74 protein-coding genes and 2 pseudogenes (2 of these 76 cut by a window edge) are annotated in these 115,343 nt (G+C 70.2%); 40 read left to right on the top strand and 36 right to left on the bottom strand.

Annotated elements, in window-relative coordinates; all coding sequences use genetic code 11:
* The 3 genes from HV826_RS00850 to HV826_RS00840 form a co-directional block, all read right to left on the bottom strand.
* On the bottom strand, positions 1 to 475 hold the start of the coding sequence (locus HV826_RS00850; protein ID WP_176415099.1) for a hypothetical protein. It extends 3,218 nt beyond the left edge of the window; only the first 475 of its 3,693 coding nucleotides appear in the window; its start codon is at positions 473 to 475; the stop codon falls past the left edge of the window.
* 135 nt (positions 476 to 610) lie between these two features.
* The gene (locus HV826_RS00845) at positions 611 to 2,125 is read right to left on the bottom strand and encodes an amino acid adenylation domain-containing protein (protein ID WP_176415098.1); all 1,515 of its coding nucleotides are present in this window, start codon (positions 2,123 to 2,125) and stop codon (positions 611 to 613) included.
* Positions 2,122 to 3,261: an acyl-CoA dehydrogenase family protein gene (locus HV826_RS00840; protein WP_176415097.1), complete on the bottom strand. Its 1,140-nt coding sequence runs from the start codon at positions 3,259 to 3,261 to the stop codon at positions 2,122 to 2,124. Before HV826_RS00840 ends, HV826_RS00845 begins: the two co-directional genes overlap by 4 nt.
* Positions 3,262 to 3,827: 566 nt before the next feature.
* On the opposite strand from HV826_RS00840, the gene HV826_RS00835 reads away from it, so the two are divergent.
* From HV826_RS00835 to HV826_RS00780, 12 genes and pseudogenes are all read left to right on the top strand, one after another.
* Positions 3,828 to 5,213 carry an alkaline phosphatase family protein gene (locus HV826_RS00835; RefSeq protein ID WP_176415096.1) on the top strand — a complete coding sequence of 462 codons (1,386 nt, stop codon included), beginning with the start codon at positions 3,828 to 3,830 and terminating at the stop codon, positions 5,211 to 5,213.
* Positions 5,214 to 5,265: 52 nt separating this feature from the next.
* Entirely contained in the window at positions 5,266 to 7,809 is a 2,544-nt protein-coding gene (locus tag HV826_RS00830; protein WP_176415095.1) for an NAD(P)/FAD-dependent oxidoreductase, read from the top strand.
* 78 nt (positions 7,810 to 7,887) lie between these two features.
* Positions 7,888 to 10,098, top strand: coding sequence for a beta-ketoacyl synthase N-terminal-like domain-containing protein (locus tag HV826_RS00825; RefSeq protein ID WP_176415094.1), 2,211 nt, complete (start codon positions 7,888 to 7,890; stop codon positions 10,096 to 10,098).
* A complete protein-coding gene (locus HV826_RS00820) occupies positions 10,098 to 14,318 on the top strand; it encodes an SDR family NAD(P)-dependent oxidoreductase (RefSeq protein ID WP_176415093.1) in 4,221 nt (1,406 codons plus the stop codon). Before HV826_RS00825 ends, HV826_RS00820 begins: the two co-directional genes overlap by 1 nt.
* A pseudogene (locus HV826_RS00815) lies at positions 14,315 to 23,234 on the top strand (amino acid adenylation domain-containing protein). Before HV826_RS00820 ends, HV826_RS00815 begins: the two are co-directional and overlap by 4 nt.
* A 10-nt stretch (positions 23,235 to 23,244) precedes the next feature.
* Positions 23,245 to 28,806, top strand: coding sequence for a type I polyketide synthase (locus tag HV826_RS00810; protein ID WP_176415092.1), 5,562 nt, complete (start codon positions 23,245 to 23,247; stop codon positions 28,804 to 28,806).
* 7 nt (positions 28,807 to 28,813) lie between these two features.
* Complete coding sequence (locus tag HV826_RS00805; protein ID WP_176415091.1) at positions 28,814 to 34,315, top strand: type I polyketide synthase; 5,502 nt, start codon at positions 28,814 to 28,816, stop codon at positions 34,313 to 34,315.
* The gene (locus HV826_RS00800; RefSeq protein ID WP_176415090.1) at positions 34,312 to 38,619 is read left to right on the top strand and encodes a non-ribosomal peptide synthetase; all 4,308 of its coding nucleotides are present in this window, start codon (positions 34,312 to 34,314) and stop codon (positions 38,617 to 38,619) included. The genes HV826_RS00805 and HV826_RS00800 overlap by 4 nt, the downstream gene beginning before the upstream one ends.
* Entirely contained in the window at positions 38,619 to 39,698 is a 1,080-nt protein-coding gene (locus HV826_RS00795) for a patatin-like phospholipase family protein (RefSeq protein ID WP_176415089.1), read from the top strand. Before HV826_RS00800 ends, HV826_RS00795 begins: the two co-directional genes overlap by 1 nt.
* A gap of 18 nt (positions 39,699 to 39,716) precedes the next feature.
* The gene (locus HV826_RS00790) at positions 39,717 to 40,880 is read left to right on the top strand and encodes an ArsA family ATPase (protein ID WP_176415088.1); all 1,164 of its coding nucleotides are present in this window, start codon (positions 39,717 to 39,719) and stop codon (positions 40,878 to 40,880) included.
* A complete protein-coding gene (locus tag HV826_RS00785) occupies positions 40,880 to 41,344 on the top strand; it encodes a hypothetical protein (RefSeq protein WP_255216984.1) in 465 nt (154 codons plus the stop codon). The genes HV826_RS00790 and HV826_RS00785 overlap by 1 nt, the downstream gene beginning before the upstream one ends.
* A gap of 75 nt (positions 41,345 to 41,419) precedes the next feature.
* The gene (locus HV826_RS00780) at positions 41,420 to 46,948 is read left to right on the top strand and encodes a type I polyketide synthase (protein WP_255216983.1); all 5,529 of its coding nucleotides are present in this window, start codon (positions 41,420 to 41,422) and stop codon (positions 46,946 to 46,948) included.
* Positions 46,949 to 46,952: 4 nt separating this feature from the next.
* Here the strand turns inward: HV826_RS00780 and HV826_RS00775 are convergent, their stop codons facing one another.
* The 4 genes and pseudogenes from HV826_RS00775 to HV826_RS37950 all read right to left on the bottom strand — a co-directional run.
* A complete protein-coding gene (locus HV826_RS00775; RefSeq protein WP_176415085.1) occupies positions 46,953 to 47,213 on the bottom strand; it encodes an acyl carrier protein in 261 nt (86 codons plus the stop codon).
* Positions 47,210 to 47,998 (bottom strand): thioesterase II family protein, encoded by a 789-nt coding sequence (locus HV826_RS00770; RefSeq protein WP_176415084.1) that lies wholly within the window; start codon positions 47,996 to 47,998, stop codon positions 47,210 to 47,212. Before HV826_RS00770 ends, HV826_RS00775 begins: the two co-directional genes overlap by 4 nt.
* Positions 47,999 to 48,028: 30 nt before the next feature.
* Positions 48,029 to 49,429 carry a hypothetical protein gene (locus HV826_RS00765; protein WP_255216982.1) on the bottom strand — a complete coding sequence of 467 codons (1,401 nt, stop codon included), beginning with the start codon at positions 49,427 to 49,429 and terminating at the stop codon, positions 48,029 to 48,031.
* A 114-nt stretch (positions 49,430 to 49,543) separates the two neighbouring features.
* A pseudogene (locus tag HV826_RS37950) lies at positions 49,544 to 49,687 on the bottom strand (cupin); the annotation flags it as partial.
* Between the two features lie 217 nt (positions 49,688 to 49,904).
* On the opposite strand from HV826_RS37950, the gene HV826_RS00760 reads away from it, so the two are divergent.
* The 5 genes from HV826_RS00760 to HV826_RS00740 all read left to right on the top strand — a co-directional run bounded on the left by HV826_RS00760 (position 49,905) and on the right by HV826_RS00740 (position 52,078).
* A complete protein-coding gene (locus HV826_RS00760; RefSeq protein ID WP_176415083.1) occupies positions 49,905 to 50,123 on the top strand; it encodes a hypothetical protein in 219 nt (72 codons plus the stop codon).
* Positions 50,124 to 50,154: 31 nt separating this feature from the next.
* Positions 50,155 to 50,475, top strand: a complete 321-nt coding sequence (locus HV826_RS00755; RefSeq protein ID WP_176415082.1) for a hypothetical protein — start codon at positions 50,155 to 50,157, stop codon at positions 50,473 to 50,475.
* A gap of 163 nt (positions 50,476 to 50,638) precedes the next feature.
* The gene (locus tag HV826_RS00750) at positions 50,639 to 51,145 is read left to right on the top strand and encodes a DUF3291 domain-containing protein (protein ID WP_176415081.1); all 507 of its coding nucleotides are present in this window, start codon (positions 50,639 to 50,641) and stop codon (positions 51,143 to 51,145) included.
* Positions 51,146 to 51,178: 33 nt separating this feature from the next.
* On the top strand, positions 51,179 to 51,601 hold the full coding sequence (locus tag HV826_RS00745; protein WP_176415080.1) for a DUF4440 domain-containing protein: 423 nt from the start codon (positions 51,179 to 51,181) through the stop codon (positions 51,599 to 51,601).
* 33 nt (positions 51,602 to 51,634) lie between these two features.
* Complete coding sequence (locus HV826_RS00740; protein ID WP_176415079.1) at positions 51,635 to 52,078, top strand: hypothetical protein; 444 nt, start codon at positions 51,635 to 51,637, stop codon at positions 52,076 to 52,078.
* Between the two features lie 15 nt (positions 52,079 to 52,093).
* Here the strand turns inward: HV826_RS00740 and HV826_RS00735 are convergent, their stop codons facing one another.
* The 5 genes from HV826_RS00735 to HV826_RS00715 form a co-directional block, all read right to left on the bottom strand.
* Entirely contained in the window at positions 52,094 to 53,632 is a 1,539-nt protein-coding gene (locus tag HV826_RS00735; protein WP_176415078.1) for an aminotransferase class V-fold PLP-dependent enzyme, read from the bottom strand.
* Positions 53,625 to 54,515, bottom strand: a complete 891-nt coding sequence (locus HV826_RS00730; RefSeq protein WP_176415077.1) for an MBL fold metallo-hydrolase — start codon at positions 54,513 to 54,515, stop codon at positions 53,625 to 53,627. Before HV826_RS00730 ends, HV826_RS00735 begins: the two co-directional genes overlap by 8 nt.
* 4 nt (positions 54,516 to 54,519) lie before the next feature.
* Entirely contained in the window at positions 54,520 to 55,596 is a 1,077-nt protein-coding gene (locus HV826_RS00725; RefSeq protein WP_176415076.1) for a fatty acid desaturase, read from the bottom strand.
* 32 nt (positions 55,597 to 55,628) lie between these two features.
* Complete coding sequence (locus HV826_RS00720) at positions 55,629 to 55,847, bottom strand: 4-oxalocrotonate tautomerase family protein (protein WP_140792773.1); 219 nt, start codon at positions 55,845 to 55,847, stop codon at positions 55,629 to 55,631.
* A gap of 99 nt (positions 55,848 to 55,946) precedes the next feature.
* Complete coding sequence (locus HV826_RS00715; RefSeq protein WP_176415075.1) at positions 55,947 to 56,984, bottom strand: iron-containing redox enzyme family protein; 1,038 nt, start codon at positions 56,982 to 56,984, stop codon at positions 55,947 to 55,949.
* Between the two features lie 347 nt (positions 56,985 to 57,331).
* Here HV826_RS00715 and HV826_RS00710 point away from each other — a divergent pair, with 347 nt between their 5' ends.
* Genes HV826_RS00710 through HV826_RS00700 form a run of 3 tightly spaced genes read left to right on the top strand, consistent with a single transcriptional unit; the run spans position 57,332 to position 63,823 of the window.
* Positions 57,332 to 58,711, top strand: coding sequence for a hypothetical protein (locus HV826_RS00710; RefSeq protein WP_255216981.1), 1,380 nt, complete (start codon positions 57,332 to 57,334; stop codon positions 58,709 to 58,711).
* Positions 58,708 to 60,903: a hypothetical protein gene (locus HV826_RS00705; protein ID WP_255216980.1), complete on the top strand. Its 2,196-nt coding sequence runs from the start codon at positions 58,708 to 58,710 to the stop codon at positions 60,901 to 60,903. The genes HV826_RS00710 and HV826_RS00705 overlap by 4 nt, the downstream gene beginning before the upstream one ends.
* A complete protein-coding gene (locus HV826_RS00700) occupies positions 60,890 to 63,823 on the top strand; it encodes a helicase-related protein (protein ID WP_255216979.1) in 2,934 nt (977 codons plus the stop codon). Before HV826_RS00705 ends, HV826_RS00700 begins: the two co-directional genes overlap by 14 nt.
* A 60-nt stretch (positions 63,824 to 63,883) precedes the next feature.
* Here HV826_RS00700 and HV826_RS00695 read toward each other — a convergent pair whose 3' ends face one another.
* On the bottom strand, positions 63,884 to 64,792 hold the full coding sequence (locus HV826_RS00695) for a serine protease (protein ID WP_255207634.1): 909 nt from the start codon (positions 64,790 to 64,792) through the stop codon (positions 63,884 to 63,886).
* Positions 64,793 to 64,984: 192 nt separating this feature from the next.
* Here HV826_RS00695 and HV826_RS00690 point away from each other — a divergent pair, with 192 nt between their 5' ends.
* The 7 genes from HV826_RS00690 (at position 64,985) to HV826_RS36830 (ending at position 71,214) form a co-directional block, all read left to right on the top strand.
* Positions 64,985 to 65,899 carry a glycoside hydrolase family protein gene (locus HV826_RS00690; protein ID WP_176415072.1) on the top strand — a complete coding sequence of 305 codons (915 nt, stop codon included), beginning with the start codon at positions 64,985 to 64,987 and terminating at the stop codon, positions 65,897 to 65,899.
* Positions 65,900 to 65,952: 53 nt separating this feature from the next.
* A complete protein-coding gene (locus HV826_RS00685; protein WP_176415071.1) occupies positions 65,953 to 66,510 on the top strand; it encodes a hypothetical protein in 558 nt (185 codons plus the stop codon).
* Between the two features lie 172 nt (positions 66,511 to 66,682).
* Positions 66,683 to 67,900, top strand: a complete 1,218-nt coding sequence (locus tag HV826_RS00680) for a hypothetical protein (RefSeq protein ID WP_176415070.1) — start codon at positions 66,683 to 66,685, stop codon at positions 67,898 to 67,900.
* Positions 67,897 to 68,169, top strand: a complete 273-nt coding sequence (locus tag HV826_RS00675; protein WP_176415069.1) for a hypothetical protein — start codon at positions 67,897 to 67,899, stop codon at positions 68,167 to 68,169. The genes HV826_RS00680 and HV826_RS00675 overlap by 4 nt, the downstream gene beginning before the upstream one ends.
* On the top strand, positions 68,166 to 68,744 hold the full coding sequence (locus tag HV826_RS00670) for an HMA2 domain-containing protein (RefSeq protein ID WP_176415068.1): 579 nt from the start codon (positions 68,166 to 68,168) through the stop codon (positions 68,742 to 68,744). Before HV826_RS00675 ends, HV826_RS00670 begins: the two co-directional genes overlap by 4 nt.
* A gap of 38 nt (positions 68,745 to 68,782) precedes the next feature.
* Positions 68,783 to 70,345 (top strand): HAD-IC family P-type ATPase, encoded by a 1,563-nt coding sequence (locus HV826_RS36835; RefSeq protein ID WP_255216978.1) that lies wholly within the window; start codon positions 68,783 to 68,785, stop codon positions 70,343 to 70,345.
* Entirely contained in the window at positions 70,291 to 71,214 is a 924-nt protein-coding gene (locus tag HV826_RS36830) for a heavy metal translocating P-type ATPase (protein ID WP_368670806.1), read from the top strand. Before HV826_RS36835 ends, HV826_RS36830 begins: the two co-directional genes overlap by 55 nt.
* Before the next feature lie 3 nt (positions 71,215 to 71,217).
* On the opposite strand, the gene HV826_RS00660 is transcribed toward HV826_RS36830, so the two are convergent.
* From HV826_RS00660 to HV826_RS00620, 9 genes are all read right to left on the bottom strand, one after another.
* Positions 71,218 to 71,733 carry an SgcJ/EcaC family oxidoreductase gene (locus HV826_RS00660; protein ID WP_176415067.1) on the bottom strand — a complete coding sequence of 172 codons (516 nt, stop codon included), beginning with the start codon at positions 71,731 to 71,733 and terminating at the stop codon, positions 71,218 to 71,220.
* 73 nt (positions 71,734 to 71,806) lie between these two features.
* On the bottom strand, positions 71,807 to 71,950 hold the full coding sequence (locus HV826_RS00655; RefSeq protein ID WP_176415066.1) for a hypothetical protein: 144 nt from the start codon (positions 71,948 to 71,950) through the stop codon (positions 71,807 to 71,809).
* A 143-nt stretch (positions 71,951 to 72,093) separates the two neighbouring features.
* On the bottom strand, positions 72,094 to 72,498 hold the full coding sequence (locus HV826_RS00650) for a hypothetical protein (protein ID WP_176415065.1): 405 nt from the start codon (positions 72,496 to 72,498) through the stop codon (positions 72,094 to 72,096).
* Positions 72,499 to 72,680: 182 nt separating this feature from the next.
* Positions 72,681 to 73,169 (bottom strand): Hsp20/alpha crystallin family protein, encoded by a 489-nt coding sequence (locus HV826_RS00645; RefSeq protein WP_176415064.1) that lies wholly within the window; start codon positions 73,167 to 73,169, stop codon positions 72,681 to 72,683.
* A gap of 144 nt (positions 73,170 to 73,313) precedes the next feature.
* Positions 73,314 to 74,570 (bottom strand): hydroxymethylglutaryl-CoA synthase family protein, encoded by a 1,257-nt coding sequence (locus tag HV826_RS00640; protein ID WP_176415063.1) that lies wholly within the window; start codon positions 74,568 to 74,570, stop codon positions 73,314 to 73,316.
* A gap of 49 nt (positions 74,571 to 74,619) precedes the next feature.
* Positions 74,620 to 75,657 carry an alcohol dehydrogenase catalytic domain-containing protein gene (locus HV826_RS00635; RefSeq protein WP_176415062.1) on the bottom strand — a complete coding sequence of 346 codons (1,038 nt, stop codon included), beginning with the start codon at positions 75,655 to 75,657 and terminating at the stop codon, positions 74,620 to 74,622.
* Between the two features lie 41 nt (positions 75,658 to 75,698).
* Positions 75,699 to 76,439 carry a CoA-transferase subunit beta gene (locus HV826_RS00630; RefSeq protein WP_176415061.1) on the bottom strand — a complete coding sequence of 247 codons (741 nt, stop codon included), beginning with the start codon at positions 76,437 to 76,439 and terminating at the stop codon, positions 75,699 to 75,701.
* Positions 76,436 to 77,233, bottom strand: a complete 798-nt coding sequence (locus HV826_RS00625) for a CoA transferase subunit A (RefSeq protein WP_176415060.1) — start codon at positions 77,231 to 77,233, stop codon at positions 76,436 to 76,438. Before HV826_RS00625 ends, HV826_RS00630 begins: the two co-directional genes overlap by 4 nt.
* Positions 77,230 to 77,916: a TetR family transcriptional regulator gene (locus tag HV826_RS00620; RefSeq protein ID WP_176415059.1), complete on the bottom strand. Its 687-nt coding sequence runs from the start codon at positions 77,914 to 77,916 to the stop codon at positions 77,230 to 77,232. The genes HV826_RS00625 and HV826_RS00620 overlap by 4 nt, the downstream gene beginning before the upstream one ends.
* 153 nt (positions 77,917 to 78,069) lie before the next feature.
* Between HV826_RS00620 and HV826_RS00615 the strand changes: the two genes are divergently transcribed.
* The 4 genes from HV826_RS00615 (at position 78,070) to HV826_RS00600 (ending at position 82,552) form a co-directional block, all read left to right on the top strand.
* Positions 78,070 to 80,178, top strand: coding sequence for a nitrogen regulation protein NR(II) (locus tag HV826_RS00615; protein ID WP_176415058.1), 2,109 nt, complete (start codon positions 78,070 to 78,072; stop codon positions 80,176 to 80,178).
* On the top strand, positions 80,168 to 81,526 hold the full coding sequence (locus tag HV826_RS00610; protein WP_176415057.1) for a sigma-54 dependent transcriptional regulator: 1,359 nt from the start codon (positions 80,168 to 80,170) through the stop codon (positions 81,524 to 81,526). Before HV826_RS00615 ends, HV826_RS00610 begins: the two co-directional genes overlap by 11 nt.
* 122 nt (positions 81,527 to 81,648) lie before the next feature.
* On the top strand, positions 81,649 to 82,062 hold the full coding sequence (locus HV826_RS00605) for a DNA-binding response regulator (protein ID WP_176415056.1): 414 nt from the start codon (positions 81,649 to 81,651) through the stop codon (positions 82,060 to 82,062).
* On the top strand, positions 82,055 to 82,552 hold the full coding sequence (locus HV826_RS00600; protein WP_176415055.1) for a DUF6232 family protein: 498 nt from the start codon (positions 82,055 to 82,057) through the stop codon (positions 82,550 to 82,552). Before HV826_RS00605 ends, HV826_RS00600 begins: the two co-directional genes overlap by 8 nt.
* A 54-nt stretch (positions 82,553 to 82,606) precedes the next feature.
* Here the strand turns inward: HV826_RS00600 and HV826_RS00595 are convergent, their stop codons facing one another.
* Genes HV826_RS00595 through HV826_RS00580 form a run of 4 tightly spaced genes read right to left on the bottom strand, consistent with a single transcriptional unit; the run spans position 82,607 to position 86,196 of the window.
* The gene (locus HV826_RS00595; RefSeq protein ID WP_255216977.1) at positions 82,607 to 83,605 is read right to left on the bottom strand and encodes a sulfotransferase family protein; all 999 of its coding nucleotides are present in this window, start codon (positions 83,603 to 83,605) and stop codon (positions 82,607 to 82,609) included.
* Complete coding sequence (locus HV826_RS00590) at positions 83,596 to 83,802, bottom strand: hypothetical protein (protein WP_176415054.1); 207 nt, start codon at positions 83,800 to 83,802, stop codon at positions 83,596 to 83,598. The genes HV826_RS00595 and HV826_RS00590 overlap by 10 nt, the downstream gene beginning before the upstream one ends.
* Complete coding sequence (locus tag HV826_RS00585; RefSeq protein WP_176415053.1) at positions 83,792 to 84,373, bottom strand: aspartyl/asparaginyl beta-hydroxylase domain-containing protein; 582 nt, start codon at positions 84,371 to 84,373, stop codon at positions 83,792 to 83,794. The genes HV826_RS00590 and HV826_RS00585 overlap by 11 nt, the downstream gene beginning before the upstream one ends.
* Before the next feature lie 38 nt (positions 84,374 to 84,411).
* Positions 84,412 to 86,196: a GAF domain-containing protein gene (locus HV826_RS00580; protein ID WP_176415052.1), complete on the bottom strand. Its 1,785-nt coding sequence runs from the start codon at positions 86,194 to 86,196 to the stop codon at positions 84,412 to 84,414.
* Positions 86,197 to 86,395: 199 nt separating this feature from the next.
* On the opposite strand from HV826_RS00580, the gene HV826_RS00575 reads away from it, so the two are divergent.
* The 4 genes from HV826_RS00575 to HV826_RS00560 are packed head-to-tail and all read left to right on the top strand — an operon-like array spanning position 86,396 to position 89,857.
* Positions 86,396 to 87,619, top strand: coding sequence for a hypothetical protein (locus tag HV826_RS00575; protein WP_176415051.1), 1,224 nt, complete (start codon positions 86,396 to 86,398; stop codon positions 87,617 to 87,619).
* Positions 87,616 to 88,395: an AHH domain-containing protein gene (locus tag HV826_RS00570; RefSeq protein ID WP_176415050.1), complete on the top strand. Its 780-nt coding sequence runs from the start codon at positions 87,616 to 87,618 to the stop codon at positions 88,393 to 88,395. The genes HV826_RS00575 and HV826_RS00570 overlap by 4 nt, the downstream gene beginning before the upstream one ends.
* A 26-nt stretch (positions 88,396 to 88,421) precedes the next feature.
* Positions 88,422 to 89,009 (top strand): imm11 family protein, encoded by a 588-nt coding sequence (locus HV826_RS00565; protein ID WP_368670818.1) that lies wholly within the window; start codon positions 88,422 to 88,424, stop codon positions 89,007 to 89,009.
* Positions 89,010 to 89,053: 44 nt separating this feature from the next.
* Entirely contained in the window at positions 89,054 to 89,857 is an 804-nt protein-coding gene (locus HV826_RS00560) for an immunity 49 family protein (protein ID WP_255207631.1), read from the top strand.
* A 151-nt stretch (positions 89,858 to 90,008) separates the two neighbouring features.
* Here HV826_RS00560 and HV826_RS00555 read toward each other — a convergent pair whose 3' ends face one another.
* From HV826_RS00555 to HV826_RS00525, 7 genes are all read right to left on the bottom strand, one after another.
* Positions 90,009 to 91,484: a CHASE2 domain-containing protein gene (locus HV826_RS00555; protein ID WP_255216976.1), complete on the bottom strand. Its 1,476-nt coding sequence runs from the start codon at positions 91,482 to 91,484 to the stop codon at positions 90,009 to 90,011.
* Positions 91,485 to 91,555: 71 nt separating this feature from the next.
* Positions 91,556 to 92,722, bottom strand: a complete 1,167-nt coding sequence (locus HV826_RS00550) for a FecR domain-containing protein (RefSeq protein ID WP_255216975.1) — start codon at positions 92,720 to 92,722, stop codon at positions 91,556 to 91,558.
* A complete protein-coding gene (locus tag HV826_RS00545; RefSeq protein WP_176415047.1) occupies positions 92,722 to 94,584 on the bottom strand; it encodes an OmpA family protein in 1,863 nt (620 codons plus the stop codon). Before HV826_RS00545 ends, HV826_RS00550 begins: the two co-directional genes overlap by 1 nt.
* 72 nt (positions 94,585 to 94,656) lie before the next feature.
* Positions 94,657 to 102,090 (bottom strand): Ig-like domain-containing protein, encoded by a 7,434-nt coding sequence (locus HV826_RS37815; RefSeq protein WP_176415046.1) that lies wholly within the window; start codon positions 102,088 to 102,090, stop codon positions 94,657 to 94,659.
* A gap of 387 nt (positions 102,091 to 102,477) precedes the next feature.
* A complete protein-coding gene (locus tag HV826_RS00535) occupies positions 102,478 to 102,858 on the bottom strand; it encodes a response regulator (protein WP_368670805.1) in 381 nt (126 codons plus the stop codon).
* 110 nt (positions 102,859 to 102,968) lie between these two features.
* Positions 102,969 to 104,336, bottom strand: a complete 1,368-nt coding sequence (locus HV826_RS00530) for a sigma-54 dependent transcriptional regulator (RefSeq protein ID WP_176415044.1) — start codon at positions 104,334 to 104,336, stop codon at positions 102,969 to 102,971.
* Positions 104,333 to 106,456, bottom strand: a complete 2,124-nt coding sequence (locus HV826_RS00525) for a PAS domain-containing protein (protein WP_176415043.1) — start codon at positions 106,454 to 106,456, stop codon at positions 104,333 to 104,335. Before HV826_RS00525 ends, HV826_RS00530 begins: the two co-directional genes overlap by 4 nt.
* A gap of 187 nt (positions 106,457 to 106,643) precedes the next feature.
* Between HV826_RS00525 and HV826_RS00520 the strand changes: the two genes are divergently transcribed.
* Complete coding sequence (locus tag HV826_RS00520; protein WP_176415042.1) at positions 106,644 to 107,834, top strand: fatty acid desaturase; 1,191 nt, start codon at positions 106,644 to 106,646, stop codon at positions 107,832 to 107,834.
* A gap of 22 nt (positions 107,835 to 107,856) precedes the next feature.
* Here the strand turns inward: HV826_RS00520 and HV826_RS00515 are convergent, their stop codons facing one another.
* Both HV826_RS00515 and HV826_RS00510 read right to left on the bottom strand, forming a co-directional pair.
* Positions 107,857 to 108,537, bottom strand: coding sequence for a phosphoribosyltransferase (locus tag HV826_RS00515; RefSeq protein ID WP_176415041.1), 681 nt, complete (start codon positions 108,535 to 108,537; stop codon positions 107,857 to 107,859).
* A gap of 178 nt (positions 108,538 to 108,715) precedes the next feature.
* Positions 108,716 to 108,937: a hypothetical protein gene (locus HV826_RS00510; protein WP_176415040.1), complete on the bottom strand. Its 222-nt coding sequence runs from the start codon at positions 108,935 to 108,937 to the stop codon at positions 108,716 to 108,718.
* A gap of 236 nt (positions 108,938 to 109,173) precedes the next feature.
* Here HV826_RS00510 and HV826_RS37810 point away from each other — a divergent pair, with 236 nt between their 5' ends.
* Positions 109,174 to 110,361 (top strand): SRPBCC family protein, encoded by a 1,188-nt coding sequence (locus HV826_RS37810; RefSeq protein ID WP_217916977.1) that lies wholly within the window; start codon positions 109,174 to 109,176, stop codon positions 110,359 to 110,361.
* A gap of 32 nt (positions 110,362 to 110,393) precedes the next feature.
* Here the strand turns inward: HV826_RS37810 and HV826_RS00500 are convergent, their stop codons facing one another.
* The gene (locus HV826_RS00500) at positions 110,394 to 112,310 is read right to left on the bottom strand and encodes a DUF5829 family protein (RefSeq protein WP_176415038.1); all 1,917 of its coding nucleotides are present in this window, start codon (positions 112,308 to 112,310) and stop codon (positions 110,394 to 110,396) included.
* A gap of 120 nt (positions 112,311 to 112,430) precedes the next feature.
* Here HV826_RS00500 and HV826_RS00495 point away from each other — a divergent pair, with 120 nt between their 5' ends.
* The 3 genes in view from HV826_RS00495 to HV826_RS00485 are tightly spaced (at most 20 nt apart) and all read left to right on the top strand, a layout consistent with a single transcriptional unit that may run on beyond the window.
* Positions 112,431 to 113,135: an ABC transporter ATP-binding protein gene (locus HV826_RS00495; RefSeq protein WP_176415037.1), complete on the top strand. Its 705-nt coding sequence runs from the start codon at positions 112,431 to 112,433 to the stop codon at positions 113,133 to 113,135.
* Between the two features lie 10 nt (positions 113,136 to 113,145).
* Positions 113,146 to 114,573 (top strand): DUF3526 domain-containing protein, encoded by a 1,428-nt coding sequence (locus HV826_RS00490; protein ID WP_176415036.1) that lies wholly within the window; start codon positions 113,146 to 113,148, stop codon positions 114,571 to 114,573.
* A 20-nt stretch (positions 114,574 to 114,593) separates the two neighbouring features.
* A protein-coding gene (locus HV826_RS00485) for a DUF3526 domain-containing protein (protein ID WP_176415035.1) crosses the window boundary here: on the top strand, positions 114,594 to 115,343 show its 5' portion. The gene runs 666 nt beyond the window's last position; the window shows 750 of its 1,416 coding nt (coding positions 1–750); its start codon is at positions 114,594 to 114,596; its stop codon lies beyond the right edge, outside the window.

The following is a 115,343-nucleotide window of genomic DNA, read 5'->3' as shown; positions in this document are numbered from 1 at the left end:
GCGGCGCTTCAACGGGCGGCGGCGCTGGGGCTTCAGGCTCCGTCAGCTTCGAGAGGGAGGTGGCGCCTGAATCGTCAGCGACCAGGGCGAGCGCCACGTCCCGCACCACCACCCGCTCAATCCGGATGGGGCCCGTCACCAGCGCACCGGGCGACCAGTGCGCCTCCAAGGTGCCGACGCGCAGCAGCTCGGGCGCGGCGCCGTGGAATGGAGCGGGTGTCCGTACTACCAGGCCTTCCAGCTTCAACCCCGAGAGCAGCTCGACCTGGGCGACCTGGTAGTCCACCTGGAGCCCGGTGGCCGCCTCCACCTCGGAGACAAGGGGCTGCTTCAGCCACGGGCTGTCGAGGTTGCGCGACACCACCACGGCAGCGACCAGCGCCAGCGCCGGGAGCACGACCAGGATCGTAAAAACCACGCCCGCGATGATGCGGGCCCACCGCCGGCGAGGCCGTTCAGCTGTGGTGGAATCCATGGGGCTCGGTTGACGCGAGCGGCCATCATGGTCGGGGGCCTGAACGAAGTCGAGGAGACGTTGCGGGCAGGCGCGGGGCGGTTGCTCGGAGGGGATGAGGACGGCCGCCAGGCTCCCTGGCGGCCGGTGACCAGCTCATGGCTCCTGCGTCAGCTCCCGCAGCGCGCGCCGGTTGAGCTTGCCGTTCGGAGTCCGGGGCAGCTCGGGCAGGACGCGGACCTCGTCCACAATCATGTAGCGAGGCAGCCGCTCCGCGCAGTGCTTCTTCACCTTGAGCAGGGAAGGGGGCTTGCTGGCGCCACTGACCACGAAGGCCACCAGCCGCGCTTCCAGGCCGGAGCCGGTGGCAATCACGCCTGCCTCGCGGATGTCCGGGTGTGTGAGCAGGGCCGCTTCGATTTCGCCCGCTTCGATGCGGCGCCCGCGCACCTTCAGCATGTTGTCGCGTCTGCCCAGGTATTCGAAAGTGCCGTCCGGCAGCTCGCGGCAGCGGTCCCCCGTGGCATACGGCCCGCTCCCGTGGCGAGGCTGGCCCCAGTAGCCCAGCATCACCGTGGGGCCTTCCACCATCAGCTCGCCCACGCCGTCGCCTTCCTCCCGTGCTTCCTCCGAGTCTGGCGGCGGCCGGGCCAGCCACACGCGGTTGCCACAGCTCGCGCGGCCGATGGGCACCGGCTCGGTGCGGTGAGGTGAGACCTCCGTCACCTCATGGAAGGTGCAGACGTTGGTCTCCGTGGGGCCATAGAGGTTGAAGAACCTCGCGTGCCCCAGGTGCTCCCGGAGCGGGCGCAGGTGCCGGATGGGGAAGGGCTCGCCCGCGAAGAGCACGGCGCGGAAGGGCAGCGGGCCATGCTTCAGCAGCCCCCCTTCCTGCATCATCAGCATCAGCGCCGAAGGCACCGAGTACCAGCAGGTGAACCGCTCGCGGAGGACCAGCTCCACCAGCTTCTCCGGCGCGAAGGCCAGCGCCTCCGGGATGAGCGTGACGGACGCGCCGCCCCTGAAGGCCGCGTACAGGTCCAGCACCGAGAGGTCGAAGAAGAACGGCGCGTGGTTGCTGAAGCGGTCCTCCGGCGTGGTGCCGAGCAGCTCGTGGCACCACTCGATGAAGGCCATCGCGTTCCGCTGGCTGATGCACACGCCCTTGGGCGCTCCCGTGGAGCCCGACGTGTAGAGGATGTACGCCAGGTCGTCGTCACCCGCGCCGTGCGGCGGCAGCGGCGCCGAGGAGAAGCCGCTCAGCCGGTTCCAGCAGATCTCCGGCCCCTTGTCGTCCACCAGCAGGTAGCGCATCCGGCTCACGCCCGCGTTGTGGAGCTCGGCCGCGCGCGTGGTGGTGGTCACCATCACGTCGATGCCGCAGTCGTCGAGGATGAGCCGCGTCCGCACCGCCGGGTTCAGCGGATCCATGGGGACGTAGGCGGCGCCCAGCCGGGCAATGCCCTGCATCGCGGCGACGGCGCGCACGGACTTCTCCGTCCACAGCCCCACGCGGTCTCCCCGCCTCACGCCCAGCTCCTGGAGCGCGCGGGCGACGCGGTTGGCGTGCGCGTCCAGCTGGCCGTAGGTGAGGGTCCCGTCGGGACCCTTGATGGCGATGGACTCGGGAGCCTTCGCCGCTGCACGGATGACGATTTGGTCGAGTGTCATAGGCCGAGCTGGTTGGCGATGATGTCGCGTTGAATTTCGGAGGTGCCGGAGAAGATGGCGCTGGGAATGGCGTCACGCAGCACGCGCTCGATGCCCGTTTCGGTCACGTAGCCCATGCCGCCGTGAATCTGGATGGCGTCCAGGCCGCTCTGGATGGCGGCCTCGCTGATGGCCAGCTTCGCCAGGGACACCTCCATGACGGCGTCCTGGCCCTGGTCCATCTTCCAGCAGGCCTGGTACAGCAGCAGGCGGGACGCCTCCAGCCGCTGCTTCATGTCCGCCAGCTTGTGGGAGATGGCCTGGTTCTTCCCCAGGGCCTTCTTGAACTGCTTGCGAGTCCGGGCGAAGTCCGCCGTCTGTTCGAGCACCCGCTCCATCACGCCCACGTAGGCGGCGAAGAGGCACGCGCGCTCCCACTGCATGGACCGCTTGAACATCGCCGCGCCCTGTCCCTCCGCGCCCAGCCGCGCGGACTCCGGAACACGGCACCCCTCTAGATAGATGGGGGCGATGGGTGACGTGGACAGCCCCATCTTCTCGAACGCGCGCCCCACGGAGAGCCCCGGTGTGTCCTTCTCCACGAGGAACGCGCTCAGCCCCATGTACCCATGGGCCGGCTGGGTGGCGGCGTAGACGAGGAAGACGTCCGCGGAGGGGCCGTTGGTGACGTAGCTCTTGCCACCATCGAGCACGTAGCCGTCGCCGTCCCGCACCGCGCGCGTCTTCAGGGCGAACACGTCCGAGCCCGCCTCCGGTTCGGAGATGGCATTGGCGCCCACCCACTCCCCCGAGCACAGGCGGGGCAGGTACCGGGACTTCTGCGCGTCATCCCCGCTCTCCAGGATGGGCATCACGCAGGCGAAGAGGTGCGCACCCACGGAGAACACCAGCCCGGTGTCCACGCAGCCGCGCCCCAGCGCCTCCATCACCCGCGCCGTGGTCAGCGTGTCCAGCCCCAGTCCGCCATGGGCCGAGGGCACCGGGAGCCCCAGGAAACCGAACTCACCACAGCGCTGCCACAGCTCGCGCGGCAGCGCCTCCTTGCTGGGCTTCGCGGGCTCGGGCAACTGCGCTCGCGCGAAGGCGAGGGCACGGTCATAGAGCTCCACCTGCTCGTGAGTCCAACTGAAGTCCATGTTTTCCTGTCGTTCCAACGGGTGACAGCAACGCGGGAGCGCGCTTCGAAAGCCTCGCGCTCGTACTGCGTGGCTCTCGGATTGGGAGGGTGAGACGTATGAGGAGTCAGGTGAAGTCTCGCGTGTGTGGGAACGAGCCGTCAAGAACCTCCGGGATGGTTGTCAGCAAGTGAGTCTTTTGCGGCGATGCTGGATGGGATTGGAGCGCGAGGGGGGGGCAATTCCTATCTGGCGGGTCTGGTCCGGGGTGTACTCAGTGAGTTACAAATGGTCCGGGGGGCGGTGCTCCGCCGTCGCGGAAAATCGGGCCCCAGCGCCCATCCGCGCGCCCCTGATCCACCCCTCCAGACCCTGTATTCTGTTTCGCTTCACTACCCATTGCACTGGGTGCGGTGTCACTCATTCCCGCCGTGGGCGCTCGCGTCAGGGGGTTTCAGCCTATGGCCGCGGTAAAATTCTACAGGCGGCTGGCCTGGCCGAAGTGACTGAGCGCTCGACTCAGACCAGGGTATGGGACAACCTGGTCGGTGATTGACTGGTTTGCCCGTGGGCAGTTTGCTTCGGGCATGGAACGTTGCGTCGTTTTGGATTTGCCTGGATTGAGCGCGAGGTATGTCGGCCCCTCGACGCCAAACATGCAGGCCTTCGTGGAGCGGGGGCGCATGGTGCCGCTCCAGCCCGTCCTGCCGGCGCTGAACTGCACCATGCAGGCGACGTTCCTGACCGGAAGATACCCCAGCGAGCACGGAATCGTCGGGGATGGGTGGCTCCACCGGGAGCTGGGAGAGGTCCGCTTCTGGCCCCAGTCGGACGGGCTCGTGCAGGCGCCGCAGCTCTGGGATGCCGCGCGCGAGCTCGACCCCAGCTTCACCTGCGCCCGCGTGTGCTGGTTCATGAACATGTATTCGAAGGCGGACTACGCCATCACGCCGCAGCCGTCCTTCACCGCGGACGGGCGGGTGGTGCCAGACGTGTTCACGGAGCCGCTCCACCTGCGCGATCCGCTCGTCAAGGCGCTGGGGAACTTCCCCGCGTATGACTACTGGGGGCCCCGCTACAGCATCCGCTCCTCGGAGTGGATCGCCGACGTCGCCATGTGGCTGGAGCGGCGGCACAGCCCCACGCTCTCGCTCGTCTTCCTGCCGCACCTGGACTACACGCCGCACACGTTCGGGCCGGACGCGAAGGAGATCCACAAGAGCCTCCGGGAGATCGACGACGTCGTCGGGAAGCTGATCGGCTTCTACGAGTCGCGCGGCGTGCGCGTCATCATCCTCTCGGAGTTCGGCGCGGTCCCCGTGTCCCGGGCCGTCCACCTGAACCGCCTCTTCCGCCGCCGTGGGTGGCTGGCGATTCGGGAGGAGGGCGGCCGTGACGTCGTCTATCCCAGCGGCAGCGAGGCGTTCGCCGTCGCGGACATGCAGATCGCGCACGTCTACGTCCGAAACCCGGCGCTGCTGGATGAGGTCAAGGCCCTGGTCGAGGCGGAGCCTGGGGTGGCCCAGGTGCTGGATGCCGAGGGCAAGCGCGCCCACCACCTGGACCACCCCCGCTCAGGCGAGCTGGTGGCCCTGGCCGAACCGGATGCCTGGTTCACGTATTTCTACTGGCTGGACGATGCGCGCGCGCCGGACTACGCGCGCACCGTCGATATCTACCGCAAGCCGGGCTACGACCCGCTGGAGATGTTCGTGGACCCGAAGCTGGGTCTGCGAATGCTGGAGCTGGGGGGCAGTGTCGTGAAGGAGAAGCTGGGCATGCGAGCGCGACTGGAGGTCGTCTCGATGGATGGCTCCCTCCTCAAGGGGGCGCATGGCCTGCCCACCGGCCCGGAGAACGGGCCGGTGCTGATGACACGACAAGCAGAGCTGATCGAGGCAGAGACACTCCACGCCACGCAAGTCCACGACCTCATCCTGGCGCACCTGACCGGACAGCAGGCGGCGGCCTGAGGGCCTTCCGCGAGCAACCCGAGCGTTGACGCTGCAAGAGGCGGGACACGAGATGAATAAACTTCCAGGGAGCGCCATTGTCATTGGCGCCAGCATGGGTGGGCTCAGCGCCGCGCGCGTGCTGGCGGACCACTTCGAGCGCGTCACCGTCATTGAACGGGACGTGCTCCAGGACGGCCCGCGGCAGGGGGCGCCCCAGGCCCATCACATCCACGTCCTGCTGCGAAAGGGCGTGGACCTGCTGGAGCAGTACTTCCCTGGCCTCGTCGAGCAGATGAAGGCGGACGGCATCGAGCCCTTCGACTTCACCCAGGACCTGCGGTGGCTGCAGTTCGGTGACTGGATGCCGCGCGACCGCAGCGGCATCGTCCTGTACCCGCAGACGCGCTTCTCCCTGGAGCGCTACCTGAGGGAGCGGCTTCGCGCCTATCCCAACGTGGAGATTTTGGAGTCGACCGCCGTGCGGGCGCTGCTGGCCACGCCGGATGGGCGGCGGATTCTCGGTGTCCAGACGCAGGACCGTCACGGGGACGGCGGCGCGGTGACGAACCGGCTCGCCAACATCGTCGTCGACGCGAGCGGGCGCGGTTCGCAGCTGGGCAAGTGGTTGTCGGAGTGGGGGTTCAGCCCGCCAGAGGAGAGCCGGCTGCCCATCAACCTCTGCTACGCGTCGCGCCTCTTCGAACAGCCGGAGACGGCCAGGGACTGGCGGGGGCTGTGGATCACCCCGCTGCCGCCCGACGCGCCGCGCGGTGGCGCGATGCAGGGTGTGGAAGGCAAGCGCTGGATTGTGTCCTTGTTCGGCTACGAAGGACACCACCCGCCCCGCGACGAGGACGGGTTCCTGGAGTTCGCCCGGGGCCTCCGCGAGCCGGACATCTACGAAGCCATCAAGGACGCGCAGCCCGTCTCGGACGTCCAGGTGTACCGGGTGCCGGACGTGAAGTGGCGCCACTTCGAGCGCGTCCGGGACTTCCCCGCGGGGCTGCTCGTCCTGGGGGACGCGTGGTGCTACTTCGACCCCGTCTTCGGCCAGGGCATGTCGGTGGCGATGCTGGAGGCGAACCTCCTCAACGAGGCGCTGCACCAGCTCGACAGCCTGGAGGCTGTGAGCCAGGCCTGGACGGCGTCCTACCTGCGCAAGGGCGCGCAGTGGCTCCAGGGGCTCTGGTTCTTCGTGACGGCGGAGGCCATGCGGCATCCCCACGTCCCCGGCGAGCGGACGCGGCTCATCAAGCTGGCCCAGTGGTACGTGGAGGAGCTCTACGCGCTGAACCACGAGCATCCGGAGATCTACAAGGAGTTCCTCAAGCTGATGCACGTCCAGGCGGGGCCGGAGTTCCTCCTGCGCCCGGACATCGCCATGCGGCTCGCGCAGCGCGCCTGGCGGAAGCAGTCCGCGGAGGGCCCGGGCAACGGGGCGCTGTGGCCCGCCAGCCGGGTGGCGCTGGGGGCGCGCTACGTAGGGCGGGTGATGGCCAACCTGGTGGCGCCTGGCATGGTGGGCCCGCGGGATCGCATCTGCCACTTCGACACGGAGAGGCTGGGGAAGCTGGACAAGACGTTGGGGTGGTTCGTCCGCGATGCCCTGCGTGCCCAGGGGTTGCTGAGCGAGGCCGCCGAGGCGCGGCGGTTCCTGGAGTACTGGCTCCCGGTGCAGGGCCTGGGCGTCGCGAAGAGGGCGTTGATTGAGTTCTCCTACAACGTGGACGAGCCCGGCCTGGGCTTCATGCTCTACAGCGACAACGGGACGGTCACGCGGGCCTTCCGGGAGTACATGCGTCAGCTCGGCATCTCCAACGAGGGCGTCGAGCGGTCCGTGGCCATCTGCGAGACGTTCCGCTCATCGGACCTGGGCCTGGTGCGCGCGGAGTTCAAGCCCGGAGGCCCCACCCGGTATTCCATTGCCGCCAGCTGGCACTTCGACCCCATGCGCGGGCACACCGGCTTCGATGAGGCGATGAGCCGCCTGCCGGAGCGCTTCCGGGCAGGGCCCTTCACGGAGCGAGTGAAGGGCCACGCCTCCTCGCTGCGGACCGAGTACTACCCGCTGTTCCTGGGACTGAGCTTCCTGGAGGACGGGACGCTCGAATCCAAGATGTACCTGGTGCGCTTCGACCACAAGCAGCCCCCGTTCCAGCCCGGCTCGGAGCTGTGGCGCTTCCTCCAGGACATGGGCGTGTTCGCCCCGGAGCTGGAGCGGGTCCGCCAGCTCAACGCGCTGCTCTGGGAGAACTCCGCGGACAAGATGACCCAGGTCGCCATCGAGACCTCCGAGTCCCAAGCCCAGCCCAAGCGCGTCAACCTCATCTACAGCGGGATCCAGACCTCCGCGGTCCTGGAAGCCATCTCCCGGTTCGGGTATCCAGAGTCCTCCAAGCAATCCGTCCGGGACTTCGAGCGGATGCTGCAGACCGACCGCGCGAAGTTCGTCGCGGTGCGGGTGGGCCCCGAAGGACTGAGCCCACGCCTCAAGCTGTACAAGCACGCCCTCTTTGATTTCGGCGATCTGTCCGTGGTGGAGGACGGAGGCCTGGGGCCGCGTGATGCCACGCCGGCCGCGGTAAAAGACGTTCCGGATGTATGTCTTTATTGATTCTTGTTGGTTGAGAGTGAAGTTCAAACAGGTGATGAGTCTGAGCGGCTTTCAGGCCGCCAGCGGAGCCGTGCCCTGATGTGGTGTGAACCCATTGCTGTGATTGGACTGGGGCTGCGTCTCCCCATGTCGGACTGCCCACGTACGCTCTGGCAAATGCTATGTGATGGGATTGATGCAACGGGAGACATCCCGTCCGGGCGCTGGCCTTCGGCCTCGCTCTTCGACGCTGCACCTGATCGCCCCGGGACGATTCGCAACCGCAAGGCCGGGCTGATTGAAGGTGTGGAGCTGGCCGACCCCGCGGCGTTCCGGCTGTCGAAGCGGGAGCTGCGGCAGATGGACCCGCAGCACCGGCTCCTCTTCGAGTGTGCATGGCATGCGCTGGAGGACGCGGGCCTGCCCTTCGACGCCGTGCGAGGGAGCCGCACGGGCGTCTTCATGGGCGTCAACTTCAGCGACTTCCAGCGGATGCTGGCGCGGGACTGGGCCGCGCTGGATGGCTACTCCGTCCTGGGGACGACGGCGTCCTTCGCGGCCAACCGGCTCTCCTACGCGTTTGATTTCCGAGGGCCCAGCACCGTGTCGAGCGTGGGGTGCGCCTCCTCGACGGTGGCCCTTCACGAGGCCTGCCGCAGCTTGATGCTGGGCGAGGTGGAGATGGCCCTGGCCGGGGGCGTCGAGCTGATGCTGTCGCCGGACAGCAGCATCATGCTGTCCCAGGCCGGCGTGTTCTCCGAGCGGGGGCAGTGCCGGACCCTGGATGCCCAGGCGGACGGCTACGTGCGCGGGGAGGGCGCTGGCGTCGTCGTCCTCAAGCCCCTGTCCAAGGTCGACCCCAGTGACCGCGTGTACGCGGTGATTCGGGGCAGCGCCGTCAACCACAACGGCCGGAACGAGTGGATCATGGCGCCCAGCGCCTCGGCGCAGGCGGACGTCATCCGGCAGGCGTGTGCGCAGGGCGGGGTGGCTCCGGCGAGCATCGACTACATCGAGCTGCACGGCTCGGCGTTCCTCAAGGGTGACGCGGCCGAGGCGGAGGCCATCGGCGAGGCGCTCGGGCCGCGGCGACCGGCGCCTTGCAGGCTCGGCGCCATCAGCAACAACGTGGGTTACCTGGGCGCCGCGGCGGGCATCGCGCAGTTCATCAAGGTGTGTCTGTCACTGCACCACCGCACCTTGGCGCCGACGATTCACGTGGATGCGCCCAACCCGCTGGTGGCGTTCGACGCGCTCGGGCTGAGCATCCAGACGGAGCTGGAGCCCTGGGCCGCGCGGGAGCCTGGCGTGCCTCCGCGGGCGGGCATTGTGTCCACCTCCCTGGGTGGTGCCAACGGCTTCGTGGTCCTGGAGGCCGCTCCGGCGGCGGTGCTGGAGCGGACGCCCGCGCCGGTCCATTTCCTGGCGCTCTCGGCGCTGTCTCAGGATGCGCTCCGTCAGCGGGCGCTCCAGCTTCGGGGCTTCCTCGTCGCGACGCCGGACTCGGTGGCGACGCTGGAGGACATCTGCTTCACCGCCGCGCTCAAGCGTCAGCACCACCGTCACCGGGCCGCGGTCATCGCGGGAGACCGGGCTGGGCTCGTGGCGCTCCTGGATTCGCTGGCGGCGTCGAGCGGGACGACGCTGCTGGCGCAGGAGGGCATGCCGCTGGAGCAGGTGGAGGCCGGGCGCGTCTTCGTCGCGGACGGGGTCGTGCCGACCGAGGCGTTTTGGGTGCGTGCGGGCCGCTGCGTGAGCCTGCCGGTCTACCCCTTCCAGCGGCAGCGCCTGTGGCCCGAGTGGCTTTCGCCCGATGAAGTCTGCCGCTCACCCAAGGACGCGCGTCCGGAGGCCTCCTCGTTGCTTCAGGCCGCCGCCGTAGCCGCGGGAGATGCTTCCCGCGTGCCCGACGTGCGGGGAGAGGCCCAGATGCGGGCGTTCCTGCGTGGGCACCTCGCGGACGTGTTGGAGGTCGAGCCCGAGACGCTCGACGTGCAAGGGCGGACCTTCTTCGAGCTGGGCCTGAACTCCATTGGGGCCACGTTGCTGAAGGAGCGCATCTCGCGGGCGCTCGAGCTCCCGCTGGCGACGACGCTCTTCTTCGAGCTGCCTCGGTTGGAGCCACTGGCGAAGCGGCTGGTGTCCCTGCTGGAGGCGGGGCGTGGCCGCCTGCCGTCGGACTCGGGCGACGTGAGCACGCCCGAGCAGGAGGAGCAGGGATTGATGGAGCGCATCGCCGGGCTGTCCGAGGACGAAGCGCGCGAGCAGATCGCCCGGACGCTGGCGGAACTCAGCCTCGAGGTCGCGTGATGAACCGGAAGGACGGATTCATGGCGGAGCTTTCGCCGCTCCAGCAGGCGCTGCTGACCATCGAGAAGCTGCAGAAGAAGCTGGCCGCGGCCTCGAATGGTGATCGGGAGCCGATTGCCATCATCGGCATGGCCTGCCGCTTTCCGGGGGGCGCCACCAGCCCAGCGAGGTTCCGCGACCTGCTGTGGGGGGCAGGGGAGGCGCTGACGGAAATTCCCAGCGACCGGCGCGCGCTCCAGGGGAAGCTGTCCATGCGCCGCGCGGCCTTCGTCGACGAGGTGGACCGATTCGACGCGGACTTCTTCCACATCTCCCGGCGTGAAGCCGAGGGCATGGACCCGCAGCAGCGCTTCTTCCTGGAGGTGAGCTGGGAGGCCCTGGAGGACGCGGGCCTTCCCCCGCACCAGCTCCTGGGGACGCGGACCGGTGTCTTCGCGGGCGTCCACGCGAAGGACTATGCGTTCGTCACGGAGGGCGGGCTGGAGAAGGTGAGCGCCCACTACTCCACGGGTGTGGACGCCAGCTATGTGGCCGGCCGGCTGTCGTATCTCCTCGGGCTCGAAGGGCCGAGCATGGCGGTGGACACCGCGTGCTCGTCCTCGCTGTCCGCGGTTCACCTGGCGTGTCAGAGCCTGCGGACGGAGGAGTCGACGCTCGCCATCGCCGGAGGCGTGAAGCTCATCCTTGCGCCGCAGCTCAGCGTGTTCCTGTCCAAGGCGGGAGCCCTGTCCCCCGGCGGCCACTGCCGCACGTTCGACCGGGACGCGGACGGGATGGTGCAGGGGGAAGGCTGTGGCGTGGTCATCCTGAAGCGGCTGCGGGACGCCGTTCGGGATGGCGACCGCATCCTGGCGACCTTGCGCGGCACGGGCATGAACCACGACGGCGCGAGCGGTGGCCTCACGGTGCCGAACGTCGGAGCGCAGGAGGCGCTGTACCGGCGCGTGTTGCAGCGCGCGGGCATCGAGCCCGGGCAGGTGGACTACCTGGAGGCGCACGGGACGGGGACGCGGCTGGGAGACCCCATCGAACTGGACGGCGTGTCGCGCGTCTACGGCGCAGCGCGGCCCGCGGAGCGCCCGCTGTGGATTGGCTCCGTCAAGCCGAACATCGGGCACACGGAGGCCGCGGCCGGCATCGCGGGGCTCATCAAGGCCGTCCTGGTGCTCCAGACGGGCGAGGTGCCTCCCTCCATCAACTTCGAACATCCGACACCGGAGTTCACGTGGGAGGGCTCGGGGCTCGCGGTGCCTCGGGCGCGCACGCCCCTGGCGGCGAAGGACGGCCCGCATCGCGTCGCCGTGAGCTCGTTCGGGATGAGCGGTGTGAATGCGCATGCGCTCGTCGAGGCATACGCGGAGGCCCCCCATGCCGCCGTGGAGGCCGGGCCGTATGTGCTGCCCCTCTCCGCGCGCTCGGAGCCGGCGTTGCGCGCGCTGGCGGCGTCATGGCTCAAGTACGTGTCAGAGGCTGGAACTGGGACGCGCCTCCAGGATGCGTGCTTCACGGCGGGCGCCGGACGCTCGCACCATGCGCACCGTGCGGTGCTCGTGGCCAGGACGCCCGAGGCGCTTCGCGCGGGCCTTCACGCTGTCGCGGAGGGGCGCGATGCGCCGGGCGTCACCCACGGCTCCCGTGAGGGCGAGCACGTCTTCCTCTTCGGTGGCGCGGAGCCCGAGGCTGGCCGGCTGCTGCGTGAGCTGCTGGGCCGGGACGTCTTCCGAGTCCACGCGGAGAGAGTGGATGCGGTCCTCAGGCAGGTCGCGGGCTGGTCCGTCATCGAGCAGCCGGGCGAAGGACACCAGGTGGCCGTGCTCCTCGTGCTCCAGCTCGCGTTGGCGGAGCTCTGGCGCTCGTGCGGGCTGACGCCCGCTGTTGTTTCGGGTTCCGGCGTGGGCGCGCTCTCCGCGGGGGTGGTCGCGGGAGCACTCACCGTGGAAGACGCCGTGCGGCTCGCCTTGCAGCTTGCTCCGGCGCAGCCCGTGCGTCCTCAACCCGTGAAGTCCCCGTTCTTCTCCACCGTCGATGGCACCTGGGTCGAAGCGGGCGCCACGGTGCCGGCCGCGTACTGGGAGAGACAGCGCACCGCCGTGAGCGACCTGACGTCGTCCGCGGCGCAGCTGTGCGCGCGGAACGCGTCGGCTCTCATCCTGGTCTCTTGTGACGCCTCCGTGGGAGTGGCGTTGGAGGCCGCTGCACGAAGCCGTGGAAGCAACGCCGTCATCCTGCGCGCGAGCATGCCCGGTGATGACGCCTGGACGGGTGTCCTGGGAGTCATCGCGGGTGGGTACTCCTCCGGAAGCCCGATTCGCTTCGAGGGGCTCTACACCGGGGCGCGCAAGACGGTGGTTCCGACGTACCCGTGGCAGCGTGAGCGCTACTGGTGGGACGGAGAAGTGGCTCCCGCGCCGAGCAGCGCGCGGACGGTCCGGGATGTCTCCCCTCGGGACCTCTACTGCGAGCTCGCGTGGCATGCGCGCGCGGTGGCGCAGGGGCCCGTGGACGCGGAGGGACGCTGGCTCATCGTGAGCGCGCAGACGGCTGCCGCGGAGTCGCTGCGGCAGGCCCTGTCCTCCGCCGGAGGCACGGTGCGCGTGGCCAGCGTGGGCTCCGAGCAGGCGCCGGTGCTGCGGGAGTGGCTGTCAGGGAGTCCGGCGCCTCGAGGCATCGTCTACCTGGCGGGCTCGGAGCACCCTGAGTCACTGGAAGGGCTGCACACCACGGTCCAGCGTGAGGTCCACGCGGCGGCGTCGCTCGTGCAGACCCTGGCGCGGCAGGCGGTGCCCGCGCTGCCTCGGCTGTTCCTGGTCACCCAGGGCGCGCAAGTCGCTGGCGAAGCGGCTGGACCCACGGCGATTGCTGGCGCGCCACTGTGGGGCCTGGGGCGCGTCGTCGCCTACGAGCACCCGGAGCTTGCCTGCAAGCGCATCGACGTCGAACCCGCGGCCTTCGGCGCGCTGGTGACGGAGCTGGCGCGCAAGGCGCCTGCTGCCGCTGACGATGACGAGGTCGTGCTGCGCGGCGAGCGGCGGCTGGTGCCCTCGCTCACGCAGGCGCAAACGATTCCGGAAGGCGTGGGCGCGTTTCGTCCCCGGGGAGACCGCACGTATCTGATTACGGGTGGGCTTGGTGGCATCGGGCTGCGGCTCGCCTCCTGGTTGGTGGAGCGCGGCGCGCGGTACATTGCCCTGTGTGGACGAAAGGGCGAGACCGATGAAGCTCGGCAGGCCCTGGCGCCGCTGCGCGCCGTGGGCGCGAGGGTGGAGACCTTCCGCGTCGATGTGAGCCGCCCGGAGGCGGTGGCGGAGCTCTTGGCTGCCGTCCGCGGAGGCGGGGCGCCGCTGGGGGGCATCTTCCACAGCGCGGGCGTGCTGGCGGACAGCTCGTTGTTGCAGTGGGAGCCCCAGGACTTCGAGACGGTCATGGGCCCCAAGGTCGACGGTGCCTGGAACCTCCATGCGCTGGCCACCGACTCCACCCTCGAGCACTTCGTCCTGTTCTCCTCGACGGCGTCGCTGATCGGCTCGCCGGGGCAGGCCAGCTACGCCGCGGCCAACGCGTTCCTCGACGCGCTGGCGCACCTGCGTCGCGCACGGGGGCTGCCGGCCATCAGCCTGAACTGGGGAAGCTGGGGCGAGGTCGGCATGGCCGTCGCGGATGCGCGGCGTGGGGAGCGGCTGGCGGAGCGCGGCATGTCGCCCATGTCCGTGGAGGAGGCCCTGGCGGCCATGGCGTGCGTGCTCGCGGAGAACCGCGTCACGCGGGGCATCGCGCGCTTCGATGTGGCGCGCTGGACCGCCAGCCATCCCTCCATCGTGGCTTCGTCGTTGTTCCGGCCCGCGACTGTCTCCGATGACGTACCTGACGTCGCGGAGGCGCCTCGCAAGCTGCGCGAGGTGTTGCTCGCGCTGGAAGGCTCCGCGCGCCGTGGCGTCCTGGAGGCGCGGCTCAGGGAGATGGTCAGCGAGGTCGGGAAGATTCCGACGGCGAAGCTCTCGTCCACGGACTCGTTCGACGCGCTGGGGTTCGACTCCATCATGGCGCTCGAGCTGCGGGACATGGTGCTGGGCGAGCTCGACGTGAGCATGCCGCTCAAGAGTTTCGTCGATGAACATTCCATCGAGCAGGTGACGGCTGAGCTTCTTGAGAAGCTCGCCGTGGCCAGTGTGCTCGGCGCTGCCTCCTCGGAGCGCAATGACTCGAAGCGGGTCCTGCTATGACATTGAATGAGCTTCTTCAGGCCCTGGCTGGGCACGGCATCAAGCTGTCGGTGGAGGGGGACCGCCTGGCGGTGGACTCGCCCACGGGCGAGATTCCGGGAGCGCTGCGCGAGCAGCTCGTGGCGAACAAGGCGGCGCTGCTGACCCTGCTGTCAGAGCAGCGCGTTCCCCAGGCGGAGACCCTGCCGCAGATCACGCCCCGGCCCGAGGCGCGGCACGAGCCGTTCCCGATGACGGAGATTCAGCAGGCCTACAGCGTGGGCCGGCAGGCCGAGCTCGAGATGAACGCGGCGATGCACGCGTACAACGAGATTGACTGCCACGCGCTCGACCTGGCTCGCTTCGAGGACGCCTGGAACCTGCTCATCGCGCGCCACGAGATGCTCCGGGTGGTGGCGCTCCCGGGCTTCCAGCAGCGCATCCTCCCTGAGGTGCCGCGCTACGTCCTCCCCGTGGAGGACCTGCGCGGTCGCGAACAGGAGGAGACAGAGGCTCGCTTCCAGGCCATCCGCGCGCGGCTGTCGCAGCAGGTGCTGGCGCTCGACCAGTGGCCGTTGTTCGAGCTCCGCGTGTGCCAGCTCGACGGGGGGCGTTCGCGCCTCTTCATGAGCATCGATGGGACCTTCATCGACGGCTACAGCTTCCAGATTCTCTACCGGGAGCTCGTTCACCTCTACAAACACCTGGGTGGGGCGCCCGCGCTCCCCGCGCTGGACCTGTCCTTCCGGGACTACGCGCTGGCGGTGCAGCATGCGCGCGGTGCCCGCTACGCGCGCTCGCTCGAATACTGGCGCTCTCGCCTCCCGAGTCTCCCGCCCGCGCCGGACCTTCCGCTCGACAAGGACCCGGGTTCGCTCCGGCGTCCTCGCTTCGGGCGCGTGTTCGAGCGGCTGGGACCGGAGGTCTGGCAGCCGCTCAAGCAGCGAGCCCGCGCGCGCAAGCTGACGGAGCCGGAGCTGCTGCTGGCGGCGTACGCGGAGGTCATGGCGCGCTGGAGCCGCAGCCCACGCTTCACGCTCAACGTCCCGCACTTCAACCGGCTGCCCCTCCATCCCCAGGTCAACGAGATCGCTGGCACCTTCGCCAGCTTCACGTTGATTGAAGTGGACCACCGGCCGGAGCGGACCTTCACGGAGCGGGCCCTGGCCATCCGGGATCAGCTCTTCCTGGCGCTGGAGCACCGTGAGGTCAGCGGCGTGGAGCTGCTGCGCGAGCTGTTCCGGGCCCAGGGGCGCATCGCGGGCGCCATCATGCCCGTGGTGATGACGAGCTTCGCGTCTCACTCCAAGAGCAAGGACTCGCACTGGGTCGACTTCCTGGCGGAGGAGTTCGGCGAACTCATCGAGGCGCTGACGCAGACGCCCCAGGTGTGGATTGACCTGCAGATTGTCTACCAGCGGGGCGGCGTCTTCCTGAACTGGGACGTGGCGGAGGAGCTGTTCCCGCCCGGCATGATTGAAGACATGTTCTCCAGCTTCTGCGCGCTGCTGCGGCGCCTGGCGGAGGACGACGCGGCGTGGGACCAGCAGGGGCTGGACACCCGTCCCGTCCGGCAGGTGGAGCTGCTGGCTCGCGTCAACGACACGGCGCGCCCGCGGAGCGGGGAGTTGCTCCACACCGGCTTCTATCGCCACGCCGCCGCGCGCCCGGATGCCCTGGCGCTGGCCTCGTCGAGCGTCAGCCTGAGTTATGGCGAGTTGGCTCGGCGCTCCAGCCGGCTCGGGCATGCGCTGCGCGAACATGGCGCCGCGCCTGGCCGCATCGTCGCGATCGTGATGGAGAAGGGGTGGGAGCAGGTCGTGGCCGCGCTGGGCGTCCTCAGCTCGGGCGCGGCGTACCTGCCCATCGACGCGGGGCTGCCGCACGAGCGGCGCGTCTTCATGATGCGCAACGGCGGGGCCGAGCTGGCGGTGACGCAGCCGAAGTTCACCCAGGAGCCCTGGCCTGAAGGGGTGCGGGTGCTCGCCGTCACGCCGGACGCCTTCAGCGAGTACAGCGAGGCGCCGCTGGCGCCCGTGCAGAAGCCCGACGACCTGGCGCACATCCTCTACACCTCCGGCTCCACCGGCCAGCCCAACGGGGCCATGCTCACCCACGCGGGGATGGTCAACGGCGTGGAGTGGACGAACCGGAAGTTCGGCGTCGGGCCGGATGACCGCGTCATCGCGCTCAGCGCGCTCCACCACGACTTCTCCGTCTACGACGTCTTCGGCACCTTGAGCGCGGGCGCGGCCCTGGTCATGCCGGACGCCTCGTCGCGCAGGGACCCCTCCCACTGGGCCGAGCTGATGTCCCGTCATGGCGTCTCCATCTGGAGCACCGTGCCGGCGATGATGGAGATGCTGCTGACGTACCTTGAAGGCAGCAACGCCCGGCTGACCTGTCCGCTGCGCCTGGTGATGCTCGGCGGCGACTGGCTCCCGGTAACCATGCCCTCGCGGCTGCGGGCGAAGTTCGGTGACGTGAAGCTGATGAGCGTCGGCGGGCCGACGGAGACGTCCCTGTGGAACATCTCCCACCCGGTCGTCGAAGCCGACGAGCGGCGCCGCAGCATCCCGTATGGAAAGCCCATCTCAAACACGAAGTACTACGTGCTGGACGAGCACCTGGACGAGCGCCCCATCTGGGTGCCCGGCGAGCTGTGCTGCGCGGGCGTGGGCGTGGCGCTGGGCTACGTGGGCGCGGGGGCGGGCTCGAAGAAGTTCACCGTGCATCCGCGGACGGGCGAGCGCCTCTACCGCACCGGCGACCTCGGGCGGTACCTGCCGGATGGCACCATCGAGTTCCTCGGCCGCGTCGACTTCCAGCTCTCCATCCGTGGACAGCGCATCGAGCCGGGTGAGATCGAGGCGGCGCTGCTCCAGGAGCCGAGCGTCAGCGCGGCGGTGGTGGGGGCCGTCGGCGAGCACCATGAGAAGCGGCTGGTCGCCTACGTCGTCCCCTCGGACACGAAGCGGGGCGTGGACACCCGGCACGTCCGCGAGTTCCTGTCGCGCAAGCTGCCCGAGCACCTGGTCCCAGCGACCTACGTCGTGCTGGAGGCGCTGCCGCTGACCCGCAACGCCAAGGTGGACCGCAAGGCGCTGCCGCACCCGGACTCCGTCGCGCGGCCCACGCAGCCCGAGGCGAGCAAGGCCGCCGCGGTCCGTCCCAGTCGCGAGGCTCAGGCGCTGCAGCAGTCCATCGCGAAGGCCGTGGCGGAGGTGCTGGGGGTCCCAGAGGTCCACCCGGACCGGAACTTCTTCGAGCTGGGCGCCAACTCGGTGCACCTCATCAAGCTCCACCTCGAGCTCAAGGAGAAGCTGGGGCTCGAGGTTCCCGTCACCGAAATGTTCGGCAGGCCCACCGTCAAGGTGCTCGCGGCCCGGCTCGCGGCGGCGGGAGGCGAGGCGAAGCCCGAGGTGGCGCTCGCGCCGCGCGAAGCGCCGCCACGGACGCAGGATGCGCGGGACATCGCCATCATCGGCTTGAGCTGCCGCTTCCCCGGGGCGTCGACGCCCGAGCAGTTCTGGCAGAACCTGATGCAGGGCGTGGAGTCGGTGGGCACCTTCACCGATGACGAGCTGCTGGCCGCGGGCGTCAGCCCGGAGGCGTTCCGGAACCCCGGGTACGTCCGCGCGTCGGCGGTGATGGAGGGCTTCGACACCTTCGACGCGGAGTTCTTCTCGCTGACGCCTCGCGAGGCGCGCGCGTTGGATCCTCAGCAGCGGGTGTTCCTGGAGTGCGCCTGGGAGGCGCTGGAGCACGCGGGCTACCCGCCGTCGGAGCGCGACGGGCTCGTGGGCGTGTATGCCGGGAAGAGCGTCAGCCACTATCGCTATCCCTACCCGGACCTGACGCGGCCCATTGGCTTCTTCCAGGACTTGATGGCGCAGGACAAGGACTTCCTGGCCACGCAGGTGTCCTACAAGCTGGACCTGCGCGGGCCCAGCATCAACGTCCAGACGGCGTGCTCCACGTCCCTGGTCGCGGTGTCCGCGGCGTGTGCGGCGCTGAATGAGGGCAGCTGCGACCTGGCGCTCGCGGGCGGCGTGGCCATCAAGGTCCCCCACCGCGTGGGCTACCTGTACGAGGAAGGCAGCGTCTTCTCGCGCGACGGCCACTGCCGTCCCTTCGACGCCGGGGCCAACGGGACCATCCCGGGGAGCGGCGCCGGCATCGTGGTCCTCAAGCGCCTGAGCCAGGCGCTGGCGGATGGGGACCGGGTGCTCGCCGTCATCAAGGGCTCCGCCATCAACAACGACGGGCACCGCAAGGTCGGCTTCATGGCCCCCGGCGTGGAGGGCCAGACGGACGTGGTGCGCCGCGCGCATCAGCACGCGAAGGTGGACCCGCGGACCATCTCCTATGTCGAAGCCCATGGCACCGGGACGTCCATTGGCGACCCCATTGAAGTCTCCGCGCTGACGGAGGCGTTTGGGGGACAGGTCCAGGCGCAGTCGTGCGGCCTGGGCTCGGTGAAGGGCAACATCGGCCACCTCGACAGCGCGGCGGGCATCGCGGGGCTCATCAAGGTCGTGCTGGCGCTTCAGCACCGCACGTTGCCGCCCACGCTCCACTACCAGTCGCCCAACCCGCGGCTGGAGCTCCACAAGACGCCCTTCTACGTGGTGGACAAGGCCCGGCCGTGGACCGCGGCGCAGGGAGTCCTGCGCGCGGGACTCAGCTCCTTCGGCATCGGCGGCACCAACGCGCACCTGGTCCTCGAAGAGGCGCCACCGCAGGCGACGCCAGCGCAGGACGCGCAGCGGCTGGACCGCTCGCGGCACCTCCTGGCGCTGTCCGCGCGGAGCCCGGAGGCGCTGCGGGAGCTCGCGGGCCGCTACCGGGCGGTGCTTGAGGCGCCGGGCGCGTCGCTCGCGGACGTGTGCTTCTCCGCGAACACCGGCCGTGCCGCCTTCGACCACCGGCTCGCGGTAGTGGGGGCGGACGCCGCGCAGGTGGCCGCCATCCTGGGCGCGGCGGAGCGGAAGGAAGAGCACCCGGGGGTCGTGCAGGGCGAGGCCGACGCGAAGCAGGCGGTGAAGATCGCGTTCCTGTTCTCCGGTCAGGGCTCGCAGTACGTCGGCGCCGCGCGTGAGCTGTACCAGACGCACCCGGGCTTCCGCCGGCGCATCGACTCGTTCGACGAGCTGCTCCGCGAGTACTGGGACCGCTCCCTGCTCTCCGTCCTCTACGCGGAGCCGGGGACGCCATCGCCTATCGACGAGCTCGACTACGCCCAGCCCGTGGTCTTCGTGCTGGAGTACGCGCTGGCCGAGCTGTGGATGTCGTGGGGCATCCAGCCGGACGTGTTGCTGGGACACAGCACGGGCGAGCTGGCCGCGGCCTGCATCGCGGGCGTGTTCAGCGTCGAGGATGGCCTGAAGCTGGCCGTCCACCGCGGCCGGTTGATTCAGCAGCTTCCGGAGGGCAGCAACATCGCGGTCGCCGCCGCGGAGCCGGAGCTGCGCCAGTTCCTCGCGGAGGGCGGTTGGGCCAGCTCCATCGCCGCCGTCAACGGGCCGGACAACGTCGTCATCTCCGGCATCCCCGCGGAGATTGTGGAGATTGGCCGGGCGCTGGACGCGAAGGGCTACAAGGTCAAGCGGCTGAACATCCCACGCGCGGCGCACTCGGTGATGATGGAGGCCATCCTCCCGGAGTTCCGGGCCGTCGCCGCGACGCTGCGCTACTCGCCGCCGTCCATTCCCATGGTCTCCGGGATGACGGGCGAGCTCATCACCGACAATCTCTGCACACCGGACTACTGGTGCAGCCAGCTTCGCAACCCGGTGCAGTTCGGCCGGGGCGTGGAGGCGCTGTATCGCGACGGCATGCGCGTCTTCGTCGAGGTCGGCCCGAAGGCGACCCTGCTCGGCATGGCGGCGCGCTCGGTGCCCGAGGGCGCGGGGACCTGGCTGCCAAGCCTGCGCGCCGATGACGGGGGCTGGCGGCAGATGCTGGAGAGCCTGGCGGCGCTGTATGTGCGCGGCGCTCCGGTGGACTGGGCGGCGGTGGATGCCGGCTATCCACGGCGGAAGGTGGAAGTCCCGACGTATGCCTTCCAGCGTCAGCGCTACTGGGAGGAGGGCGCGGGCCTCCAGCGGCCCCATGGGCGCAGCGTGTCCCGCGCAGAGCACCCGCTGATTGGCGAGCGCGTGCCCCTGGCCGTCCTGGAGTCCGGTGAGCTGTTGTTCGAGGCCACGCTGGGGCCTGCCTCGCAGGCGTTCCTGGGCCAGCACCGCGTCTTCGGAACGCCCACGCTGCCCGCGACGGGCTACGTCGAGATGGCGCTGGCCGCCGGGGCCCGGTTGTTGGGCACGACCGCGCTGGAGCTGACGGACCTGGCCATCCTCAACGCGATGACCTTCCCGAAGGACGCCGAGCGGAAGGTGCAGTGCGCCGTGCGCCGCGACGGAGAAGGCAGGGCCGCTGTTCGCATCTTCAGCCGGACCGGTGAGGGCTCGGAGCGCGCGTGGAGCCTCCATGCGACGGGCACGCTCGCGGTGCTGGGGGATGGCGCACCGACCCCCGAGGCGCACGACCTCGACAGCGTGTTGAGGGACTTGCAGACCCCGCTTCCCGTCGAGGACTACTACCAGCGGGCACGGAGCGCGGGCGTCGACTTCGGGCCGGAGTTCCAGGGCATCACGGAGCTGCGCCGGGAAGGCGAGCAGGTCCTGGCGCGCATCGAGCGCCCCGCGGGCCTTGGGAGCGGCGGTGGCTACCTCGCGCATCCCGCGCTGATGGATGCCTGCCTCCAGGTGGTGGGCGGCGCCTATCCGGATATGGATGGCACCGAGCTGTACGTGCCGGTGCACATCGAGCGGCTTCAGGTCCTGGGCAGCATCGAGGACGGCGTGTGGAGCCATGCCGTGGTGCGGCCGGTGGATGAGGCGGGGAAGCGGCTGCGTGCGGACGTCCGCATCTTCGGAAGAGATGGCGCGCTGCGCGCCTGGGTGCGCGGCCTGGAGCTCCAGCGCACGAGCCAGGAGGCGCTGCGCGCCGCGCTCTCCACCTCGCTGGATGAGTGGCTCTACGAGCGGAAGTGGGAGCCCCTCGCCTTGGACGGGACTCGTCCGGAGACGTGGGTGCCCGCGAGTGGCGCGTGCCTGATTCTCTCGGAGCGCGACGGGGCGGGGCAGCAGCTCGCACAGACGCTGGCGCGCGATGGGCGCTCCTGCTTCGTCGCCATCCGTGGCACGGAGCCGCGCCGGATTGACGAGACCACCTTCGAGGTCCCTGATGCGCCCGACGCGCTCGTGGAGGCCTTGCGAGCGCTGCCGCTTCCGGCGTCCCTGTCGGACGTCATCCTGTTGTGGGGCGCCAACAGCGCGGAGGCGGAGTCGCTGGATGCGGCGGCGCTGGGGCAGGCCGCTCGCGTGACGGGGGGGGGGCGCGCTGGGGCTGCTCCAGTTCCTGCTGGACCGTGGATACTCCGGCACGGTGTGGCTGGTGTCCCATGGCGCGCAGCCCGTGAAGCCGGGCGTCCCGTTGCCTGGGCTCGCGCAGTCGTTGCTGTGGGGCATGGCGCGGCCTCTGGCCATCGAGGCGTCGGAGTTGGATTGCCGGTGTGTCGACCTCGATGCCCACGGCGAACCGAGCGCACAGGTGGAGTTGCTCGCGCGGGAGCTCCGCCACCGCGCGGAGGTGGCGGAGGACCAGGTGGCCTACCGCGATGGCCGCTACGTCGCGCGACTCCGGAGGGTCGAGTCACGGACGCTGGTCGAGGCGTCCGCGGAGCGCGTCGAGGCCTTCCGGGCGGATCGCAGCTATCTGGTGGCGGGCGGGCTCGGACGCCTGGGCCTGCTGACGGCGGAGCTGCTGGCGAGCCGGGGGGCACGCAACCTGGTGCTGACGGGCCGGAGCGCCCCGGGGCCACAAGTCACGGAGCGTCTGGAGCACCTGCGCCAGCAGGGTGTCCGTGTCGAGCACCGGCAGGTCGACATCGCGGAGGCGGAGCCGCTGGCCGCGCTGCTGGACGAGGTGGCGCGGGACATGGCCCCGCTGGGCGGCGTGTTCCACTCGGCTGGGGTGCTGGATGACGGCGTGCTGCGGCAGCAGCGGTGGGAGCGCTTCGAGACCGTGCTGCGACCGAAGCTGCGCGGTGCCTGGAACCTGCATCGCCTGACGGCGGGCCTGCCGTTGGACTTCTTCGTGCTGTTCTCCTCCGTCGCGTCGCTCGTCGGCTCGGCGGGACAGGCGAACCACTGCGCGGCGAACGCGTTCGAGGACGCGCTGGCGCACCACCGCCGTGCCCTGGGCTTGCCTGCCCTGAGCATCAACTGGGGCATCTGGGCCGGTGACGCGGGCGCCCAGGTGTCGGTGAGCGAGGAGGCCCGGACGCCTGGCCTCGGCGTCATTCCGAAGGCGCAGGGCCTGCGCGCGCTGGAGCTGCTCCTCACGTCGCGCGTCCCCCAGGTGGGCGTGGCCGCCATCGACTGGGCTGTCTTCGGAAGCGGCCGGTCCACGCCCTACGTCGCGGAGTTGCGCGAGCAGGCAGGGGGAGCGCGGCCGGTGGAGCGCGCGTCGTTCCTGGACACGCTCACGGCGGCGCCCATCGAGAAGCGCCGGCAGTTGTTGATGGACTACGTGCGCGAGCAAGTGGCGTGGATGCGAGGCGTGGGCTCCAGCGAGTCCATCGACCCGGCGCGGGGGTTCCACGAGCTGGGCATCGACTCGCTGGCGGCGCTCCAGCTCAAGAACCGGCTTCAGGACGGGCTCGGCGTGTCGCTGCCGGCGACGCTCGTCTTCAACTACCCGACGGCGGAGAAGCTCGCGACGCAGCTCATGGACGCGTTCATCCCCCTGGAGTTCACGGAGGAAGCGCGCGTCACGTCGAAGTCAGACGCCCCGGTCGAGAGCCCACTGGAAGGGCTTGCTGAAGCGAACCTCGCGCACCTGCTCTCCGAGCAGCTGTCGAAGATGAACTAGGGACGGAACGATGTCAGCGCAAGGAAGCGACACGAGCTACGGCGAGCTGATGAAGCGCGCGCTCCTGAAGTTGCAGGAGACGCAGTCGAAGCTCGATGCCCATGAGCAGGAGAAGCACGGGGCCATCGCCATTGTCGGCATCGGCTGCCGGTTCCCGGGGGGCGTCACCAGCCCTTCCGAATACTGGCGCCTGCTCTCCGAAGGCGTGGACACCGTCACCGAGATTCCGACCGACCGGTGGAACGCGGACAGCTTCTTCCACGCGGACCCGGACCATCCCGGTGGCATCTACACGCGCCACGGGAGCTTCCTGCGGGACATCGACCAGTTCGAGCCGCGCTTCTTCGGCATCTCCCCGCGTGAGGCGGCGCGGATGGACCCGCAGCACCGGCTGTTGCTGGAGGTCGCGTGGGAGGCCGTGGAGCGCGCCGGCCGGAATCCGACGAGCCTGAGCGGGACGCGGACCGGCGTGTTCGTCGGGATGATGGGGCAGGACTACACGCAGATTGCCACCCAGTCCCCGGAGCTCATCGACGCCCACACCGGCGCGGGGAATGGCGCGAGCGTCGCCGCGGGACGCCTGTCGTATTCCTTCGGACTCGAAGGGCCCAGCCTCACCGTCGACACCGCGTGCTCCTCGTCGTTGGTCGCGGTGCACCTGGCCATCCGCAGCCTGCGTCAGCGGGAGAGCGACTTCGCGCTAGCGGGCGGGGTGAACCTGGTCCTCTCCCCCGTCGCGACGCTGATTGAGTCGCGCACGCACATGCTGTCGCCGGATGGCCGGTGCAAGACGTTTGATGCCTCGGCGAACGGCATCGGGCGAGGAGAGGGCTGTGGGCTCGTCTTCCTGCGGCGCTTGTCGGACGCGCTCGCGGACGGGGACCCCATCGTCGCGGTGCTTCGCGGCTCGGCGGTGAACCAGGATGGCCGCACCAGCGGGCTCACGGTGCCCAACGGGCTCGCCCAGCAGCGCGTCATCCGGGAGGCCCTGCGGGACGGACAGGTGGAGCCCGCGAAGGTGGGCTACGTCGAGGCCCATGGGACGGGGACGTCGCTGGGTGACCCCATCGAGCTGGAGGCGCTCGCGTCCGTCTACTGCGCCAGGACGGGGCGGCAGCAGCCGCTGATGGCCGGCTCGGTGAAGACGAACATGGGGCACCTGGAAGGTGCGTCCGGCATCGCGGGGTTGATCAAATCCGCGCTGTGCCTGGCGAACGAGGAGGTCCCGCCGCACCTCCACCTGCGCACGCCCACGCCGCATGTGGACTGGAAGCAGCTGTCCATCGAAGTGCCGACCGAGCGCCGCCAGTGGCAGGGGGCGGACTCGCGCTTCGCGGCGGTGAGCTCGTTTGGCTTCTCGGGGACGAACGCGCACGTCGTCCTGGAGTCCGCGCCTCGGCCGAAGGCTCAGGCCCGGGAGGTGGAGCGCCCGCGTCACGTCCTGGCGCTCTCCGCGCGCTCGCACGCCAGCCTTCGCAGGCTGGCCGGGTCCATCGCGGAGGAGCTGTCACTGCGTCCCGCGGAGGGGATGGCGGATGTCTGCCACACGGCGAACATTGGCCGCGGCGCCATGGAAGAGCGCGCGGCCTTCACGGCCTCGACCGCCGAGGAGCTGACGGAGTCGCTGCGAGCGTTCAGCCGCGGAGCGCCCACCGCCCCCGGAGCCTGCGTGGAGGGCCGCCGCGACGGCGAGGCACCGCGCGTCGCGTTCCTCTTCACGGGCCAGGGCTCCCAGTACGCGGGCATGGGGCGGGAGCTGTTCGACACGCAGCCCGAGTTCCGCCGGGAGCTCCTGCGCTTCGAGGGCATCCTGAAGCCGCACCTGGAGCGGCCGCTCACCGAGGTGCTCTTCCAGGACACGGAAGGAGCGCTGGACGAGACGCGCTACACCCAGCCCGCGTTGGTGGCGCTGGAGCTGGCGTTGGCGCACCTGCTGCGCGCGTGGGGCCTGCGCGCCGACGCTGTCCTGGGCCACAGCGTGGGCGAGTACGCGGCGGCCATGTTCGCGGGCGTCCTGGAGCCCGAGGTCGGCTTGCCCCTGGTGGCCGAGCGCGCGCGGCTGATGCAGGCGCTGCCCGAGCGCGGCGCGATGCTGGCCGTGTTCGCCGAGCCAGCGCGCGTGCTGCCGCTCATCGCCGGGCACCCCCGGGTGACGGTGGCGGCCATCAATGGGCCGCGGAACACCGTCATCTCAGGGGACAGCACGGCCATCGGCGCCGTGGTCCAGGCGCTCGGAGAGGCGGGCATCGAGAGCCGGCGGCTGAAGGTGTCACACGCGTTCCACTCTCCGCTGATGCAGCCGATGCTGGCGGAGTTCGAGCGGGCCGCGAGCCGCGCCTCCTTCCAGAAGCCGCGCCTCCCCCTCATCTCGAACCTGGACGGACGCGAGGCAGGCGAGGCCATCACCCAGCCGGCCTACTGGTCCCGGCATGTCCTCCAGCCCGTGCGCTTCGAGGAGGGCATCCGGACGCTCCTCCAGCGCGGGGTGCGGGTGTTCCTGGAGGTGGGGCCCAAGCCTTCGCTGTCCAACCTCGCGCGAGACGTGGTGGCGGGTGAAGAGGCGCTGTGGCTGGAGACGCTTCACCCACGCCGCTCCGACTGGGTCGGCCTGCTCCGGGCGCTGTCGGAGCTGTATGTGCGCGGCGCCAGGCCGGACTGGGAGCGCTTCGATGCGGGCTATGGGCGGACCCGCCGGGCGTTGCCGACCTATCCCTTCGAGCGTCAGCGCTACTGGCTGGATGTGCCCGCGCCGTGGACGCGCACGTCGCGCCGCGCGGCGACTCACCCGCTGCTGGGAGCGCGTCTGGAGTCCGCCGCCTTGAAGGAGGGGACGACCGTCTTCTCCAATGAGCTGTCGGCGGGAACCGTGCCTTTCGTGGCGGACCATCGGGTGTACGGCAAGGCGGTGGTGCCCGCCGCGGCCTACGTGGAGATGGTGGCCTCGGCGGCGGCGCAGGTGCTCGGAACGGAGTCGTTGAGGCTGGAGGACATCTCCCTGCTTCAACCGCTGGTGCTCCCCGAGCAGCAGGCGCGGGTGGTCCAGACGTTGCTGGAGGACCAGGGCGAGGCGGGCCTTGCGTGCAAGGTGGTGAGCCGGGGGGACGAGCGCTCGGAGGAGGGTGGCGGCGGCGCGCGCGCGGCCTGGGTCACCCACGTGACGTGCCGGGTGTCGGCGCTGCGCGCCGTGGCCCCATCGGTGGAGCGGGAGGCGTGGGGCCGCGACTGCTCGACGCCTGTCTCCATCGATGAGCTCTCCGCCGTCTTCACGCACCACGGGCTCGACTATGGGCCGTCCCTGCGCGTGCTGACGTCGCTGCATCGGGGGACTGGGGCCGCGCTGTCGTTGGGCCAGGTGGAGGACCGGAGCGGGCACTACCGCGTCCACCCGGCGCTGTTCGACGGCTGCTTGCGCACGGCGGCGGCGGTGTCGCGGCTCACGGCGGAAGACGCGCTGCACCTCCCGGTGGCCTTGCAGACGCTCGACCTGTACCGGTCACTTCCGGAGCGGGTCTGGACGTACGCGACGCAGCCTCCCCGGGAGGGCCAGGAGGGCTTCTCCGCGACGGACCTGACCCTGTGTGACGACGATGGCGCGGTGGTGGCGGTCGTATCGGGGTTCTCGGTGCGCAAGGCCGAGCGCGACGTGTTGCTGCGCGGGCTCGACAACGACTTCCAGGACTGGCTGTACCGCCTCGACTGGGTGCCGCGTGACGTCACGGAGGAAGGCCGCTCCGCGAATCAACATTGGGCCGTCTTCACCAGCGAGGACGACTTCGCCTCGGAGCTGGTGCAGGTGCTTTCGCAGCGGGGCGAGCGCTGCACGCTGGTTCGCAAGGGGGCGTCGTTCAGCAGCACGCTAGAGGGCTTCCGCATCAACCCCGCCGACCCGGAGGACCACGCACGGCTGGTCCAGGCGTGGGCGGCTCAACCTCCCACGGGGCTGCTGTATCTGTGGGGGCTCGACGCGGGGACCCAGGCGGGTGACGCAGGCGCCTGGCTCGACGCGGCTCAGGCGTCGGGGTGCCTGGGCGCGCTGCGGCTGACGCAGGCCCTGGCGCATGCCCAGGGAGCGCCGCCCCGGCTGGTGCTGGTGACGCGGGGCACGCAAGGCCTGCCCACCGACACGCACGGGTCGCGCGTCGCGCAGGCGCCGCTGTGGGGCTTCGGACAGGCCGTGGCCACGGAGTTGCCCGAGCTGCGGTGCCTCCGCATCGACCTGCCCCCGGAGCCCCGGTCCGAAGACCTGGGCACGTTCGTGCGGGCGCTCGCGCTGCCCGATGAGGAGTCCGGCGCGGCCATTCGTGGCGGCGGTCTCTACATCCCCCGGCTCGAGCGGGCCCGCTCGCGGACGGTCGCGGCGAAGAAGGTGTCCATCCTCGCGGAGGCCACCTACCTCGTCGCGGGAGGCCTAAGTGGACTCGGCCTGCGTGCCGCCACCTGGCTGGCGGCGCAGGGCGCGCGGCACCTGGTCCTGATGGGGCGCAGCGCGCCGTCTCCTGAGGCCCGCGCCCAGCTCGATGCGCTCGAGGCCCAGGGCGTGAAGGTGCGGGTCGCGCGGGTGGACATCGCGTCTCACGACGCCATGGCGGGCCTCTTCGCGAGCCTGCGCGGAGCTCCGCCGGTGCGCGGCATCATCCATTCGGCGGGCGTCCTCCGCGACGGAACGCTCGCGAATCAGACGTCCGAGCAGTTCCGGGAGGTGCTGGCCCCCAAGCTTCAGGGGGCGTGGAACCTCCATGCGCTCAGCCAGGGCATGGCGCTGGACTTCTTCGTCTGCTTCTCGTCGGCCGCCTCGCTCATCGGCTCACCGGGGCAGTCGAACTACGTCGCCGCGAATGCCTTCCTCGATGCGCTGGTCCATCTGCGCCGCGCGGAGGGGCTGCCCGCGCTGACGCTCAACTGGGGCTCGTGGGCGGAGACGGGCATGGCGGCGCGGCTGGAGCGGGCGGCCTCCACGCGGCCGGGGGCGCAGGGCTTCGGCGCCATTCCCGTCCAGCAGGGCTTCAGCGTGCTGGAGCGGCTCATGGGGACCACACAGGTTCAATGGGGCGTCTTCCCCGTGGACTGGACGCGGCTGGCGGAGCAGTTGCCAGGGCTCGCGCGGCAGGCGCTCGTCCAGGGCTTGCTGGGGAGCGAGCCACAGCGGGTGCAAGCGCCGGCCTTCCGCGCGCAGCTGGACGCGGCGCCGACGAATCGCAAGCTGGAGCTGCTGCGTCAGCACGTCGCGGGGCAGGTGTCCGCGACGCTGGGCATGCCGGCGTCGGAGCGGCTGTCTGGCAACGAGCGCCTGTTCGAGCTGGGCGTCGATTCGCTGCTGGCCATCGAAATCAAGAACCGGCTCGCGAGCAGCCTCGGGCGAGGCCTGCGTTCGACGCTGATTTTCGACTTCCCCACCGTGAACGGGCTCGTCGCGCATCTGACCGAGGAGCTGGGGCTGGGGACCGAGGTTCAGAAGAAGCAGGAAGCATCGCGGGAGGCGCAGGGCGCGCTCTCCGCGGAGATTCAAGGGCTGTCGGAGCAGGAGCTGACGTCCCTCATCGACCAGGAGCTGGAGAGCGCGCTCACCAGATGAGACCCTGATGGCGAAACTATCCTCACGCATTTCTGAATTGCCTGTCGTCAAGCTCGCGTACCTCGCGAGCCAGCTGCGCTCGAAGAAGGAGCTGCTGGCGGCCGAGCCCATCGCGGTGGTGGGCATGTCCTGTCGCTTCCCCGGCGGAGGTGACCTGCCAGAGACGTTCTGGGAGCTGCTCGCCGCGGGCCGCGACGCGACCCGGGACGTGCCGGCCTCGCGCTGGGACGTCGACGCGTTCTACGACCCCACGCCCGGTGTCCCGGGGAAGATGTACACGCGCCGAGGCGCCTTCATCGACGGCGTCGACCTGTTCGACCCTGGCTTCTTCGGCATCACACCGCGTGACGCCAAGGGCATGGACCCGCAGCAGCGCATGCTGCTGGAGGAGTGCTGGCGAGCCCTGGAGCGCGCCGGCATTCCGCCCGCTGGCCTCACCGGGAGCCGCACCGGCGTCTTCCTGGGGCTGATGCACAACGACTACAACCTGCTGGGCATCGCCGAGGAGCTGGAGTTCCACTCGGCGTCGCTCAACTACCCGTCCGTCGCCGCGGGACGCATCTCCCACACGCTGGGCCTCCAGGGGCCCGCGGTCTCCGTGGACACGGCGTGCTCGTCGTCCGCCGTCGCCATCCACCTGGCCTGTCAGAGCCTCCGCAACGACGAGAGCGACCTCGCGCTCGCCGCGGGCGCGAACCTGAACCTCTCCCCCGTCACGGTGATGGTGGAGTGCCAGAACCGCATGCTGGCGGCGGACGGCCGCTGCAAGACGTTCGACGCCTCCGCGGACGGCTTCGGGCGCGGCGAGGGCTGCGGCGTCGTCGTGCTCAAGCGCCTGTCGGACGCGCTGGCCCAGGGGGATGCCATCCTCGGCGTCATCCGGGGCTCGGCGGTCACCCATGACGGCCGCAGCAGCGGGCTGATGGTGCCGAACGGGCGCTCGCAGGAGCGCGTCATCCGGGCGGCGCTGGACAGCTGTGGCGTGGAGCCGGAGCAGGTGGGCTACATCGAGGCCCACGGCACGGGGACGCTGCTCGGAGACCCCATCGAGATGGAGGCGCTGCGGTCCGTCTTCGGGCGCAAGGGCGATCGCGGTGAGCCGCTGTACGTCGGCTCGGTGAAGACGAACATCGGGCACCTGGAGGCCGCCGCCGGTATCGCGGGGCTCATCAAGGTCCTGCTCGCGCTGCAGAACGAGGCCATCCCCGCGCACCTGAACTTCGAGCGGCCCAATCCCAACATCCGCTGGGACGACCTGCCCGTCACCATCCCCACGGCCACCCAGCCCTGGCTGCGCGGTGACAGGCGCCGCATCGCCGGGGTCAGCAGCTTCGGCTTCAGCGGCACCAACGTGCACATGGTGGTGGAGGAGGCCCCCGTGCTGGCGCGCCCCCGCGTGGAGGCGGAGCGCCCGGTCCATGTCCTGACGCTGTCGGCGAAGAGTGAAGCCGCGCTCGAAGCGCTCATGGCAGCGCAGGAGCGCGCCTTGCCGGAGGACCCGGCGGTGCTGGGAGACTGGTGCTACACGGCGAACACGGGCCGCTCCCAGTTCGAGCACCGCGCCGCTGTCTCGGGCGCCACCGCCGCGGAGCTGCGCGCGAACCTGACGCGGCTGCGCGAAGAGAAGCTGCGCCCGGAACGCGAACCCCTCCGCGGAACGGAGAGCCCCCGGCCCGTCTTCCTCTTCACGGGGCAGGGCGCGCTTCGTCCTGGAGTGGGTCGGGAGCTCTTCGAGACACAGCCGGTGTTCCGCGCCGCGGTGGAGCGGTGCTCGAAGGCGCTGGAGGGCCTGCTCGATTGCAGCCTCGAAGCGCTCCTCTTCGGTGAGTCTTCCGCGACGTTCCTGGAGGACACGCGCCATGCGCAGCCCGCGCTGGTGGCCTTGGAGTATGCGCTGGCGGAGCTGTGGGGGGCCTGGGGCGTCACGCCCGCGGCGCTCATCGGGCACAGCCTGGGAGAGTATGCCGCGGCTGCCGTCGCGGGGGTGTTCAGCATCGAGGAGGCGCTGCGCCTGGTCGTGACGCGCGCGCGGCTCATTGGCGAGCAGCTGGGCGCCGGGGCGATGCTGGCGGTCTCCGCTTCACTCGATACGGTGAACCGGGCCATTGCGCCGCACGCCGACACGGTTTCCCTGGCGGCGGTCAACGGCCCCGATGACGTGGTCATCTCCGGGATACCCGACGCCATCACCGAGGTGGAGCGGGCCCTGACGAGCCAGGGCGTCCAGACGAAGCGCCTGCGGATGTCCTACGCGTTCCACTCCACGCAGATGGAGCCCGTGCTGAAGCCGTTCGCGGAGGCCTTCCGAGGGCTCACGCTTTCGGCACCGCGCATCCCGCTGGTGTCCACGCTGGAGGGCCGGCGTGTCGGCGACGAAATCACCCGGCCAGACTACTGGTGCCGTCAAATCCGAGAGCCCGTCGCCTTCGCCAAGGCGCTGGAGGCGTCGCGCGCGGAGGGGCACCGGACCTATCTGGAGCTGGGGCCCGCGCCCATTCTGGCTGGCATTGGCCGCAGGACCTTCCAGTCGGAGGCGCTGTGCTGGCTTCCCAGCCTGCGTCCGTCCACTGGAGAGACGGCGCAGCTGCTCTCCAGCGTGGCGGAGCTGTACATGCGCGGCTTCGACGTGGATTGGGCCGCGTTCGATGCGCCTTTCGAGCGGCGCCCGCGCTGCTTGCCGACGCAGCCCTTCCAGCGTGAGCGCTACTGGCTGGATTCGCGAAGCCCCGAGCATCGCCGCGGCGATGCGGCGCGTGACGACGCCGCGCGAGGCGAGGCGCACGCCCTGCCGGGGACACCGCTGTCGCTCGCGGGCGCCAGGGAGTCACGGTTCGAGGCCCGGCTGAGCAGGCACGAGCCCGCCTTCATCGAGGAGCATCGTGTGCTGGGCAACCCGGTGCTGCCGGCCGCCTGCTACGTCGAGATGGCGCTCGGCGCCGCGCACCACGCGACCTCGGGCGGGAAGCCCCTGGAGCTCACGGCCATCGAGCTGGAGCGGGCGTTGGTCTTCGCGGAGGGGCAGGCACAAAACGTCCAGACGGTCCTGACGCCCGAGGAGCAGGGCTCCCGCTTCGAAATCTACGGGCAGGGGACGGGGACGGCGGACCGGAGCTGGGCCCGGCTGGCGCAAGGTCGCATCACCGAAGGCCGCGCGCACCCGGAGAACGTGGCCCTGGAGTCGGGCCTGTTGCCGGCGTTCCCGCAACAGGGCTCCGTCAGCGCGCACTACGACATGATGGCGCGCGGCGGGCTGGAGTACGGCCCCTCGTTCCGAGGCATTGATGCGCTGCGGTTCGGAGGGGAGGGGTGCCTCGCTCACGTGCGGCTGCCCGATGCGCTCGTCCTCGGCCTGGGGGACTACTGGCTGCATCCGTTGCTGCTCGACGCGTGCTTCCAGACGGCGGCGGCGGCGTTCACGGACGGCGGCGCACAGGTGGCGGGTGACGGGCAGGGGCGCATTCCGGTCGCCATCGAGCGGCTGCGCTGGTTCAAGCGACCCGGGAGCAGCATCTGGGTGCATGCCCGAACCGGGGCGCGCACCTCGCTCGCGGATGGACTGGTGAGCGCCGACCTCCGCATCCTGGACGAAGACGGCGCCGTCGTCGCCGAGGTGGAGGGCCTGCTGCTGAAGCAGGTCGACCGCCGCGCGTTCCAGGCCGCCTTCTCGGGCGCGATGCAGGAGCTCCTCTTCGAGCTGGCGTGGCGGGAGCAGTCCATGCCCACCGCGCGTGACCAGGTGGCTTCACAAGCCGGGGCCTGGCTGTTGCTGGTGGACTCGGACCGCGTCGCGGACGAAGTCAGGGCGTTGGCGCGGCAACGTGGCTGGACCTGCGTGGTGGCCACGCCCGGTGCGTCCTACGAGCGCATCGACGCGACCCATCATCAGCTCAACCCGCATGACGCGGCCGGCTTTGACCGGCTGCTCCAGGACGTCTCCGCCACGGGCTCGGCTCCGGCGGCGGTGGCCTACCTGTGGGGGCTCGGTGATGGTTCTCCCGAAGCCCTCTCCGGCGCGGTGACGTCGAGCACCGTGGGCGCGCTTCACCTCGTGAAAGCGATGGCGCGTGCCAACTGGGCGCAGCCGCCCGCTCTGTGGATGGTGACGGAGCGCGCGGTGGCCGCCACGCCCACGGACGCGGTGGAGGGCTTTGCGCAGGCCTCGCTCTGGGGCTTTGGCCGCGCGGTGGCCATCGAGCACACGGAGCTCGCGTGCCGCATGGTGGACCTGGAGCCGGGCTCCGAGTCGCTGGAGCGGCTGTTCCACCTCATGGCGCAGCCGCCGCAGGAGAACGTCATGGCTCTGCGCGGCGGCCGGCTCCTGGGCGCGCGCCTCGTGCGCCCTGGCAAGCCACCTGAGCGCGCTGCGCCCGTGCGAATCCGCCCGGATGGCGTCTACCTCGTCACGGGAGGCCTGGGGGCGCTGGGGCTCGCGACGGCGGAGTGGCTGGTGGGGGCGGGGGCGCGGCACCTGCTGCTGGTGGGACGGAGCGAGCCCTCGGACGCGGCGAACGCTCGGCTCGCGGCGCTGACCGCGCGGGGCGTCAACGTCACCGTCGCGCGCGCCGATGTCTCACGTCAGGAGGACGTGCGGCGACTGGTGGCGGGCGCGTCCGAGCGGGGCCAACCCCTGCGAGGCATCATCCACACGGCGGGCGTGCTGGAGGACGGCGTCATCCTGCACCAGGAGGCGGAGCGCTTCTCGCGCGTGTTCGCGCCCAAGGTGCAGGGCGCGTTGAACCTGCACCGCGCCACGGCCGGGATGCCGCTGGACCTCTTCGTCATGTACTCGTCCGCGGCCTCGCTGGTGGGTGTGGCGGGACAGTCCAACTACGTGGCGGCGAACAGTGTCCTCGATGCACTGGCGCACCACCGCTGCCGCCAGGGACTGCCAGCCCTCAGCGTCAACTGGGGAAGGTGGGCGGGCGCGGGCATGGCCGCCAGGAGCGCGGACCGGCCGGAGACGTCGGATGCCACCAGCCTCTCTCCCGAATTGGCGCTGCAGGTCTTCGAACAGCTCCTGGAGCAGGGGGCCGTGCAGGTGGGCGTGGTGCCCTTCAGCGTCTCCTCGCTGGAGGCGGGGCCTTCGCCCGGCCATGGCCCCTTGTTCTCCGAGCTGATGCTCCGTGAGCAGGCCCGGTCCGCCGGGGCATCGCGGATGCATGAGCTGATGGAAGAGCTGAAGCGGGCGGACGCAGAGCGCCGGCGCGCGTTGCTGACGCGTTACGTGCAGAGCCGACTGGGGCCCTTGCTGGGCTTCGCTCCGGACCACGAGGTCCTCCAGAAGAAGATCTCCTTGAACGAGATGGGGCTCGATTCGCTGCGCGCGGTCGAGCTGAAGAACCGCATCGGCCGCGAGCTGGGGGTGGACCTGCTCATGGCGCGGTTCATCGACGGCACGACGCTCGACGGGATTGTGGATGCGCTGAGCACCCAGCTCGAGCTCAAGGAGCTGCTCGCGCGTGCGCCCGCGGCGGAAGCCACGGCCGACATCGAGGAGTTGACGGTATGAACCTGGGGGAACTGCTCGCGGAGCTGAATCGGCGGGGCCTGGAAGTCCGGGTGGAAGGCGACGCGCTGAGGCTTCGTGGCCCGAAGGGCGCCGCCAGCCCGGAGCTTCGTCAGGCACTGGCGGAGCACAAGCCCGAGCTGCTCGAACTCCTGCGTGCCCATGACGAGGGCCAGGAGGAGGCGCCCATCGTCCCGGTTCAACGCACCGGGCCCGCGCCGCTCTCCTATGGGCAGACGCGGCTGTGGTTCCTCGACCGCCTGGAGCCCGGGAGCACCGCCTACAACCTGATGTTGGCGCTGCAGGTCGACGGTCACCTCGACGTGGCCATCGTGAAGCGCTGCTTCACCGAGGTCATCCGTCGCCACGAGGTGCTGCGCACGCGTTATGCCGAGCACGCGGGCGTCCCGGTCCAGATTGTCGACCCGGAGCCCCGGTTCGACTTCCGCGTGCTCGACGAGCGCGAGGTGCTGGCCTCCGAGCCCGCGGGCGTGGAGGCCTTCCTCCAGCGTGAGGGCAAGCGGCCCTTCGACCTGGCCACGGGCCCCGTGATGCGAGTGCTCGTGATTGAGCGGGGCGTCCAGGGGCAGTACCTCCAGCTCTGCCTGCACCACATCGCGGCGGACGTGTGGGCGCAGGCCATCCTCGTCCGCGACATCGTGACGTTGTACGGCGCCTTCGCCAGCGGCCAGCCCTCACCGTTGCCGCCCCTGACGCTCCAGTACTCCGACTTCGCCGTCTGGCAGCGGGAGTACCTCCAGGGCGAGGTTCGCCAGAAGCTGGTGGACTACTGGCGCAAGAAGCTGGAGGGGGCGCCGCCGCTGCTCGAGCTGCCCACGGACCATCCGCGCCCCAAGGTGCAGTCGAACCGGGGCGGCGAGGTCCGCTTTGAAGTGGGGCCCTCGCTCACCGCCGCCCTGAAGGCGCGGAGCCACGTGGCCCGCACCACGCCCTTCGTGGGGATGCTGAGCGCGTTCTTCGTGCTCCTGCACCGCCTCACGGGGCGCGAGGACCTCGTCCTCGGCGCGAACTCCATCAACCGGACGCGCACGGAGCTGGAGCCGCTGGTGGGCTTCTTCGTGGACAACCTGGTGATGCGGGTGGACCTCGGCGGCGGCCCGGGGTTCGCCACGGTGCTGGAGCGCGTGCGTGAGACGGTGCTCGGGGCCTTCGCGCACCAGGACCTGCCCTTTGATCTGCTCGTGGAGGAGCTGAGGCCCGCGCGCAGCCTGGGCTTCAACCCGCTGTTCCAGGTGGTGTTCGCCTGGGTCCGCGCTTCCGGTGAGGCCCAGGACGAGACGGGCATCCGGATGCGGCCGCTCGAGTTCGAGGCGGAGGCGTCGCGCTTCGACCTCAACCTCTTCGTGGATGACCACGGCGACCGGCTGTCGGCGCGGATGGTGTTCAACCGCGACCTCTTCGAGCAGGGCACCGTCCAGCACTACGTGGACTGCTTCCAGGTGCTGCTCGAAGGGCTCGTGGCCGAGCCGCGGCGGCCGGTGGGCGAGCTGCCCGTGCTCCCCGCGGACGTCCGCGAGCGCGTGCTCCGGCAGTGGAACGACACGGGGACGCCGGAGGCGGAGGGCGCGTGCCTCCACGCGCTCATCGAAGCCCAGGCGCTGCGCGCGCCGGACGCGGTGGCAGTCGTCGTGGACGACTGGGAGCTGACCTACGGCGAGCTCGACCAGCTCAGCGACCGGGTCGCCGCGGCGCTCCAGGATTTGGACGTGGGGCCGGAGGTGGTGGTCGGCGTCCACCTGGACCGCTCGCCGGAGCTCATCGTGAGCCTGCTGGGGGTGATGAAGTCAGGGGGCGCGTTCCTCGCGCTCGACGCGGACGAGCCCGCGGACCGGCTCCGTCACATCGTCGCGGATGCCCGGCCCCGGGTGGTGATTTCCTCCGCGAAGCTGTCCGAGCGCCTGTGGGGCATGGGGGGCTTCGTCACGCTCCACGTGGACGAAGACTACCGGGACATGCCCGCCGCGCCGGGTCAGCAGCTCCGCCGCGACGTGCTCCCCGACCAGCTCGCCTACATCCTCTACACGTCGGGTTCGACGGGCCGGCCCAAGGGCACGGAGGTGACGCACCGGAGCATCGTCAACTACCTGCGCTGGAGCGTGGACGCCTACCGGCTCCGCGAAGGGACGGGGAGCCCGGTGATTGGCTCCGTCAGCTTCGACGGCACGCTGACGAGCCTCTTCGCGCCGCTGCTCGCGGGCCGCGCGCTGTTCCTCGTGCCGCGCGGTCACGAAATCGACCTGCTGACGTCCCGGGACTACCCCGAGCAGGGCTTCAGCTTCATCAAGATGACGCCGTCGCACCTGCGGGCCTTCAACGGCCTGGGGCGCACGCGCGAGGTGCTCGGCCGCACCCAGGCGGTGGTGCTGGGCGGGGAAGGGCTGCACGGCGTGGACCTGGCCGCGTGGCGCGAGCAGGGCCTCCCCACGCGCGTCATCAACGAGTACGGCCCCACCGAGGCCGCGGTGGCGTGCTGCTTCGAGACGCTGCTGCCGGAGGGCGCGCCGCCGCCGGAGCGGGTGCCCATTGGCCGGCCCATTCCGCACATGCGGTTGTACATCCTGGACCGGTACCTCCAGCCGGTGCCCGTCGGCGTCCCCGGCGAGCTGTACATCGGCGGCGTCGGACTGGCCCGAGGCTACCTGCGCCGGCCGGACCTGACGGCGGAGCGCTTCATCCCCAACCCCTTCGACGGGGGCACCGAGGGCTCGCGGCTCTACCGCACGGGGGACCACGCCCGGTACCTCTCCGACGGGCGCATCGAATACCTGGGCCGCCAGGACGACCAGCTCAAGATTCGAGGTCACCGCGTCGAGTCGGGAGAGGTGGAGGCCGCGCTGGGTCGTCATCCCGACGTCGTCCAGGCCGCGGTGCTCCTGCAGCGTCCGCCAGGCGGGGCGCCGCGCCTGGTGGCCTATGTGCAGCCCCAGTCGATGGAGAACGAGGACTTGCGGGCCGAGCTGCGCAAGTCCCTGCGTGAGGTGCTGCCCGAATACATGATGCCGGAGGTCATCGCCGTCCTCCCGGAGCTGCCGCTGACGCCCAGCGGGAAGATTGACCGCAAGGCGCTGCCGCCCGTGGTGTCGGAGGCCCCCGTGGCCAGCGCGCTGGCCCGCACGGAGGCGCGGACCGAGACGGAGCGGCAGCTCCAGGCGCTGTTCGGCGAGCTGCTGGGGCTGAGCACCGTGGCGCCCACCGACAGCTTCTTCGAGCTGGGAGGCCACTCGCTCCTCGCCGTCACGCTCATCTCGCGCATCTCCGCGAAGCTGGGTATCGAGGTGCCCCTCAACGAGGTGTTCGACCGGCCCACCGTGGAGGCCCTGGCGCACTGGGTGGACGAACACGCCAGCAAGGTCACCGCGCTGATTCGCCAGCTGCCCGCCTGTGTGATGGCGCTGAAGCCCCTGGGGCACAAGCCGCCGTTGTTCCTCGCCCCGCCGTCCGCTGGCAGCCCGGCCGTCTACGTCACCCTGGCTCGCCACCTGGACGCGGAGCAGCCCGTGTTCGGCTTCCAGATGCCTGGCGTCATGGACGACCAGCTGCCACCGGAGACCATCGAGGACACGGCCGCGCTGTATGTGGCGGCCCTGCGGCAGGTCCAACCGCGTGGGCCGTACCGCATCGCGGGCTGGTCCTACGGGGGGCTCGTCGTCTGTGAGATGGCGCGGCAGCTCGAAGCGTTTGGGGAACAGGTGGCGCTGCTCGGCTTGATTGACGGCGCGGCGCTGGACCGGCTGGCCGCGCACGACGGTACCCCGCATGAGCTCCCCGCGGGCTCCCAGCTCATCAAGGTGCTGGGGGAGGCCCAGATGCCGCGGGACTACGCCAGCCTGAGATTGATAGGCGAATGGATGGGCATCAGCCTCCCCGAGGCCTGGGCAGACCTGCTTCGTCGGGATACAGATGGGCAGTATTCATACCTGTGGCGTTTCTTGCGAGACAGCACGCTGACGGCCCGGAATTTCCTGGCAACACGCCGCTCCGAGCAACTCTATACGTTCTCTTCGTACGGTGGCTCCGCCACACTCTTCAGGACGGGTCCGGTGACCATTGGCGGCGACCCGCTCGTCGACAGTGTGCGCAGGTTCGCGCTTGCGGGGACGGAAGTGATACCGGTTCCAGGCAATCACATGACGCTCATCATGGATGAGCGGAACGTGGTCGTGCTTGCAAATGAAATACAGAAATGTCTGGATAGGGTTTTGACGCTCCCGCCAATCGCAGAAGTGTCTCGGGCGGAGATGCCAGCAACGGGGCTGGCTGCGCAGCTCCCCATGGAGGTCATGTGATGCCGCACCGAGTCCTTGCAATGGATGGTACGTCTATTTCCGGTGGTGAGGGGTATGTCACCGCGGGCTTGCTCAAGTCGTTGAAGGAGACGCTGACCAGCCGCGGAGGCGGGCAGAGCCTGCTGAACGACGTGGAGCTGTTCTCCGGCACGTCCGCGGGGTCCTTCAACGCCGCGTTCTTCGCCACCTACGAGAACCCCGATGACGCCTTCCCCAAGATCCTCGACTTCTGGGGTGAGGTCGTCCAGATGAACCGCAAGGCGGTGTCGCTGGGGCGGACCGCCATGGCGCTGACGGGCAACGCCGCGCTGCTCGACTCCAGCTACATGCGCGACTTCTTCTGCAGCTACTTCGGCGCCACGCTGCGCCTGGGAGACCTGAAGCGGAAGGTGGCGCTGCCGTCCTTCCAGCTCGACGGCCACCGCAAGTCGCTGCGGACCTGGAAGGCCAAGGTCTTCCACAACACCGGTCCGGACAACGACACCGACCACAACGAGCTGGTGGTGGACGTGCTGATGCGCAGCGGTTCGCCTCCGCTCTCCTATCCCGTCTACCAGGGCATCCGGGAGCAGGGCAGCGGCTACGTCGACGGCGGCATCTTCGCCAACAACCCGTCGCTGGTGGCGCTGGCGCAGATCATCAACAACATCACCCGCAAGAGCCGCGCGGAGAAGGTGGAGACGCTGGAGACGGAGCCGCCCGACCTGACGAACATCCTGCTGATGTCGGTGGGCAACGGCTGCATGTCCTCGTACCTCACGCCGCACTTCTGTCAGGGCGTGGCCAACTGGGGCTTCTCCAAGTGGCTGCTGGACTTCCACGACCCCATGGTGCTCGTGAAGATGATGCTGGAGGCCGGCTCGGACGCGGCGGACTACCAGTGCCGCATGATTCTGCGGAAGAAGTACTTCCGGCTGAATCCGGTGGTGGACCAGACGCTCTCCGCGGCGAACCTCAAGCAGGTGGAGTCCACCGTCCAGAGCCTGCTGAGCACCCAGTCCACCGTCTCGCAGCTCAACCGTGCGCAGACGTGGATCGGGAAGTCGGGCTGGGTGTCGGACGCGGCGAAGGCGGCCTAGCCCCAAAGGTGGATTGAGATGGCCAGGATCATTCTTGTCTCCGGTACAGGCGGCTCCGGGAAGACCACGGTGGCGGCGGCGACGGCGCTCGCGGCCTCCCGCCGGGGGCTCCGGACCCTCGTGCTCTCGTTCGACCTGTCCCACGGCCTCAGCGCCGCCATGGGCGTCGAGCGTCCGCTCTTCTCAGGGCCCCGGGGCGTGCCCGTGGGCGTCAACGACCACCTGTCCTTTCACGAGGTGGACGTTGGGGAAGAGCTCCGCCGGGGATGGAACGAGGGCCAGGGCGGACTGGCCGCGCTCGTGGATGGCGGGCTGGAGCGCGTGAATGCGGGGGAGGTGGCGATGACGGCCGAGGCGGCCCACGTCGTCATGCTCCTCCGGCTGGGCGAGTCCCTCCGCGAGCAGCAGCACGACCTCGTCATCGTGGATTGCCCGTCCACCCGCACGGCCCTCCAGTTGCTCAACACCGTGCCAGCGATGAGCTGGTACGCGCGCAAGCAGCAGGCGCCCGCGCAGCCGGGGCGCAGGGCACGCCTGCTGGCGGCGAGCCTCCACGGCGCGGACGCGAGCCTGGAGGTTCGCGACCGGCTGAACGCCGTGGACGCGCTGCTGCACGACCCGGAGGTGACGACCCTCCGGCTGGTGACCACCGCGGACACGGTGTCCGGGCAGGAGGCGCAGCGGGCGTACACGTACTTCAGCCTGCTCGGCCTCGCGGTGGACTGCGTCGTCATCAACCGGCTCGAACCGGAAGCCGCCGACGCCGGCTCCGACCGGGTCAAGGCGCAGCAGGCACAACTGGAGAAGCTCCAGGCCGCCTTTTCGTCGCTGCTGCTGTTGAAGGTCCCGCACCAGGCCACGGAGGTGGTGGGGGAGAAGCCGCTGGAGGTCTTCGCGGAGCAGCTCTACCAGGGCGAGGACCCCGTCCGTCTCACGGCCCCGCAGCCTGCCCTGGGCATCCGCAAGGACGCAGTGGATGCGTATTCGTTGGAGGTGCGGCTCCCCTTCGTGGCGAAGAGCGAGGTCGAGCTCTTCCGCCGCGGCGCGGAGTTCGTCATCCAGGTCGGGGCCGTCCGGCGCAACGTCGTGTTGCCTCGGATGATTGCACTCCTCCCGACGTCGGGCGCCCGCATGGAGGGTGACCGGCTCATCGTGAGTTTCCAAAAAGAAAGAGGTGTTTGATGTCCACGCAAGACGATCGTTATCCGCAGGGTTCCTTTGGCGCTTCGCCGGAGTACGGTGCTCGGTTCGCCGAGCTCACCAACGCCCTGATTCCGGGCGGGCGAGGCCTGGTGCAGCAGCTCTTCCGCGCGAAGCAGGAGGCGCTCAAGGGCGTCGCGCACATCCTCGACGCGCAGATTCATGAGCTGCAGCACATCGACGCGGCCATCGAGGACCGGGCGAAGCAGGCGCACACGGCTCCGGCGGCGGGCCAGCCGCACCGGTCCGGGGTGTCGTTTGGCGACGTGCTCCAGAAGGCGGGGGACCTGATCCTCGCGAAGCGGCCGAAGGGGGCGCCGGCTTCCGAGGCGTGCGCCCGGCCCAGTGACCGCCGTGCACCTCCGGCGAGCGTCACGAGCGAGGCTGCGACGGGCACCGCGTCCAGCCCCGCGCCGGAACCGCTGGAGAAGATTTCCATCAGCTAGTCGCAGCGAAAGGGGTGGGCAGTGTCGGATGAATCCATTCGAGTGAGGATGTCCAACGAGGAGAATGCTCTCTCGATGGAGTCGATGACGCCCTTGCAACGGGCGGCATTGGCCATCAAGACCCTCCGGGCGCGCGTGGATGGATTGGAGCGCGCGCGCTCGGAGCCCATCGCCGTCATCGGCATGGGGTGCAGGTTCCCCGGTGGCGCGAACGACCCGCGCGCCTACTGGGAGCTGCTGCGCGGCGGCGTCGACGCAGTGAGCACCGTCCCGCCGGACCGCTGGGACGTGGACGCGTACTACGCGGCGGACCCGGACGCGGGCTGGAAGATGGTGGTCCGCGAGGGAGGGTTCCTCAACCAGCCCATCGCCGGCTTCGACAGCGAGTTCTTCGGCCTGTCGCCGCGCGAGGCGAACTACGTCGACCCGCAGCAGCGCTTGATGCTGGAGGTGTCGTGGGAGGCCCTGGAGGACGCCGGCATCGCCCCGGGCTCGCTGGTGGGCAGCGACACGGGCGTCTATGTCGGCTTCCTGAGCAGTGACTACGGGCGCGTTCCCTTCAACGCGGTGCAGACGCGGGACCTGCCATACATGGGGACCGGGAACGAGCTGAGCTTCTCCGCGGGTCGTGTGTCCTACGTGCTGGGCCTCCAGGGCCCGTCCATGGTGATCGCGACCGCGTGCTCGTCGGCGCTCGTCTCCGCCCACCTGGCCTGCCAGGCGCTGCGGCAGGGGGAGTGCTCGCTGGCGCTCGCGGGCGGAGTGAATGTGATTCTCCGGCCGGACAACAACATCGTCCTGTCGAAGATGCGGGCGCTGGCGCCGGATGGGCGCTCGAAGACGTTTGATGCGTCCGCCAATGGCTACGGACGCGGCGAGGGCTGCGGCGTCCTGGTGCTCAAGCGGCTCTCGGATGCGCAGCGGGACAAGGACCGCATCCTCGCCGTCATCCGTGGCTCCGCGGTGAATCATGACGGGCTCAGCGGCGGCCTGACGGTCCCCAACGGGCCCGCGCAGGAGAAGCTGCTGCGCAAGGCGCTGGAGTCCGCGAGCCTGGCCCCAGCGGACGTGAACTACATCGAGGCCCATGGCACGGGGACGCCGCTGGGTGACCCGATTGAGCTGCGGGCGCTGGACGCGGTGCTCCGGCACGGGCGCGGCGCGGACGCACCGTTGCTCGTCGGCTCCGCGAAGACGAACCTCGGGCACCTGGAGTCCGCCGCCGGCGCCGCGGGGATGATCAAGGTCGTGCTGTCGCTGGGGCAGGACGAGATTCCCCCGCACCTGCACTTCCGCACGCCCAACCCGGCCGTGGACTGGCAGCAGTTGCAGATCGCCATCCCCACGCAGGTGACGCCGTGGCCCAAGGGCGACAAGCCCCGCGTGGCCGGGGTCAGCGGCTTCGGGCTCAGCGGCGTCAACGCGCATGTCCTCATCGAAGAAGCTCCGCAAGCGCCCGCGCGGACGCCGGAGGCGACGCCGCGGCCGATGCACGTCCTGACGCTGTCCGCGCGCAACCCCCAGGCGCTGAACGAGCTGGCGCGGCGCCATGCGCAGGCGCTCGGCGGCCCGGGGCTCGCGTCACAGTCACTGGAGGACATCTGCTTCACCGCGAACACGGGGCGGGACGCGTTCCGGCACCGGCTCGCGGTGCTGGGGAGCTCACAGGAGGCCATGCAGGCGCAGTTGACGTCCTTCCTGGCCGGGCAGGCGTCATCGTCGGTGCTGCGCGGGAAGGCGGATGGGGAGCCTCGGCTGGCCTTCCTGTTCACCGGGCAGGGCGCGCAGTGGCTGGGCATGGGAGAGGAGCTCTTCCGCACCGAGCCCACCTTCCGCGAGGCGCTCCTGCGCTGTGACGCCGTGCTGAAGCCGTTGATGGGGCAGTCGCTCATCGACCTGCTGCATCCCTCCGAGCGCGACGCGCAGGCGCGAGCCCGGCTGGACGAGACGGGCTTCACCCAGCCCGCGCTGTTCGCGCTGGAGTACGCCCTGGCGCAGGTGTGGATGCAGTGGGGCCTTCGCCCGGACTTCGTGATGGGGCACTCGGTGGGTGAGTTCGTGGCGGCCTGCGTGGCCGGCGTCTTCACCCTGGAAGAAGGACTGGAGCTCATCGCCACGCGCGCCCGGCTGATGCAGTCCCTGCCCGCGGGCGGGGCGATGGCCGCCGTGTCCGCGGAGGCCGCGGAGGTGGAGGCGCTGCTCTCCCGGTACGACGGGCAGGTGTCCATCGCGGCGCTCAACGGCCCTCGCAACGTGGTGATTTCGGGGCGCGAGGCCGCCGTCAACGACTGCGTGGCCGAGCTGACGCGGAAGGGCAAGCGCGGCACGATGCTGCGCGTCTCGCACGCGTTCCACTCCGCGTTGATGGACCCCATCCTCGACGCGTTCTCCGTGGCGGTGGCGAAGGTGAAGCTCCAGCCTCCCGTCATCCCGCTGATTTCGAACCTGAGCGGGCGCGAGGCGGGGAAGGAACTCCTGACGCCCCGGTACTGGGTGCGGCATCTTCGTGAGCCGGTGATGTTCGCCCGGGGCATGCAGACGCTGGAGCAGGCTGGCGTGAAGGCCTTCCTGGAGGTCGGCCCGAAGCCCACGCTGGTGACCATGGGCCAGTCCTGCATCACGAAGGAGGACACGCTCTGGGTGGGCAGCCTGCGGCCGGAGCGCTCGGACTGGCAGCAGATGTTGGAGGGGCTCGCGGCCCTTTACGTCGCGGGCGTGCCGGTGGACTGGCGGGGTGTGGACCAGGGCCGCGAGCGCCACAAGGTCGCGCTGCCCGTCTATCCCTTCCAGCGGCGTAATCACTGGATGGACCTCAACGGGTCCACCTGGGACATCGCGGGCGGGAGCGCCGCGCCGGAGGCGGGGGCCACTCCAGGGCATCCTCTCCTGGGCCATCCGCATGCGTCGCCTTCACAGGTGCGGCAGTTCGAGTCCTCCGTGGCGGCCGCGAAGCCCGCCTTCCTCAAGGACCATGGCGTCTACGGACAGATTCTGATGCCGGGCGCGGCCTACGTGGAGATGGGGCTCGCCGCGGGAGCTTCGCTCTTCGGTTCGGCGGGCGGGACGGTGGATGAAATCACCTTCTCGCAGGCCCTCTTCCTTCCGGAGGAAGGGGCGCGCCGCGTGCACCTGCTCTACTCGCCGGAAGGCGAGCGCGCCGGGCGCTTCGAAATCCACAGCCAGGAGGAGCGCACGGGAGAGGGTGAGCCCGCGTGGATCCTCCATGCGCACGGAAGGCTCTCCGCGACGACGGCCGCCCAAGTGGAGCGCGTGGACGTGGAGCGTCTACGTGCCTCACTGACTCGCGAGGTGCCGGTGGAGGGCTACTACGCGAAGCTGGGGCAGGCGGGGCTCGCGTATGGCCCCAGCTTCCGAGGCATCCAGGCGCTCTGGCGGGGTGACAACGCGGTGCTGGGGCGCCTGGCCCTGTCAGGCAGCGCGGCGGCAGACGCGGGGCAGTACCAGCTTCAGCCCGCGCTCCTGGATGCGTGCTTCCAGATGGTGGGCGCGGTGCTCGACGAGGAGGGGGATGCCGCCTACCTCCCCGTGGGTGTCGGCAAGGTGCAGGTGCAGCGCGGCGGGCTGGGCGAGGTGTGGGCCCATGCGACGCTGGCGCGGAGCGATGACCCGAAGGGCCCTGGCTACGTGTGCGACCTCCAGTTGCTCACGGCGGATGGGGAGCGCGTGGCCACGGTGGAGAAGCTGCTGCTCCGGCGCATCACCCGGGAGGGGCTCCTGGGCGCGAAGAGCAAGCGCTACCAGAGCTGGCTGTACGAGCTGGAGTGGCAGCCTCGCCCGCTGGAGGCTCCAGCGGCGGAGGCGGCGCACGCTGCTGGGACACAGTGCCTCATCCTCGCTGACGCGGCGGGGCTGGGCGCGCGCCTGGCCGAGCGTCTGACGAAGCAGGGCTGGCAAGTGGTGACGGTGGCTGCCGGAGCGCGAGCCACGGTCGATGGTCGCGATTCGGCGCTCGCGCTCCTGGGCCCGTTGCGCCCGGAGGCGCTGCAAGGGCCGCTGCATGTGCTCGACTTGTGGAGCCTCGACGGTGGTGGAGACGACGTCCCCGCGCAGGCCCTTGGACACGGTGCGCGTGTGCTCGCGCTCGCCCAGGCGCTCGTCGAGGCCAAGGGAAAGAGCACCTCGCTCTGGCTGGTGACCCGCGGTGCGCAGGCGACCTCCGAGAAGGAGCGCATCACTGACCTTGCGAGTTCGGTCCTCTGGGGCCTGGGCAAGTCCATCACCCGCGAGCATCCGGACCTCCATTGCCGGCGCGTGGACCTGGACGCCAGCGCGTCCGAACACGAAGTCGCCCAGCTTCAGGCCGAACTGCTCGGTGCGAGCGCCGAGGACGAGCTCGCGTTTCGCGGAGCGACGCGTCGGGTGCCTCGGCTGGTGCGCAGCCGGAAGCTCCGTGGGGCGAACGGCGACGCCGCGCTGAAGCCGGACGCGAGCTATCTCGTCACGGGCGGCCTTGGCGGGCTGGGGCTCATCGTCGCGGAGCGGCTGGCGGAGCGTGGCGCCCGTCACCTGGTCCTGATGGGCCGGCGTGAGCCGGGGCCCGAGGCGCGAACTCGACTGGCGGCGCTGGAGCAACGCGGCGTCACCATCCACTGCGTGCAGGGCGACGTGGCCGTGGCCGCCGACGTGGAGCGCGTCCTCGCCGGGCTCTCAGGGAGTGTGCCGCCCCTGCGTGGTGTCATCCACTCCGCGGGTGTCATCGATGATGGCCTCTTCGTGCAGATGACGCCGGCGCGGCTGGCCAAGGCCTTCGCGCCCAAGGTCTCCGGTGGGTGGAACCTCCACCGCGCGTTGCGAGGCACGGCGTTGGACTTCTTCGTAGTGTTCTCCTCGGCGGCGTCGCTCATCGGCTCGGCGGGACAGGCCAACTACGTGGCCGCGAATGCGTTCCTGGATGCGCTGGCCCGCTCCCGCCAGGCCGAGGGGCTGCCCGCCCTGAGCCTCAACTGGGGCGCGTGGGCCGAGGTGGGCGCGGCGGCGGAGGAGCAGATTCGCCGCCGCATGGAGCAGCTCGGCTTCGGCGTGATTCCTCCGGAAGACGGGCTCCAGGTGTTCGAGCAGTCCCTGGGGCTGAGCGGTCAGCTCGGTGTCCTGCCCGTGGACTGGGCGGTGCTCGGGCGGCGCGGACGTGCGCCGCTGTTCGAGGCCTTCATCGAGAAGGCCAGCCCCGCGGCGAGCGAGGGGATTCGCCAGCGCCTGGAGCGGCTCGAGCTCAAGGAGCGGCGCGGCGCCTTGCGTGCGCACGTGGGTGAGCTGGTCAACGGCGTGCTGGGGCGTCCCACGACGGAGCCGCTGGACCCGAACCAGGGCTTCTTCGAGTTCGGCATGGACTCGCTGATGTCCGTGGAGCTGCGCAACGTCCTGCAGCGGAGCCTGGGCACCTCGCTGCCCGCGACGGTGGCCTTCGACAACCCCACCGTCAACGGGCTGGTGGACTACCTGGCGGCCGAGGTCCTGGGCCTGAAGGAAGAAGCGGCCGCGCCCGTGGAGGAGGCCCCCGAGGACGCGGAGCTGGAGGCCCTCCTGGCGGACGTGGACAGCCTGGACGATGACGCCGTCCAGGCCATGCTGCGTCGGGGCCGCTGAGCGGCTACGGCTGCCGGGGCCTCGCGTCGTAGACGAGGTCGGCGATGGCGGAGATCGTCTGGAGGTTTTCGACCTTCAGCGACTCCGAGGGAATGGTGATGCCGTACTTCTTCTGGACGAAGCCCATCATCCGGGCGGTCTCCAGCGAGTTCAGCACGCCGAGCTCCAGCAGGGGCGTGGAGGAGTCGAGGTCCTCCGCGTCCCCGTCCAGGAGTTCCTCCGCGACATAGCGGGTCAGGTCATCGAGCAGGTCGTCTCTGTTCATGGCGCTGGGGTTGCTCCGACTGCGAGTTCGGCATGGACGGCCTGAACCACCTGGGCCGTCAGCTCGTTGAGAAAGAAGTGGCCGCCTGGAAACATCTTCATCGAGAAGGCCTTCTGGGTCTGCAGTCGCCACGCGTCGAGCGCGGCTTCCGAGACGCGAGGGTCGCGCGTGCCACCGAAGGCACACAGCCGCACCGGAAGCGGAGGCTCCTCCTGGTAGGAGTAGCCCTCTGAAATCTTCAGGTCGGCGCGCAGGATGGGGAGGATGAGGTCCAGAACCTCCGGCTGCGCCAGGACCTGCCGCGGAATGCCGTCGTAGCGGGCGGACAGCTCGCGGATGAAGTCGTCTCGCCGCAGCCCGCTCAGTGGCGGAAGTCCGCTGCGTCGGGAGGGTGCCTCCGAGCCGGAGACGAGCAGTGTGCCAGGCAGCGGCAGTCCGCGGCGGCGGAGCTCGCGCGTCAGCTCGAAGGCGATGAGCGCGCCCAGGCTGTGGCCGAAGAAGGCAAAGGGGCTGTCGAAGAGCGGCGACAGCTCCCGCACGAGCGCGTCCAGGAGCCGCGGGAGCTCTTCGATGGACGGCTCATGCAGTCGGCTCTCCCGGCCGGGCGGCTGCACGGCGCACACCTCGAGGTCCGCCTCCGGGAGCAGGTCCGACCAACGGAAGTAGGGGAGACTGCCCGCGCCCGCATAGGGGAAGCAGAACAGCCGGAGACGAGGCGAGGTCTGGGGCTTGCGGCGGACGAGCCAGGGAGACTCGGCCACCGCGATGCTGGATTCAGGATTCATTGACGATGGAGGGGGCAACGGACAGAGGACCTATTTCCGGCAGCTGGCGCGGACTCCGCGGGCCGTCGCCGCGAGGGTCTCGATTCCCAGCGCGAGCCAGTCCGCGCCGTCGCGTGAGAACCGCTCGGCCAGCTCGGCGTCCACCACGGGGCCCCGTCGTGAGCCTGGGCGAAGCTGCTGGAGGAAGTTCTCCCGGGCGGTGACGGAGTTCCGCGCGGTGCGCTCCGCGAGCTTGCGCCCGCTGGCGAACACCTCCGACAGGTTGGGGTCGCGCAGGTTGGACGGCGAGCCCTCGGTCGACTCGCGGCAGCGCCGCGCGAAGTCCGCCGCCGTGTGCTTGGAGGGCGAGGCCAGCAGCACGCGCTCCAGCACGGAGGCCTCCGGCCCGGGCGCGTCGAACTTCGCCGTGTCCCCCTCCGCCTCGCAGGCACCCATGACCTCCAGGGCCACTTCGGGCGCCAGCGCTTGTGGGCAGCCCCCGAGCTGTCGCAGCTCCCGCCGGCAGGCCTCCACGTCCACGGGCGGAAGCGGCAGGGCGGCGATGAGGGAGAACAGCGAGTGCAGCACGGGGAGCTTCGCCGTCTCCGAGCCCGGCAGCGCCTTCAGGACGCGCTGCACGGAGTCCCAGGGCCGGGGGCTCCCGGGCGGGTAGAGCTTGAGGGAGCCCTGCTGGAGGAAGCTCAGCCAGCCCTCCGCGAAGGACTGGGCGCGCTTGCGGCTCTCCGGCGAGGCGATGCGAGAGGCCTCGTCATACACCGCGAGGAAGTACTCGAGGCAGATGGCCTTGCGCAGCCGGATGATGCGCTCTCCCTCCGTGGTGGCCAGCGACGCGGGCGGCGTCGAGGACAACCCCAGCAGCTCGAGCTCCTCCGCGCTCAACCACAGGCGCCCCCGGTCGAGGTCCGCCTGGAGGTCCACCCCATCGTCGAACATCTGGAGTCCCACGGCGGAGAGCTTCGCGATGCGCCGCACCGTGGCCTCGTCCACGTCCGCGAGCTGGAGGCGCTGCGCCATGTAGGCGCCCGGCACGGCCTTCAGGTACCAGAGGGAGAACAGCTCGCGCGAGGTGAGCGGGCGGCCCTGCGCCAGCGCGTCCCGCTCCGCGGCGAAGGCGCGAAGCTGCTCCACGAGCCTCCGCTGGCCGTCCATGAGCGGGGGCGCGGCGGCCATGAACTCGCGTAGCGCCACGATGGCGTCCAGGTCCTCGGTGAGGACGGTGGCGTCGTCGAGGACCGCGTACCCGCTGGCGCGGGCGGCCTCCTCGATGCGGCGGACGCCGAACCCGTAGTACGTCCAGAGGCGGGCTTCGGACTCCGTGGCGGCAATCTGTGGCAGGTAGCCCAGCACATCCGCTTCGAGGAGCCAGCGCCGCATCGCGGCGAGCGAGAGGTCGCTCAGTGGGTTGCCCTGCAGGTCGACAGCGCTTTTCATGTCACGGCTCCTCGGGAGATTCCGGAGGGTGCCAGGATAGTGGGAGGGGCTGCGTGCTCCAGAATGCCTTACATCGGTTCCGCGAGGCACACTGCGCAGGTTGGAAAGCGGGTCACCGCGCAACGCGAACAGAAACGTGGTGAAGCGGTCCAGGTGGACGCCCACGGGGCTGTGCTCGTAGGTCCCATGGAACAGCGTGGTGATGCCGCCCGTCACGGGCATGCCCACGCGCTGCCACAGGCTCGAGAAGATGGTCCGGCGGTGGCACGAGCTCAAGCGCGCAGGCGCTGCCCCTCCGGGCCCAGATGACGCGCAGGACCTGCTGTGCGCCCTTGCGTGGCCGGCGCCAGCGTCACCAGCGAATGGATTAGCAGCCGGTCGCGACCGCGCGGTCGTCATGAGAGGGGCTATAAGAAGGATTTGGAGAGCAGCGTCTCAGCGGCCTGTTCACACGGCAAGAGACCGGAGCAACCCGATGGTAAGCGCCCCAGCCTACGACCACCGCCTGCTGCTCAGCCGTGGCCGCACCTTCCATTTCGCCGCGGCGCCTCCGCCCGACCTGCGCCTGCGGGTCGCCGAGCGAGATCCGCGCGTCGCCGTGAATGCCGTCCTGGCCAATGCGATGGAAGGCGATTTCGGTCACTTCGCTCGGCTCGTGCAAGAGTGGCGCCCTCTGGTGCGTACTGCCGCGTGATCATGACGACGACGCCTTCGAAGCGCTGGTCATGCAGCGCTACCTGGACCTCTGTGAAAAGGTCGCCGAGCCGGGGCGCGCCAGCGTCTGGGAAGGCGAGCCGCTGTCGCTCACCAGAATCGCCGAGAAGGCCCGCGCCCGCATCGAAGGCGGTGAGGACACCGAGGAGGTCGCGATCGCCCGTGCCTGGCTCGAAGCCGCCACCGGCGAGGCTCTGTCCCACTGGTATCGAGAGCACCTGTTGACCAACCTGAGCGCTGGCGCATCGCTGGATACCCTGATCGCCTCCGGTGCGTTGCAGCGCTTCGAGCCCGCCAGCCGTTACTTCTTCGGCCACAAGATTCCTGATTGAAGATGGCTGCGTCCTTGTTTGTGTCGAGGCGGCCGGGATGGCCAGACGATTCGCGAGGCGCGGTAGTCCATGGGCGGGGTGGGCGCAAGAGTTCAGAATGCTTGGTGCCAGACGGGCCAATGGCTATACTCGCGGTTCCCATCAACACGCCAAGCAAGCACCCATGACGACCCAGAAATTCCATGTTGCGCAGCTGGCGATTTCGCTGGCACGCGAACCCCTTGACCACCCCCTGATGCAAGACTTTGTCGCGCAGCTCCGGCCGGTGAATGAGCTGGCGGACCGCTCACCTGGATTTGTCTGGAGGCTGCAGACGGGCGACGGCGATGCCACGGGAGTCCGTGGGTTCGACAACCCGCTGATCCTGCTGAACATGTCGACGTGGGAGTCGGTCGAGTCGCTCTTCGACTTCGTCTACAAGAGCGAGCATGTGGTGCCCTTCCGCAGCCGCCGGAAGTGGTTCCTTCCCGTCGAGGGACCGCCGTATGTGCTCTGGTGGGTGCCCGTCGGCCATATTCCCACGGTCGCGGAGGCCAAGGAGCGGCTCGAACTGCTCGCGAGCGAGGGCCCTTCGTCCCGTGCGTTCGACTTCAGGCGCCGCTTTCCGCCCCCGGGTGAAGCGCATGCGCCGGTGGAGCCCCAAGGCAAGCGCGCGTCAGGTCAGGTCTGACGCCAGGCCACCCTCCAGCGGAGCCCATGAACCATGACTGGCATCGTCGAACTCAGTCGAACGGAAGTCATTGAATTCCACCGTGTCCTCGAAGCGTGGCTTCGGGGGACGGGCCCCGCCGCCGCGTCTGGAACGGACCGGATGGCGAACGCCTTCGCGCCGGACTGCACGCTGTATGCTCCAAGCGGCATGGCCGAAAAGAAGCCGGTGTTGCTGGAGCGACTCTCAAAGGCCCGCGGCGCGCAGCCGGACATGAAGATCACCATTGATGATTTCGCTCCGGTGTGGGCCCGGGATGAGGTCGCCCTGGTGCGGTACGTGGAGTGGCGCGAGGCGGGCGGGCAGAAGACGGGCAGGTACGCCACGGTGCTGTTCCAGGCGGCCCCGGCCGCGCCCGGTGGTGTGGTGTGGCTGCACATCCATGAAACCTGGATGGCGAACCACGGCCCCAGGTAGCGAGCGCGGCACGCCCCCTGAGAGGAATCACACGTGAGACTGAGCACGCTCGCCGACTTCGACCTGCACTACACCTGGATGGAGTACCTGGACTTCGGCAGTGGAGGCCAGTACCTCGCCATCGTCGACGGGGCCCTCACCGGCGAGCGGCTCGCGGGCCCGGTGCGCTTCTTGAACACGCCGGTGAAGCGGCCTGACAACGTGAACCTGCCCGCGCTGCGAGGCGTGCTCACCACCCCGTCGGGGGGCAAAGTCTACCTGGAGCTGAATGGCGTCTCGCTGCTCCGAGCCCGCGACCAGGCTCGCGTCTGCACCGCGTCCGTGATGTTCCGCAGCAACAGCGCGGAGCATGCCTGGCTGAACGACGCCTTCGGCCTCCTGGAGGGTGTCCTGGATGCCTCCAACCGGGCGCGCGGACGGATCCACCTGTGTGAGAACACCATCGGCCTGGATGAGCCCGGGGGGCCGGCCCGCTGACGGGCGCGCCGAGGCTCACGCCGTCCGGTGCTGGCGTCCCGGCCGGAGCTCCGCGTCGAGCTCGGTGCCCAGCCGCCGCACCAGGCTCGGGAGGCGCTCGATGTCGGCCACCGTGGTGTTGTTGTTCACGATGCAGACGCGCAGCGCGGCCTGGCCCTCCACGTCCGTATGTGAGGGATAGGCTGCCCCGCCGCGCTGCAGCCGCTTGAGCAGCGCCTTGTTCAGGGTGTTGAGGTAGTCGCGGTGCGCCTCCGCCTGGGGCTCGAGGTCCGCCGGGATGAAGCGGAACGTGGTGATGCTCAATCCGTGGGTCAGCGGCTCCAGCTCGGGCTCGGCCTCGACACAGGCGTAGAGCCGGCGCGCGAGCCGGATGTCGTCGCCAATCATCCGCGCGTAGCCCGCCCGTCCCTCGTGTTGCAGGCACAAGCGCACCTTGAGGGCGCGCAGGCTGCGGGTGGTCTGCGGCCCCAGGTCCCGGAGCTGGAGCGTCTCCGGGCCTCCCAGCAGGAGCTGCTCGTCGCTGTCCGCGTAGTAGGAGGCGCCCTGGTGGAAGGTGTCATACAGCACGCGCCGGTCTCGCGTGAGCAGACACCCGACATCCGCGGGCAGGTACATCCACTTGTGCGGGTCGACGACCAGCGAGTCCGCGAGCCGGAGGGCCTGCAGCTCCAGGGGCGCGTCGGGTGACAGCACGGCCAGCGCTCCGTACGCGCCGTCCACGTGGAACCACAGCCCCACCTCCTGGCAGAGGGCGGCGATGTCGGGCAGCGGATCCACCGCGCCCGTGCCCGTGGTCCCCGCGGTCGCGGCGACCATGAAGGGCCGCAGCCCCGCCTTCCTGTCAGCGGCGAGCCGCTGCGCCAGGCTGCTGAAGCGCATCCGACCGCTTCGGTCGGTGTCGACCTTGCGCACCGCGTTCGACCCGAGGCCGCAGAGGTTGGCGGCGGACACGATGCTCGTGTGGGACTCGGCGCTGGCATAGAGGCACAGGGGCGCGCCCGCGGGCCCCCGCACGCCTTCCGCGCGAACGTCCCAGCCAGCCTTGACGTGCAACGCCGCGCGCATGGCGACCAGGTTGGCCAGGGAGCCGCCGCCGAGGAACAGCCCGCCACAGTCCGTGGGGAAGCCGACGAGCCGCGCGAGCCAACGCACCGTCTGCGCCTCCAGCGACACGGTGATGGCGCACGTCGGGTAGCTGGTGACGGGCGGGTTGATGACGGACGCGAGCAGGTCCGCCAGGGCGCCCAGCGGGCTCGGTGAGCCCATGATGTAGGCCCAGAAGCGAGGATGCGCCGTGGAGACGGCGTGCTCACGCAGCAGCGTGAAGGCCCGCTCCAGCGCCTCGCCGGGCGCCATTCCCTGCTCCGGGAAGGCGTCCGCGTCCAGGAGCGCGCGGATGCGAGGCGCCGAGTCCTCGGCCCGGACGGGCTGGTCCGGCAGCGCGGTCAGGAAATCACCCAGCTGGTCCACCAGCCGGTGCCCCAGCTCCCGGAACTCGGCCGCGGACATTCCCGCGGCTTGGGAGCGCCCCTTGGCATTGGCGCCCTCAGTCATCGGCGCGTTCCGTCTCTTCCCGGGCCAGCTCCGCGGCGACGGCGTTGGCCCCCGCGGTGATGAACGTCTCCAGGTCGGACGTCGGCAGGTGCTGCTTCATCACCTGGACGAGCCGCGCCTTGGCCTTGTCGTCCAGCGTGCTCTTTCCCTGGGCGAGCTCACGGACCGTCTTCCGGTAGAGGCGCAGGTAGCGGCGCTGGGCCTCCAGGCTGGCCTTGGAGGCGCTGGGCGCGCCGTGCCCTGTGAATAGCAGCGCGTCCTTGGAGAGCTTCGCCTCCAGCCGGTCCAGGTTCTTCAGCCACAGGGCGGAGTGGCCGTCATTCATGAAGGAGTGGACGCCGCCGAAGACGATGTCCCCCACGAAGGCCACGGACGCGGCGCGGCCGACGACCCAGTAGCTGTCCCAGTGGGACTCGCCTTCCCCCAGCTCCCCGACGGTGAACGGGACGCCGTCGAAGTGCAGCGTCTGCCCCTCCTTGACGAGCTGGTTGGGGAAGCGCCGCGTGGCGGGCCAGTCCTCGCCGAAGACGGGCTTCCACTGCTTCTCCTTGGCGTCGTCGATGCGGCGGATGACCGCGTCCACGCCCTGGGTCGCAATCATGGGCACGTCCAGGCCCCGGGTGATTTCGGCCGCGCCGTTGTAGTGGTCCGGGTGCCCGTGGGTGACGATGAGGCCCACCAGCGGCTTGCCCGTCGCCTCGACGCGCGCCCGCACGCCCTTGGCGTCGGAGACGCGCATCATCGCGTCGATGACGACCACGGACCTGGTGGTCTCCACGATGAAGGCGTTGGTGAACAGCCCCTCGCTCCCCGAGTTGTGGACGTGGACCTTGAACTCATCCGCGGAGTGGGGGACGGGACGCTCGCGCTGCTTTGGTTTCACGGATTCACCGAGGAGAAGAAGGCTGGGAGTCCGCGAGCTCCCGCATGAGCGCGGAGAGCCCCGGGGCGGGCTCGGGGGAGACACGGGCCTGGCACAGCAGCGCGCTCAGCCGGGGCAGGTCCCTGGCCACGACGCCGGGGAAGACGTGGTGCTCCCGGTGCAGCGTGCGCGGCAGCCCGCTGATGAGGAGCGCTGGCAGCAGCCCCAGCCGGGTGGAGCGCGCGTTCACATTGAGGTCGCCCTCCTCGCGGGTCCACCGGTGCTCCGTGAGGTCCATGAGCGTGAGGATCATGGGGTACACGGTGTACATGGGCAGCAGCCACAGGAGCAGGAAGGGGCGCCAGAGGCCGAAGTACGCCACCGCGCCCAGCGCGACGGCGAAGAAGAGCAGCTTGATGCGCCGCTCGCGCTCCATCTCCGCGTCGTCCCGGAACGGGAGGAGCAGCGCCCGCAGGTGGTTGTCCCGCCACTTGACGGTGTGGTTCCCCTGGGGCGGCACGTAGTCCTGACGGCCCTTGAAGAACTCGAGGACGCTCAGGAGCCCCGCCTTCACGCACGTCCAGAGCAGGCGCCCCGGCGAATAGGGGCGCTGGGTGTCCCCCCGCAGGTGCCTGCCCAGCCAGTTGGGGTCCTCCGGGGTGAACAGGTGCCGGTGGTGCAGCATGTGCACCCGCCGCCACTGGACGAAGGACCAGGCCTCCGGGTGGTGGAACATCACCAGGTTCGAGAACACCGTGCCGACAATGGCATTGGCCTTGTGGGAGCGAAAGAGGCCGTAGTGGCTCGCGTCGTGGTTCAGGATGTAGAGCGAGTGCTGCCGCCCCGCGATGACGACGATGGCAAGCAGCGTGACGAGGGGATGTTGGAACCAGGCCTCGGCGGCGAAGGCCAGGGCAATCCCAGCATAGACTTCCAGATAAAGCAGTACGCTGCGCCAGGGCCGAGCCTTGTGCAGCGCTCGGACCTGCTGCCAGACGTCCTTGGGGAGCAGATGACTGGCCTGCGCCCCCAGCTCGGGCCAGCCCGGACGCGCCACGGGCGCGGGAGCGGGCTCCCCGGAGATGGGATTCGGTTGACTCATTCCGTCAATTCCTTGGCACGGCGCCCCCGCGCCTAGAGCTTCTCACCCCGAGCGCGGGCCTCGCGGCGCAAGGCCACGCTCGTACCATGAACGCCCCAGTTCTCCGGATCGATTTCCTGGATGACAATGAACGTGGTCGCGGGGTCCTTGCCGAGCACATCCACGAAGACCTTCGTGATGCGCTGGATGAGCTCCAGCTTCTGCTCCGCGGCAAGCCTATCTCCAGTGAGCTGGACATTGACGTATGGCAATTTTGAGCCCTCGGCGTGGCCGCCCTGCTGGGACACGGGGCGGCCAGGAATGACAGTCGGTACGCGTCGATTCGAGCGTGAGCGCCACGGCGCCCGGCATCAAGGGACGACGTGCGAGCCGCGGTACGGCCCGACGGTGGACTCCTTGAGGCCCTTGAGGTGGGGGTAGAGCCTGTCAATCACGGCCCCCGCGGTGTCCAGGCGGAGCAGGATGCCCAGCACGATGTCGGGCATGACGGCCGGGTTGCGCTCCAGGAGCGGCAGGATGATCTCCCCCATCCAGGCGTTGGCGTGCTCCACGTCGACCGTGGTGTGCTCCAGCAGGTACTCCAGCGGCTTGTCGCCCACGCCCAGCCGCCGCCAGCCTTCAATCTGCCATTCGAAGCGCCCGGGAATCATCGTCTCCGTCGCGAGCAGCGCGCCCAGGATCTCCGTCAGACGCGAGCGGTTCGTGGCCATGCTCATGTACATGTTGACGAGCGCCAGCTCCTCCCGCACCAGCAGGTCGAACTGGTGGGTGTAGACATCCTTCGGGAGGTCCAGGAACTCCATCAACCGGAAGCGCATGTTCCGGTGGACGCGCTCGTCCTGTGCGTGGCCGACCTCATCCCAGAAGTTCTTGGCCAGCTCGAGCTTGATGCCGCCATAGACGCCCGGCATCATCAACGCGATGATGTCACCGAAGAGCGATTCGAGCGGCGTCTCCTGGAGGATGAACTCCCGCATCTGCTCGAAGGTGGCCTGGTCACGCAGGAACGCGAAGATGGGGTGCGTGACGTTGGATGGATGAGATTGGACGCGCTGCGTAACCCAGTCGCGAAACTGTGACGCGGGAGGCAACGCGGCAAGGATGGGGGCGTATTTCTTCCGCGAGGCCTGGTGCCAACACTTCTCCAGGATGCTCTTCATCTGGCCAAATAGCGGATCGCCCACGTTCAGGCGCTCGACGGACCACGGGGCGGTGAGCAGCGCCATGTTGATGGCGTAGAGCACCCGGTGCGCCTCGGTCAGCGCCGCGTCGTCTCCCTCCTGGAAGGCGCCGCGCGCCAGGAGCTCCACCTGCTCTCGCAGCTGGTTCCGGGCCCCCACGGCCATGCTGTCCATGTCATGGGAATAGAGCCACGTCTTGACTTCCAAATGGAGATTCTGAAGATTGGTTTGACCCGACATTTGGCATTCCTCGAGCTGATGAGGTCCAGGGATGATGAAGCGCCCGCTGCCAGCCCCCATCCGGCAGTAATCAGCGAGGCCGCGGCCGGGTGTATCAAACTAGACATACTCAGGATAGTGACAATTTTGACTCCCAGAGAACTGGAACATTTCCAAGACACGGCTTCTCGAAGCATCTTCATGGGTCACTGCGTCATGGACCACTGCGTCATGGACCGGTGTGGTCTCCGATGGCGCGCGGCCATACTCCCCGGGTGGTAGGTCCCCTGTCTTTCCAGCACGGCGTCGAGATGCGAGCCTGCGCGTGAATGCCCATGCTCACGCCGTTGGAGAGTCCCGTTGATGCCCTCTGTTGGGTGGCGCCGCCCGCGGAGAACCCCGAGCTGACCTCCGAAGACCCGCTCGCGCTCGACTATGTCTCGCAGCAGGTGGGGCTCTGGGGGTTGCCCACGCTGACGACGCGCTCCAGCAGGGCCCAGGCCTACGCCATGGTGCTCTATGGATTGCAACTCGTGGAGCGGGCCATCGAGCACCATTCCTACCCCGCGACGGACGAGGTGCGGCGCGAGCTCTTCGAGCGCTGGGAGCGCTTCTGGGCCCTGGCCACGCTGGAGTTCAGAGAAGGCCAGCTTCCTCGGGGCGATTGGGATTCCATGCGGGGCGTGCGAGGTGCCCGCAATGCGTGGCGCTCCGGAGCGTCGAGCCTGCCACTCGACTTCCAGCTCATCTCCCGTCAGCAGGAGCTGGGAAACCTGGGTGCCTACCTGGCGCCGCTGCGGCGCTCCGGGCTCGTCATCGAGGGCTCCCTGCGGCCGGGCCCGGGCGCGCTGGCGCTCATCGATGCGTTCTGGGACGAACCCTCGGAGAACAGACACTGGGGGCGATACGAGGAGTACGCGCTGCAGGCGTTGGACAGGAAGTCGCCGCACATCGCGCGGACCCATGGGCGGCTGACGCTGGCTCAGGTGGGGCGGTTCAGCCGCCTGACCTCCCTGGTCGAGCGGGAGCGCACCGCGCAGCAGCACCGGTTGTTCGAGGCCCTCTTTGTACATGCACGGGACCCGCACTCGTTCGCGATGAGCCAGTTGGTCGAGTCGGCCGCGAAGGCCGGGCTCTCTGCTCCGCGAGACATCCTTGATGCGGCGCTGGCGGGCCGGTTGGGGCAGCTCTCAGATGAGCTCCTGGCGCTCCTGCTGACGGCGCGTCGCTTCGGTGAGGTGATGCAGGAGCTCGTCGGGGCCTTCGACCGGGTCTATGCCTGTCTGGATGGCGCCGGCTGGGTCGCCCCCCGCGAGCGCATCGGGCGCGAGGCCCTCGATGCGCGGACGCTCGAGTCGCTGAAGGGCGCATGCGCGGCGCTGCTGTCCTCACCGAGCGTCGGCGCGATCCGGCGCCTGCCCATGCATGGCGCCGCCTTTCTGAGATTGGTCGAGGCGCTGGTGGAGGGGGATTCGCTCGCGGCGCTCGACCTGCTGCTGGCCTATCACTCCGATGTCCAGCGCGAGCGGCGCCGCGGCGAAGGCTGGATTCGCAACGAGGCCGGCAAGCTCGTGCTCGTCGTCACGTCGTACACCGCGCGTCCGGAGGCGGCCCGCTTCCCGGCGTTCAAGCTGGATGTGGTCCGCACGTTGCTGACTGACCTGGGACGGCTGCCCATGAACCGGGAGCTGGATGCTCCGGAAGGTGCCTCATGATGCTCGAATCCCGGAGGCTCATCGAGCAGGTCCTCGTCTCCGAGCAGCCCTGCCTGGGAGCCGTCTTCTGCTCCTACACGTTCGACCCTTCCTACTTCGAGGACCGCATCCTGCGTGCGTTGCTGCGCTTGCAAGGGGACCCGGAGGAGGAGGCTGTCCGCTACCACGAAGAGGCCCGCGCGGCGCTCCGCGAGACACCGGTGGCCTGCTTCGTCGACGCCCATGTCCGCCGGGGTGGCCGTCGCCTGCCGTATGACCTCCAGCTCATCCGGGAGCGGACTTTCCACCCAAAGGTCATCCTGGTGCTGTACGACAAGGAGGCGCGCGTCGCCGTGGGCTCGGGCAATGCCACCAGGCCGGGCCACGAGCAGAACGCCGAGCTCTTCTTCACGCGCACGTTGCGCTACGACGTCCCCGTCGACGCGGCGTTCCTCCGGACGGTGGACGGGTTCCTCCGGAGCTGCGCGGCGCTCGCGACCCACCCGGGGACCCAGTTGACGCTGGTCCGCTCCGCGCTCGTATCGAGAATCGCCGGCACGCCGCCCCCCAGCGGCCACGCGCCGACGGAGGCGCTCTTCGTGGACACCTTCAGCGCGTCCATGCTGGACCAGTTGAGCGAGGCGCTCCCCGAGGACGCGCGAGTCACTCGCGTGGGCATCCTGTCCCCGTTCTTCGAACAGGATGACCTCGACATCGCGAATGACACGAAGGGGCTTTCGTCGGTGCTCTCCAAGCTGCTCGCGCTTCGCCCAGGGAGTCCGCCTCCGCTGGACCTTGGCGTGCCCTGGGAGGACGCACCCCTCGCCCCTCCCATTCGCGGGGCACTGCCCGTGCTCGCGGAGGGCGAAGGGCGGCTGTGGGCCTCGCGCTATCGCGAGGAGGTCGACGGCGAGCGCATCGAGCGCCTGGAGTACTTCGGGCTCAAGCGCGTCACGGCGAAACGTGTGGAGGTCCAGCTCGGCTCCGGGCGGCCCGGGCGGCACGAGCGCGAGGCGTTCGAGCATGAAATCGCCGAGGGGCGAATGTGGCCCGTGGAGCCCCCGACGGTCCATGCGCCGAGGCGAATCCTCGAGCGCATCGTCCGCGAGCACGAGGTCCACCTCTGGCTCCATCCGACGGCGACGCTGACACCCTCCGGGCGCGCGAGCCGCCGCCCCCTGCATGCCAAGCTCTTCCTTCTCACGGTGACGAGCGCAGGCAGGACGCTGACCTATGCGCTCGTCGGGTCCGCCAACGCCTCCGACGCCGCGCTCTCGTCTGGGGTGGAGCAGGGGGGCAATGTCGAGGCGGGCGTCCTGCTCTGCCTGGACGGAGAGGTGCGCCTGCCGGAGCTGCTGCCTTCGCTGGTGTGCGCGCCCTTCGAGTCGGCGCGCTTCGAGGAGCGCGAGGCGCCCGCGGCCGACATCGACTTCTCGGCGTGGCTCGAGGACGTCGTCCATGACGCGGCCGCCCGCACGTTGACCGTCACCTGGAGTCAGCAGGGGCCAGCGGGCCTGGGGGCCTGGTCCTGGTGGTACCTGGACCGGGAGCTCGCGAAGGGCGTGGGGCCGGGCGCGGCTCCGGTGGTGCTCTCCGACTTCGACCTGGCCGCGGCGGGCGCCGAGCTGGAGTACCGCGCGGCGGGGCGGAAGTGGCTGGTCCCCATCCGCGTCGCGGACCTCGCGATGCTGCCCACGAGTGCCCACCTGGCGGGACTGGGCGTCCGGGAGTTGCTGGCGCTGCTGGGCCGGCGCGTGGGCGCGGAGCGGCTGTCGACCCTGCGCGAACAGCGAGGCGTGGCGGGGGTCGACTCCGTCCTGGACACGGTGTTTGGAGAGGGCTTTGGCCCCACGGATGTCTTCAAGGCCTGGTGGGGGCTGAAGGAGGACCTGCTCGCCGCGACGACGGTCTCCGCGCTCCGTTATCGGCTGCTGGGACCGACGGGGGCCCGGACGCTCTGGGAGCGCCTGCGCGACCTGCCTCGGGACTCCGTGTCCGATGACGAGATCTGGGTCTACGGCTGCGAGCTGCTGCGCGAGCTGGAGCAGTTCGTGTTGCCAGAGAGCGCCGATTTGGAGTCGAAGCAGGCGCTGCTCGCGGAGCTGCGGACCCTGCTGCGCGCGGACCTGACGCGGTTGCGGCCGCGAGGTGCCGGGTGGCTGGACGGTGTGGTGCGGTTCTACGGGCTCGAGGGCACCCATGGAAAGACGTGAGCGGACCTGGTTGCGGGGCTTCCTTCGCCTGGATGCAAGGGCCGATTCAACGGTGCCCCTGCGTGACATCGAGCGACAGGAGGACACCGTCCTCCGCGCGCTGGAGCTGTTCGACGACCAGCCAGGCGTCGTGCTCGCGGACGAAGTGGGGATGGGGAAGACGTATGAGGCGCTCGGCGTCCTGGCGGCCCGGCTGCATCTGATGCCGGAGGCCCGGGCGCTGATTCTCACCCCGGGGCCCGACCTCAATATGAAGTGGGCCAAGGAGCTGCGCGCCTTCAGTGACGTCAGCCGCCCCATGTACCGGGGCTTCGCCGGGCAATCCAAGGCCGCGAGCACCCTGGCCGAGCTCGTCGCGACCGCCCGCGAGACGCGAATCACCATCGCGCCCGTGAACATCTTCGCGGGGAGTCGCTCCCTGGCGGACCAGGCCTGGCTGCTGTCGTTGTGGGCGGATGCACAGGGCCTCGCCGGCAATCAGGTGGCGGCCATCTTCCGTCGCTACCGGGAGGGCGCGGTGGCGCGTGTGGACATCGAGCAGCAGCCGTTCCTCGATACCTTCGAGTGGTCGGTCATCAGGCCCCATGTCCGGGCGACGCTGAGACGGCACAAACAGGGGGCGGGAGACGGCTCACTCGACGCGCTCTGGAAGCGCGAGGCCTACGATGGCTTCGCGAACCAGCGGCGGGTTGATGACGCGCTGATGGACCTGCGCTTCCGTCTGGTGGGGCAGCTCATCCCCGACTTCGACCTGCTCATCGTCGACGAGGCCCACAGGCTGAAGAACGTGGACTCCGTGCGGGCCACCGGGGTGCGCACCATCTTCGAGGGGCGCTTCGACAAGGCCTTGTTCCTCACTGCCACGCCGTTCCAACTCGCCGTCGACGAGCTGAAGCAGGTGCTCTCACTCTTCGCCCTGGCCCGGTCCGCGCCTGCCGACCTGCTGGAGCAGGCCCAGCGCTTGTTGGACGACGTGGGGGACTACAAGCAGGCCTATGGCGAACTCGAGCGTGTCTGGTCGCAAGCGGACGAGGCCGCCATCTCGGACTTCGGCGCGTTGTTCTCCAGGGACCCTCGGCTCGAGGAGGAGCCGGCGGATGCCTCGCTGCGGGCGGTGGTGCGGTGCGCGCGCCGGCTCTTGGCCCTGAAGTCGGAGCGCATCGAGCCAGGCTTCCGGCGATGGATGATTCGGAGCCTCCGGGAGGACAAGCGCGTCTACCGCAGGAGCCACCGCCCCAGGCTGCGCGCCCAGGGAGGGGAGGGCGTTCCCTTCATGCTCTACGAGCGGTTCATCGCGGAGCTCTTCCGGGAGAAGAGCCGCACCCACAAGGCGGCGGTGCAGATCAACATGGTCTCTTCCTATGGGGCCGCGCGTGAGGGGGCGCTGCTCTCCGGGGAGCGGCAGGCACTGCTCGGCGGCGACACCGAGGCCTACCGCGGCCTCTTGCGGAGCGTGTTGGGGGCGCTGAGCGGGGAGCAGGGGGGCCACCCGAAGGTGGACCACGTCGTGCAGGACGCGCTGGAGGCCGTCGCCCGCGACGAGAAGACGCTCATCTTCTGCGCCCGCATCGAGACGCTCCACGAGCTGAAGCGGAGAATCGAGGCGGAGTGGGAGAAGCTGCTGCTGGAGCGATGGAGGAAGGTGTATCCGGCCGCGAGCCACGGCGACATCTTCGAGCACGAGGTGGACGGCAAGCGGGTGGATGGGCATCACTCGCGCCTGCGAGACCGGTTCGGCCGCGCCCAGGATGCGCTCTATCTCGCGCTGCGGGAGCGGTACGTCGGAACGCTGTTGGAGGGCGTGTCGGTAGAGGGGGCCCACCTCGAGCGCGTCATCGCGCGGGCGAACGAGCTTCTGCGCCAGCAGCGCGTCTCGAAGACGCAAGCGGAGCGGATGGACTGGTCCCTGGTCAAGCGCTGTGTCGAGCAGGCCGTGGCCCTCTTCGTGCGAGACGGCGTGTTGGCGGGGGATGTCGACCCGGAGGTGCTGCGGCGCCTGACGGACGCGCGCTTCGTGGCGCTCGGCTTCGACCTGGTCGCCGACGACGTCGAGGACTCCGCCGAGGGAGACAGGACGCCGTCCTGGTCGATTGGCGCCGGGGACGCGGCGCTCGTGCTTCGCCGCGAGCATCTCTGGTCCTATCTCAAGGCCCCCTTGCTCGAGGTGCCTCCCGAGCTGCGGGTCCGCACCGTTGAGCGGCTCGCCAGCTATCTCGTCGCGCGCAACGTCCCGTTCCTCCCGGACCTGCTGGCCTTCGCCAGGGAGCAGGGCGTTGACGTGGAGGCGGTGGAGTCCCGGGCGCTGTCGCCAGTGGTGGACCGCTTCTGGACCACGCCTCGGGGACGGCCCTGGTTCGAGTTGCTGAAGCGCTTCCTGGCCTATGCGGGGAAGCTCGACGAGGAGCGGCGGCGCGAGGTGCTCGATGACGCTGTTCGCGCGGGTGCGCTTGTCCGTCACACCGTGGAGGGTGTGAGCCGGGAGCGGCTCCGTGAGGCGTTCAACACGCCCCTGTACCCGATGGTGCTCGTGGCCAACGAGGTCATGCAGGAGGGGCTGGACCTGCATCACCATTGCCGCCGGGTGGTTCACCACGACCTGGCGTGGAACCCCGCGCAGCTCGAGCAGCGCGTGGGGCGCGTCGACCGGCTGGGATCGCTCGTCCAGCGGTTGCGGGCGCGACAGCCGGACACCACCCTGGATGTTCACCTGCCGTTGATTGCCAACACCATCGACGAGCGTCTTGAGCGAACAGTCCGGCTGCGTGAGCGCTGGCTGGAGTTCCTCCTGGGCTCGGCGCCCCGCATCGAGGAATACGGTCTGGCGGACGAGCCACCGAAGCCGTTGCCAGAGGCCTTCGCGCAGGCGCTCCGCGTGGAGCTGGGGCCCGTCGCGAAGGCTCGTCCTCCAAGCGCGGGCTGATTCAAGGCGGAGCCTTTCCTGTGGACGCCGCGAGGGCCTGCCGGAGCCCTCGCGCGCCCCCTACCTGACGGCGCTGAGGTTCCTGATCTGCGTGTTGATCCAAGGGATGTAATTGGAGACCCGCGCATAGATGCCGGGCAGCCCCGGCCTCGCGCAGCCCACGCCAAAGCTCACGATTCCCTGGAGCACGTACCCTTGGGGGCCCGGTACGACGAGCGGTCCTCCGCTGTCCCCTTGGCATGCGTCCTTGCCTCCTGCCGCGTACCCAGCCCCGAGCATCGCCTGCTCGTTGATGGAGATTCCATGGGGGCGGTAGTAATTGGCCACGGACCGATGATTGAGGGTGGGGACGTTCACCTGCATCAAGAGAGGGGAGACATTCCCTTCCTCCTGTGTCAGGCCCCAGCCCGCGACAGTCGTTGCCGTGTTGTCTGGAACCCGCTCCCCGCTGGCAGGGAGGCAGACAGGTGCGCGTTTGCCTCCAGAGGCGTACTTCGGGGCCTGACTGGGGCGCATGGTGGATGACTGACCGCAGGCACCGGCAACGGCCTGGTTGAACTTGATGGGCTGTTCGAGCTTGAGAACGGCGATGTCGTTCATCGTCGTGTCTGGATTGTACCGTGGGTGGTAGACAGCCCGCTCCACCCGGACCGTGACGTGTCCCGTGCTGGGACGGCCCAGGTCATGAGCCCCTGCGACGGCGGTGGCGCCGGACAGCCCGTCGTAGACACAATGGGCAGCGGTGAGAACGATATCGCTCTCTTCCTTGGCGCCGACCCGCACGAGGGCGCCACCACAGAAGTGGCTGTTGAATTGCTGCAAGCTGACAATCCAGGGGTGGGAGTGAGGCCGAGCCTCGATTCCTCCCACAATCTCCTGGTCCCGGCGGCCGACCGCATCGACCGGGTCCCGCTCCAGCTCCGGACCACCGCACCCCAGAAGACCCACCGTGACGACCGCTCCGCTCATGAATCGCAATGCATCCTCCGCTTCAAGTGCGGAGGGCATCAGCAAGTCACGTACCGGGTGGCTGCCCAACCGAGTCAAGGCCTTAGCCGCGCGACAGCAGGCCTGGCGCGCGTCCTGACACGTCAAGTGGAGGCGCTTGACGCGTCAGTCACGCCGTCTTGAAGAGCGTGGGGCGGGATAGGATGCCGCGCCATGGGAATGAACATCATCGGCGGCTTCATCGTGATGCTCGCCGCGCTCGTCGTGGGATGCACCGGGGATGCGCCAAAGCCAGGTCCAAAGCCAGACGCCGGCGCCGAGGTGCCCGACGCCGGCGTCATCACAACGAAGAGTTCGAAGCGGGGAATCGCCTTCGACCTCTCGACGCCCGAGGACCTGGCGGCCGTCGCTCCCGGCGTGAGCTGGTGGTACAACTGGAGCCCCACGCCGCATCCGGGCGTGCCCGCGGATTTCCAGACGCGCTACGGCATGGACTTCATTCCCATGCTCTGGAACGGGAACTTCGACGCGGCGCACATCGAGTCCATCCTCCGGGCGAACCCGCGCATCCAGTACCTGCTGCTGCTCAACGAGCCCAACCTCACCGACCAGGCCAACATGTCGCCGCGGGCCGCGGCGGAGCTGTGGCCCCGGTATGAGCGTGTCGCCCAGAACACCGGCGTGAAGCTGGTAGGGCCGGCGATGAACTGGGGCACCATGCCGGGCCATGGAGACCCTGTCGTCTGGCTGGACGCCTTCTATTCCGCCTATCGCGCAGCCAACGGGAACCGCGACCCGCACATCGATTACCTCGGGTTCCACTGGTACGACTATGGCCTGGAGCACCACCTGGACCGGCTCACGAAGTACGGCAAGCCGTTCTGGGTCACCGAGTTCGCCAACTGCCACAGCCAGCCGGATGGCGCGCAGATTGACTCGGTCGCCAAGCAGCGGGTGCAGATGACGGAGATGGTGGCCGTCTGCGAGCGGCGCGAGGACGTGTTCCGCTACGCGTGGTTCACGGGGCGGTGGACGAATGACCCGTGCTTCGCGAGCCTGCTCGGCGCCGCGGGCACTTTGACCGAGCTGGGTGAGCACTACGTGTCACTGCCCACCAGCGCGCCATAGGGCCACGTTCGGGGTTGTTCCGCGCCCACCGAGGGGAGAGAGTGGGCGCCGCGATGAGTGAATCCCCTGATGTGTTCCTGCTCGGCATGTTCCAGAAGTCGGGTCTGGCCTTCGGCTCCGTGGACGAGGCCTGGCAACGCTCCGAGCACCTCTATCCCTTGCTGGGCTGGCTGACGGCGCGGTTTCCCGAGCCCACGGCCTTTCAGGTCTGCACGGAGTGGCTGCGACAGGCCGCGACGCGCGTCGAGGGAAGTGCCGCCGCCGCGGACCTCTTCGCCCAGGCCCGCGGTGAGGCACCGCGCCAGGGGCACGTCATCGCGGGGAGGCTGGGGGACCTGCGCAACGCGTCCATCCTCGAACGGAAGCCGGCCGTCGCCGCGTTCGCGGACGCCGCCAGCCACCTGTGTGAAGTCTGGGCCGCGGTGACGACGAACGAAGGGGACACGGAGACGAATCCCTGGGCTCGCGCCAAGGCCGCCGCGGGCGCCATGGTGACGGCCCTGTTGGAGCAGCGAGGTGAGGCCGCGGAGGACCCGGCGGCGAAGGCGCGGGCGCGTGTCGAGCTCACCGAGCTCCTGCGCACGGCCCGGGCCGCCATCACCGCTCGCTGAGGCCTCCGTCAACCCGGCGGCGCGGGTGTTGCCCCGCGGGACCGGTTCTCCCGGCCCCCGAATCCCCCTAGCTTGAGTGCGCCGATTCCTGGAAGCCCAGCTCGGATGCACCCCCACCAGCCGTGTCGCGCCCTCCAGGTCTGGCGCGCGCGGCTGCTTCGCACTCATGCCCATGACACGAACCACTCCATTCCACCCGGAAGACGCCGCGATGCCCGCGGCCGCGCTGCACCCGCTGCGAGACTTCGCCGAGAAGCTCGGGCGTGAGCTGCGCTTCGAGGACCTCCGTTCGGGCGCGTGGCACGCCCGCCTGCTGACCGCCTATGTGCGGCACTACGAGGCGCGGCGCGCCGGTACCTCGTCCACCGTCCGTGCCTCCGAGACGGAGGCCCTCATCCGGCGCGCCAGCAATGAAGCGGCGCTGGTGGGGGCGAGCGCCGCGGGGATCTCCACCAGCGCCGCCGTGTTCACCCTGGACACCGGCTTCGTGGGTGCGCTCGTGGCCGTTCCCGTGGCCGGAGCCGCCATGGGGCTGGACACGATGCTGCGCTCGCTCATCCAGGCCCGGATGATGTGTGACGTGGCGTCCGCGTTCGGCGTGCGCATCGATCCGGATGACCCGTGGGATCTGCTCCACCTGCACGCCATCACCTCGGGCTCGGAGGTGTGGGAGGACGCGGACCGCGGCGGTGCGGGGCTCGTGGGCCGGATGCTGACCGAGGACACGGAGGCGGCGGAGCGGAAGTTGGGCAACCGCTTGATGGGGGAGAGCGTGCTGCGAAACCTCCTTCCCTTCGCCAGCGTCGTCACCTCCTCTGTCACCAGCTGGCGGCGCACCCGGCAGCTCGGACATGCGGCGGTGGAGTACGCACGCTACCGCCGCGCCGTGGACGATGCGTTCTCCGCCGTCCGGGCCGTGGACGCGCGGTGCCTGGAGCTGCTCATCGAAGGCGCCTGGTGCCTGTTTGGAACGGATGGGGTGCTGCGAGCCGAGGAGACGGTCATGCTGGCGCACCTGCTGCGCAGCAGCCCGTCCGCGGCGCGCAAGCGGGTCCTGGAGCGCCTGGGAGAAGATGAGGCGCAGTGGGTCGAGCGTCTCCACGAGGTGCCCGAGGCCGCGCGGGATGCCTTCCTGCACGCGCTGGAGGTGCTTGTCGCGGTGGACCTGTCCATGTCGAACGCGGAGTGGCTGCTGCTGCGGCAGGCCGCCGCCGCGCTCAACCGCCCGCCGCGTCGCGAGCGGGTGCAGGCCCTGCTGAAGCAGCTCCGGGCCCATGGTGTCGTGCTTGCGCCGTGGGGCGACCTGGCCGAGTCCCGCGACGAGCGGATGCCGGTGTCCCGTGGTGCCGGGCTGGGCGCTGACGCCCACGGCGCTCCGGGGGCCCTATGAAGACGACGGTGGCCTTCCTGGCGGGCGTGGCCACCGGCTGGATGGCCCGGAGCACCGTCGACAACTCGCGCGGCGCGGTCGTCACCGTGGCGACGGCGGCGTTCGACCTGGTGGGATGGACGCGGCGGGTCATCGCCACCGAGCGCGAGTTCCTCTCCGACCTGCTGGCGGAGGCGCGCTCGCGAGCGAACCTCCATCAGGCCCATGGCCGGCGTGCGGCGGACAGTGGGGCGCGGCCCGTCGCGGATAGCCGGGAGGGGCACGCATGAGGCTCGACCCGGACTCGGGCGCCATTGAAGGGGAGTGGTTGTTGCTCGTGCACCACTCCCCCGGCCGGCTTCGTGTACGCGCGCGCTGCTTCCAAGCGGACTCGGCCCTCGCGGACCGCGTGCGCGGTGAGCTGGGGGAGACGCAAGGGGTGTTCAGCACCGTCCATTCTCCACTCACGGGCAGCTTGCTCATCGAATACAGCCCGGAAGCGGCCGACGTGGAGTCGCTGCTGGCGGCCATCGTCGACACGGCGGACCTGGACGGCATCGTCGACGCCAAGTTCATGGCGAAGTCGCGCAAGGCCCCCGCCGAGCATGTGGTGAGTGGCGCCCGGTGGCTGGACGGACTGGCCCGTGAGGTGACGGGGGCGAGCCTCTACGAGCTGATTCCCGTGGTGCTGACGGCCACGGGCCTCTACTCGCTGGTGGTGAACCCGTCGCAGAAGGGCTGGCTGCCGCGCTGGGACAACGCGCTGTACTGGGCCTACAGCGTGTTCCGTGACGGCGTCCGAGAGCAGGAACTGGAAGACGCCGCGCGCGTCAGTGGGACGGTGGCCTTCCGGCCCCACGCGTGAGGCCGCGGTGGCACTGCATTCAGCTCGGGGGGGCGTTCATGCGGGCGGAGGTGGAGTTCCTGAGTGGCATGGCGCGCGGCTTCAAGGGGCGCGCGCACGAGGCCCTGGATGGGCATCAGCGGCCCGTGTCGGTCCACGTCACGGACGTGGCTCCGGGCCGGCTCCTCATCCGGGGCGCGGCGGAGGACTCCAAGACGCTGCGCCAGGTGCTCGGCTGGTTGGAGTCCCGCCCCGAAGTCCAGGTGGCCACGTGTCAGCGCAGCACGGGCCTGGTCAAGGTGCACTACCAGGAGGCGTCGCGCCTTCCGGGCGCGTTCGCGCTGCGGGTGCGGGACTTCGTCTTCACGTTGCACCAGCATCCGCTCAAGCCGTTCCAGGTGGAGGTGCAACACGCGCTGCCCGGACGCGTGCGGCTGCGCGCCAGAGGGCTGGAGGACGACGACATCCTCAAGCTGGCGGCCTGGGCCGCGACGCTGCCGGGCGTGCACAAGGCGAGCGCGTCGCCGGCCATCCATTCGCTGGTGGTGAGCTTCGACCCGGAGGTGCTCAGCGCCAGCCAGTTGATGGCGGCCCTGCGCACGAGCGAGCCGTCCACCTGGCCCGCCGCGCCCGAGCCGCCCCGGCGGGAGTGGGCCGCCACCGTCTTCAATTCGGCGGTGCTCGCCGCGTGCGTGGTGAACGCGGCGCCCATGCCCATGTTGACCGCGGGCGTCGCGTTGACGAGCCTGCCGCTGGCCCAGCGCGCCTTCCAGGCCGTCGCGGAGCGGCGCATCACCGTGGACCTGCTCGACCTGGTGGCGGTGGGCGTGTCCCTGGCCACGGGGCAGGTGCGGACGGCGGCGCTCATCACCTCCCTGCTGGGCATTGGTGACTTGCTGATTGAGCGCAGCGCGGACCGCGCCCGGTCCGCCATCTCCCGGTTGATGCGGTTGGAGGTGCTGTACGCTTGGCGGCTGCGGGTGGACGGAGAGGTGGAGCAGGTCCGGGCGGACCGGCTCAAGGAGGGCGACCTCATCGTCGTGCACACGGGGGAGAGCGTGCCCGCCGACGGGACGGTGCTTTCTGGCACCGCATGGGTGGATGAGAAGGCGCTCACGGGCGAGTCGGAGCCCCGCGTGCGCGAGGCGGGAGACCGCGTGCTGGCCGCGTCCGTGGTGGGCGAGGGCAGCCTCCGGGTGCGCGTGGTGCGCGCGGGCGTGGAGACCACGGCGGCCAAGATTCTCCACATCCTGGAAGGGGCGGGCGCCAAGCCCATGACGCTGCAGGCGAAGGTGGACTCGGTGGCGAATGGCGTCGTGCTGCCGACCTTCGGGCTCGCCGCGGCGACGGGGCTGTGGACGCGCGAGGCGTCACGGCCCATCAGCATCCTCATCACGGATTTCGGGACGGGGGTCCGCATCGTCGTGCCCGCGAGCGCGCTGGTGGCGATGACGCTCGCGGCGCGTCAGGGCATCCTCATCAAGGGGGCCCAGTACCTGGAGCGGCTGGCCCAGGCGGACACCATCGTCTTCGACAAGACGGGCACGCTGACGTTGGGGTCCCGGAGGTGGTGGACGTCATCCCCGCGCGGGGCTGGGATGCGCGCCAGGTGTTGTCGCTGAGCGCCGCGGCCGAGCTGCGCCAGTCCCACCCCGTGGCGGAGGCGGTGCGCCGGCATGCCCAGGCGCAGGGCGTGGAGGTGCCGCGGCCCGAGGCGGGCCTGGAGGAGGTCGTCCTGGGGCGAGGCGTCTGCGCCCAGGTGAACGGGCGCCGCGTCTGTGTGGGCAGCGCGCGTTGGATGCAGCAGCAAGGTGTGGACGTGACGGACGCGGGCGCGGCGCTGGTCCGGTCCGTGCCGCGCGAGGTCTCCACCCTGTGGGTCACCGTGGATGGGGCGCTGGCCGGGTGCATCCGCTACGTGGAGACGCTGCGGCCGGAGAGCGCGGGCGTGGTCCATGCCCTGAAGGAGAACGGGCGCCGGCGCATCGTGCTGCTGTCCGGGGACGCTCCGGCCCGGGTGGCGGAGGTCGGGAGCCGGCTGGGCGTGGACGAGGCCATCGCGGAGCTGCTCCCCGAGGACAAGGCCACGCATGTGCGCGCGCTCCGGCGCCAGGGACGCATCGTGGCCATGGTGGGGGACGGCATCAATGATGCCCCGGCGCTCGCGCTCGCTGACGTCGGCATCTCCCTGCGGGGCGCGACGGACGTGGCGTTGGAGACGGCGGACGTGGTGCTGCTGCGTGGCAGCCTCGAGGACCTGTTGCTGGCGTTCGACGCGGGCCGCGACACCCTGGCCCGCGTGCACCGGGGGCTCGGGCTGGTGCTGGTGCCCAATGCCGTGGCCATGGTGCTCGCGGCGCTGGGGTGGCTGCCGCCTGTCGCCGCCGCCGTGGTCAACAACGGCTCCACGGTGGTGGCGGGCTTCGCCGCGCTGGCGCCGCTGTTCCGCCAGGCGCGCGAAGCCCGGCGCGAGGACGCCAACACCCACTGAGCCTCAGGGCAGCTGGGGCGCGGCCGCCTGGGGCCTGGGCTTCACGTCCGTGTTCTGGCCGGCCAGGATTTGCCACTGCCCGTTCGCGTGCTTCATCACGTAGCGCATCTGCGTGCGCAGCACGCCGGGCTCGGTGTCCTGGACGCCAGGGGGCAGGCCGGGGTGGCCCGTCACCGCGTGCGTGGCGTCGACAATCGCCAGGTCCTCCCGGATGAACTGGACCTTGCGCACCGTGACCTGGCTCTGGCTCCCTTTGAAGATGCTGGCGAAGATGCCCGCGTGGCGCTGCTGGATTTCATCGCGGCCCTCGAAGACGGTGCCCACGATGTTGATGAAGGAGGCGTCCGGGGCAAAGTCCTTGGACCAGGCCACCGCGTCCTGACGGTTCCAGGCCTCCGTCTGGTCACTCACGAGCTGAAGGATGTCCGCCTCCGCTGGCGCCGTGCCGGTGGTCGCGCACGCGGACGCCAGCAGGAGGAGGGTGGCCAGCGAGGGCAGGGGAAGGGCACGGCGCATCATTCGGTAGCCTTCTTTCGGGAAAAGCCGGTTGTCGTGCCCAATCCCATACCACGGCCGGCTTCTCCCGAACGCCTCAGGCGTCTGGCTTGGTGTGTTCGCCGCCCTTCTTCAGCTTCTCCCGGAGGCTCAGCCTCGAGCTCCACATCGCTGGCGTCACCACCACGATGAGGAGGGTCAGCACCACGGTTCCCAGCATCAGCTCCCAGAACATGTCCACGTCGTGACTCCTGTCGTCATTGATTTGAGAAAACAGCGCATTCGGCATGGGGCTCGACGGCGGACGTGTCCCGTTGGCGCGCGCGCTTCGCGCGGGCGGTGCAAGGACAGCCGACATCGAGCGTCAACGCGGAGGCGCTCGGCTCAAATCAGCAACGTGCGGATGCGGAGGAAGACGGGGGGGCCCTGACCTTGAGGTGCGTCCCTGCGCGCGAGGGAAGGCTGTGGCCCGCTCAGGAGCGGCGGGTTGGGCAGCCAGGCGGCGGGGACGAGGATGGCAGGAGCTTGGATGAAGGGGGCGTGAGGGGCGGAGCCCGCTTCGGTGGGCGCGGGCAAATCCCAGTGAGGCGCGTCGCAGCAGTGCGCGTGCAGCACCGGCAGTCCCGGGTCCGCCTCCTCTGAGTGCACGGCCCCGTGGGGGCACTTGCACTTGGAGGCCCGCGACTGGACCTGCTTCTCGCAGTAATGCCCGAGCCCGGCCGCGCCGCTGGCGACAGCCTGCCAGAGGAGCAACAGCGCGAGCGCGAGGATCCGCGAGAGTCCAGACACGATGCCCTGTGTATATGCCGCGGCCGTGCGGGTCGCAATGCGCGGAAGCCTCTCGGCGGCGCTCGCCACTCGGGGCGCGGGTACCAGGACGCTTCCAGGCGGCTGTTGGCCGTGCTGCGTCGATTCGCCGGGCTCACCCGACGGGGGCCCACGAGGCCCCCCGGGTTGCCCACCGACGCGGCTCAGGCCTTCGCCTTCTCACTGCGTTCGCCGCCGCCGACCTTGATGCGCTTGGGCTGCTCCTCGGACTTCTTGGGGATGCGCACGTTGAGGACGCCGCTCTTGAATTCCGCCTGAACGTCGTCCGTATTCACACCTCGGGGGAGCGTGAAGGTGCGGTTGAACGAGCCATAATCGCGCTCGTAGGCGTAGTAGCGGTCACCCTCCTCGCGGCGCTCCTCTTCCCGCTTGCCGCTGATGGTCAGCCGGTTCTCCGCGAGGGTGATTTCCAGGTCCTTCTCCTCCACGCCTGGGACATCGGCCTTGAAGATGAAGGCGTCCTGGGTCTCCTTCACCTCGAAGTCGGGCGCGAAGCCGCCCTCCCGTGCGCCCTGGGGGCCGAGCATCCGGCCGAGGTCGAAGCCCAACAGCTCCTGCATGCGCTCGAAGGGGTCCCAGCCGCGCGGGGCTCCGAGCATGCCTCCACCTCTACGGGCAGGTAGGTCCGCCATGATTCCGTCTCCTTTCCACCGCGCCCCGTTCGTCGAGGCAGGGGGTCTGAGATTCACGGTAGGGAGACGGCGGCGGAAGGGGAGGCACCGGGAAGCCTGCCGGTGCCTCGTCACGCGCCTGGGGTGGGCGCCCGGCGCCCTGCCTCAGGTCCCTTCGGCGTAGAGGCGGCGGTGGTCGCGAAGCTCCGTCAGCCGGAAGGCACCGGGCGCCGGGGCCACGGCCTCGGGCGCATCCGCCGGCAGCTTCATCAGGCGCTCGTACTCCTCGATGGAGACGCGCTCGCGCCGGGCCAGCACCTCCTCCAGGTCCGCCTTCGCCATCCGCTCAGCGGCCTTCTCGCCCACCGTGCCGGAATAGAATTCGGCCGCGCAGCCGCTGCCGTAGGACAGCAGGCCCATGCGCTGTCCCGCCAGCGCGCCGGCCTCGCGGTGCAGCAGCCCCGCCAGCGCCAGGTAGAGGGACGCGGTGTACACGTTTCCGATGCGCGAGTTGAGTCCCAGGGATGTCGCCACCTGGGCGTCATAGCTGGCGGCCGACTTCGCCTGCGCCTCCCGCGACTCCGCCGTCGAAGCCGCGGCGCCCGCCGCATCCTCCAGGTCGCAGAGGCGCAGCTGGGTGTGCGCCTTCCGGGCCATCTTGCAGAACGGCACGTGGTAGGCGATGCGCGCCAGTTGCTCGCCGGGCAGCGTGTCCGACCAGCGGACCAGTCCCGCCGCCAGGGCCTTCTCGCGCCAGCCCCGGTAGGCGCCGGACAGGGCCTCAAGGTAGCAGGTGATGGAGTAGTGCCCGTCCACCAGCGCCTCCCGCCGGCCCACGGGCCGCCAGAAGTCATACACGTCCATGGTGCACACGCCATTGAGGCCCACGTCCATGGCGAGCAGGTCGGGCTGCTCGGAGACCAGCAGCGCCACCGCGCCGCCGCCCTGGGTGGGCTCGCCCGCGGTGTTCAGCCCGTAGCGCGCGATGTCCGAGCACACCACCACGGCCACCTTGCCCGCGCCCGCGCCGGACGCAATCCACTCCACCGCCGCCATCAACCCGGCGGTGCCGCCGTAACACGCGTGCTGCGTGTCATAGGTCCGCATGGCGCGCGGCAGCTTCAGCAGGCCCTGCACGTGCGAGGCGACGGGCTTCGAGTGGTCGATGCCCGTCTCCGTGCCCACCACCAGCATGCCGATGCGAGAGGGGTCCACGTCCTGCTGACGGATGAGGCGGGCCGCCGCGGTGGCCGCCAGGGCCACGGTGTCCTCGCCGGGGTCGTTGACGGCCATCTCCCTGGCGCCCAGGCCCGCCGTGTACTTGGCCGGGTCCACGCCCCGGGCCCGGGCCAGGTCTTCGATGTCCACGTACCGGGACGGCACCGCGACCGCCAACGCTTCGATTCCCACGCGCTTTTTCATACGACTCCTCGATTCCTTGTCGTGCTCTGGATTCCAGCCGCCGCTTCGCTCACGCCTCGGGGGGCACCAGCACCAGCCGGCCCGCCACCTCGCGGTTCTCCAGCCGGAAGTGGGCCTTCGCGGCCTCGGCCAGGGGCACCGCGTCCGTCACGAACTGCCGCACGCCGCCGGTGGCCGTCAGGCGCAGGGCTTCGTCCAGCTCCGCCTGCGTGGTGGCGTAGGCCCCCAATATCTCCAGCTCCTTGACGATGACGAGCCCTGGGTTGAGCTGAACCATCCCCGACTCCAGGTTGCCCACCACCACCACACGGCCTCCGGGCGCCATGGACTTCAGCGTCTGGTCGAACGTGGCGCTGCCGACGATTTCGACGGCCACGTCCACGCCCGCGCCCTGAGTGCGCTCGCGGACGGCCGAGCCGAAGTCCAGCCCGCGCGACACGATGACCTCGTCCGCGCCCGCCTCCTTCAGCGCCCGCACCTTCAGCTCGCTGGACGTCACCGCGATGACGCGCGCGCCGTCCAGCCGCGCGAGCTGTACGGCGGACAGGCCCACGCCGCCGCTGGCGCCGGTGATGAGCACCGTCTCGCCCGCGCGCACCTTGCCGCGCGTGCGCACCGTGTGGACCGCCGTGCCCGTGGTGCAGCACACCGTGGCCGCCTCGTTCCAGGGCAGCGACGCGGGCACCCGGCCCAGGCCGCCGACGGGGGCCACCATGAACTGGGCGTAGCCCCCGGGCAGCTCCTCGCCGAAGAAGCGGTTGTCCGTCTTGCAGAGGCTGTTGCGACCGCCGCGGCACAGGGCACAGGCGCCACACGACATGCGCTGGAGCGTCGCGGCGCGGTCACCCGTCTTCCAACCCGGCGTGTCCGGGCCGACTTCAATGACTTCACCGGCGGCCTCGTGGCCGAGAATCGCGGGCACGCTGGTGCGGGGCAGGTTGCCGCGGCGGTTGATGACGTCGTGGTAGCAGACGCCACAGGCATGCACGCGCAGGAGGACCTCGCCACGCCCGGGGCGGGGCATGGGGACGCTCTCCATCTTCAGGTTGTCCGCTTCACCAAAGCTGCGCAGTACGACGGCTTTCATCTGGGTGCCTCCGTGCATCTGGATTCGTGGAAGGGTCCGGCTCAGGCGCCGACGAGCGCGTCGCGGTAGCCGTGCGGGTCGATGTCGCGAATGGCCGCCACCGTGCGGGCATCCGGCAGCGGGGTGACGGGCAGCGCTTCGGGGACCTGGAAGGCGAAGCCCGTGCGCTCCGCGATGTGCGCTTCCGAGGCCCACGGGTGTCGCGCGAGCAGCCGCGCGCCGGACGCGCCCAGCTCGAACACGCCCAGGTCGGAGATGAGCGTCACCGGCCGGCGCGGATCTCTCGTGGTGGCGACCTGCACCTGGGGCACCAGGTTGCGGCGCGACTGGCGCGGCACCAGCAGCACCGGCCGGCGCACCCACTGCCGCAGCGTCGCGGCGCCCGCCACGCCAGGGAACTTCGTCCGCGGCGTGTCCAGGCTGCCGCTGGCCGTCATGTTGGTGCGGCCCTCGGCATCCACCTCGGCCGCGCCGAAGAAGACGGTGTCCACCCGGCCGCGCCGCGCGTGGTCGAACAGGTCCGGAATGGTGATCTCCGCGGACCGGCCAGCCAGGTAGCCCAGGTCCTCGGAGGAGGGCAGCAGCGTGGGAAGCTCCGGGTCCAACGCGCCCACGCAGGCCAGGTACGTCAGGTCCGGCGCATGCGTCGCGCGCGCCACGGCGATGGCCAGGATGGCCAGCGGTGACGCCACGCCCGTGGCCACCACGCCGCCATCCTCAATCTGCCGCGCCAGCAGGGCGACCACGGTCTCCGCCGGGGTGATGTCCAGCGCCGCGCTCATGCCGCCCTCCGTGACAGCAGCGTCTCCAGGAACTCCGCCTCGCGGCCCGTCTCCGCCAGCGACAGGTAGCGGGCCAGCATCGCGTCGTCGTGCGGGTAGAGCCCGGCGCAGCCGGTGGGCAGGGCGCCGCCGGGTGCCAGGATGATGCGGTCCACCTGGAAGCCGGGCAGGGTGGCGCGAGGCAGCTTCGCCACCCGCTCCTCCACCGTGGCAATCACCCGCTTCGCCGCGCCCGCCACCAGCAGGTCCGTGGTCGGGTCTTCCATGTAGAGGTTGCCGCGCTCGTCCGCGGCGCGCGCGTGGATCAGCGCCACGTCCGGATAGAAGGCGGGCTCCACCGCCACGCGCAGGCCGGTGAAGGGGTCCTCCACCATGGGAGGCGGCTCCGCCTGCGCCAGCCCGGACACGTCCGCGTCTGGCGCGGGGATGAAGGGCAGGCCCATGGACGCGGCGCGCAGCCGCTGGACGACGCGGTAGCCGTCATGCTCGCGCCAGGCGAGCGTGCCCTGCTCCATGGCCCGCTTGAGGCAGGGCATGGGACGCACGCGGCCCTGGAGGCTCAGCGCGCCGAAGGCAAGCTCCAGCTTGCCCAGACAGCCGCCCGCCACGAGGAGCTCCGCGGGCAGCGGGTTGGGGAGGGAGATGAGGCCCAGGTCGCGCTTGCCCTGGGCGATGAGCTCCATCACCAACGCCATGGGGGCGCGGCCCAGCATGAAGCCGCCGGTGGCCAGCGACGCGCCATCCGGAATGGAGGCCACCGCCTCCTCCAGCGAGCACCAGCGCGCCGTCTTCATGCGTCCTCCGAATCCGTGCCGGTGGCCGGCACGCCCGGCACCATGCGCAGCGGCGAGGGCCCGGCCTGTCCGGCGGCGTCACCCGCGGCGGCGAAGGGCGGGAACAGCATGTCCACCATGCCGTCGGCGATCTGCTCGTCCGTGAGGCGCCCGTCCGGCTTGAACCACTTGTAGATCCACAGCACCATCCCCAGGAACGAGAAGGCGCCCACCGTCGGGTCCACGGGGCGGATGAGGCCCTGCTGCGAGGCCTGCGCGAAGGCCTCCTCCAGGAAGGCCACGTACTTCTTCTTCCGGGCGTCGATGAAGGCGCGCGTCTCGCCGGTGAGCGTGGCGTGCTCGTGGAGGATGATGATGACCTCCTTGCTCCACCCCCGCGTCACCAGCAGGATGTTGTGGCGCATGCACGCCCGGAGCCGCTCCAGTGGATTCGCGATGTCCTGCACTCGCGAGAGGACCTGCTCCTCGAACAGGTCCATCCCGTAGTTCATGATGGCGAAGAGCAGCTGCTCCTTGTTCTGGATGTGGTGGTAGAGGCCCGCCTTCGTCATCCGGCACGCGGCGGCGATCTCCTGCATCGACGTGCCCTCGTACCCCCGGTCACAGATGAGCCGCGCCGCCGTCTCCAGGATGGCGCGGTAGCGCTCGCCCTCGTCCGGCTTCCGTCCTCCGGTGTTCGTCACGTCTGCTCCCTCCTTGAGACCTACCGACCGGTAGGTAGCAGCGCACGACGCGGGGTGTCAATCGCCAAAGCAGGCCCCCAGGCCGATGGCCCTCTTGGTTCCCCTGCTATTTCAAGGGGTTGGGGAGGGGCTGGCGGTTAGACTCGGCGGGCCATGCGGTACGCGCTCGTCCCCATCCTGCTGCTCTGTGTCGCCCTCACGACGGTGGGGGTGGGGGTGTTCACCCTGTTGGAGCGCAACCGGGAGGCCCAGTGGCACCAGTTCGCGGTGGAGCGCCAGGCCCAGTTGGATGAGGCCACGCGCGGGGTGGCGGAGACGCTGGAGGACGTGGCGGAGGACCTGCGCTTCGCCGGGGAGCTGATGTCCCAGCCCGGCACGCTGGCGGAGCACCGGCGGGAGATGCGCGCCCTGTTGGAGGCGGTGGGCCAGTACAAGGTCCTCATCGCCTACGACGCCAGCGGCAAGGAGTGGCTGCGCATGTTGGACCGGCGCTTGGGCAAGCAGGTGGCGCGAGCCCCCGTGCTGGCGCAGATGGCGGAGGCGGGACGGCGGGCCCTGCTGCGGCCGCCGGGGGACGTCACGCTGTCACCTCCCATGGAGGATGGCGGCTTTGACTCGCTGCGGGTCATGGCCACGGCGCTGCCCGTGGATGAGCAAGGCCGGCCCGAAGGCGCGGTGGCGGTGCTGGTCGACACGACGTCCTTCTTCACGCCGCTGCGCATCGTGACGTCAGACCCGGACGCGCGGCTGCTGCTCCTGGGCACGTATGGCCAGCCGACCTCCGCGAGCGACCCCACCCTGGCGGACTGGTTCCGGCGGCTGGAGACAGAGGGCTCATGGGTGCCGGGCTTCATGGCGCTGGCGGCGCGGATGCGCGAGGGCGAGCGCGGCGCGTTGCCGCTTCGCGCGGAGGAGGCCGAGCGCTTGGGGCTGGGCCGCTCGGAGGCCATCGCCGTCTTCACCCCCATCCGCGTCCGCGGCGGCAGCCACTGGGCCGCGGCCACGTTGGTGTCCACCGCGACGCTGCGCTCGCATCAGCAGGCGCTCATCTGGCGGCTCATGGCCGCGGCGTTGCTGGTGGCGCTCTTCCTGGTGACGTTCGCCGTGTACGTGGTGCTGGCGCAGCGCCGCGCGGCCGCCTTGCGTGAGAGCCGTCAGCACGCGGACCAGCTGGCGCACCTGCAAGACAAGACGCAGAAGATTCTCGACCACATTCCTTCCGGCGTGCTGGCGCTCACGGTGGATGGGCGCATCAGCGCGGTGAACCAGGTGCTTCGCGAGCGCATGCCGCCGGACGCCATTGGCGCGCCGTTGGAGACGGCGTTCCCCCAGGCGCCGGCGCCGGTGGTGTCCCGGATTCGCGCCCTGGTGGCGGCCGCCGTGAGCGAGTCGCGCGCCCACGGCATCCTGGGAGAGACGCTGGTGCTCTTCGGCGAGGAGGGCCGGTTCAACCTCCACGCGGTGCCGCTGGAGGCGCGCCACCCGGAGGTCCACACGCTGCTGGTGGTGGAGGACCTGAGCAACGTGCGCGCGCTGGAGACGCAGTTGCTGCGCGCGGAGAAGCTGGCCACGGTGGGCGTGCTGGCCGCCGGCATCGCGCACGAGATTGGCACGCCGCTGGGCGTGGTGCGCGGGCGCGCGGAGTACGTGCTGGGCAAGCTGGGCAAGGAGCATCCGCAGGGTCCCGGCGTCGCCGTCATCATCGAGCAGATTGACCGGGTGAGCCGCACGCTGCGGCAGCTCCTGGACTTCTCGCGCCTCCAGCCCACGGCGGTGCGGCCGGTGCCGCTCAGCTCCCTGCTCCACGACGTTCAGGAACTGCTGCGCATGGAAGTGGAGCGGCGCGGGGTGCGCTTCGAGGTGACGGTGCCGCAGACGCTGCCTCCGCTGGCGGCGGACCCGGACCAGCTCCAGCAGGTGCTGGTGAACCTGGCGCTCAATGCCTGCCACGCGTGTGGTGAGGGCGGACAGGTGACGTTGACCGCGGCGGTGCCGGAGGCGGAGCCGTGGGGGCTGGTGGCGCTCACCCTCCGCGATGACGGCTGCGGCATTCCGCGGAAGCACCTCAACCAGGTCTTCGACCCCTTCTTCACCACCAAGAAGCGGGGACAGGGCACGGGGCTGGGCCTGACGATGGTGGCCCACGTCGTGCGCAATCATGGTGGCCGGTTGGAGCTGGAGAGCGAGGAGGGCCGGGGCACCTGCGTCACCGTGCTCTGGCCCATCGCGAAGCCCAGCGCGGAGGAGCGGTATGTCGGTTGAGGGACGCATCCTGGTCGTCGATGACCACGTGGACATGGGCCTCATGCTGCGGGAGCCCCTCACGGACGCGGGCTACGCCGTGGACCTGGCCACGGGCGGCGAAGAGGCCATCCAGATGGCGCGCGCGCGGGCCTACGACGCGGTGCTGTGTGACTTGCGCATGGAAGGGGTGGACGGCCTGGACGTGCTGGAGGCCGTGCGGGCGCTCGACGCGGACATCCCCGTGTTGATGATGACGGCCTTCGGCGGCGTGGAGAGCGCGGTGGAGGCGATGAAGCGTGGCGCGTACCATTACTTCACCAAGCCCTTTCGCCTGGATGAGGTGCTGCTCTTCCTCGAGCGGGCCCTGAAGGAGCGCCGGCTCCAGGTGGAGAACCGGGCACTGCGGCGCGCCGCCGCCGAGCGCAGCGGGCTGGGCGCGTTGGTGGGCCGCAGCGCGGCGATGCGGAACCTCTACGAGCTCATCGACCGCGTGGCCCATGCCCAGGCGGCGGTGCTGCTGCGGGGCCCGAGCGGCACGGGCAAGGAGCTGGTCGCCCGCGCGCTGCACTTCCAGGGGCCTCGCGCCTCCGGGCCCTTCGTGGCCGTCAACTGCACGGCGCTGCCGCATGACTTGCTGGAGAGCGAGCTGTTCGGTCACCTCAAGGGCGCCTTCACCGGCGCCACCCACGCCCGTCGCGGCCTCTTCGTGGAGGCGGATGGGGGCACGCTGTTCCTGGACGAGATTGGCGACATGCCGCTGGAGCTCCAGGCCCGCCTGCTGCGCGTGCTGGAGGACGGCGAGGTGCGCGCGGTGGGCGCCGACGGCAGCCGCACCGTGGACGTGCGCATCATCGCCGCCACGCACCAGGACCTGGACGCCCGCGTTCGCGAGGCCCGCTTCCGCGCGGACCTGTTCTACCGGCTCAATGTCGTGAGCCTGCTGTTGCCGCCGCTGTCGGAGCGGCGGGAGGACATCCCCTTGCTGGTGGAGCACTTCACGGCTCGCGCCCGCGCGCGCAACCCTCGCTCCCGGATGCAGTCCTTGTCTCCGGAGGCGGTGGCCGCGCTCGCGACCTTGCCCTGGCCGGGGAACGTGCGTGAGCTGGAGAACCTCATCGAGCGGCTGGCGGTGATGGTGGCGAGCGAGGTCGTGAGTCTGGAGGACTTGCGCCCACACCTGCCACCCGAGGCGCCGGAGGTGCAGCCATTGGTGATGGCGCAGCACGCGCTGTGGCCCCTGCGGCGGCTGGAGGGGGAGTACATCGCGTGGATGGTGACACGCTGCGGCGGGAACAAGACGCGCGCCGCGGAGGTGCTCGGCATCGACGTGTCCACCATCCATCGTCGCGAGCGGGAGCGCGGGTAGGGGCGCGCGGGACACCGTGGTAATCCGCCAGGGGCGTCTGGCGTGATGCAACGGTTCGCCCGCATGTCGCCTGGGCGCTCGGGGCGGGGACAGCGGGCATGGGCATTGCTTGATGTCGCAACGTGAAGTCTTCGTCCATCGCCCGTGCCCTCCTGCTCGGAGGGGATGCGTCGCTCAGCTCGCTCCTGAGGGACGTGCTGGCGGAGCTGGGCATCGCGCTGGAGTCGGGCGCGCCGGCCGGTGGGTGTCCGGACCTCGTGCTCGTCCACGTCGAGCGGGGTGAGAGTCTCCAGCGCCGGCTTCAGCGCGCCCGGGAGCTTTCGCCTCAGCGGCCCATCATCGTGCTGGTGCCCTTCGCCGATGAGCGGCTGATGGGACTCGCCCTGCGGCTGGGCGCCCGCGACTGTTTCGCGCTGGGCCGTCCGCTCGGTGAGCTGCGCCGGGTGTTGCTGGCCCACGTTCCAGGTCACCGGAGCTCCGTATTCATCTCTCCCGGCGGGGCCGTGCCGCCGTCGACCGAGTCGCCCCATGATTGAGCCTCTCGCCGTGTCCTTGGTGCCCGCCACTCCCGCGTTTCCGGACCGCCCGCTCGTCGCGCCGTCCGCTCCTTCCGAAGTGCCGCTCTTCCAGGACGCCGGTCTGCGCGTGACGACCGAGCGGGTCGTCGCCCGGGGCAGGACGCTGCTGCTCGCGGACGTCCAGCGGGTGGAGACGGTGCGGCGCACGCCTCGCATGGTTCCCGTGCTGGCCACGCTGGCGCTGTGCATGAGCGTGGGGCTGCCGGCGCTGTCCGCGCTGTCCGTGTCCAGCAGCACGGCGAAGGGTGTCTACGAGGCGGCGCTGGTCGCCGTCGTCATGGTCATCTTCGGGTGCATCGCGCGGCTCGTCCTGGCCGAGGAGTCGTACCGGCTGGTGCTGCATACCCGCGCCGGCTCGTGGCGCGTGCGCGCGAGCAAGGATCCGAAGTCCCTCATGCTGCTCGCCGGGCTCATCCATGACGCCGTTGTGGCGCGACGGAGGCACTGAGCGGGCCGCAGGCGGCGCTGGCCCGGGAGCGCCGGGCACGCGTGTCTCGCGGCGCTAAAGCCCGCCATCCCCGCGCTGGCGTTCGGCTTCCAGCGCGTCGTGGATGGGACGGCCCCACCGCTCCGCCAGGGCTCGTCCCTGCGATGAGACGCGGCGAGCCTTCTCCTCCGTGTCGTCCTCGAAGGGCAGCACGGGGTTCTTCGCGTTCCGCTCCAGGACGTCGCGCAGGCGCGGGGCGTCCTCCGTCGTCGGCTCCAGGCCGAACAGCTCGGTGAGCACGCGCGGGCCCTCTGGCTGCAACTGCCGGTAGTCCATCAGCCGCGCCTGGCCTGTCCGCGCGCGGTAGCCTCGCAGGCCCGCGTCGCAGATGGCCGCGAGGACGCGCGCGCCGTACTCGTCCAGGGGCATGCCTTCCACTTGCCCGGGCTCCAGGCCCAGGTGCGCGGGGGCCAGCAGTCCCGGCAGCATGTGCGCGCCCCGGTGGTTCTGATGCGACGCCATCACCTCCACCGGGTCCCGGTAGAGGAACAGCCACGGCACGCCAGGGAAGGCGCGCTGGAGCAGCGGAAGCTCCAGGACGTGCCACGCGTCCAGCTTGAGGAACACCGCGCGCTCCTCTGGATGGCGCTGCTGTCCCAGGGCGCCCACCACCGCGCGCAGCCATTCGATGCGCTGCGCGTCCGTGACGCCTGGCAGGAGTTGATGCGCGCGCAGCACCGTGTCCACGGGCCCGGCTTCGGACAGCACGATGTGGCGCGGCAGCGCGGCCAGCAGCTGCGCCACCAGCGTGGAGCCGCAGCGGGACATGTGGAAGACGAGCCCGCGCACTGGCAGGCCGGGCTTCTCTGCGTGTCGTGCCACCAGCGCGTCCATGGACGTCTGATGCCGGAAGAGCAGGGCGAACGGGTGTCGGAGCCGCCGCTCCAGCGTCTCGTCGAAGAACGGGTCCGTGAAGCGCTGGCCCCCCAGGTGGCACCAGTCCACGCGCGGCTGCCCGTCGTCCACATGGATGCGCGCGGGCACCCAGCCCTCCAGGTCCGGTGTCATATCCATCGCTCCCGCCAGACCCGGCGAGCGGCGCGCAGGGCCTCGTGGACGTCGTCGGCGGTGAAGTGGCAGTCGTGCGCGGCGCCCAGTTCGACCGCGCGTGCCATGAAGGCCGCGGTGTCCGGCGTCTCTCGCAGCGCGTCCTGAAGCGTGACATCCTCCAGGACGCGGAGACGGAAGCGCTCGAAGGCCTCAGCGCCCATTCACGGCTCCCGTGAAGATGTCTCTCAGCCAGTCATTCACGTCGCAGTCCAGCACCAGGTGGACGCGGTCGGTGTCGCTGGGGTTGTCCACCCGGTGGGGACGGTTGAAGTCCAGGTACCAGCACTCACCGGGCTGGAGGACGACGCGCTCGCCTCCGAGGAAGAAGGCCACGTCGGGGTGCGTGGTGATGGGGACGTGGAGCCGCACCTCGCCGTCCGCGTAGCCCAGGTTGTAGTCCGTGTGCTCGCGGATGCGCGCGCCCGCCGCGAGCTTCAGCAGCCGCGCGGCGCCAATGGGACACTGAAACGTGGCGAGCACGGCGCGCAGCGCGGGGCAGCGCGCGAGCAGCGGCGTGTCGGCGTAGCGCTCGCGCCCCGTGGGGTCCGGATAGATGCGGCCTTCCATTCCGCCAATGGAGCGCAGGGGCACGCCGCTCCACTCGCCCTCGTATTCGCGCTTGTTGAAGTGGGGAACCCACGCCTCGGCGGGCAGGGTCGCGAGCTCTCCCTGGAGCGGCGCGGCGTCGAAGTGGAAGGGCAGGCGGAGGCGGTCGGGCACGGGCGTCGACATGCGGTGCTCCTCGTCGCGGTGATGGGTTCCAGCGTGGCTCATGCCAGCCGCGGAGGCCGGTGCGCTGTCTTGGCGCGGATGAGCGCTGCCTGGGCGCGGGCCAGCGTCCCCTGCGGGTCCTCCTCACCCTCGACAGTCACGGTCGCCGATACCACAGCGGGCGCGCCCGAGGTGTCGTGCAGCTTCTGGCGCCGCGCTTCGGCCCGCGTCGCGTCCACGCCAGGGAGGGCCAGGAGGAACGTCCCGCCTTCCCAGCGCACCGCGAAGCCTCCAGGGACGCCCAGGGCTTCGGTGATGCGGGCGCCGTCTCGCAGCGCGGCGTCTCCCGCGTCGAAGCCCTGCGCCGCGTTGATGTGCCCCAGTCCCACCAGGTCCGCGAGCAGCACGCTGAAGGGCTTGCCATCCCTGCGGCAGCGGCCAATCTCGCGCAGCACCCGCTCTTCACCCACGCGCCGCGAGTCCAGCCCCGTCAGCGCGTCCACCCGGTACTGTCGCTCCCGCTCCTCACGGGCTGGCCGGTTGTGGCCGCTGTCGGCGAGCGCCAGCATCTGCGCCATGCCGCCAGGGACGGGGAAGGGCCGGGCCACCCAGCGCAGCCGGCGCGGCTGGGGACGCTCCAGGACGAGCGTCAGGCGGAGGCCTCGGGAAGACTCGGAGGCCAGGTCGAGCTGCCGCAGCGTGCTCGCCGGGTCCGCGGTGAGTCCCGCGACGTGCTGGCAGAAGGCCTCGAACGTCATAGCCGGGAAGGGCTCTGGCGGCAGGCCGAGCAGGTCCGTCATCGCGGCGTTGCACGCGTGAGGTTTGCGCCCAGGTGCCACCAGCAGCGCCGCCACGTCCAGGGCCTGCACCGCATCGCGCAGGAGCCCCAGGGCCGATGCTTCGGTGAGCGCGGGCTCCGCCTGGGCCTTCCCGGTGGCCTGGTTCACCCGGGCTCGCTGCTCCAGGTCCTCGGCGACGCGGTTCGCGAGCTCCCGCAGCGCGGCCAGGTCCTCGGCGCCCAGGACGAGCGGGCGTGTGTCGATGACGCACAGCGAGCCCAGGACCTCGCCCGTGGACGTCAGCAGCGGCGCGCCCGCGTAGCTGCCCACGACGCCGTCGCGCACCAGCGGGTTGTCACGGAAGTAGGGATGGCGCCGGGCGTCCGGCACGACGAGCGGCTCGCGCCCCTGCACGACGTGGTGACAGAACGCCCAGTCGCGCGGCGTGCCCCGGTCCTTCGCGAGAGCGGGCGGCAGGCCGACGTGGGCCTTGAACCACTGGCGCTCGCCCAGCACCAGCGTCAGCAGCGCTACGGGGACACCGAAGGCCTGAGCGACTTCCTTCACGAGCTGCTGGAGCTCCGCCTCGGGGGGGCCGTTGTCGACCAGGTGCATGGCCGCGATGCTCGCCAGCCGTTGCCGCTCCTGCTCACCGGACACCTCCGTCGCGGGGGGCTGTGGCGCGAGCTGTCCGGTGAGCACGCGCCGCAGGGTTTCCCGCATCAGCTCCGAGGAGGCCCGGCGGCTGAGCAACGCGTGGATGCCCAGCGCCTCCTTGAGCTGCCATGCGCGGACGCGCAGCTCGTCGAAGGCGGTAATCACCACGACCTGCGTATCGGCGGAGTCCTCCTGTTCCCGAAGCCACGTCAGCAGCGTGAAGCCGTCCAGCTTGGGCAGCGCCAGGTCCGTGACGAGCAGCAGGGGCGCGCCGCGCTGGCGCATGACGTCCTGGGCCTCCGCACCATCCTTGGCGACGACACCCTCCAGGCCCTCCTCCGTCACCAGGGACAAGAGGCCAGCGGCTCGCTGCGGGTCGGGCTCGGCGATGAGGGCGTAGCGGCGCATGCGGGAGCGGGGATGCTGCCACGGCTGCGGTCTGGCTCAAGGGGCCGTGTGACGCAGGGGCGCCCGGAGCGGTTGTCTGGCTGTCGGCTAGTCCTGGCGCATCGCGTCGGCGCTGGCGCGCTGGGCCGCGGGCTTCCATGCAACGAGGACCGGGCGTACGCTACCAGGGACTCAGCGTCCCTCTAACGAGGCTTCAGGCATGAGCCATCGCGTCTCGCCTCAGGCGGCTTCTGGTTCGTGGCAGGGGCAGGGGATCTCGATTACGGGACTGGGACTGGTGTCCGCCCTGGCAGGCGATGTGGTCACCAGTTGCGCCGCCGCGCGTGCAGGACTCTCCCAATGGGCGGAGCTGGATGTCCTCGTTTCGGATGAGGACGCGCTGGAGAGCGTTCCCTTGAAGGGGAAGTCCATCCCCTGGCTCACCGATGGATTCGAGGGCATTGGCAGGCTTATCCAACTCGGGCAGGCCGCGCTCGCGGATCTCCTGGAGTACTGTGGCCTTGATGCCGTAGCGCTCCCACGGACGGGGTTCCTCGTGCAACTCTCGGGAGGGGACCTCCTGGAGACACACGTCACCCGGAGTCTCGCGGCCCTGACGGATGCGAAATTGCAGGGCAGCGTCCTCGCTGAGTTCCGCGACGAGCAGGCGCGCGCTCGGGCGCTACTCTCACGCCGGGTGATTCCCGAAACACTGCAACTGAACGGGCTGTCCCTTCCCGCCCACGCCATCCAGCAATGCGTGTTCGGCGGGCCCGCGACTTTCGTCCAGATGCTCGCCCACGCCAGCGAGCTTCTGCGGACTCGGCAGCTCGACCGATGCATCGTCGGCGGCATCGACTCCTACGTGGAACTCGACGTCTTGATGTGTGCGTACGAGCTGGGGCTCGTGAGGACCCCGAGACAGCCCGTAGGGTTCTTTCCAGGCGAAGCAGCTGCCTTCGTGTTGCTGGAGCGAACGGAGGAGGCCCGAGCGCGCGGTGGGCGTATCGAGGCGGCCTTGGGGGCCATGGCCCTCCATCGGGAGTCCTTTCACCGGTTCTCAGGTGCAGCTCCCGTGGGCACCGCGCTCTTCAAGTCCATGTCGAGCTGCCTCGAGCAGAGCAAGGACGCCACCCGGCAGCCTGACCTCGCAATTGTCAATCTGAACGGCGATGAGTTCCGCGCCAGAGACTTCGGTACGACACTCGTCCGGTTGGCTGGCGTGGGTTTACCGTCCCACTTCCGGCAATGGTATCCGGTTGAGCAATTTGGAGAGGTTGGCGCGGCCACGGGGGCTGCTTCAATCTGCCTGGGCGTGAGAGGATTTGCTCGGAATTACGCCAGGAGCCCGAGCATCCTCGTGGCCCTGCTTGATGAGCAGGAAGCCCGCGGCGCCTTCGTCCTGGAGAACGCCCACGAGCCGTCTGGCGGGAGGGCCCCATGAGTGGCGATAATGAAGACCACATCGAGAAACTCAAGACTGACGAGTCCCATCAGGATGGGGAGGGCAACGGCTGTGTCACCCGTTGCATCTGGGAGAGGCAGGGAGGCAAGTTCGTCTGCAAGAAGGCAGGGCACGACCACAAAGAGAACGGCTTCAACTATCAGCTCGCCAATGAGGCGGACTGGTACAACCTGGACTTCTACAACCCAGGCGAGGCCCGGCAGCGGTTCGAGCAGATTTTCAATACCCCCATCAAGGCCGCGTACCGTGACCCCACGAAGGTCGACAAGGTCTGGTACATGGGGGCCGGCCCTTATTCCCATCTCAACTTCAAGGGCAGCGACTGGTGGCCCTGGGCCAACAACGCCCACCACATCATCCCGGTTGATGACGTGTTGACGAGTCTCCTGAAATTCGACGAACTCCAGTTGCTCCAACAGGCGAAGTACAACGTCCATAAGGGCGTGAACATCATCTACCTGCCCAAGTCAGAGAGGCGCAGCAGGCTCTATCAACTTCCCAGGCATCCCAAGTATCACAGCACCTACAGCAGGGATGTCCGGCTGGCGGTCGACAGGGTCAAACTGAAGCTCACCAAGGCGAAGGATTCCGAGGACAAGAAGAACCACAAGGCCGTCACCAAGGAGACGGCCCCGGACCTCGCCAATCACCTGCACCAGTTCTCGAAGAGGACTCGCGCGGACCTGCGGGAGTTCGGGCTCAGCAGCCCCGGTTCGCATATCAATCAGCTCTTCGAGTGGATGAACTCACGCTAGCACGCCACATCCCCACGCACGAAACCATGGCCTCATACGTCATCTTTCATGAAGCTTCCGACCCGAAGAACTGCCTCCTCGGAAAGTGCCCCGAAGCATTGGATGAGAAGCGCTGGAGGATTGCGGAAGGGCTGCGGATGGATGAACGCTACCCGCCGGATGTCACGCTGCAGATGGACGAGGAGCACCGGGGCCTCAACGTTCCCGACCTGGTCGCCAACACCCTCCACCTGTGTATCGTCTCCGGCAGACTCAAGGCGCTGCTCGAGCAAGAGTCAGGCGCCAGTATCGAGTTCCTTCCCGCGGCGATCGCCAATCACAAGGGGCGGCGCGTGTCTGGCGAGTACTTCATCGCGAACGTGCTGGATACCTACGATTGCGTTGACCGTGACAAGAGCGACTTCGACACCTTCGCGAGCAATCCCGACGAGTTCACCGGCTTGTTCCGACTCAGCCTTCGCGAGGACGAGCTCCCCGCGAACGCGAAGCTCTTCCGCATCAAGCCCATGGGCACTGTGCTCGTCATCCGCGAGGACTTGCGCGCCGCGCTTGAGGCGAAGGGCATGACGGGAGTCAACTACATCGCCATGGGTAAGCGCTGTAGCATCTACTGACCCCGCTTGCTGGGATCGTTATGTCCTCGCTCCGACCTACTCCCTTGGAAGTCATCCGGGATGACACGCTGTTCTCGCTGGGAGAGGCCCTTCGCTCCCTGCGGGTTGGAGATGCTCGCGAACAATCCGGTGAGGCCTATTCCACGGTGGCGCTCTGCCACCGCCGCCTGGCTTTCTGCGCCCTGCTCGCCCAGGCCGATGTCGGCAGGTTTGCCACCCATCTCTGTCACTCCGGTCGGGCTCGCCTCCAGTTCCTGCAGCTCGTCGCCGCCGGGCATGGAAGTGAGCCCCTCTACCGCTGCGCCAGCAAGGCCTTCTCCTTCATTGATGCGCTGACGGCGGGGCAGCTGGACCTGGCTGTGGAGATTGCCCGCCTCGAAGCAGGCAGGAGTGACCCTTCTCATGAGTACGAGGAGGACTTCCTCCTGCACCACTTCCTGCACCGTTTCACGATGCAGTTGCACGCAGGCGTGGCTTCCGAGCTGTCAGGGATTCTGGACCGGTGGGAGTCCGTGCTCCAAGGCAAGGAGGACGGCTATCTCATGGTCTGCCGGGCGCTGCATGCGCGAAGCGCCCTGGACTTCAACCAAGCGATGGAGGGCGTCATCGCGGAGCGCATCCTCACCTTCAAGAATAAGCCTCGCGACGAGGGGCCCAACGACGAGCTGCGTCGCACTGAGGGGGCCATCTTCATGAACGGATTGGCGCTCCTGAGGCTCGCTGAGTTGTGCGGGCTGGAGACGTTTCGCGAATATCCGACCCTCCCGGGGATGGCCCGCGTTCCACTGGGTGGACGACTTCCCCCCGTAGACGGCTGGCGTGCTCCGCTCACTGGCACCCTTGACTGACAGGGCGGTCAAGTCCCGAAGCTTGTGTCGTGGGTTCGAGGGAGGACAGCGCTTCGGAGGCATCAATCAGCGGCGATGGCGAGCCCGGCCTTCAGGCTCGTAGTCATGGCGTTTGTGTTGGGTTGTTTGGGATTGTCTGGAGTTGTTGCTTCTATTGGTTGGTGCCTCGTGGTGTTGAGGTGGCTTTGTCGGACGTCGATGGTTGAGCAGGCGTGTTTTGATTTGCGTCTACTATCGAGGCCTGGGGGTAGCGGATGAAGAGCCGGCGAAGTGCGCCGCGCTGCCGGCCCATCTCCTGCGCGCGCGACGCCGCGTCCACCACCAGCATCAGCGTCAGGCCCACCCACGCGGGGACCAGGGGGATAACCCAGCCCGGGTCCGACGCCAGCCACGCCACCAGCGCCGTGTGCAGGACGGCGAGCGTCACCGCCCACCGGAGGACCGCGCCGGACGTGCGCGCGCGCCGGCAGCGCCAGGCGAAGGCCGCGAGCACCGCAGCGGTCTCCAGGACGCCCAGCAGCGCCACCAGCCCCGAGGAGCGCATCAGCCGACCCGAGCGCAGGTTGTCCAGGGCGAAGGCGTGAATCTCCACGCCGGGCACGGCCACCTGGCCGGGCAGGGTGCTCTGTCCATGCAGCCCCGTGGCGGTGACCCCCACGAAGACCGTCTTGCCTCGCAGCGCCAGGTCCAGGCCCACCGAGCGCGGGTCCGTGTGCAGCAGGTCCGCCAGGCTCACCCGGGGCAGCCAGTTGGGCGCGGGCAGCCGCATCAGCGGCGCGCCATGGTCCACGGCCGCCAGTACGCGCAGGGGCTCCGCTCGCTCGGGCATCAGGTGCAGCGCGGTGGCCAGCGCCAGGGAAGGCCAGGCCTGCCCGCTGACGCCCACGGCGTAGGGATAGCGCCGGATGACGCCGTCGCCGTCCACCAGCATGTTGAGGGTGCCACTGCCCCGGGCCGCCATGCGCAGGGGCGCGATGCTGCCCGCCACCTCCTGGGCCTGGAGCCGCAGCGCCTGGGCGGGCAGGGCCAGCGGCGTGCCCAGGGCGCCGTCCTCGAGGGGCGCCATCACCGGGACGTCGTCCGTGAGCGCGGCGGCTCCCAGGACGACACCGTGCCCCTCCGAAATCGCCTCGGCCAGCCGGGCATCGCCGTCGCGCGCGCGGAGCCGCGCCTCCAGGTCCACCGCCAAGGCTTCGCCCGCGGGCTGCTCCGTCAACCCCGAGCGGCGCAGCGCCTCCAGGATGTCCTCACCCAGCTCCAGCGCGTCACGCGGCCCGGGCTGGTCGAAGACGACGTCCACCGCCACGGCCGCGGGGCGCTGGGCGGCGAGCGCCTGGAAGGCTCGAGCCCACGTGGTGCGTGACAACGGCCAACGCTCGCCCAGCGTCGCGAGGGCGCGGTCATCCACTTCCACCAACACCAGGTCCGCGCTGGGCGGCACGGCGGGCAGCAGCCGGCTCACCGCCTGGTCGTAGAGGGAGCGCTCCAGGAAGCCGGGCGCGCCACCCGTGGCCGCCGTCACCACCGCCAGCGCGATGCCCACGCATGCGCCCAGTCCCCGCGCGCCGGCGGGCGAGGGCAGACGGAGACCGTCGCGGCGGTGGGGCTCGGCGGGACTGGAGTCCATGGGCGGGGCCTGCTGGCGGACAGGGCCCGGCCATCATGCGTGCGCGGATGGGCGCACGCAACGCAGCAGTCTCAGGGCTGGACGTCGAAGGCGTAGATCTTCGAGGGGAAGCCCACGAAGCCATCTCCGTCCACGGCCATCACCCGCCAGAACCACTTGCCCTGACGGGGCCCGGGAAGCGCCAGCTCGGCGCTTTCGGTGTCATACGTCTGGACCCCCGCGGCGAAGTCCGCCGTGCGAGCCACCTCCACGCGGTACGTCGCGGCGCCCTCCAGCGTCCGCCAGGACACCTTCGGGGGCGCGGCGAACGCGCCACCCCGAGGGCCCACCAGCGTGGGCGCCGGCAGCAGCGGGCGAGGCGGCTCCGGGGGCGAGCCCAACTTCGCGCGCGAGCCATGTCCGCCCGCGACTTCGACCTCTGCCTGCTCCGCGCTGAGGGCCACCATGCCTTCCAGCGTCTCCAGCCGGCTGGTTCCGTCGTCCTGGGCCGACACGCGGAACCGGGTGCCCCGCACACCGGCCACCGCGCCGCGCGTGCGGACCTCGAAGATGGAATCCGCGCCACCCGGCGCCGCGTTCGTCTCCACGGTGCCGCGCAGCAGGTCCAACTGCACCTTGCGCTGGAGGTTCGCCATCAGCGCGATGGTGCCCATCTTGATGAGGCTGTTCTCCACCACGCGCGCCGTGCTGCCGTCCGCCAGGGCCAGTTCCGCCTGGGCGTCCGCGCCGGTGCGCAGCAGCTCACCCGGGTAGAGCGAGTCACCCACCGTCCGCGCGAGGAGCTGGGCCTCCGTCGCGCCCGCCTCCACCTCGCCGCTGGCCGCCCGCAGCCGGGCCACCGCGGGCTGGGCGGGCCGCTCCACGTAGGCGAACTGCAGCTGTGCGGGCTCACCCTCCACGGACGGCGGCGCCATGGCGGACACGCGCGTGCGGGGCACGCCCGCCGCCACCAACACGTCCGCGGCCCGCTTCGCCGCGGCCAGGCCTCGGCCGTCCAGCCGGTCCGCGTCCGGGAGCTTCGCCGCCACCGTCACGGAGCGGATGGCGGGGCGCGCCAGGACCGCCTGGGCCACGTGCGCCAGGCACGCGTCCGTCTCCGCGCCCTGGGGCGCCAGCGGCCGGCCGAACACCATCCGGCCGCTTTCGAAGCGCAGCCCGCCGCACGGCGCCTGCGGCTGCGCGGCGAACGCGGGCGCACCCGCGAGCACCACCGCCATCATCCAAGGGGCTGTCCGCATCAACGCGTGCCTCCTCCCGTCGAAGGCTCGGCGACCTTCACGATGTTGAACTCGACGCGACGGTTGTTCTCGCGCCCCTTGGCCGTCTTGTTGGTGTCCACGGGCTTCGCCTCACCATAGCCCACCGCGTCCAGCCGCTGCGCCGCGATGCCTTCCTTCACCAGGAAGGCCACCACGTTCCTCGCCCGCCGCTGGGACAGGTCCAGGTTCTTCGCGTCATTGCCCTGGGCATCCGTGTGGCCTTCCACACGGACCACCTGAATCCGCGGGTTCGCCTTGAGCGTGGAGGCCACCTGCCGCAGCAGGCTGTGGGACCTGGCCAGAATCACGTCCCGGCCCGTGCCGAAGTACACCTTGTCCAGGATGACGATGCGCGCGCCCTCCACGCGCACCTGCGCCTTGCCCTTGTCCGGGCAGCCGTCGTCATCCTTCATGCCGTTGATGGTCTCCGCCTCCAGCGGGCACTGGTCCACGGCGTCCGGGATGCCGTCCTGGTCGTTGTCGTCGTCGGGGCAGCCGTCCTCGTCCTCGAAGCCGTCCAGGTCCTCCGGCTCGTTGGGGCACAGGTCCTCCGCGTCGAAGATGCCATCCTTGTCGGTGTCCACCGGCGCGGGCGGCAGCGCCAGGGGCGCCGGGGCCGGCGTGGGCTGGCCCGCATCGGAGGGCGGCTGGTGGGCGTTCGGGTCATCCGGGCAGCCGTCCTCGTCCTGGAAGCCGTTGAGGGTCTCCGGCTCGGTGGGGCACACGTCGGCGACGTCGGGGATGCCGTCGCCGTCGTCGTCCGGGTCCAGGCACTGGTCGTCGTCCTGGAAGCCGTCGTAGTCCTCAGGCCCCAGGTCGCAGACCGGCGCCGCGGCGGCGGGGCCTGCCTTGGACTCGAACGGCGTCCAGGCCACACCCGCGAGCACTCGGAAGGACGGGGTGCCATAGCCCCGCGACAGACCCGGGCCCGCGCCCACATGCGCGTCCAGGCCCGGCGTGAAGCGGTACTTCAGCGCGGCCAGGACTTCCATGGGCCGCTCCTCGGAGCTCGTCTCCTTCAGACCCAGCGCACCCGCCAGGGTGGCCTGCGCCGTGAGGGCCCGCGTGAGGGGCACCTCGGCGCCCACCGCGTAGGCGAACTCGTTGCCCACGCGCAGGTTGCGCAGCTGCTCCTCGCGGCGGACGTTGAAGCCCACGTTGGCCAGCAGGCGGACGGCGGTGGTGGCCCACTCCGCCACGAAGCGCGGCTGGAACGTCACCGTGTCCGAGCCCAGGAACTTCGAGCCACCGCCCGTGGGCAACGTCAGGGGCGCCGTCACGGCCAGGTGGATGCCGCTGCCCGTGGAGAGCAGGCGGACCTTCGGCACCAATCGCAGGTCACCCACGCCCGTGGTCCCCACGCCGTTCGACAGGTCTGGCGCCACCGCGGCGGCGGGCTCGGAGGTCGTGTGGGAGATGGGCAGCGCCACGCCGAGCTCCACCCGGTCGAACAGGGAGATGGCGCCCATCAGGTCCAGCGTGAGCTGGCTGTCCACGATGCGGTAGAGGAACCGGTCCGCTCGTGGGTCCACGAGGTTGAGCGGGTCATCCGCGTAGTTGAGCGACGCGCCCAGGTTCCAGGACAGATGCGGCGCGATGCGCGCGCCGTGCATGCCGAGCACGTCATAGGCGCCCGGGGCCGGCTTGTACTGCTGCACGTCGATGGCCTGCGACGCCGCGGGTTGGGCGCTGGCGGTGGCCCAAGCCACCAGCAGCAACGGGGCGGCGAGCCGTGTCACGCGGCGAAGGAAGCTGCGCGGTGCGGACGGTGTGTAGTCAGGAAGGGGCATGGCGGGTCGAGGCAGAGGCGGGCCCCGTCGAGGAGCCGCGAAGGTTGTCACCGGCGGATGACCGACTCAAGAAGCGATGAGCAGGAACATCCGCCGGTGTCGTGACAGAGCGGAGGCGTTGAGTCAGGCGGCCCGGACGGAGCGGCTTCCCGTGCGGCGCGGGCGGCGCAGCAGTGGCAGGGCGAGCAGCCACAGCGCCAGTGGAGCGAAGGTGCCCGCGCCGCCGGTGCTGCAGCCGTGGCCCGCGATGGTGAAGTCGTCGTTGGCATCCAGCGGGTGGGTCCCGCCGGAGACTTCCTCGCCATCGCTGGCGCCGCCGCCATCCGTGTCGGCGTTGTTCGGGTCCGTCTCGCCGTCGTCGAGCGCGCCGTCGTGGTTGGCGTCCTCCACCCCGTCGTTCAGGCCGTCACCGTCCGTGTCCGGATTGAGCGGGTCGGTGGGGTTGGTGCCCTGCACCTCCACACCGTCGCTCAGGCCGTCGTCATCCGTGTCCGCGTCGTTGGGGTCGGTCTCCGTGGCGTCGACGCGGCCGTCGTGGTTGGTGTCCTCCTCGCCGTCCATCAGGCCGTCGCCGTCCGTGTCCGGGTTCTTCGGGTCGGTGGTGGTGGCCGGGTCCGCGTCCGGGCGGAAGTGGGGCGAGTCGCGGTCCGTATCCGCCGGAGCGCTCTCCCGCGTCACGCCCAGCTCCGTGCCGTCCAGGAGGCCGTCGTTGTCGCTGTCCGGGTCCAGCGCGTCGATGAGGCCGTCACCATCCGTGTCGGTGATGCCGTCGATTCCGTCCGGCACGCCGTCGGAGTCACTGTCCGCGTTGTGGGGATCGAGCCCCAGCGCGATTTCGGTCGCGTCGTCGATGCCGTCGAGGTCGGCGTCGAGGTCGTCCGTGGCCAGCCGCGGATCCGTCTCGTCCGGGTCCACCCGGCCGTTGTGGTTGGCGTCCTCGATGCCGTCACGCACGCTGCCACCGTCCGTGTCCGCGTTGAGCGGGTCCGTCACCGTCGTCGGATCCGCGTCCGCCACGAAGCGCGTCATGTCCGTGTCGGTGCCCTGGGGCTCGGTGAGGCCCCGCTCCAGGCCGTCCGACAGCAGGTCGCCGTCGGTGTCCCAGCGCTTCGGGTCCGTCTCACCCTCGTCGACGATGCCGTCGTGGTTGGCGTCCTCGTTGCCGTCCAGGAGGCCGTCGTCGTCCGTGTCGTCGTCGAGCGGATCCGTCCCGGCGACCTGCACCTCGATGCCGTCCGGCAGGCCGTCACCGTCCGTGTCGGGGTTGTTCGGGTCGGTGCCCAGCGCGAGCTCCTCCGTGTCCGTGAGGCCGTCGTTGTCCGCGTCGGCGGTGACCACCCAGGTGTAGGTGGCCGGCGTGGCGTCCACGTTGCCCACCGCGTCCACGGCGCGCACGTGGAGCGTGTGCGAGCCCAGCGCCAGGTCGTTGAACGTGGCTGGGTCCGTGCACGGCGCATAGGCCGCGCCGTCCAGGCTGCACTCGTAGGTGACGTTCGGCTCCGAGGCATCGAAGTCGAACGTGGCCACGGCCGGGGCCTCCGTCAGCGGCGGGCCGCTGGTGATGACCGTCTCCGGCGCCGTGGTGTCCACCGTCCAGGTGAAGGAGGCGGGCGTCGGGTCCACGTTGCCATCGGTGTCACGGGCGCGGACCTCCAACACATGCTCGCCGTCAGTCAGGCCGGTCAGCTCGCCCGGGTTGTCGCAGGCCGAGAAGGGCGCACCGTCCAGGCTGCACTCGTAAGTGACGGGAGCCTCATCCGACGCGAACCCGAAGGTGGCCGTGTCGGAGGCGCTCAGCGCCGGCGGCGTCTGGGTGAAGGTCGTCTCGGGCGGCTCGGCGTCCACGGTGAACGTGTGTGTCACCGCGTCGCTGCTGTTGCCGGCCTCGTCCGTCGCGGTGACGGAGACGGTGTGCGGACCCTCCGCCAGCGTCGTGCCGACCGGGAGGGTCCACTGGCCCGAGGCATCCGCCTCCGCCGTGCCGACGGTGTTGCCGTCGACCACGACCACCACCGTGCTGTGCGGCTCCGCGGTGCCGGTGTACGTCACCATCGCGGTGTCGAGCACTTCGCCGCTGGCGGGGGAGGTGATGGCCACTGCGGGCGCTTCGGTGTCCACCTCCCAGGTGTGCGTGGCCGGCGTCGCGTCCACGTTGCCCGCGCCGTCCACCGCGCGCACCGCCAGGGTGTGGCCGCCGTCCGCCAGCGGACCGAACTGCGCCTCCGCCGTGCACGCCGTGAAGGCCGCGCCGTCCAGGCTGCACTCGTATGTCACCGGGGACTCGTTCGAAGAGAAGACGAAGGACGCGAAGGTCTCGTTCGTCAGCGCCTCCGGGCCACTGTCGATGGCGGTGTCCGGCGCCGTGGTGTCCACCGTGAAGGTGACGCTCGCCGGGGCGCTGTCGTTGCCCGCGGAGTCGGTCGCCGTGACGACGGCCGTGTACGTGTCATCACCCAGCGACACCGGCGGCGTGAAGCTCCAGTCGCCGGAGCCGTCCACGGCGATGGGGCCGTAGGTGGTTCCGCCCAGTGTCACGTGGACGGACACCGCACCCTGCGCGGAGCCGGTGAGCGTCACGGTGCCCTCATCGAGCACCGCGCCAGCGGCCGGCGACGCGATGACCGGCGCGGCCGGCGGCGTCACGTCCACCGTCCACGTGTAGGTGGCAGGCGAGGCATCCACGTTGCCCGCGCCGTCCACCGCGCGGACCCACAGGGTGTGCTCGCCCTCGGCGAAGCCCTGGAACGTCACAGAGCTGGCGCAGGCGGTGTACGTCGCGCCATTCACGCTGCACTCGAAGGTGGAGCCCGCCTCGTTGGCGGCGAGCTCGAACGTCGCGGACGTCGCGTTCGTCGGTGAGGTGGGGCCGGACACGATGACGGTGTCAGGCGCCTCCGTGTCCACGGTCCACGTGTGCTCGGCCGGCGTCGGGTCCACGTTGCCCACGGCGTCCACCGCGCGCACGAGGAACAGGTGCTCGCCATCCGCGAGGCCGGCGTACGTCACCGGCGAGGCGCAGGGCGCGAACGACGCGCCGTCCAGGCTGCACTGGAAGCCCACGCCGCCCCCTTCGGAGCGCAGCTCGAAGGTGGCCGACGTCTCGCGCGTGAGCGCCGCCGGAGCGGCGTCGATGAACGTCTCGGGCGCCGTCAGGTCGATGACGAAGCCGTGGGACACCGGGCTGGAGGAGTTCCCCGCCGCGTCCACGCCGGTGGCGATGATGGTGACGGGGCCTTCCGGCTGCGCATCCGGAATCGTGAAGGTCCAGTCGCCGTTCGCGTCCACCGCGATGGGGCCATATGTGGCGTTGCCCACCTCCAGGTAGACATGGCTGCCCGCGTCACCCGTGCCAGTGAGGGTCGGCGTCGCGGTGCCCACCTCGGCGCCGTTGGGGGGTGAGACGATGGCCGGATCATCCGGCGGCGTCAGGTCCACCGTCCACGCGTGTACGGCCGGCGTCGGGTCGACGGTGCCCAGGGCATTCACGGCCCGCACCGCCAGCGTATGGGGGCCTTCAGCCAGGCCGCTGAACACCGCGGGGCTGACGCAGGACGCGAAGGCCGCGCCGTCCAGGCTGCACTCGAAGCCGACGCCGCCGTTCTCCGTGCGGAGCGTGAAGGTCGCGGACGTCTCGTGGGTGAAGGCCGCGGGGCCGGAGTCGATGAAGGTCTCCGGCGTGGACAGGTCGATGGAGAAGTCATGCGACGTCTCCTCGCTGGTGTTGCCCGCCGCGTCCGTCGCGGTGGCCTCCACGGTGTGCGGTCCCTCCTCGAGGGCCTCCGGGCTGGCGATGCTCCAGTTTCCGTCGCCGTCCGCCGTCACCGTGCCCACCACGTCACCGTCCACCACCACCGTCACTTGCGCGTAAGGCTCCGCGGTGCCCTCGAAGACAGGCGTCGCGGTGGCGATGGTGTCGCCGTCGCCGGGCAGGGTGATTTCCGGAGCGTCCGGAGCCACCGTGTCCACGGTGAAGGAGGTGGGGGCGCTCGGGTCGCTCACGTTGCCCGCGGCGTCCGTGGCCGTCACCGTGACGGTGTGAGCCCCCTGGTCCAACATCACGGGCGGGGTGAAGGTCCAGTCGCCATTCGCATCCACGGGGGCGGTGCCCAGCACGGTGCCATCCACCGTCACCGTCACCAGGGTGCCCGGCTGCGCCGTACCCGAGATGACAGGCTGCTGCGTGGGCACCGAGACGCCGTTGGCCGGCACGTTGATGGCAGGCGCGTCCGGCGCGGTGGTGTCCACGGTCCAGGTCCGGGTGGCGGGCGTGGGGTCCCCGTTGCCCGCGGCATCCACCGCGCGCACCGCGAAGGTGTGCGCGCCGTCCGCAAGGCCCGTCATCGTCACGGGGCTGGTGCAGGCGGCGAAGGGCCCTCCGTCAATCGAGCACTCGAAGGTGGCCGGCGTCTCGCTGGAGGTGAAGCTGAACGTCGCCTCGGTGTCCGCCGTCGCGCCCGAGGGGCCACCGGCGAGGGTGGTGTCCGGCGCGGTGCTGTCGATGGTCCACGAGTAGACGGCTGGCGTCGGGTCCGTGTTTCCAGCCGCGTCCACGGCGCGGACCTCCAGCGTGTGGTTGCCCTGCGACAGCGCCGGGAAGGTCAGCGGGTCGGTGCAGGGCGTGAACAGCACCTCCCCGTCCAGCCGGCATTCAAACGTCACGGTGCTCTCGTTGGCGCTGAAGTCGAACGTCGCGTCCGCGGAGGTGGACAGCATTGGCGGCGTGCTGGCGAAGGTCGTCTCCGGTGCCACCGTGTCCACGGTCCACGAGCGGGTGGCGGGCGTGGCATCGACGTTCCCGGCGGCGTCACGGGCGCGCACCGCGAAGGTGTGGTTGCCCTCGGCCAGGCCGGTGAAGGACGTGGGCGAGGTGCAGGCGGCGAAGGTCGCGCCGTCCATGCTGCACTCGAAGGTGGCGGGGCTCTCCGTGGCGTTGAAGGTGAACGCCGCGCTGCTCGAGGACGTCATGCCGGACGGTCCCGTGAGCAGGGTGGTGTCCGGCGCCACCGTGTCCACGGTCCACGAGCGGGTAGCGGGCGTGGCATCGACGTTCCCGGCGGCGTCACGGGCGCGCACCGCGAAGGTGTGGTTGCCCTCGGCCAGGCCGGTGAAGGACGCGGGCGAGGTGCAGGCGGCGAAGGTCGCGCCGTCCAGGCTGCACTCGAAGGTGGCGGGGCTCTCCGTGGCGTTGAAGGTGAACGCGGCGTTGGCGGAGTTCGTCGTCCCCGAAGGACCGCTGACGATGCTGGTGTCGGGAGCAGACGTGTCCACCGTCCAGGTCCGGCTGGCAGGCGTGGCGTCGATGTTGCCCGCCGCGTCCACCGCGCGCACCTGGAGGGTGTGGTTGCCCTGGGACAGGCCCGTCAACGTCCGCGGATCCGAGCAGGCGGTGAAGGCCGCGCCATCCAGCGCGCACTGGTACGTCACGCCACTCTCATTGGAGCCGAAGTCGAACGTGGCGCTGGCGGAGTTCGTCAGGCCGGACGGGCCGCTGACGATGGTGGTTTCTGGCGCCACGGTGTCCACGGTCCACGCGCGGGTCGCGGGCGTCGGGTCCACGTTGCCACCCACGTCCACCGCGCGCACCAGGAGGGTGTGGTTTCCCTGCGCCAGTGACGCATAGGTGGCCGGCGAAGCACAGGACGTGAAGGCCGCGCCGTCCAGGCTGCACTCGAAGGTGACGGGGCTCTCGTTGGACGCGAAGGTGAAGCTCGCGCTGGTGGAGGCCACCGCCCCGGTGGGCCCGGTGAGGATGTTCGTGTCCGGGGCGACGGTGTCGACGCTGAAGCTCACCTGCGTGGGCGGGCTGACGTTTCCGGCCGGGTCACTGGCCGTGACGGTGGCGGTGTGCGTGCCCTCCGGGAGCGTCGCGCTGGTGCAGGACCAGGCGCCGGTGGTCGCGTGCGCCGTGGCGCTGCAGACCTCGACGCCATCAATCACCACGCTCACGGTGCTGCCGGGCTCGGCCGTGCCGGTGAAGACGGGCGCGCTCGTCACCACGACGCTGCCGGGCGCCGGGGCCGTCACCACGGGCGCGTCCGGAACGGACACGACGATGGTCGTCGGCCCGGTGGTGCTGGGGGAAGGGGAGCTGGTCGCGGAGCTGGCGGGCGCGCCGCGCTCACCCTCCGCGGTGATGGTGGCCTGATTGGCGATGACGCCGGAGGCATCCGCGTTCACCACGGCGCGGAAGCGGATGCTCGTGCTCTGGTTCAGCGCCAGGCTGCCGCCCAGGGTGGCCGTCGCGCCCGTTCCCAGGCGCACGGTGATGACGCCCGCGGCGCTGACCTCACCCACGTCGTCTCCCGACGCATCCGTCACCGCGCCCGCGTTGGGGCCGGAGACCACCTCCAGCGAGCCCGGCATATAGGTGAGCTGGGAGGGGAGCGGGTCGGCGAGGACGGTCTCGATGCTGACGTCGTCACCGGTGTTGGTGGTGACGATGGTGTATTCAATGACGTCGCCGCCGCGCAGCGAGCCGTCCGCGCGGGGATTCACGGGCGACGCCGTCTTGTACGTGTTGGTGAAGTCCGGCCGGAGCGTGGCGATGGACGTCGCGAAGGCGCCCAGGATGTAGGAGTCACCGGAGGACGTCGCGGTCACCGTCATGGACGTGGCGCCGCCCGAGACACGGTCGGTGATGTCCACGATGTCCAGGTCCACGCCGGACATGCTCCCCTGCGCGCCCGTCAGCCGGGGCAGGTCATTGGCATGCGTGGCCGAGCTGCCCAGCTCCGAGCGCGTGCCGTTGAAGAAGTTGTTCGAGGGGTTGCTGCCATCGGAGATGGCCACGCCGTTGACGCGGAACTGGTCGCCGGTGCGCGTGGCGTCACCTTCAAAGGCCAACACGCCCAGCTTGGCGTCGAAGCCAGACGGCGGGACATTGAAGCCGGACAGCGTCACCGTCTGGGGATTGTTATTGCTGACGTAGTCCATGCCATCGAAGAGCGTCAGGTTGCGGATGGGCGAGCCCGGGTGCCGGTAGAAGACGACCAGCGCCCAGGCGCTGAACGGGTCCGTGCTGTTGAGGCTGGCGATGGGGGCCGCATCCACGTCACTGACCTCGAAGACGCCCGTGCCATGGGCGGCGACCAGGCTGGTGACGTCCGCGGAGGATTCGTAGATGTACCGGCCATTCGGGGCGTAGCTGTGCGTGACGTCCGCCGTCAGCATTTGTGAGAACACGCCCGGCCGGCTGAGCTCCGCGGTGGTGTCCGGCGTCCGGTTCGACGTGGTGGTGGACAGGTGCGCCGCCCAGTACAGGCGCGCGTACGTCACGATGGCGCCCGCGGGAATCTGCAGCGCGGCCCGCGTCCGGGCCTGGGTGGCCGACACGGACGTGTCTGCGAAGGCCGTGCCCGTCTCAATGGTCCAGTACACGTCCACGGAGTCATCCGACGTGTTCGACCCGCAGCTCCCCACGGTGCCCACCAGAGGGCTGGGAACTTCGCTGGAGCAGTCCTGGGCCAGCGTGTTGCCCACCATGAGGATGTCGCCGCGCTGATTCGCGGTGTGGCGCAGGACGGGGGCCGCCGTTGCCTGGGCCGCCGATACGGCCACCAGGAGGGCAAGCGCCCAGGACAGACGTGTTGTCTGCCTTCTGGTTTGGGGCCGTGCGGCATAGGCCGAGAAAGCGCCGTGAGGCGTGGAATCCCAGACTAGTAACTGCCGCCGGGGGGAAGGCTCGTTGGGGATCGGGGCTGGCTCAGTCACGCCGAGATGCCAGAGCAACCGGGGTGCCAACGTGAAATAGTGAAGCCTCAGCCGAATTGTCTGCGTTTGAAGCCAGCCTGGAACGCAACAGGAGGGTGGTTGTCCGGAGCCTGGATCTGGTTTCTGGAATCTGGAAACGCGTGCGGTGGGGCGCTTCGCGGACACGGCGAACGGAAGTCTGGGATTGCTGATCTGGAGCCCGGGTGGACTCGCGTGCGGCGGCAGGGGCGCGAACTACACCGCGGCGGCGGCGAGCAGGCGGGAGACGTGCTCGGCCAGCGCGGGCAGCGGCTGGGGCTTGGAGAGCACCAGGTCCACGCCCAGCGCCTGCGCGCGGTCGGTGAGCTCCTGGGTGGCGAACGCCGTCAGCAGCACCACCCGCGTCTGGGGGGTGAAGCGGCGCACGAAGTCCGCCAGCATCAGCCCTTCTTCGGAGAGCGTTCCGCTCAAGCGCAGGTCGCTGATGACCAGGTCGTAGCGGCCCGTCGTCATCAGGTCCAGCGCTTCATCCAGCGCGCCCGCCGAGTCCACGCGGTAGCCGGCCCCGGAGAAGAACTGGCCCAACACCCAGCAGAGGGAAGACTCGTCGTCGACGATCAGGATGTTCTGGGCCACGGGGCGGGCCCTCAAGCAAGCTCAGGGCCAGGGACGGGCTTGTCTCGGTTCCATGTAAATTCCGATGCTTGCTCCCGCGCTCCGGCCCGCGACTGCGTGCTGTGTCCAGGCTACGGATCCGGTTTCTGGAATCCGGACCGGTTGATGCCCAGGCGCTTGAGCCGCTCGTAGAGGGAAGAGCGGGGGATGCCGAGCCGCGCGGCGGCGCGCTCAACGTGCCCGTGCTCGCGGCGGAGGATGCGCTCGATGTGGCGGCGCTCCAGCGCCTCGAGGGTGAGGTGGTCGTCGGCGTCGGAGGCGGCCTCGTTGGCGACGGCCTCGAAGCGCAAGTCCTGCCGGGACAGGGGCCCGCCGCCGGACAGCAGCACCGCGCGCTCCAGCACGTTGCGCAGCTCGCGGATGTTGCCAGGCCAGGCGTAGCGGGTGAGGGCCGTCTGGGCGTCGGGTTGCAGCCCCACGCCGCCCCGTCCCCGCGCCGCGCCCAGCTCCGCCAGGAAGTGGTGCGCCAGCTCGATGATGTCCTCGGGCCGCTCACGCAGCGGGGGGACCTGGAGGATGAGCGTGCTGACGCGGAAGTAGAGGTCGCTGCGGAACCGCTTGTCGCGGGCGGCCACGCCCAGGTCCTGGTGCGTGGCGGCGATGAGGCGCACCTCCACGCGGCGGTCCCTCACGTCGCCCAGCCGCCGGAAGCGCTTCTCCTCCAGCACCTTGAGGAGCTTGGGTTGGACGGCCGAGTCCATGTCGCCAATCTCGTCCAGGAACAGGGTGCCCCGGTCGGCGACCTCCAGCAGGCCCTGCTTGGCGGACACCGCGCCGGTGAAGGCGCCCTTCTCGTGGCCGAACAGCTCCGAGTCGAGCAGGTCCTTGGAGAGCGCCGCGCAGTTGAGGTCCACGAAGGGCGCGTCCTTGCGCGGGCCGCCTTCATGCAGCCAGCGCGCGAGCACGCTCTTTCCGCTGCCCGTCTCCCCGGTGATGAGCACCGGGCTGTCGCTTTCGATGATGCGCTCGGCCTGCGCCTGGAGCGCGCGGATGGCCGCGCTGCCACCCACGAAGGGGTCCACCGCCCCACGGGCGATGCGTGAATGCTCCGCCAGCAGCCGCTGCCGCTCGCGGCGCTGCGCCACCAGCCGGTCCAGCACCACCTTGAGGACGGCCAGCTCCACCGGCTTGGTGAGGAACTGCTCGGCGCCTTCCTTCACGGCCTGGACGGCCAGCTCGATGGAGCCATGGCCGGTGAGCACCACCAGGGGCACCGACGCGTCGATGTCCTTGAGGCGCGGCAGCAGCTCCAGCGCGGTGCCGTCCGTGAGCCGGTAGTCCACCAGGGCCACGTCCGGACGCGTGGCGCGGAACGCCTCCTGCGCCTCGGCGAGGCTGGTGGCCTCGTCCACGTCGAACCCATGGGCGGTGAGGAAGCCCCTCATGCCCAGGCGGATGCCGGGCTCGTCGTCCACGAGGAGGATACGGGTACGCGTCATGAAGCCAGGGAGTCTACGTGCTGGGTTGATACAGGCGAAGAAACAGCTGGAAGCAGCAGGGTGACCTCCGCGCCGCCCTCCGGGTGATTGCGCAAGCGGATGACACCCTGGTGCTCCTCCAGGATGCGCTGGACGATGGACAAGCCCAGCCCCGTGCCGCCGCGCCGCTTGCTGAAGAAGGGCTCGAAGACATGGGGCAGGTCCTCCGCGCGAAAGCCCGGCCCGCCGTCCCGCACAGTGCACCGCACCCAGGCCCGGCCCGCCTCTTCCACTTCCTCCGTCGCCACCCGCACCGCGCTGCCCGACGGGGAATGCTGCACCGCGTTCTCCACCACGTTGCGAAACACGTGAAACAAACGCCGGGCGTCCATGCGAACGCGGGGCAGCTCCGCCGCCAGCTCGCGATTCACCTCCACGCCGGCCCGCTCACTGGCCAGGGCGCACGCGGAGAGCGCATCCGCCACCACCGGGAGCACGGGGCCTTCCACCCATTCGCCGCGGGTGGGGCGGCCGTACTCGAAGAGCTCCTGCGTGAGGTGGTTGAGGCGCTTCACCTCGCCGCGCAGCACGTCGACGTAGGGCTTGAGCTCCGCGCGCGCGCCGAAGGTCGCCTCCACCGCGTCCACCACCGCGGAGATGGAGAAGAGGGGGTTGCGGACCTCGTGGGCCACGCCCGCGACGATGGCGCCCATGGCGGCCATCGTCTCACTGCGCCGCAGGCTGGCCTGGAGCTCCAGCAGGCGCGTCACCTCCGTGGCCACCAGGATGATGCGCGAGTCCTCGCCGCCCGCCTCCTCCACCCACGTTGCGGACACCTCCCACGTGCGGCGCGACACCGGGTCGCCCAGCTCGCGGGTGGCGCTGGCGTGGGTGCGGCGCAGCTCCTCCACCAACGGCAGCGCGTGGGACCAGGGGGGGGCGCTGGCGGCGGTGAACAACGGCTGGCCGGACGGGTCCATGCCTCCGAAGAGCGCGATGGCGGCGGCGTTGAGACGCTGGACGGTGCCATCCGCCCCCAGCACCATCAGCGGCGAGGCCACCGCGTCGAAGGTGCGGCGCCACTCCTGGGCGGAGCGGCGGAAGCTGTCATGCAGGCGCTGGCGCAGGTCATCGGCGAGCCGCCGGTCGGTGATGTCGGTGACGACGCAGCCGACATGCAGCTCCCCCTGCGCATCCAGCGCGGACGCGGCGGCGCGGCTGCGCACCCAGCGCACGCGGCCGTCGGCGCAGATGAGCCGGTGCTCCAGCTCCGCCTCGGCGCCGGGCGCCAGGCCCTCGATGCGGGCGCGGTAGCGGGCGCGGTCCTCGGGATGGATCATCTCCGCCCACAGCGGCGGCGGTCCGCCATCCGGCGCGGGCTGGACGAACGCGGCGGCGGCATAGCCGGTGGTGCGCTCGATGACGGGCGTGCAGTAGAAGTCGCGCAGCCTCCCGCCGCGCAGCTTGCCGCCCCACAGGTAGTCCGGCAGCGAGCGCGTGAGCACGTCCAGCCGGCCCTCATGCTCCTGGAGGCTCTTCTCCGCGCGCATGCGCTCGGTGAGCTCGGACATCGCGGCGATGACACCCAGCACCTCGCCGTTCGCGCCGCGCACGCGCAGGTAGCTGCCGAACCAGAAGCGGCTCTCGCCTGGCGCGGCGGGCGTCTCCACCTGGAGCAGGGTGTCCTGGATGGAGGCCCCCGTGCTGAGCGCCAGCTGGAGGCGCGGGGCGATGCGCTTGCCCAGGTCGGGCATCACCTCGGTGACGTGCCGGCCCAGGTGGCGCTCCGCGGGCAGGCCATGCATCGCCGCCAGGGCCGTGTTGACGTGGACGTAGCGCAGCTCGCGGTCGAAGAAGGCGAAGCCCACGGGCGTCACGTCCATGACGGCCTCGCGAAGCGCGCTGGCGTCGTCCGCGCTGCGCAGGGCGGCGTCCCGTGCGCGGTGCGCGCGCTCCTGGGTTCGCAGGAGCATCAGCGCCAGGGTGCCGCTGACGAGCAGCCCCACCGCGGCGGTGAGGAGGACGCGGGCCGGGGTGCTCACCGCCCCGGAGTAGCGCCAGACCCCCTCGACGGCCGCGGAGAGCGTCGTGGCCACCAGGACGGCCAGCAGCAGCTGTCGACGGGAAGGGGACTCGTGCATGCGGTGGGCGCGGGAGCTTAACCGCAATCCTCGGCCGGACGGTGGCTCGTCTGGCATTGGCGTGCCGCCCTGGTGGCGTGGCGGGCGAGAGAACGGGTCCATGGATTTCCACAGCCGGAATTTCAGGGCCTGGGACTAGATTGGAGGTCGCCAACCTGGATGCCCTCACCGAGATGCCAAGCCCACCATGACCCTGGCAGTTCCCCTGCTCGTCGACGAAGTGCCGCGCACGTCTCTTCCCACCCCCCACCCCCACGCGCTCGTCGAGCCGGAAGCCTTCGCCCAGGACCTCCAGGCGCTCAAGCAGGAGCTGGAGTCCTCGCTCGGCGAGGAGGACCTGGCGCACGCGCGGAAGATTGAGCGCTGGGGCCGGGCCTGCTCCGTGCTGGGCTACGCGACGGCGTGGCTGATGCCCAATCCCGTGTCGGCGCTGCTCATCGCGCAAGGCAACACGGCGCGCTGGACGATGATGGCCCATCACGTCACGCACCGAGGCTACGACAAGGTGCCGGGCGTGCCGGCGCGCTACACGGGCAAGCGCTTCGCCACCGGGTGGCGCCGCTTTTGGGAGTGGCCGGACTGGATTCACCCCCAGGCGTGGCGGCACGAGCACAACGTGCTTCACCACGGGCACACGGGCGAGACGGCGGACCCGGACCTGGTGGAGATGAACACGGAGTGGCTGCGCCAATCGCGCATGCCCCTGCTGGCCAAGTACGCGCTGGTGGCGTTCTTCGCCTGCACGTGGAAGGTGACGTACTACGCGCCGAACACGTTCCTGGAGTGGCGGCGCTTCGAGCGCAAGCGCGCGGGGGGGCCGGACGAGGCGGGCACGCTGCCCCTCATCACCGCCTTCAACCCGTTCAACGCCGAGGGCCGCGCCTTCTGGTGGACGTGCCTGCTGCCCTACGCGGGCCTGCGCTTCGTGCTGCTGCCCGCGCTCTTCGCGCCGCTGGGCGCGTGGGCCGTCCTCAGCGTCTTCGCCAACAGCGTCTTCGCGGAGGTGCTCACCAACATCCAGAGCTTCGTGCTCATCGCGCCCAACCACGCCGGGGACGACCTCTACCGCTTCGAGGGCCGAGCGCGCAGCGGCGCGGAGTTCTCCGTGCGGCAGGTGGTGGGTTCGGTGAACTACGCCACCGGCAATGACGTGGTGGACTTCCTCCACGGCTGGCTGAACTACCAGATTGAGCACCACCTCTGGCCCAGCCTGCCCATGACGCGCTACCGGCAGGCGCAGCCCAGGGTGAAGGCGCTGTGTGAGAAGCACGGTGTGCCCTACGCGCAGGAGAGCGTCTTCCGCCGCGTGAAGCGGCTGGTGGACATCATGGTGGGGCGGACGTCCATGCGCGCGTGGGGGCCGGCTCCGCGCGGCTGAGGTCCGCTGGGGGGCGCCAGACTCAGGCGGAGGGCTGGGCCTCGCCGGAGGCCTGTTCCCGGGTCGCCTGGGCGAGCAGGGCACGCACCTCGTCGTCCTCCGTCTGCGCGAAGTCGCGGTACCAGAGGCCCACGGAATAGAAGGGCTCGGGCATGCGGACGCAGACGACCTCGTCCGCCACCTGGGCCAGGCTTTCGCAGGACTCGGCCGCGCCCACGGGCACGGCGACGATGATGGCCGCGGGCGCCAGGAGCCGCAGCGCCGCCACGGCCGCCCGCATCGTCGTGCCGGTGGCCAGCCCGTCGTCCACCAGGAGGACGGTTCGCCCCCGCACGTCGGGGAGCGGCCGGCCTTGCCGATAGTTCTCCTCACGCCGCTGGAGCTCCCCGGTCTCGCGGCGGGTCGCGGCCTCGAGCTGTTCGCGGCCGATGTTCAGCTCGTCCACGACTTCGCGGTTGAGCACGCGCACGCCCCCAGAGGCGATGGCGCCCATGGCCAGCTCCTCATGGCCGGGCGTGCCGAGTTTGCGGACCACGAAGATATCGAGCGGCAGCCCGAGCTTCCGCGCGACCTCGGCGCCCACGGGCACGCCGCCTCGTGGCAGGGCCAGCACCAGGGTGCCGGGTTGCCGCGCGTGGCGCCGCAGGTGGTCCGCGAGCACGCGGCCTCCCTCCTGGCGGTCCTGGAATTGGGGCTCTCGCATGCCGCCGCTCCTCGCCGCTCCCTGGAGTGGAACGGCCGCTCGTCAGGAGAAAGCTGGACACGCCAGTGGCCTCGTGGAACGGGGCGGGCGTTCGCGCTGGCACCAGGCGCTCGCCTGGGCTCTGGGCTTCACGCCGAGGGGCGCGCGGCGTGCTCGTCCGCCGCGCACCCGGTGGGGCTCACGCGATGATTGCCGGCTGTCCAGGCTGATTGGGCACCGGCGGGTCATGAATGCCGGGCGGCTTGATTTCGGGCGGCCGCGGCGGCTCGATTTCCGGCGGCTGCCGGGTGGGCGGCTCCTCCTTCGGCGGCGCCTGGGGCCCGGGAGGCTCACGCCCGGGCTGCTTGTCGGGGTCGGGGTCCTTCACGGGCGCGTCAGGTGTCGTCGGTACCTCGGGCATGCCGTCTTGCTCCTCTCGGGTTCACCAGCACGCAAGACAGTGGGCACGCTCGAGCCCGCGGGCACCGGCCCCGTTGAGCAGTCAACGTGAGGCCCTCCGGGCCCTGGATCGCCCGGTCGGTGGCCAGGCGGCCTTCACGGACGCGAGCAGGGCAGCCCCCTCCCGTCTGCTGCACCGCGCCATCACCGCCGTCACGTTCCGTGGAGCGAAGGACACGAGCCAGAAGGAGGCGAACGATGAGAGCTGCCCTATGGGGAATCGGTGGCGCGGGGCTGGGCCTGGGGCTGATGTACTGGACGGATCCACGCAGTGGCCGCTGGCGCAGGTCCCATCTGCAGGGGAAGGCCGTCCACGCGGCGCATGAGGCGGGCGGCGCGGTGGGCGTCGTCGCTCGGGACCTCTCGCAGCGCTCGCGCGGCGTCTATTTCGAATCGCTACGCAAGCTGCACCGGGCACCGGTGGAGGACCTCATCCTGGAGGAACGGGTGCGCTCGGCCCTGGGCCGGGTGTGCTCGCATCCCGGGCCGATTCGCGTGATGGCTCGGGACGGGATGGTCCGGCTGGAGGGCCCCATCCTCCGCGAGGAGCTCCGCCGCGTGCTGCTCCGCATCGGCAAGGTGCAGGGGGTGCATGGGGTGGACAACCAGCTTGTTCCGTATGCGGAGGGTTCGGCGCACCCGGCGCTTCAAGGAGGCAGCATGCGCTCGGGTGAGTCGAGGCTCTTCTTCCAGGAGCACTGGTCTCCGACCGAGCGGCTCTTCGGGGCGCTGGGCGGCCTGACGCTGACGGCCTGGGGGCTGGGACGCCGGGGCCTGTCGGGCACCCTGGCGGCCCTGGGCGGCGTGGTGCTGGGCACGCGGGCCTTCACGAACCTGGGGCTGCGGCGGCTCACGGGGCTGGGCGCGGGGCGGCGGGCCATCACCCTTCACAAGGACATCAACGTGGACGCGCCGGTGGAGGAGGTGTTCGCCTTCTGGAGGGAGATGCAGAACTTCCCCCGGTTCATGACGCACGTGGATGAAGTGATTCCGGGCATCGAGGGCCGCTCACACTGGAAGGTGCGCGGGCCCGCGGGGCTGCACTTCGAATGGGACGCCGTCGTCACGAAGTTCGTGCCCAACAAGGTGCTGGCCTGGAAGAGCGTGGAGGGCACGGCGGTGGAGAACCTGGGCGTCATCCACTTCGAGTCCACGCCGCGCGGCGGCACGCGGGTGGACATCCGGCTGTCCTACAACCCGCCGGCGGGGGCCATTGGCCATGCCTTCGCGAAGCTGCTGGGCGCGGACCCCAAGAAGCAGATGGATGACGATCTGCTGCGCTTCAAGTCGCTGCTGGAGCGGGGAAGGGCCACCGGGCACGAGACGGTGACGCGCGAGCAGGTCGCGCCGCGGCCCATGGTGACCCGGGGCACCCTCACGCACTGAGCGGAGCGGGGCTCTGCCCGCGTGGCCATGGCTCACGGGACGGCCCGTCTTCTCCCGTTCGCAAGCACCCAGCGGGCCTCCGGCGCGTCCTTGGAGAACTCCAGCTTCGCGCCGTGGCCCAGGTCGTAGACGCGCGGCCCCGTCTTCACCCGATTGAGTGAGAAGCCCACCTCCAGAAGTCCCCGCGGCTGGGCGGCCTCACGCACCTGCCAGCGCAGGCCTTCTCCTTGGAGGGCGAACACGTCTCCAGGCGAAGAGACCTGCTGGTAGCCCAGCGCGACCAGCTCGCGGATGAAGGTATGGGCGCGCCGTGGGGACAGCTCCAGGGAGATGCGCTCCACGTTGCGCAGCAAGCGCTCGGGCTTGAAGCGGGGCCCCAGCAGGGCCCGCCGGCTGACGTCATGAGCACTCCACGGCCGGTCGGGATACAGGGCCTGGAAGAACTCGGGGAGGTACTCGCTCACCCACAAGTCCAGCGACGTGTCGGGTGCGGAGGGCTCGCGGTAGAGGGCGTCGTACCAGGGGACCTCACCCCGGCCTTCGAACTTCCGCCGCGTGCGGGTCTGGTGCACCTTCTGCCCCAACGCGGTCCGCAGTGGCCCCGCCAGGCGTGACAACGTGCCTTCTTGCTCCACGCTCAGGCCCACGCCGACCTTGCCCACGGGCTCGCCAAAGGCGTTTCCGGGCCCCAGCAGCTCCAGGTACGTGTCCTGACCCCGCACATAGAGGACTTGGGCGCTGGCATCGGGCACCTTGAAGGCGGGCAGGCCGCCATCCACCTGGGCGAACCCGTCCGAAAGGAAGTCCAGTGCTCGCAGCGACGCGAAGGCCTCCGCGGGGAGGACGACGTAGAAGTGGTTGAGGACCACCGGGGGCGCACGCGGCGGGGCCACCGCGGGTTGCGCAGGCAGTGTGTTCGTCACCTGCCCCAGGGACACGAGCGGTTCACCCGGATTCACGGGCGGCGTCGTGACCACGTACAGGACCACGCCCGTGAAGGGGGCCACGGGAACCGCGAGCGTGCGTCCGAAGGCATCCTTGATTTCACCGAGCCGAGCGCCGGCCTCGACGCGTTGGCCCGGCCTCACGCCGGGCGTGAAGAGCCCATGCACCGGGCTCATCACTGACTCCGACCAGGTGACGAAGCGGGGCTTGCCCGGAGCGGCCGCGCCTCCGGCGACGACGCCGAGCTGCTTGAGGACGCGAAGCAGGCCCGCCTCCACCCGGTTGAGTTCTTCCGGGGATGCGCGTGCCTCGCCGCCCCATTCGACGCCGATTGCGGGGACGCCTCGCGCCGTGGCGGTCGCGGAGGTGTAGCGGGTGGGGCCAGCGAAGTCCGGCCAGAGCGGCTTCACCGTCGGCGCTCCAAAAGCCATCGCCATGGCGCGCGAGCGCTCTGTCACGCTCGGGTCAGGCGCATTGGCGATGAACGCGACATATGGCGAGAGCGCCTCGTTGCCATCACCACAGTGCACGTCCACCACCGCGTCGACCCGGTCGAACACCTCGTGGGTAAGCACATGCGCGATGCGCTCCGTGGGCGTGCCAGAGGCGTTGCCAGGAAAGACGCGGTTGAGGTTCTTCCAGTCGTCCGGGCCGTAATACACGGTGCGCCGCTGGAAGGACGGCACGTTGGCGATATGGACGATGACCACCGTGCCACGCATCGTCTCGGGTTGGAGCTTCGCGGCGAGGCGCTGGAGCGTGAGGATGGGCACGTACTCCGCGCCGTGGATTCCCGCCATCAGCGCGACCACGGGTCCTGGCTTCGCGCCCCGTATCACCGTGACTGGCAACGGCGGAACGTCTTCATCGCCACCAGGGACGGGCAGGTAGCCGTGGGCACGCTGGCCAGGTGCCGCCACCGCGCTTCCCCAGGTCGCCGCCGTGCCGTCCGGAGCCACCTGCGCGGCCAACACCAGGTTCAAGAGCACCATCACCGCCAGCACGTCGACCTCCCGGGTCCAGGACTTTCCACGCCCTGTCGCATGCCAGGGATGCTGCCAGGGGAATGGTGTTTATGCAATCGAGTTGCGTTTGTTGTCGGGTCTTCGTTATGGAGATGACCCATGCTTGAAGCGAAGAAGCTGTCAAAACGCTATGGCCAGCACCTGGCCCTGGAAGGACTGGACCTGTCCATCGGGGCGGGCGAGGTGTTCTGCCTGCTGGGTGCGAACGGGGCAGGGAAGACCACGACGTTGAACCTCTTCCTGGGCTTCATCACGCCGACGCAAGGCGAGGCCCGCGTCGCGGGGTTGGAGGTCCAGCAACACGAAGCCCAGGTGCGCGGGCTGCTGGCGTACGTGCCCGAGTTGGTGATGCTCTACCCTCGGCTGACAGGCCGGGAGAACCTGGCCTACTTCAACACCCTGGCGAGCCGCCCGGCGCTGTCCACCCAGGAGTCCACCGGGTGGTTGGCGCGCGCGGGGCTGCAACCGGGGGCGATGGACGTCCCCGTTGGCCGCTATTCGAAGGGCATGCGGCAGAAGGTCGGCATCGCCATCGCGCTGGCGAAGGGCGCGCGGGCCTTGCTGCTGGATGAGCCCACGTCCGGTTTGGACCCGCTGGCGTCCAACGAGCTCTCCGAGCTGCTCCTTCGCCTGAGTGGTGAAGGCATGGCGGTGCTCATGGCGACCCATGACCTGTTCCGCGCGAAGGAGTCCGGCACGCGCGTGGGCATCATGAAGTCGGGCCGGCTGGTGGAGACGCGCGCCACGCGGGATTTGGGGCACGCGGAGCTGGAGCAGCTCTACCTGGCGCACATGCGTGGCTGAGGACCGACGAATGATTCGAGCCATCGCCCGAAAAGAGTGGATGGAGCTGTCGCGCGACGGACGCTTCCGTGTCGCGGGAGCCCTGGTGTTCTTGCTGGCCCTCGTGGGCATCGCGGTCGGCGCGCTCCATGTCCGGGACTCCCGTGCCGAGCGCGAAGCCGGTGCTCGCCTGACGCGCCAGCATTGGCTGGAGCAGGGAGAGAAGAACCCGCACTCGGCCGCGCACTACGGTGTCTGGGCGTTCAAGCCCGAGTCCGTCCTGGCCGCGTTCGACCGCGGCGTGGAGCCGTACCTGGGCGTCGCCGTCTACCTGGAGGCGCACAAGCGGAACGCCACCCAGTACCGACCCGCGGCGGACTCCACGGCGGCGGCGCGCTTTGGAGAGCTGACGGGGGCAGGGGTCCTCCAGCTCCTGGTGCCGCTGCTCATCATCCTGCTGACCTACTCCGCGTTCACCGCCGAGCGGGAGCAGGGGACGCTGCGCTTGCTGCTGAGCTCTGGCGTGCGTCGTCATCAGCTCGTGTTGGGCAAGGCCCTGGGCGTAGGGCTGGCGCTCGCGGCGCTGCTGGTGCCCCTCTTCGTCGTGGCCGTGGTGTTGGTGGTGGGCCTGGGGAGCGGCGCGGGCGTCTCGTCGGGCGAGCTGCTGGGACGCCTGTCGGGGCTGGCGCTGGGGTATGCGCTGTACCTGGCGGGCTTCGTGTTCCTGGGGCTGGCGGTCAGCGCGTGGGCGCGGACCTCCCGGGGCGCGTTGGTGGTGCTGCTGGGCGTGTGGATGGTCAACGCGCTGCTGGTGCCCCGGCTCGCGGTGGAGGCGGCCCGGGCGTGGGCGCCGGTGCCCACGGCGCAGGACTTCGCGCGGCGGTTGGCGGAGGACTACGAGAAGGGCCTGAGCGGTCATGACCCGGCGGACCAGCGACAGGCGGCGCTCGAGCGTGAGACGCTGGCGCGCTACGGCGCGGCGTCCCTGGAGGCGCTCCCAGTCAACTTCCGGGGCATCGCGCTCCAAGCGGGAGAGGAGTACAGCAACCGCGTGGGCGCGCAGCGCTTCGGCGAGCTGGAGGCGCGCTACGGCGAACAGGAGCGACTGCACCGCTTCTTCGCGCCGCTGTCTCCCATGTTGGCGCTGCGGCACCTGTCGGCCTCGCTCGCGCGAACGGACCTGTCCGCGCACCTGCGCTTCACGAGGCAGGCGGAGCAGTACCGGCAGGGGCTGGTGAAGCAGATGAATGACACCATCACGCTCCGCTCGAAATACGGCGACGCGGACTACAAGGCGGACGCGTCGCTGTGGCGTGAGGTGCCGGAGCTGAGCCTGGACGAGGAGCGGCTCCCGGATGCGCTGGGCGCGCAGGTGCCGGGGCTTCTCCTGCTGGGATTCTGGCTGGCGTGGACCACCTTCTTCGCGTTGCGCGCGTGCGCACGCCTGAGCGCCGTTTGAGGCACGAGGAGACCCTGAAGATGTCCTTGCTTCGACACGAGTGGTTCCTGCTCCGGAAGGACCGGATGCTCGCCTTCTCCGCCGCGCTCCTGCTCGGCTTGATGGCGTTGGGCCTCTACAACGGCTGGCGCTTCACCCGGGACTTGCGGACCTACCAGCAGCGCCTCGTCGCACAGGAGACGGAGCGGCGTTCCCGTCTGGCGGAGGCGGCGGAGGCCTTGCGCCAGGGACGTGGGCCGGCGCTGCCGCCCTGGAAGAGCCCCGCCATGCCGGTGCCGGTAGGCAACACGCTCGTCCAGCCCGAAGCCCTGCTGCCTCCGGGGCCGCTGGGGGCCTTCACCGTGGGGCAGATGGACCTGTTGCCGTCCGCCTACCAGGTGTCGCTCCAGGGGCGCCTCACGGACTTCGCGCGTGACACGCTGGAGCACCCGGTGCACCTGGCGACTGGAACGTTGGACCTGTCGTTCGTGCTGCTCTACCTGCTGCCCTTGTTCGCGCTCGCGTTCTCCTTCGACCTGGTGTCGCGTGAGCGAGAGGACGGAACGCTTCGGCTGGTGCTCGTGCAGGCCACGGGCCTTCGCGGCTGGGCGCTGCGAAGGCTCGCGGTGCGCGCGGGTGTCCTGCTGGGCCTGTGCGTGCTGGCGGGCGTCGTCGGCTACGCGCTGACGGGCGGGGCAGGGGGCGTGGGTCGGCTGGCGGGCTGGCTGACGCTGGTGGTCGGCTACGGCGCCTTCTGGTTCGCGCTGGCGCTGGCCGTGAATGCGCGGGCC

Source organism: Myxococcus sp. AM010 (assembly GCF_013372585.1).
Classification (GTDB): Bacteria; Myxococcota; Myxococcia; order Myxococcales; family Myxococcaceae; genus Myxococcus; species Myxococcus vastator.
This window is presented reverse-complemented; position numbering and strand designations above follow the sequence as displayed.

Coding starts and splice junctions, on each gene's coding strand:
- HV826_RS00845 (WP_176415098.1), bottom strand. CDS start 2,125: ATGACACTCGACCAAATCGTCATCCGTGCAGCGGCGAAGGCTCCCGAG.
- HV826_RS00840 (WP_176415097.1), bottom strand. CDS start 3,261: ATGGACTTCAGTTGGACTCACGAGCAGGTGGAGCTCTATGACCGTGCC.
- HV826_RS00835 (WP_176415096.1), top strand. CDS start 3,828: ATGGAACGTTGCGTCGTTTTGGATTTGCCTGGATTGAGCGCGAGGTAT.
- HV826_RS00830 (WP_176415095.1), top strand. CDS start 5,266: ATGAATAAACTTCCAGGGAGCGCCATTGTCATTGGCGCCAGCATGGGT.
- HV826_RS00825 (WP_176415094.1), top strand. CDS start 7,888: ATGTGGTGTGAACCCATTGCTGTGATTGGACTGGGGCTGCGTCTCCCC.
- HV826_RS00820 (WP_176415093.1), top strand. CDS start 10,098: ATGAACCGGAAGGACGGATTCATGGCGGAGCTTTCGCCGCTCCAGCAG.
- HV826_RS00810 (WP_176415092.1), top strand. CDS start 23,245: ATGTCAGCGCAAGGAAGCGACACGAGCTACGGCGAGCTGATGAAGCGC.
- HV826_RS00805 (WP_176415091.1), top strand. CDS start 28,814: ATGGCGAAACTATCCTCACGCATTTCTGAATTGCCTGTCGTCAAGCTC.
- HV826_RS00800 (WP_176415090.1), top strand. CDS start 34,312: ATGAACCTGGGGGAACTGCTCGCGGAGCTGAATCGGCGGGGCCTGGAA.
- HV826_RS00795 (WP_176415089.1), top strand. CDS start 38,619: ATGCCGCACCGAGTCCTTGCAATGGATGGTACGTCTATTTCCGGTGGT.
- HV826_RS00790 (WP_176415088.1), top strand. CDS start 39,717: ATGGCCAGGATCATTCTTGTCTCCGGTACAGGCGGCTCCGGGAAGACC.
- HV826_RS00785 (WP_255216984.1), top strand. CDS start 40,880: ATGTCCACGCAAGACGATCGTTATCCGCAGGGTTCCTTTGGCGCTTCG.
- HV826_RS00780 (WP_255216983.1), top strand. CDS start 41,420: ATGGAGTCGATGACGCCCTTGCAACGGGCGGCATTGGCCATCAAGACC.
- HV826_RS00775 (WP_176415085.1), bottom strand. CDS start 47,213: ATGAACAGAGACGACCTGCTCGATGACCTGACCCGCTATGTCGCGGAG.
- HV826_RS00770 (WP_176415084.1), bottom strand. CDS start 47,998: ATGAATCCTGAATCCAGCATCGCGGTGGCCGAGTCTCCCTGGCTCGTC.
- HV826_RS00765 (WP_255216982.1), bottom strand. CDS start 49,429: ATGAAAAGCGCTGTCGACCTGCAGGGCAACCCACTGAGCGACCTCTCG.
- HV826_RS00760 (WP_176415083.1), top strand. CDS start 49,905: ATGGTAAGCGCCCCAGCCTACGACCACCGCCTGCTGCTCAGCCGTGGC.
- HV826_RS00755 (WP_176415082.1), top strand. CDS start 50,155: ATGCAGCGCTACCTGGACCTCTGTGAAAAGGTCGCCGAGCCGGGGCGC.
- HV826_RS00750 (WP_176415081.1), top strand. CDS start 50,639: ATGACGACCCAGAAATTCCATGTTGCGCAGCTGGCGATTTCGCTGGCA.
- HV826_RS00745 (WP_176415080.1), top strand. CDS start 51,179: ATGACTGGCATCGTCGAACTCAGTCGAACGGAAGTCATTGAATTCCAC.
- HV826_RS00735 (WP_176415078.1), bottom strand. CDS start 53,632: ATGACTGAGGGCGCCAATGCCAAGGGGCGCTCCCAAGCCGCGGGAATG.
- HV826_RS00725 (WP_176415076.1), bottom strand. CDS start 55,596: ATGAGTCAACCGAATCCCATCTCCGGGGAGCCCGCTCCCGCGCCCGTG.
- HV826_RS00710 (WP_255216981.1), top strand. CDS start 57,332: ATGCTCACGCCGTTGGAGAGTCCCGTTGATGCCCTCTGTTGGGTGGCG.
- HV826_RS00705 (WP_255216980.1), top strand. CDS start 58,708: ATGATGCTCGAATCCCGGAGGCTCATCGAGCAGGTCCTCGTCTCCGAG.
- HV826_RS00700 (WP_255216979.1), top strand. CDS start 60,890: ATGGAAAGACGTGAGCGGACCTGGTTGCGGGGCTTCCTTCGCCTGGAT.
- HV826_RS00695 (WP_255207634.1), bottom strand. CDS start 64,792: ATGAGCGGAGCGGTCGTCACGGTGGGTCTTCTGGGGTGCGGTGGTCCG.
- HV826_RS00690 (WP_176415072.1), top strand. CDS start 64,985: ATGGGAATGAACATCATCGGCGGCTTCATCGTGATGCTCGCCGCGCTC.
- HV826_RS00685 (WP_176415071.1), top strand. CDS start 65,953: ATGAGTGAATCCCCTGATGTGTTCCTGCTCGGCATGTTCCAGAAGTCG.
- HV826_RS00680 (WP_176415070.1), top strand. CDS start 66,683: ATGACACGAACCACTCCATTCCACCCGGAAGACGCCGCGATGCCCGCG.
- HV826_RS00675 (WP_176415069.1), top strand. CDS start 67,897: ATGAAGACGACGGTGGCCTTCCTGGCGGGCGTGGCCACCGGCTGGATG.
- HV826_RS00670 (WP_176415068.1), top strand. CDS start 68,166: ATGAGGCTCGACCCGGACTCGGGCGCCATTGAAGGGGAGTGGTTGTTG.
- HV826_RS36835 (WP_255216978.1), top strand. CDS start 68,783: ATGCGGGCGGAGGTGGAGTTCCTGAGTGGCATGGCGCGCGGCTTCAAG.
- HV826_RS00660 (WP_176415067.1), bottom strand. CDS start 71,733: ATGATGCGCCGTGCCCTTCCCCTGCCCTCGCTGGCCACCCTCCTCCTG.
- HV826_RS00645 (WP_176415064.1), bottom strand. CDS start 73,169: ATGGCGGACCTACCTGCCCGTAGAGGTGGAGGCATGCTCGGAGCCCCG.
- HV826_RS00640 (WP_176415063.1), bottom strand. CDS start 74,570: ATGAAAAAGCGCGTGGGAATCGAAGCGTTGGCGGTCGCGGTGCCGTCC.
- HV826_RS00635 (WP_176415062.1), bottom strand. CDS start 75,657: ATGAAAGCCGTCGTACTGCGCAGCTTTGGTGAAGCGGACAACCTGAAG.
- HV826_RS00630 (WP_176415061.1), bottom strand. CDS start 76,439: ATGAGCGCGGCGCTGGACATCACCCCGGCGGAGACCGTGGTCGCCCTG.
- HV826_RS00625 (WP_176415060.1), bottom strand. CDS start 77,233: ATGAAGACGGCGCGCTGGTGCTCGCTGGAGGAGGCGGTGGCCTCCATT.
- HV826_RS00615 (WP_176415058.1), top strand. CDS start 78,070: ATGCGGTACGCGCTCGTCCCCATCCTGCTGCTCTGTGTCGCCCTCACG.
- HV826_RS00610 (WP_176415057.1), top strand. CDS start 80,168: ATGTCGGTTGAGGGACGCATCCTGGTCGTCGATGACCACGTGGACATG.
- HV826_RS00600 (WP_176415055.1), top strand. CDS start 82,055: ATGATTGAGCCTCTCGCCGTGTCCTTGGTGCCCGCCACTCCCGCGTTT.
- HV826_RS00595 (WP_255216977.1), bottom strand. CDS start 83,605: ATGGATATGACACCGGACCTGGAGGGCTGGGTGCCCGCGCGCATCCAT.
- HV826_RS00590 (WP_176415054.1), bottom strand. CDS start 83,802: ATGGGCGCTGAGGCCTTCGAGCGCTTCCGTCTCCGCGTCCTGGAGGAT.
- HV826_RS00585 (WP_176415053.1), bottom strand. CDS start 84,373: ATGTCGACGCCCGTGCCCGACCGCCTCCGCCTGCCCTTCCACTTCGAC.
- HV826_RS00580 (WP_176415052.1), bottom strand. CDS start 86,196: ATGCGCCGCTACGCCCTCATCGCCGAGCCCGACCCGCAGCGAGCCGCT.
- HV826_RS00575 (WP_176415051.1), top strand. CDS start 86,396: ATGAGCCATCGCGTCTCGCCTCAGGCGGCTTCTGGTTCGTGGCAGGGG.
- HV826_RS00570 (WP_176415050.1), top strand. CDS start 87,616: ATGAGTGGCGATAATGAAGACCACATCGAGAAACTCAAGACTGACGAG.
- HV826_RS00565 (WP_368670818.1), top strand. CDS start 88,422: ATGGCCTCATACGTCATCTTTCATGAAGCTTCCGACCCGAAGAACTGC.
- HV826_RS00555 (WP_255216976.1), bottom strand. CDS start 91,484: ATGGACTCCAGTCCCGCCGAGCCCCACCGCCGCGACGGTCTCCGTCTG.
- HV826_RS00550 (WP_255216975.1), bottom strand. CDS start 92,722: ATGCGGACAGCCCCTTGGATGATGGCGGTGGTGCTCGCGGGTGCGCCC.
- HV826_RS00530 (WP_176415044.1), bottom strand. CDS start 104,336: ATGACGCGTACCCGTATCCTCCTCGTGGACGACGAGCCCGGCATCCGC.
- HV826_RS00525 (WP_176415043.1), bottom strand. CDS start 106,456: ATGCACGAGTCCCCTTCCCGTCGACAGCTGCTGCTGGCCGTCCTGGTG.
- HV826_RS00520 (WP_176415042.1), top strand. CDS start 106,644: ATGACCCTGGCAGTTCCCCTGCTCGTCGACGAAGTGCCGCGCACGTCT.
- HV826_RS00515 (WP_176415041.1), bottom strand. CDS start 108,537: ATGCGAGAGCCCCAATTCCAGGACCGCCAGGAGGGAGGCCGCGTGCTC.
- HV826_RS00510 (WP_176415040.1), bottom strand. CDS start 108,937: ATGCCCGAGGTACCGACGACACCTGACGCGCCCGTGAAGGACCCCGAC.
- HV826_RS37810 (WP_217916977.1), top strand. CDS start 109,174: ATGAGAGCTGCCCTATGGGGAATCGGTGGCGCGGGGCTGGGCCTGGGG.
- HV826_RS00495 (WP_176415037.1), top strand. CDS start 112,431: ATGCTTGAAGCGAAGAAGCTGTCAAAACGCTATGGCCAGCACCTGGCC.
- HV826_RS00490 (WP_176415036.1), top strand. CDS start 113,146: ATGATTCGAGCCATCGCCCGAAAAGAGTGGATGGAGCTGTCGCGCGAC.